This window comes from Verrucomicrobiaceae bacterium, from assembly GCA_016713035.1.
In the GTDB taxonomy this organism is placed as follows: Bacteria; Verrucomicrobiota; Verrucomicrobiia; order Verrucomicrobiales; family Verrucomicrobiaceae; genus Prosthecobacter.
Genome location: JADJPW010000002.1, coordinates 633,649 through 748,991, shown reverse-complemented (window position 1 = coordinate 748,991; position 115,343 = coordinate 633,649). Strand labels below are relative to the sequence as shown.

Annotated in this window: 66 protein-coding genes and 5 pseudogenes (2 of these 71 only partly in view); 35 read left to right on the top strand and 36 right to left on the bottom strand. The window is 58.0% G+C overall.

The window, feature by feature from the left end; translation table 11 throughout:
* From IPK32_10105 to IPK32_10095, 3 genes are all read left to right on the top strand, one after another.
* A protein-coding gene (locus tag IPK32_10105) for a glucan biosynthesis protein G (GenBank protein ID MBK8092304.1) crosses the window boundary here: on the top strand, positions 1 to 154 show its 3' portion. Its footprint begins 1,361 nt before the window's first position; 154 of the gene's 1,515 nt are visible here — the last part of the coding sequence; the start codon falls outside the window, past its left edge; the stop codon is at positions 152 to 154.
* A 72-nt stretch (positions 155 to 226) separates the two neighbouring features.
* A complete protein-coding gene (gene folP, locus IPK32_10100; GenBank protein ID MBK8092303.1) occupies positions 227 to 1,066 on the top strand; it encodes a dihydropteroate synthase in 840 nt (279 codons plus the stop codon).
* 7 nt (positions 1,067 to 1,073) lie between these two features.
* Complete coding sequence (locus IPK32_10095; GenBank protein ID MBK8092302.1) at positions 1,074 to 1,601, top strand: YraN family protein; 528 nt, start codon at positions 1,074 to 1,076, stop codon at positions 1,599 to 1,601.
* 6 nt (positions 1,602 to 1,607) lie between these two features.
* Here IPK32_10095 and IPK32_10090 read toward each other — a convergent pair whose 3' ends face one another.
* From IPK32_10090 to IPK32_10075, 4 genes are all read right to left on the bottom strand, one after another.
* Complete coding sequence (locus IPK32_10090; protein MBK8092301.1) at positions 1,608 to 2,213, bottom strand: DUF362 domain-containing protein; 606 nt, start codon at positions 2,211 to 2,213, stop codon at positions 1,608 to 1,610.
* Positions 2,210 to 3,019 (bottom strand): DUF362 domain-containing protein, encoded by an 810-nt coding sequence (locus IPK32_10085; GenBank protein ID MBK8092300.1) that lies wholly within the window; start codon positions 3,017 to 3,019, stop codon positions 2,210 to 2,212. The genes IPK32_10090 and IPK32_10085 overlap by 4 nt, the downstream gene beginning before the upstream one ends.
* A 114-nt stretch (positions 3,020 to 3,133) precedes the next feature.
* Positions 3,134 to 3,793 carry a laccase domain-containing protein gene (locus IPK32_10080; protein ID MBK8092299.1) on the bottom strand — a complete coding sequence of 220 codons (660 nt, stop codon included), beginning with the start codon at positions 3,791 to 3,793 and terminating at the stop codon, positions 3,134 to 3,136.
* 220 nt (positions 3,794 to 4,013) lie between these two features.
* The gene (locus IPK32_10075; GenBank protein MBK8092298.1) at positions 4,014 to 8,183 is read right to left on the bottom strand and encodes a discoidin domain-containing protein; all 4,170 of its coding nucleotides are present in this window, start codon (positions 8,181 to 8,183) and stop codon (positions 4,014 to 4,016) included.
* 121 nt (positions 8,184 to 8,304) lie between these two features.
* Here IPK32_10075 and lpxD point away from each other — a divergent pair, with 121 nt between their 5' ends.
* From lpxD to IPK32_10060, 3 genes are read left to right on the top strand one after another with little or no spacing between them, the layout of a single operon-like run.
* Positions 8,305 to 9,336, top strand: a complete 1,032-nt coding sequence (gene lpxD, locus IPK32_10070; GenBank protein MBK8092297.1) for a UDP-3-O-(3-hydroxymyristoyl)glucosamine N-acyltransferase — start codon at positions 8,305 to 8,307, stop codon at positions 9,334 to 9,336.
* Positions 9,337 to 9,393: 57 nt separating this feature from the next.
* Positions 9,394 to 10,194, top strand: coding sequence for an MBL fold metallo-hydrolase (locus IPK32_10065; protein ID MBK8092296.1), 801 nt, complete (start codon positions 9,394 to 9,396; stop codon positions 10,192 to 10,194).
* Between the two features lie 10 nt (positions 10,195 to 10,204).
* A complete protein-coding gene (locus tag IPK32_10060; GenBank protein MBK8092295.1) occupies positions 10,205 to 11,818 on the top strand; it encodes a TIGR03790 family protein in 1,614 nt (537 codons plus the stop codon).
* Positions 11,819 to 11,824: 6 nt separating this feature from the next.
* Here IPK32_10060 and IPK32_10055 read toward each other — a convergent pair whose 3' ends face one another.
* The 7 genes from IPK32_10055 to IPK32_10025 form a co-directional block, all read right to left on the bottom strand.
* Positions 11,825 to 14,527 carry a DEAD/DEAH box helicase gene (locus tag IPK32_10055; protein MBK8092294.1) on the bottom strand — a complete coding sequence of 901 codons (2,703 nt, stop codon included), beginning with the start codon at positions 14,525 to 14,527 and terminating at the stop codon, positions 11,825 to 11,827.
* Positions 14,528 to 14,576: 49 nt separating this feature from the next.
* Positions 14,577 to 14,777 (bottom strand): hypothetical protein, encoded by a 201-nt coding sequence (locus IPK32_10050; GenBank protein ID MBK8092293.1) that lies wholly within the window; start codon positions 14,775 to 14,777, stop codon positions 14,577 to 14,579.
* Between the two features lie 23 nt (positions 14,778 to 14,800).
* The gene (locus IPK32_10045) at positions 14,801 to 15,025 is read right to left on the bottom strand and encodes a hypothetical protein (protein MBK8092292.1); all 225 of its coding nucleotides are present in this window, start codon (positions 15,023 to 15,025) and stop codon (positions 14,801 to 14,803) included.
* Between the two features lie 182 nt (positions 15,026 to 15,207).
* Positions 15,208 to 16,995 carry a DUF1501 domain-containing protein gene (locus IPK32_10040; protein MBK8092291.1) on the bottom strand — a complete coding sequence of 596 codons (1,788 nt, stop codon included), beginning with the start codon at positions 16,993 to 16,995 and terminating at the stop codon, positions 15,208 to 15,210.
* A gap of 47 nt (positions 16,996 to 17,042) precedes the next feature.
* Positions 17,043 to 17,405, bottom strand: a complete 363-nt coding sequence (locus IPK32_10035) for a four helix bundle protein (GenBank protein ID MBK8092290.1) — start codon at positions 17,403 to 17,405, stop codon at positions 17,043 to 17,045.
* 48 nt (positions 17,406 to 17,453) lie between these two features.
* Positions 17,454 to 23,066: a DUF1800 family protein gene (locus IPK32_10030; GenBank protein MBK8092289.1), complete on the bottom strand. Its 5,613-nt coding sequence runs from the start codon at positions 23,064 to 23,066 to the stop codon at positions 17,454 to 17,456.
* A complete protein-coding gene (locus IPK32_10025; GenBank protein MBK8092288.1) occupies positions 22,978 to 25,176 on the bottom strand; it encodes a DUF1800 family protein in 2,199 nt (732 codons plus the stop codon). The genes IPK32_10030 and IPK32_10025 overlap by 89 nt, the downstream gene beginning before the upstream one ends.
* 225 nt (positions 25,177 to 25,401) lie before the next feature.
* On the opposite strand from IPK32_10025, the gene IPK32_10020 reads away from it, so the two are divergent.
* Complete coding sequence (locus IPK32_10020; GenBank protein ID MBK8092287.1) at positions 25,402 to 27,105, top strand: sulfatase; 1,704 nt, start codon at positions 25,402 to 25,404, stop codon at positions 27,103 to 27,105.
* Positions 27,106 to 27,159: 54 nt separating this feature from the next.
* Here the strand turns inward: IPK32_10020 and IPK32_10015 are convergent, their stop codons facing one another.
* Both IPK32_10015 and IPK32_10010 read right to left on the bottom strand, forming a co-directional pair.
* Positions 27,160 to 28,434, bottom strand: a complete 1,275-nt coding sequence (locus IPK32_10015; GenBank protein MBK8092286.1) for a putative Na+/H+ antiporter — start codon at positions 28,432 to 28,434, stop codon at positions 27,160 to 27,162.
* 22 nt (positions 28,435 to 28,456) lie between these two features.
* A complete protein-coding gene (locus IPK32_10010; GenBank protein ID MBK8092285.1) occupies positions 28,457 to 30,328 on the bottom strand; it encodes a DUF4340 domain-containing protein in 1,872 nt (623 codons plus the stop codon).
* Positions 30,329 to 30,674: 346 nt separating this feature from the next.
* Between IPK32_10010 and IPK32_10005 the strand changes: the two genes are divergently transcribed.
* A complete protein-coding gene (locus tag IPK32_10005; protein ID MBK8092284.1) occupies positions 30,675 to 31,232 on the top strand; it encodes a heme NO-binding domain-containing protein in 558 nt (185 codons plus the stop codon).
* On the top strand, positions 31,229 to 34,669 hold the full coding sequence (locus tag IPK32_10000) for a PAS domain S-box protein (protein MBK8092283.1): 3,441 nt from the start codon (positions 31,229 to 31,231) through the stop codon (positions 34,667 to 34,669). Before IPK32_10005 ends, IPK32_10000 begins: the two co-directional genes overlap by 4 nt.
* A 62-nt stretch (positions 34,670 to 34,731) precedes the next feature.
* Here the strand turns inward: IPK32_10000 and IPK32_09995 are convergent, their stop codons facing one another.
* Together IPK32_09995 and IPK32_09990 are read right to left on the bottom strand one after the other, a co-directional pair.
* On the bottom strand, positions 34,732 to 36,957 hold the full coding sequence (locus IPK32_09995) for a response regulator (GenBank protein MBK8092282.1): 2,226 nt from the start codon (positions 36,955 to 36,957) through the stop codon (positions 34,732 to 34,734).
* A gap of 14 nt (positions 36,958 to 36,971) precedes the next feature.
* On the bottom strand, positions 36,972 to 38,132 hold the full coding sequence (locus IPK32_09990) for an FIST C-terminal domain-containing protein (GenBank protein MBK8092281.1): 1,161 nt from the start codon (positions 38,130 to 38,132) through the stop codon (positions 36,972 to 36,974).
* 223 nt (positions 38,133 to 38,355) lie between these two features.
* On the opposite strand from IPK32_09990, the gene IPK32_09985 reads away from it, so the two are divergent.
* The 21 genes from IPK32_09985 (at position 38,356) to IPK32_09885 (ending at position 63,235) form a co-directional block, all read left to right on the top strand.
* On the top strand, positions 38,356 to 39,639 hold the full coding sequence (locus tag IPK32_09985; GenBank protein MBK8092280.1) for a glycosyltransferase family 4 protein: 1,284 nt from the start codon (positions 38,356 to 38,358) through the stop codon (positions 39,637 to 39,639).
* 53 nt (positions 39,640 to 39,692) lie between these two features.
* Positions 39,693 to 40,442 (top strand): sugar transferase, encoded by a 750-nt coding sequence (locus IPK32_09980; GenBank protein MBK8092279.1) that lies wholly within the window; start codon positions 39,693 to 39,695, stop codon positions 40,440 to 40,442.
* A 5-nt stretch (positions 40,443 to 40,447) separates the two neighbouring features.
* Positions 40,448 to 41,746, top strand: coding sequence for a sugar transferase (locus IPK32_09975; GenBank protein MBK8092278.1), 1,299 nt, complete (start codon positions 40,448 to 40,450; stop codon positions 41,744 to 41,746).
* A gap of 3 nt (positions 41,747 to 41,749) precedes the next feature.
* The gene (locus IPK32_09970) at positions 41,750 to 42,034 is read left to right on the top strand and encodes an STAS domain-containing protein (protein MBK8092277.1); all 285 of its coding nucleotides are present in this window, start codon (positions 41,750 to 41,752) and stop codon (positions 42,032 to 42,034) included.
* Positions 42,035 to 42,042: 8 nt separating this feature from the next.
* A complete protein-coding gene (locus IPK32_09965) occupies positions 42,043 to 43,878 on the top strand; it encodes a SpoIIE family protein phosphatase (GenBank protein MBK8092276.1) in 1,836 nt (611 codons plus the stop codon).
* Complete coding sequence (locus IPK32_09960) at positions 43,865 to 44,251, top strand: response regulator (GenBank protein ID MBK8092275.1); 387 nt, start codon at positions 43,865 to 43,867, stop codon at positions 44,249 to 44,251. Before IPK32_09965 ends, IPK32_09960 begins: the two co-directional genes overlap by 14 nt.
* A 6-nt stretch (positions 44,252 to 44,257) precedes the next feature.
* A complete protein-coding gene (locus tag IPK32_09955) occupies positions 44,258 to 45,442 on the top strand; it encodes an alkaline phosphatase family protein (protein MBK8092274.1) in 1,185 nt (394 codons plus the stop codon).
* A gap of 4 nt (positions 45,443 to 45,446) precedes the next feature.
* Positions 45,447 to 46,166, top strand: coding sequence for an FkbM family methyltransferase (locus IPK32_09950; protein ID MBK8092273.1), 720 nt, complete (start codon positions 45,447 to 45,449; stop codon positions 46,164 to 46,166).
* A 136-nt stretch (positions 46,167 to 46,302) separates the two neighbouring features.
* The gene (locus tag IPK32_09945; GenBank protein ID MBK8092272.1) at positions 46,303 to 46,788 is read left to right on the top strand and encodes an oligosaccharide flippase family protein; all 486 of its coding nucleotides are present in this window, start codon (positions 46,303 to 46,305) and stop codon (positions 46,786 to 46,788) included.
* 16 nt (positions 46,789 to 46,804) lie between these two features.
* Complete coding sequence (locus IPK32_09940; GenBank protein ID MBK8092271.1) at positions 46,805 to 47,869, top strand: oligosaccharide flippase family protein; 1,065 nt, start codon at positions 46,805 to 46,807, stop codon at positions 47,867 to 47,869.
* Between the two features lie 180 nt (positions 47,870 to 48,049).
* On the top strand, positions 48,050 to 49,156 hold the full coding sequence (locus tag IPK32_09935) for a glycosyltransferase family 4 protein (GenBank protein ID MBK8092270.1): 1,107 nt from the start codon (positions 48,050 to 48,052) through the stop codon (positions 49,154 to 49,156).
* Positions 49,153 to 49,995: a glycosyltransferase gene (locus IPK32_09930; protein MBK8092269.1), complete on the top strand. Its 843-nt coding sequence runs from the start codon at positions 49,153 to 49,155 to the stop codon at positions 49,993 to 49,995. Before IPK32_09935 ends, IPK32_09930 begins: the two co-directional genes overlap by 4 nt.
* Positions 49,996 to 50,091: 96 nt before the next feature.
* On the top strand, positions 50,092 to 51,306 hold the full coding sequence (locus IPK32_09925; GenBank protein MBK8092268.1) for a glycosyltransferase family 4 protein: 1,215 nt from the start codon (positions 50,092 to 50,094) through the stop codon (positions 51,304 to 51,306).
* Positions 51,303 to 52,376 carry a hypothetical protein gene (locus IPK32_09920; protein ID MBK8092267.1) on the top strand — a complete coding sequence of 358 codons (1,074 nt, stop codon included), beginning with the start codon at positions 51,303 to 51,305 and terminating at the stop codon, positions 52,374 to 52,376. Before IPK32_09925 ends, IPK32_09920 begins: the two co-directional genes overlap by 4 nt.
* An 84-nt stretch (positions 52,377 to 52,460) precedes the next feature.
* On the top strand, positions 52,461 to 54,464 hold the full coding sequence (locus tag IPK32_09915) for a WecB/TagA/CpsF family glycosyltransferase (GenBank protein MBK8092266.1): 2,004 nt from the start codon (positions 52,461 to 52,463) through the stop codon (positions 54,462 to 54,464).
* The gene (locus IPK32_09910; protein ID MBK8092265.1) at positions 54,461 to 55,588 is read left to right on the top strand and encodes a glycosyltransferase family 4 protein; all 1,128 of its coding nucleotides are present in this window, start codon (positions 54,461 to 54,463) and stop codon (positions 55,586 to 55,588) included. Before IPK32_09915 ends, IPK32_09910 begins: the two co-directional genes overlap by 4 nt.
* Positions 55,589 to 55,755: 167 nt before the next feature.
* On the top strand, positions 55,756 to 58,731 hold the full coding sequence (locus IPK32_09905) for an SLBB domain-containing protein (protein MBK8092264.1): 2,976 nt from the start codon (positions 55,756 to 55,758) through the stop codon (positions 58,729 to 58,731).
* 152 nt (positions 58,732 to 58,883) lie between these two features.
* Positions 58,884 to 59,555, top strand: a complete 672-nt coding sequence (locus tag IPK32_09900) for a response regulator transcription factor (GenBank protein MBK8092263.1) — start codon at positions 58,884 to 58,886, stop codon at positions 59,553 to 59,555.
* Between the two features lie 92 nt (positions 59,556 to 59,647).
* Entirely contained in the window at positions 59,648 to 60,712 is a 1,065-nt protein-coding gene (locus IPK32_09895) for a polysaccharide biosynthesis/export family protein (protein ID MBK8092262.1), read from the top strand.
* A 35-nt stretch (positions 60,713 to 60,747) separates the two neighbouring features.
* The gene (locus tag IPK32_09890) at positions 60,748 to 62,133 is read left to right on the top strand and encodes a glycosyltransferase family 4 protein (GenBank protein MBK8092261.1); all 1,386 of its coding nucleotides are present in this window, start codon (positions 60,748 to 60,750) and stop codon (positions 62,131 to 62,133) included.
* Between the two features lie 28 nt (positions 62,134 to 62,161).
* The gene (locus IPK32_09885) at positions 62,162 to 63,235 is read left to right on the top strand and encodes an acyltransferase (protein MBK8092260.1); all 1,074 of its coding nucleotides are present in this window, start codon (positions 62,162 to 62,164) and stop codon (positions 63,233 to 63,235) included.
* Between the two features lie 25 nt (positions 63,236 to 63,260).
* Here the strand turns inward: IPK32_09885 and IPK32_09880 are convergent, their stop codons facing one another.
* Entirely contained in the window at positions 63,261 to 64,643 is a 1,383-nt protein-coding gene (locus tag IPK32_09880) for a hypothetical protein (protein MBK8092259.1), read from the bottom strand.
* A 91-nt stretch (positions 64,644 to 64,734) separates the two neighbouring features.
* On the opposite strand from IPK32_09880, the gene IPK32_09875 reads away from it, so the two are divergent.
* From IPK32_09875 to IPK32_09865, 3 genes are read left to right on the top strand one after another with little or no spacing between them, the layout of a single operon-like run.
* Positions 64,735 to 65,568, top strand: a complete 834-nt coding sequence (locus IPK32_09875; protein MBK8092258.1) for a hypothetical protein — start codon at positions 64,735 to 64,737, stop codon at positions 65,566 to 65,568.
* Between the two features lie 25 nt (positions 65,569 to 65,593).
* On the top strand, positions 65,594 to 67,021 hold the full coding sequence (locus IPK32_09870) for an archaeosortase/exosortase family protein (GenBank protein MBK8092257.1): 1,428 nt from the start codon (positions 65,594 to 65,596) through the stop codon (positions 67,019 to 67,021).
* 20 nt (positions 67,022 to 67,041) lie between these two features.
* On the top strand, positions 67,042 to 67,860 hold the full coding sequence (locus IPK32_09865; GenBank protein ID MBK8092256.1) for a glycosyltransferase family 2 protein: 819 nt from the start codon (positions 67,042 to 67,044) through the stop codon (positions 67,858 to 67,860).
* Positions 67,861 to 68,307: 447 nt separating this feature from the next.
* Here the strand turns inward: IPK32_09865 and IPK32_09860 are convergent, their stop codons facing one another.
* The 15 genes and pseudogenes from IPK32_09860 to IPK32_09790 form a co-directional block, all read right to left on the bottom strand.
* Positions 68,308 to 69,354 (bottom strand): hypothetical protein, encoded by a 1,047-nt coding sequence (locus tag IPK32_09860; protein MBK8092255.1) that lies wholly within the window; start codon positions 69,352 to 69,354, stop codon positions 68,308 to 68,310.
* Positions 69,355 to 69,512: 158 nt separating this feature from the next.
* Positions 69,513 to 70,262, bottom strand: coding sequence for a sigma-70 family RNA polymerase sigma factor (locus IPK32_09855; GenBank protein MBK8092254.1), 750 nt, complete (start codon positions 70,260 to 70,262; stop codon positions 69,513 to 69,515).
* A gap of 69 nt (positions 70,263 to 70,331) precedes the next feature.
* Positions 70,332 to 73,412, bottom strand: coding sequence for a hypothetical protein (locus tag IPK32_09850; protein MBK8092253.1), 3,081 nt, complete (start codon positions 73,410 to 73,412; stop codon positions 70,332 to 70,334).
* A 51-nt stretch (positions 73,413 to 73,463) separates the two neighbouring features.
* Positions 73,464 to 73,715, bottom strand: a pseudogene (locus IPK32_09845) (calcium-binding protein).
* A gap of 114 nt (positions 73,716 to 73,829) precedes the next feature.
* A pseudogene (locus IPK32_09840) lies at positions 73,830 to 73,931 on the bottom strand (hypothetical protein).
* An 84-nt stretch (positions 73,932 to 74,015) separates the two neighbouring features.
* Positions 74,016 to 74,288 (bottom strand): annotated as a pseudogene (locus tag IPK32_09835) (hypothetical protein).
* A 159-nt stretch (positions 74,289 to 74,447) separates the two neighbouring features.
* Positions 74,448 to 74,849: pseudogene (locus IPK32_09830) on the bottom strand (hypothetical protein).
* Positions 74,850 to 74,954: 105 nt separating this feature from the next.
* Positions 74,955 to 75,206 (bottom strand): annotated as a pseudogene (locus IPK32_09825) (hypothetical protein).
* Entirely contained in the window at positions 75,095 to 76,153 is a 1,059-nt protein-coding gene (locus IPK32_09820) for a hypothetical protein (protein ID MBK8092252.1), read from the bottom strand. The pseudogene IPK32_09825 and the gene IPK32_09820 overlap by 112 nt, the downstream one beginning before the upstream one ends.
* A gap of 229 nt (positions 76,154 to 76,382) precedes the next feature.
* Positions 76,383 to 89,261 carry a choice-of-anchor D domain-containing protein gene (locus tag IPK32_09815; protein MBK8092251.1) on the bottom strand — a complete coding sequence of 4,293 codons (12,879 nt, stop codon included), beginning with the start codon at positions 89,259 to 89,261 and terminating at the stop codon, positions 76,383 to 76,385.
* Between the two features lie 295 nt (positions 89,262 to 89,556).
* Entirely contained in the window at positions 89,557 to 90,429 is an 873-nt protein-coding gene (locus IPK32_09810) for an adenylate/guanylate cyclase domain-containing protein (GenBank protein ID MBK8092250.1), read from the bottom strand.
* Entirely contained in the window at positions 90,426 to 92,603 is a 2,178-nt protein-coding gene (locus tag IPK32_09805; GenBank protein MBK8092249.1) for a protein kinase, read from the bottom strand. The genes IPK32_09810 and IPK32_09805 overlap by 4 nt, the downstream gene beginning before the upstream one ends.
* 213 nt (positions 92,604 to 92,816) lie before the next feature.
* Positions 92,817 to 96,203, bottom strand: coding sequence for a hypothetical protein (locus IPK32_09800; GenBank protein MBK8092248.1), 3,387 nt, complete (start codon positions 96,201 to 96,203; stop codon positions 92,817 to 92,819).
* Positions 96,125 to 97,996, bottom strand: a complete 1,872-nt coding sequence (locus tag IPK32_09795) for a hypothetical protein (GenBank protein ID MBK8092247.1) — start codon at positions 97,994 to 97,996, stop codon at positions 96,125 to 96,127. The genes IPK32_09800 and IPK32_09795 overlap by 79 nt, the downstream gene beginning before the upstream one ends.
* Before the next feature lie 124 nt (positions 97,997 to 98,120).
* On the bottom strand, positions 98,121 to 101,732 hold the full coding sequence (locus tag IPK32_09790) for a FecR domain-containing protein (protein ID MBK8092246.1): 3,612 nt from the start codon (positions 101,730 to 101,732) through the stop codon (positions 98,121 to 98,123).
* A 51-nt stretch (positions 101,733 to 101,783) separates the two neighbouring features.
* On the opposite strand from IPK32_09790, the gene IPK32_09785 reads away from it, so the two are divergent.
* Positions 101,784 to 102,275, top strand: coding sequence for a helix-turn-helix domain-containing protein (locus IPK32_09785; protein MBK8092245.1), 492 nt, complete (start codon positions 101,784 to 101,786; stop codon positions 102,273 to 102,275).
* Positions 102,276 to 102,286: 11 nt separating this feature from the next.
* Here IPK32_09785 and IPK32_09780 read toward each other — a convergent pair whose 3' ends face one another.
* The 5 genes from IPK32_09780 to IPK32_09760 form a co-directional block, all read right to left on the bottom strand.
* Positions 102,287 to 110,239, bottom strand: coding sequence for a hypothetical protein (locus tag IPK32_09780; protein ID MBK8092244.1), 7,953 nt, complete (start codon positions 110,237 to 110,239; stop codon positions 102,287 to 102,289).
* A 4-nt stretch (positions 110,240 to 110,243) separates the two neighbouring features.
* Entirely contained in the window at positions 110,244 to 111,044 is an 801-nt protein-coding gene (locus IPK32_09775) for a hypothetical protein (GenBank protein MBK8092243.1), read from the bottom strand.
* 224 nt (positions 111,045 to 111,268) lie between these two features.
* Positions 111,269 to 112,255, bottom strand: coding sequence for a DUF1738 domain-containing protein (locus tag IPK32_09770; protein ID MBK8092242.1), 987 nt, complete (start codon positions 112,253 to 112,255; stop codon positions 111,269 to 111,271).
* A 70-nt stretch (positions 112,256 to 112,325) separates the two neighbouring features.
* Positions 112,326 to 112,859 carry a hypothetical protein gene (locus IPK32_09765; GenBank protein ID MBK8092241.1) on the bottom strand — a complete coding sequence of 178 codons (534 nt, stop codon included), beginning with the start codon at positions 112,857 to 112,859 and terminating at the stop codon, positions 112,326 to 112,328.
* 702 nt (positions 112,860 to 113,561) lie between these two features.
* Positions 113,562 to 114,470 carry a tyrosine-type recombinase/integrase gene (locus IPK32_09760; protein ID MBK8092240.1) on the bottom strand — a complete coding sequence of 303 codons (909 nt, stop codon included), beginning with the start codon at positions 114,468 to 114,470 and terminating at the stop codon, positions 113,562 to 113,564.
* Positions 114,471 to 115,312: 842 nt separating this feature from the next.
* Between IPK32_09760 and IPK32_09755 the strand changes: the two genes are divergently transcribed.
* Positions 115,313 to 115,343: the start of a hypothetical protein gene (locus tag IPK32_09755; protein MBK8092239.1), read on the top strand. Its footprint extends 290 nt past the window's final position; 31 of the gene's 321 nt are visible here — the first part of the coding sequence; the start codon lies at positions 115,313 to 115,315; the stop codon falls past the right edge of the window.

Genomic DNA, 115,343 nt, shown 5'->3' with positions numbered 1-115,343 from the left:
CAAGCGAGTCATGAAAAACGCCGTGACCGGCGGCTGGCGTGCCTTCTTTAAACTCGATGTGCCAGATAGCAGCAAGCTGCTCGAACTCATGTGCGAGCTGAAAAACGGCGACAAGGTGATCTCTGAGCGCTGGATGTATCAATGGCGTAAATGAGTTCAAAGCTGTGCGATGCAGGTGCCTGCACTTTGGCTTGGCAAATCGGTGCAATTCAGGCCATGAATGTGCATGCAATGGCGCATTGGCACCCAAACTCTCGACTTGTCCCGTCGCGGACTCATCATGGGCATTGTCAACGTGACGCCAGACAGCTTCTCCGACGGCGGCAGCTTCGCAGACCCTGGCCGCGCTGTGCAGTATGCGCTGGAGATGATCGCGGATGGTGCGGACATCCTGGACATCGGCGGCGAGTCCACCCGGCCTGGTGCCGAGCCTGTCTCTGAGGCGGAGGAGCTCCGCCGTGTGCTCCCGGTGCTCCGCGCTGTGCGCTCCCAGACAAAGGCACTCATCTCCATCGATACGATGAAGGCCTCAGTCGCACGCGCTGCTCTCGATGCCGGAGCAGACATCATCAACGATGTCACCGGTCTCCGTGGAGATGCCGCCATGGCACGACTCGCCGCAGAGCGTGACTGTGGGCTCGTGGCCATGCACATGATCGGCACACCGCAGACGATGCAGCTCTCACCCAGATACGAGGATGTCGTGAGCGAGGTCACTGCCAGCCTCAGTGAGCGGCTGCGCATCCTCGAAAACGCGGGCATCGCTCCCGAGCGCATCGTGCTCGATCCCGGCTTCGGCTTTGGCAAAACGCTGGAACATAATCTCTCACTTCTGCGCCATCTTCCCAGCCTTGGCATCAGCGGCAGACCGCTCCTCGTGGGTGTCTCCAGGAAATCCATGATCGCCCGCGTCCTAGGGCGGGATGACATGGCTGCCCGTAGCTGGCCCACCGTCGCCCTGACGGCCTGGGCCCGCGAGCATGGAGCCCGCATCGTCCGTGTGCATGAAGTCCGCCAGAATCGTGACGCCATGCGCATGATGGAGGCCATCTTGCACCCGGACTGAGACCCCTATGGCGCTGCTCGATCGACCAGAGCTTCTTTATCGTTGGGCGCGGCGAAAGCTCGCCACGCAGCCGATCATCCGCCGCGTCTGTATCTGGTTCATCGCACGCCCGCAGCGTGCCTACCAGCCTACCCTGCTCCAGCGGCGACTCTCCTCCGCAGAAATCGGTCAAATGGGCGAGTGGATCGCCTGCCGCTGGCTACGCAGTAGCGGCAGGAAAGTCTTCACGCGTAATTTTAAGGCCGTGCATGGTGGTGAGGTGGACATCGTCGCTCGTCATGGAAAAGTGCTCACCTTTGTGGAGGTCAAAACTCGCACTCGTGATGGTCCGCATCGCCCAGCGGACGCCGTGGGCCCAGAAAAGCAGCGCCTCATCATCCGCGGGGCCCGCGACTGGCTCGCGGCCCTCTCACCGATGGAGGTCCCCTTCCGCTTCGACATCGCTGAGATCATCCTCATTCCCGGAGAGCTGCCTCGCGTCCACATCATCGAAAACGCCTTCCACATGCCCGATAACTCCACACTCGGCCGCTAGCGTGTATTATGCTTGCTTCGCGCCTGCACTCGCTCGGCGCTGGGCACTTTCGATGTGACCTGCCCAGCCAAAATGCGGGCGGAAGGCGAAGACCTCACGCATTTGCTCAAAGGGGCCGCTCCACTGCGGCTTGTCCGAAGCGACCGTGATGTCCTCTGGGCGAAAGGCGACCACGGGAAGCTCACGGATGGCAAAGGCACCCGCGAGCATGCGAGTCTGCCGCCAGTCAAAGCCCATGAGCTGCGCACAGACACAATCGACAGCGACAGGATGTGTCCCGGCCAAAATGACGCCACAGGGCACTGGATCGCAGGACATCGGCCCATCTCCATCACCTGCGATGAGCCCATCCACGATGCTCAGGTAGCGCAGAGGACGCGTGCGCGGTGCACCAGCTCCATCGAAATAGAAGAAGCATTTGTGCAGGTCCATGATCATGCGCCACGCCGTATCGTTGCCATGCCAGTTACCACTGCGGACGACTTCCTGCGTATCGCCAAAGTAGAGGCGCCCGAGCTTTTTTAGCGGCACAAAGAGCCGTGAGAGAAAGTGCCGACCAAAGAGGATTTTCTTCGCCGTGCGCATCAGGCTGCCTTCGAGAGCACGCTTCACGGTGGATTCAGCGAATTGGTCGCCCCCCTCAGCAGGAGTGCCCTCGGTATGCCGTGGCAGCCAGTTCGTGCGGGGCGTGGTGCCGACGAGATTTTTGAGAGCGACGGTGAGTCCGACTTTTTGTGTGTTTTGAGCTTGGGGACGTTGATCAGCACATCGGCAGCCATCGGAGTGCGGCAGATGCGGTATTCGTGATTCGGGTCTGTGTGCTGTCGGTTCGTCGTCGCGAAGTCGTAAGAGGCCCCATAGAGCCGCCCCAGGCCCTTGAAGCCATAGAACTCGCTTTTTTCATCGAGATGGATGTCCACCGCACCCGCAGGATCACTCGGCAGCTCACGCTTAGAGACCGTGACGCCATCCGCGATGGTCCACTCCTCACAGCGCATATCAAAGAGGGCAAAAGTGATGCTGGGAAACTCACCACGCAGTGCCTCCATGATCGCATCCAGGCCGCAGAGCCTGCGGATCGTATCAAAGGAGGAATCACTCTGCGGAGCATCACACAGCGTCACGCGGCCACGGCCCTGGAGCTGCCCCGCAGCCCAGCGTGCGACCTCACGTACCACCGCCGGGTGGGTGATGATGGTGAGCCAGCTCGATTCATCCTGGGGCGTGCGTGTATCATGCTCCTTTACCCAGTTGGGCTTGATGACGACGTGGTCCCCTGCCCGGATGAAGCCACTGGGGAGATGCAGCGCGGCGATGGCAGCCTCGATCTGTGTGTGCAGGGCCTCTGCATCTGCATACGCTGCCTGGCCGGTGATGACGGAGACCTGCGGGGAGCCGAATTCTTGAGGAGAAAGCATGTGTTTCTAGGATCTGGTTCTTCGGGCAAAAAGGTGGTGTAAACGCTGGCCACTAGTGATGGGAGGGAGTTTGGCGAAAGACACTGATTTTTCAATGACTCCAGCCTCCACGTGCTATGCGCAGGCCTCATGCCTCCCCAGCAGGGCCAGCATGCGGCCCGTGCGGCCATTTTCGATCCGGTAGGAATAAAAGCGGCCCAGGTCCGAGGACGTGCACACACCGCAATCATGCACCTGCGACTCCGGCACGCCGAAATCCAGCGCCGAGCGCCGGATCTGCGCCGCGAAGTCAATCTCATACGCCGGAGGGCGGATGCACGGCGCGAGCTGCACCACCACATCCTCCGCACGCGTGCCGTAGCGCTCCGCCATCAGGCTCAGCGCACGGCCCGTGATGCCCTGCTCACTGCCTTTTTTGCCCGAGTGCAACAGGCCCAGTGCCCCTGTGCGACGATCCACGATAAAAACCGCCCCGCAATCCGCCACATAGATGCCTAGCACCAGTCCTGGCACGTTCGTGATCATGCCATCCGTGCCAGTGATCGGTTGTGCGGGTGTTTCGCTCACCACCGCCACCTCCGCGCCATGCACCTGCTCCGCGATGCACAACCGCGCCGGATCAAAGCCCATCTCCGCCGCCTGCTCCCGGTGCCAGGCCCACAGCCGCTCCACCACCACCGCACGCTCTGCATCCACATCGATGTCTGCATGCCGCAGCGTGAAGCGATGAGCCACTCCAAGACCAGCAAGTGCCTCCAGGGCAGGAAAAGTCATCCAGTTCATGCTGAAGTCTCTGTCATGGGATGATCACCGCCGCAAGTCGGGAGAGCGCAGAGGCGTGCATGAGATGGAAGAACTGAAAAAAGTGCTCAGTTCTCAGTGTTCAGTGCTTAGTGAAAATCACAAACCAACTGAGCACTCTGCACTGAGCACTTTGGCGAGAATGGCACGAAAACAGAGTGAAGTGATCCCGCCGGATGATTTGAAAAGCAGGTCAGTGCTTCACCAGCGACTCCAGGTAATCGAGCAGGCTCGCAAACTCCTTCACGGTGAAGTTCATCATCAAACCAGCGGGCATCATGCTCGTGGGCAGTTTTTGGCGTTGTTTGATGTCGCTCGTTTTGAAGGTGAACTCCTGGGCGGCGATGTTGCGAAGTTTGACCTCGTTCGCGCCTTCCAGCGTGATGAAGCCCATCTGCGCGGTGCCGTCCTTCAGCGTGATCATCTCGCTGGCGAAGCCTTGGGCGATGGTTTTGTTCGGGTCGAGGATGTTTTGGGCCAGATCGGGGCGCTTGTAGGTTTGGGCGATGTTGCCGAGGTAAGGGCCTTTTTGGGCTTCGGTCTCCTTCACGGTGTGGCAGGCCACGCAGGTGGCTTTGGTGAAGATTTGCTCGCCGAGCGCCACGTCGCCTTTTTCCTTCAAAACGGCGGCCAGGGCCCCTTCAGGCTTCAAGGTCATGATCTTGGGTGTTTTGTCTTCGACCTTGGTGATGCGCATGGACTTCGCGGCGCGTTCGGCAGCGCCTTTGACCTCGGCATCGGGATCATCGAGCGCGGCGAGCACTTTGGCGGCGCTGGGCATGTGCTTGGAGGCGCTGATGGCGTCGATGATGAGCTTGCGGTGCTTCGGATCGGCCCAGCCTTTGTCGAGCGCCTTCTGCGTGAGCTGGATGGACTCGGGGCTGCCCGTCTTGCGGTTCGCGAGGTTCAGCAACGCGGCATTGGCATACATCGACACCGGCCACTCGGCCTTCTCGGCGATCTGCTCGATGAGTTGGTGGTGGTTTTCGAGCTTCGAGGCATTCAAGAAAGCGGCCAAAGCGGCATCGTAGTCTTTCCAGGAGTCTGGGAGCTTTTTGAGAGGCTCCAGCGCGGCCAACGTGGCGGAGACGCCGTCGGCGCTGTCGGTTTTCGACAAAGCGGTGATGGCTTGTGCCAGCGTCGTCGGTCCGACGGGTCCGACCTGTCGGACGAGTCCGACGAGCAGCGGCACCGCCTCCGCCGGAATCTCCTCCGTTCCGGCGAGCTGCGCGGCCAGCTCCGGCAGCACCTTCGGGTCCTGCTTCGCTAGGGCGAGGATGCGCTGCTGCGCCTCGTTGAACTGGATACGGTTGCGATTCAGCTCCTTCACCAAAAAGGCCGCTTCCTCCGGCGTGGCCTTCGCCAGCGCGTCCTTCAGCGCCACGGCGATCTTCGGCGTCTCGCTCCAGGCCTCCGGCTGGTAATACGGCCCCCTCGTGTCCGGCCGTGTGCCCCACGAATCGCCCTTCCACTCGCCTTCCTTGAAATGCAGTCGGCACAGCGCCGAGAGGATGCCCTGGCGCAAGGCTGGGTCAGTGGCCTTGCCGAGGCGCTCGATGAGGCCGGTGACGACTTCAGGCTGATGCATCATCCCGAGAGCTCGAAGCACATTAGAAAGCGCCTTGTCCATTTTGCCTGCATCCAAAGAGTGAAGACACCTTTCATGCATCTTGTGTATAGCAACCATTCGAACTGCGGTGTGTGCTATCACGGAATCGTCTGAACTGAGATTGAAGAAAATCTCGTCCAAAGGCAGATCCGCGATGTTGAAAGGAGCCTCCACCATGTTGAAAAGATCGAGTCTCTCCTTTGTCCACTTGTCTAGCTGATGTTTATTTAACATGCTACTCTTGTTACCTCGACGCAGCAAGGTTCGTTGTGCTTCCAACTTGAGGCGGTAACTGTCTGAGTTAAGAAACCAAAAAACTTCCTCATCCTTCGCCTTCGCGAAGTCCGGCAGCGGCTCAGCTTTGAAGCCCTTGGGCTTCACCTGGACGATGTAACCAACATCCGGCCCAGCCCAGCCGAAGGTGGCACCTTTCCAACTAGCGCAATAGACGCGGCTCAGGCCATCGACATCGGCGTCGGTGGGGCGGGTCATTTTGATGAAGGGCTCGGGCTTGCGGGTTTCTTCGAAGGTGGCGCCTTTGGGCTTCACCTGATGATGCCAGAGAGCACCGCTGCCCCAGTCGCAGGTGAAGGGGGCGTTGTTCCAAGCGCCGAAGCCGGGTTCGTCGATGTAAACCGCGCCGGTGCCGCTGCCGCCGCCGTAGTCGGCGAGGGGCTGGATGGCCTCATCATTGAAGTTTTTGTAGAGGCGAGGGTAACCGTGGTCGTCGAGGCCGGTGAAGTGGTGGAAGCGCACGTTCCAGCCGCCGCCGTCGTTCGTGTTGTCGCGGGCGAACATGTCCATCAGCGGGCTGATGGCGACCTCCAGGATGTTGCGCGTGCCGGTGGAGTAGATTTCGAGGCCGGTGCCGTCGGGTCGCACGCGGATGACGCCGCCGCCGCGATGCTGGAGCGTTTTGCCATCGGTGCCGGTGGCCTTCAGGAAACCGAAGTCGCCGCCGGCGATGTAAAGCCAGCCGTCGATGCCGAGGCTAAGGCCGTTCGTGGTGTGATCCGCCGGGCGATCTTTGAATCCGAAGGCGATGCCGTTGACGAGGATGTTTTGTTTTTCGGCCACGCCGTCGTGATCGGCATCAATGAGCTCGCTGAGGTGCGGCGGATGCACGAGGTAGAGCCGATCATGGTCCCAAACGAGGCCGCGCGGGCTGTCCACCTCGCAGAAGACCTTGGTTTCATCGGCACGGCCATCGCCATCGAGATCGCGCAGGCGGATGATGCGGCCACGGTTGGGTTTGCGCTCCACGGAGCCGTTTCCATCGGAGGAAACGTAAAGCGTGCCATCCGGTTCCGCCGCGAGGAAGACGGGGTAGTTCGCCGCAGCGCTGTTGGCGAAAAGAGAGACTTCAAAGCCCTCTGCGACCTTCACGTCCTTCAAAATGGCCGCTTCTTCCTCCGGCGTGAGTTTGACGATCTTTGGCACGATGTTGCCGCTCTCTTTGTGCGGATCAGTGGCTTTGACGTAGGCCTTCTTTTGCTCGTCGTTGAGCTTCGGCGCGATGGCTTTGATGCCTTCGCCCGTGAGCTGCACTTCGCGAATGCTGACCCAGCCGCCCTGGCTGGTGCCGGTGCAGGTGATCTTCACAAAGCGGGTGTCGATGGGCTTGGGGAAGCTGTGCTGGCTGGTGCCAGGGGATGGCTTCGGTGCATCCACAGCGCGGGTCCAGGTTTTGCCATCGGTGGAGGTCTCGATGAAGTGGGCGTAGGCGTTGTTGGTGCTCTCCCAGTCGATGCGGATGGCGCTGAGCTTGGCTGGCTTTTCGAGTTCCAATTGCAGCCACTGCGGCCTGCTGCCGCCAGATGCGCACCAGCGAGTGCTCAGGTCGCCATCGACGGCACGCCAGTCGTAGTTCTCCTTGCCTGATTCTTCGCTGCTGGCGCTGGCTTTGACGCTGGTGGCTCCGGGCGGCGGTTCTTTCGGCTTCGGAGCCTCCTGCGGCTTCGCAGGCACAAACGTCACTTTGTTCTGCCCTTTGAACGGCGTCAGAAACTCGGGCGTGAGCTTGTCACAGGCCCAAAGCAAGCCACGGGTGATCAAATCGAGATAGCGGGCATCGGCGACGGTCTCCGTGTTATGCCCGATGGTGGTGCTGAAGCTGCGAGCACCGACTTTTTCGTTGGTCCAAGCCACGACGGCGTCCACGGCCTTGCCTTTGACCATCTGGCGGCCCATCGCGAGCGGATGGGCGTCGAAGAGGTTCGCGTTGTTGTAGAGCTCCTCTTTGATCGTGGTCCAATCGGCCAGCGTCTTGGTGATCGGATGCTCCTTATCGACAAAGGTGATCGCAATGGGCTCCTGCGGGCCGTGGGAGTTCGATTGCAGGCCGAGGCGCTTGAACCAGCGATCCTCGCCGGTGCGGAAGCTGTGCATGGCGCAGTGAAGTTGGATGCTCGGGATGGTTTTATGAGCGTCGAGGATGCGGGTGAGCGTCTCCTTGTTGTTCATGCTCGCCGCGCACTCGTCGTGGATGATGATGTCGTAGCCCTTGGCCCAGTCGGCTTTGTCATAGAGCGGCAGCGGCGGGTTGGTGGACTTGTCGTCGGTCCAGATGACATCCACCTGCACATTCGCGCGGCTTTGGATGCCTTTGGCGATGACCTCGTGCTGCTTTGCATAGTCATGGCAGCAGCCGCCAGCGATGAGGAGGGCTTTGAGAGGCTCGGCGGCCGAAGCGGAGAGCACCGGGCAGAGGGCGAGGATGAGGGCAGTTCGGAACATGAGAAAAAGGGGGCGCATTAGTCGCAGCGAATCTGGATTTTCTACCAGAAAGCTTTCGAGAAACCGAGAACAGGGGAAAACACGCCTCTGACACTTCTTTGTTCGCTTTTGGCCGCTGACCTGCCACTCTCGCGGGCTCATGCGCGTAACAGTAAAAGACATTTTAGAAATCGTCGGCGGAACCCTGCTCTCTGGGAGCGAATCCACGGCTATCGAGGGATTTGCAAACCTGCGGGAGTCTGGGAAAGGCGACCTGAGCTTCTTCCACGATGCACGCTATGAAACGCTGCTCGCTGGCACCAAGGCCAGCGCGGTGCTGGTGCCTGCCGCGTGGACGAAGCTGCCCGAAGGAGTGGCCTGCATCGCTGTAGCGGACCCGTCACGGATGTTTGAGACCATCGTGGAAAAATACGGTGTGCAGCCAGAGCCATTTAAACCCGGTGTACATGCCACCGCCGTGATCGGCGAGGACGTGAAATACGACCCAACAAAGGTCCGCATCAGCCCACATGCGGTGATCGAGGATGGCGTGGAAATCGGCGACGGAGCCGAGATCGGCGCGGGCTGCTTCGTGGGCCGAAATGCCCGCATCGGAGCCGGATCGAAGCTTTTCGCGAATGTGAGCGTCCACACGGGCTGCCTGCTCGGAGAGCGTGTGATCCTCCACAGCAGCGTGGTGATCGGCGGGGATGGATTCGGCTACGAGTTCGACAAAGGCCGCCACCGGAAGGTGCGGCAGGCAGGCATCGTGCAGATCGACAATGATGTGGAGATCGGCGCGGGCAGCATGGTGGACCGTGCCCGCTTTGGCCGCACCTGGATCGGTGAGGGCACCAAGATCGATAATCTCGTCCAAATCGGCCACAATGTGGTGATCGGAAAGCATTGCATCATCGTCGCATGCACCGCTATCGCGGGCAGTGCGCACATCGGTGACTACGTCGTCATCGCAGCACAGAGTGGCGTGGCCGGGCATGTGAAAGTGGGCTCACAGGCCACGCTGGCCGGACGCTGCGGCGTGACAAAGGACCTGCCCGGCGGGGCGACCTACATGGGCTTCCCGGCGATACCGGTGAATGATGAAAAGCGCCGTCTGGCCAGCATCAATCGCCTACCAAACCTCTCCGCCCGTGTGAAAAAGCTCGAAGAGAGCAACGGTAAGGCCGAGTAACTCGATCCGTCCCGAAAAAATCCATAGCATACCGGCGCGGCTTCGACTTCATGACGTATGTCTCAAATGCGGCTGACTTTCCTCGGCACAGGCACGTCCGTCGGCGTGCCGATGATCGGCTGTGATTGTGCGACGTGCCGCAGCACCGATCCACGCGACCAGCGCTACCGCTCCTCCGTGTGGATCGAGACGCCCGAGTGCTCATGGGTCGTCGATACGGGGCCGGATTTTCGCTCTCAGTGTCTGCGTGCAGGCATCCGCCGACTGGATGCGGCACTTTTCACCCATCCGCACATGGATCACCTGACGGGATTCGATGAGCTGCGGCGTTTCACCATTCCAGAGGAGGCCACGATGCCCGTGTATGCCACGCAGTCCTGCCTGGATGTGCTGGAGCGCATGTTCAACTATGCTTTCAACGGCGAGAACCGTTACCGTGGCTACCTGAAGCCCGATCCACGCCCGATCAGCGGCCCCTTTCAGCTCGGTGGCACGACCGTGACTCCCCTGCCCGTGCAGCACGGCAAGGTGGAGACCATCGGCTACCTCTTCACGCGATCTGGGCGTAAACTCTGCGCCTACATCCCAGATGCGAAGACACTCAGTGATGAGGCGATGCAGGCCATCGCTGGCGTGGACACACTCATCCTCGATGCACTGCGCCACACGCCTCATCTCACGCACATGAATTTCACCGAGGCGCTGGCCGTGCAGGCCGTGCTGCGGCCGCGCCAGACTTGGTTCACCCATTTTCAATGCGAGATCATGCCCGCCACCGAGGAGCCTAAGCTGCCGCCGGGCATCGCACTTGCCTACGACGGCCTGCGGCTGGAATGGGACACCCCTCCAGCCGGATGACCACACCCACATGACGAACGAAGACCTCAGCACCCCAGATGTGAACCGTGGCCCTAGGCACGCGGGCATCGGTCTGCGTGGGCATGCACTGGTCCGGCAACTCCTCGCTCTGCTCACCCTCAGCATGGGCCTCCTCCAGGCCCAGACCGCTGCTCCATGGGATGCCGCAGCGGAGACGGTGGTGCTCTACAATCCGAAATTCGCCGGGTCCGAGGAACTCGCGCGGTATTACGCCGAAAAGCGCCTCATTCCGACATCCCGCATCATCGGACTCGAATGCCAGACCAACGAGTCCATGAGCCGTGGCGAATATGATAGGCAAATCCGCACGCCATTGCGCCAGGCATTCGTGACACGGAAGTGGTGGGTCACGGATCCAAAGATCAAGGCCGCAGGCGCTAGCAATGTGCGAGAGGCCCGTGTCCGCATCATCGCCGTGATGCGTGGGGTGCCTTTCCGCATCGGACGGGAGAAGCAAAATCCCCAAGCTGCGATGGAGGATGAGGCCAGTGTGGATGCAGAGCTCGCCGTGCTCGCGATGAATGCCCCCGATACAGCAGGCGGACTGAAAAACCCCTACTTCGGCCAGCCAGAGCGAGCTGGGTACTTTCAGAAGGCACCTGGTCTGCTGCTCATTGGGCGGCTCGATGGCCCCGATGACAAAACTGTGCGCCGCATGATCGACGACGCCGTCGCCACCGAGCAGTCAGGCCTGCAAGGCCGCGCCGTGATCGATCTGGCACAGAAAAATACCGGTGGTTATAAGGAGGGTGAAGACTGGCTGAAAAACACCGCGCTCGTTTACCAGCGCTACGGCATCCCCACATGGACAGACCGAGTCGAGCCCTTGCTGCAAGATCACTGGCCACTACCGGACACCGCACTCTACTTTGGCTGGTACACCAGCGACATACAGGGAGCGATCGCATCGCCGGAGTTTCAGTTCCGCCGTGGCGCGGTGGTTTGTCACCTACACAGCTTCAGCGCAGCGCAGTTGCGTGATGGCACACGGAGCTGGTGCGGCCCACTCCTAACGCGGGGTGCCGCAGCCACCTTTGGCAATGTGTTTGAGCCCTACCTGGGACTCACGGTCCATTTTGACATCCTCAATCTACGCCTTCTGGAAGGCTTCACACTGGCTGAGGCCGGATGGAATGCCACCCCTGCGCTGTCGTGGATGAATGTCATCCTCGGAGACCCACTGTATCGCCCCTTTGCCAAAAATAGCGGCCTCGGTCTCGGCAGTGAAGAGGATCGCGACTACCTGCTCTACCGTGGTGCCGCACGGCGCTCCCCCATCGATCCCGATGCCGCGATCAAGACCACCATCACCGCCCTGGCAGAGAAACGCAAAAGCTCCCGCCTGCTGGAGCTCACCGCGCTGCTCTCCGCATCCCAAGAAAAGTACGCTGAAGCTGCCGAACTGCTCGACCATGCCGCAGCGCTCACCAAAGCACCCGCAGACCGCCTGCGCCTGAATCTCTACCGCGCCGAGTGCCTGCGCCGTGACGACAAGCCCAAAACCGCCATCGAGGTGCTCAAGCATCTGCTCGATGACAAATCCATCAAAGACGAGCCCGCTCGCCGTGCAGCGCAGTCACTGCTCAACGGCATCGGCGGCTGAAATGCCTCACTCCACGGCAAAGAGTGCCTGAATATCGGACGGAGTGAGTTGCAGCTTGTCTGCACGGCCAGAGAGCAGTCCTTCGACGAGCGCTGCCTTCTTCTTCTGCATCTCCACCACGCGTTCCTCGATGGTGCCTTCGCAGATGAGCTTGTGCACGAAAACGGGCTTCGTCTGGCCGATGCGATACGCACGATCACTCGCCTGCGCCTCCACAGCCGGATTCCACCATGGATCATAGTGGATCACCGTATCCGCAGCCGTCAGATTGAGCCCGGCACCACCCGCTTTGAGGCTGATGAGGAAAACGGGCACCTTCCCGGCCTGAAACTCACGGATCGGCGTCTCGCGGTCCTTGGTGCTACCCGTGAGCTTCACGAAATGCGTGCCGTCTTTTTTGAGTCGTGCCTCAATGATGGCCAGCATCTCCGTGAACTGCGAAAAGATCAAAATACGCCGCCCTTCCTCAATGAGCGATGGGAGCAGCTCATCCATCAAAAAGGCCGTCTTGGCAGATTCCTCGACATTTTGTGCCGTTTCCTGCTTCAGCAGCTTGGGATGGCAGCAGACTTGGCGCAGCTTCAGAAGCGCATCGAGCACGATGATCTGCGATTTATCCAAACCATTCGCCGCGATGGCCTCACGCACGCGTTTGTCCATCGCTGCACGGATGGTTTCGTATAAATCGGTCTGTTCCTTGCCGAGGCTGATGGTGTTGAGGATTTCCGTCTTCGGCGGCAGCTCTTTGGCCACGGCATCCTTTGTCCGACGCAGCATGAGTGGCTGGAGACGCGTGTTGAGCTGCTTTTGGCGCTCCGCATCGCCATCCCGCTCGATCGGATTGCGATAATGCTGCCGGAAGGAATCCACATCATTGAGCAAACCTGGCATCAGGAAGTGAAACAGGCTCCAGAGCTCACCCAGGTGGTTTTCCATCGGCGTGCCAGTGAGGCAGAGGCGGTGATTGGCCTTCAAAGAGCTACAAACCTGCGCGGCCTGGCTTTTCGGGTTTTTGATGTTTTGCGCCTCATCCAGCGCCACGACATGCCACTGCTGCTCACGCAAAATATCCGCATCACGCACCAAAAGCGGGTAACTCGTGATGACGAGGTCATATTGCTTCAGGAACTTGAAGTCGCTTTTCCGGCTCTGACCATGCAGCAGCAGCAGACTGAGTGTGGGCGTGAATTTGATCGATTCATGGATCCAATTCCGCAGCACACTGGTAGGTGCCACGATCAGGCAGGGATGCTCCAAACGACCACTCTCCTTCTCGATGAGGAGATGCGTCAGCGTTTGCAGCGTCTTCCCCAAGCCCATGTCATCGGCCAAAATGCCGTGCAGGCCGAATTCACGCAAAAACTGCATCCAGGAAGCTCCCTCACGCTGATAATCACGCAAATTCGCCTTCAGCGACGCTGGCGGCTCAATGAGCGCGATGCGCTGGAAATTCTCCAACCGCTGCGACAGCGCCGCGAGCTCTGCTGGGGCGCGGATCGGCAATCCATCGAGTGAGGCGAGCTGTGCGGCGCGAAGCTTATCGAGCTGGAGCTTGCCATCTTTGCGCACAGGTCGCGTGGCCAGCAGCTCATCAAAAAAGCGCAGCAGCACCAGCAACCGCGCCGCTGGCACGGAGAGCACGTCCCCACGATCCCCACCGAGTGAGAGGAGAAATTTCTGATCGAGGTTTTTCTCCAATGCTGCCGCATTGAGCCCCTGATCAATGCAGTCCACCAGCAGCGGCACCAGGGAGATGCGCTGTCCATCAATCTCGATGCCCAAGTCCAGCGCGAACCAATCCCTGCCCCCACGATCCATCTCCAGATCACTGAACCAGTCATCCTCCTCAGCTTCATGAATCTGAAAACCGATGTCTTCGGCGATCTCCAAGCGCCAGCCATTTTCACGGAGTTTCCCCGTCACATCGGCGAGGAATTGCGACCAAAACAGCGATTGCTCCCCCGCAACGGTCATGAGCCCCAGAGTGGACTCCTGCGCTTTTGCGCCAGGGATCGCCTCAGCAAAAGGGCGGAAGCCCAGTGCCGTCAGATCACTCAAAAGCAGCCTCTCCGAGCGCAGATTCCTCAGCACCACACGCTGCTGGCCAGATTCGTCCTTCCACTGATGCGCGGGGCTGCGGATCAGCGCCTCAAAGCGCCGGGGGCAGCCTTCATATTCGACATAAGGCTGCGCGATAGCGATGCTACGTGTCAACCAGCCACCGATGCCGCGCTTTGCGGTGACTTGTGGCACCTCGACCTCGATTCTGCGCACGACGAGCACGGGCTGCGGCTCACCTGGTAGTCCCTCGTCGTCATCTTCATCCTGCGGATGCAGCTCAGAGTCATCCTCCTCGTCCTCGCCAGGCTCAGGGGAGGCTTTTTCCTGCACACGGGCTAGGCCCTCGATGCGGCGGCGCCCCTCTTCCACATCCAGCATGAGCATGAGCGCTGCGGCATGCTGGCAGAGCGTCCCCTGCACGCAGGTACAGTGTGAGGTGAGTGCCAAAGTCCCATCTGGCCGCAATCGCAGGTGTACGGTGACTGATGCGGTATTGAAAAGCCCAGCTCCGACTCCGGCGATGATTTCCAGCTCATCGGCCGCACACACATGCACACCTGAGAGCCCCACATCCCCATGTTTGAGCATTTTACCGCCTTCCTCGATCTGCTGCCGCCGGAAGAGCCACAGCCATGATTTTGAACGCACTTGCGCCCAGAGCTGAGGGAATGAAAAGCCGCCAAGAGTCATCCGCAGGTCATGCAGCGAGGAGTCGCTCGCGGCCTGCGCTGGCGAGCTGACCTGCGAGGGCGGGCATGTAGCGAGCGAGCTCGTAAGCGAGGACTGCGAGCTGCGTCTCGTTGGTTTCCTCACGCCGAGATGGCCGCTCGGAGAGCTTCACTTCGGCGATGACGGTGAAAACGCTGGCGTTGGCTTGAAGTTCGAGTTGCGCAGGCATGACGTGAGGTGGTTAACTGGGTGCTAGGCCTGGACGAGCTGGCCGTTGTTTAATGTCCATTTCCGGCGCTCGAGTCCGCCGTTGTTGAGCATGGTTTCGATCGCATTATTTAGAATGGCCCGCGCCGCCTCGGCAGGGCTGCCACCGAAGGTGCCCTTCAGGGTCAAGTCTTCGAGGTACTGCTTGACCTGCGGTGTCACCGCGATGGTCAAGGAGGAGGAATCGAAGGTATTGGAGGGCCGAGCCATTCAAAAGACGGATTAAAACCGGATAATAACCCTATTTTAATCCCCACTCGGTCCTCCGGTCAAGGATCGAGTCGATTGAATTGGCATTTTTATGCCATTAAAACGGCAGATTTATTTAAGAGACCTTAATCATTCAACCCCTCGGCACCCTATCGGAGAGCCTGAGCCTAGCGTTTTCAGCGTTACACCCCGAAGTCGATCATGTTGATGTTCCGCGCATTGAGGGTGGCGGGGCTGAGATCGGGCTGGAAGCGGGTGATGTTAGGGAAGACTTGAGCGACTTGAGCATCGGTGAGGCCGAACCATTTGCCGATGAGGGCGGCTTTTTGATCGACGGCGGTACTGGGAATCCAGCGCCCGCGATTGCCAGTGCAGTCAATACCGCCATTCACGGTGAGATCGGGGAATTGGCCATAAATTCTGCCGCCTTGGACCGCACCGCCTGCGATGATGCTGGTGCCACCCCAGGCGTGGTCGGAGCCACCCGTGGCATCACTCTTATTCGGGGTAAAGGTGCGGTTGAAGTCGGAGGCGGTGAACATCATGACTTTGTCCCACATGCCGATGGCCTTCATGCAGTCGGCAAAGGCGCGGATGGAGCGGGAGAGGTTGTTGATGAGGTTGTAGTAGCCTTGGTTTTGGGCGGTGGGGTTTGGGATCTGCGAGACGTGGGTGTCCCAGCCACCGATCTGAACGAAGAAGATTTGGCGCTTGTTGTTGAGGACGGTGCGGCCAGCGATCATGCGGGCGACGACTTTGAGCTGATTGCTGAGGTCAGTCTGTGCGAAGCCGCCGGGGAACCAATTCACCCAATGCTGATCGAGAGTGGGATTAGGCGCGGCGGTCTGTGCGAGGGCATTGCCGACGAGTCCTTCGGCATTGCGGGCACTCTGGGGGACTCCGACGTACGTTTCATCAAAGAGGCTTTCGTGCGAGGCGGCGAGGATTTGCTCCAAAGCGCGGAGTCTCCAGCCTGCGGCAGTGTTTTGGTAATTGGTGGCACTGAGTGGATCGCCTGCTGTGAGGCCGGAGATGCCGGCGAGTGGATCGTATTTGCCCGTGGGGAGGGCGGTGCGGGGGTAATGGGGATTGAGGGCAGAGTTACGCAGGGCACCGCCATATGAGGTGGATGGTGAGCCGCCTGAGAAGCCGCTGAGGGCGGTGACAGCACCGCTGGTGTTCATGAAGTAGGGCTGCTCGGTGACGCCAATTTGGAAGCTATTCGCCCCAGCGATGGAGACGCTGACGCCGAGGTCGCCATTGTTCATACCGCCGACGATTTCGGCGATACGCCCGCCCCACCCCTGAGCGAAGGGCTTGTCAGGGAGAGAGGACTGCCACTGCACCTGCTGATCGGAGTGGGAGAAGAGCTGGGGCGGCTTGGTGGAGGCTGGGAGAGTGTTGAAGTTCGCTCGGGTAATGTACTGAGTACCGACGAGGGTGCCGATATTGGCGATGAAGGCGAGATCTTGGCTGTCGAAGAGGCCTTTGAGCGGATAGGCACCGGGATGGAGTGCCATTTCATTTTGGGTATAGTTGCTGCGGCTGACTGGGTCGTATTGACTGCCGGTGCCGCTGCCATTGAGCGGGGAAATGCGGGTGGTGACGGCGGAGGTGTTGTTATTGGTGGTGCCGTCGAAGTAGCCGTTGTTCGCAGCTGGGGTGTAATCAAACTGGGTGTCTGGGATGCCGATGACACCGCGGGCAGCAGAGTAGTTCGCACGGGCGGCGGAGGTGGCTCCGGCGGGAATGAGGATGTTGTTGGAGTCGCAGCCGCCATTGAGGAAGACACAGACGAGTGCCTTGTAATCATCACCCGCGGACTGAGCTGCGGCGGAGCCGACGAGCTTCATCTGGGCGATGGTATTGACCATGGTGGTGAGCCCAAGCGCAGAGCAGCCGCTTTGAAGGAGGAAGTCGCGGCGGTTGGGCTTCGAGCGGTCTTCGGTTTTGCGGAGGAAGATGTTCATGGGGATTCCTGATTTTTGATTCCTGATTCCTGATTCGATTCTGGGATTCAGCGTTTGGAGGTTTTGCGGCGGGTGGTTCTGACAGAGGCGGTGAAAATGGCGACGAGTTCTGAGGCTTCTTTTTGAAGAGGAGCCACGCGAGAGGCTTTCATGAGTCCTCCATCGCTGATGAGCTCCATCCAGTATTCGGCTTCATCAGCCTCCTCGATCACGATACCGAGTTTGGCGACGAATTCGGCCTCGGAGCGTCCACGGCAGGCGCTGCGGTAGTTTGCACCGACGGAGGTGGCACTGCGGAGAAGCTGTTTACCCAAAACATCACCAGAAGGCTTTCGAGGTAGTGCATCGACGAGTTTGATCGCTCGCAGCGCAAACTCTTTGGTTCTCTTTCTAAGCTGATCTTTCGTCATGGTAGAGTGAATCAGGATTCAGGAATCAAAAATCAGGATTACATAGGATCAATGTGAGATCAGCCCCGGTGCCCCCACGGTCATGAGGTAGCCACACCAGCGGACACGGTCGCGGATGTCGGTGTTGAAGGTGTCTGTGGGTGGGGCTTTGATGTTGTAGGTGCCAGGGGCTGCGTAGCGCTTGGTGGCGGGCAGATCTGTGCCACCACTGTGAGCGTAAATGGCCTCAATGACGGCCTGTCGGGCATTGACGGACGGTAGCGGGCTGGGAGCGGCGGCGTGAGGCTCGATGAGGGTGGCGAATTTGGCCTTTAAGCTGCCGCCATTGAACCAGAGGTCCATTTGATCGACGACAGCTTTACTCGCAGCCCAGTGTGACTTTTGGAGCTTGATCGCATCTGCCGCGCTAGGTGCGGTGGCGAGCGTGGTGGGGACGGGGGAAGGTGCGTAGAGCGAGGTGAGCGTCGCGTAGAAAACCTCACGGTATTTGAGGATGCTCTCGGTGTAGTCGATGACGATGTTATCACGCTGATTGCTGCTTCCGAGGTCGTTGACGAAGTAACCACTGGTTTTCCCGATCTGCGGCGGTGGGATGAAGTAGGCCGGCGGATAGAGCGTGATGGTGACGCTGGTGCCCGGAGCGGGCTGCGTGTTGAGCTTCACGAGGACGGCATCACTAGCGCCGCCCTCGGTGATCACGGTGTCGGTGCCGCCGACAGGTGTGACATCAATGCTGGGAGTGTCATTATCCCATACTGGGACGGTCAGAGTGGGCGCGGAGAGATTCTGATAGAAGGGATCTGCGCTGCTAAGTGAGTGCGTAATGAGGCCGCTGTGGGTGATGGCCTCGACGTCGGTGTCATTGACCGCGGTGATGGTGATCGTCTGGGGTGTGGCCCAGTTTTCCGTGGTGAAGGTCAATACGCTGCTGGAAAGACTGAGCTGTGAATTCGCCGTCGCAGTGAGGGTGACGTCTGAGCTGGGCTGGTGGCTCAAACGGAGCGCATAGGTGTCTGTGACGCCATTTTCATTGGTGAGCGTGCTGCCGTCACTTTGGATGATTTGCAGGCGTGGGCCGTCATTGTCATAGATGCTGCTCATGAGCGGCGTGATGGTTTTTCCATCGAAGAATGGGTCTGCGCTGGCTGCGGTGGCCGTGATTTGGCCCCAATGCAGGATGGCGGGCTCGATGACACTGTCGTCGATGGCGCGGACGGTGATCGTCTGGGCCACATTGTAGGTGCCTGCACCGCTGGCCCCTGGGACGAAGGTGAGTGTGGATGGCGTGACGGCTACCTGGCTATCACCAACGAAGCTGAGGACGACATTGGCCGTAGGCTGCTGACTGAGGACGACGGTAAAGGTGTCTGTAGTAGAGCTTTCTGTGACAGAAGTGAAGCCGCTGCTCTCTGTCAGACGCACCACATTGGCCACGGAGCTGTTATCGTTGTCTGCGATGATGTGGGTGACGGCCAGCGGAGCGAGTGAGGCGTATTCGGAGCTGCTTGAGGCATTCACGGTGAGTGAAATGGGGCTGAGGTGACGCAGCTCGGCAGCCGTATCATCGACTGGCAAAGTCCAGACTGTCTGTGGGACGCTCCAGTTCGCGGCGGTGAAGTTCAGCGTGGTGGTTGTGCCGGAGCCGACACTGGATGTCTTGCTGAGGCGTGACTGAGTGCCGCCATTGATGTCGATATCGACATTGCCGGACAAAGGAGCCTTGGTCAGCACCACGGTGAAGCTATCGGTGGTAGAGCTACCCTCCGTGGTGGAGGTAGTGCCACTGCTTTCCACGATGCTGATGCCCGCAGCGTCATTGTCGGTGACTTGGACGAGTACTGGCGGGACAAAGGCACCATTGAAGTAACTATCGGTGCTGGCGACATTGAATCCGATGACACCTGTGTGCACCGTCGATTCAGGAGTGGTCCCATCATCATCGACGGCCGTGACGGTGACGGTCTGCGCAGCAGTGGCCGCGCTAGTGAAGGTGAGCACGCTAGGTGAGACTGTGACTTGCCCATTCGGCACGAGCGTGACGGTCACGGTGGTGCCGCTAGCGGGATTTCGTCCATTCATGCCCACAGTGAAGGTGTCACTGAGACTCGGTGTGCCGCCTGTGCCGCTGGAGCCGCCTTCTTTGACCTGAGTGAAGATATTGCTCTGAGTGACAGCGAGTGCAGGATCGTTGTCATTGACCGTAACGACGACGACTGGCGTATTCACGCGGTCATAGGTAGCATCGGTGCTGGCAATGTTATGTGTGATGGTGGCGGTCCCACTGGGTTCAGCCGTGGAATCATTGGTGGTGGTGACGGTGATGGCGACAGGCGTATTCCAGTTCGTGTCATTGAAGGTGAAAGGACCTGCGGGAGCGACCTGGATGCCGGTGGTGCTGGGACTAAGCGTGACGGTGGTCGTGCTGCCCACATCTGGCCTACGCCCCAAGGCGAGGGTGTAAGTATCGCTGGTGCCATCTTCATTGACGATGGTGCTACCTCCACTCTCTGTCACGATGAGGCGTGAATCATCATTATCGAGGACAGTGACGGGCAGCACGGGAGCTGCGACGCCATTGTTATTCCCCGTGCTTTGAGTGAAAGCATTGATGACCACTGGTGGCAGCACCGGAGCGGTGATGGAAACGCTAGGTGCCGTGGTGTAGCCCAGTCCAGGATTGGCGATGACGACGCCCTCCACCTTGCCATCGGCGCTCATTTGCGCATGACCCACTGCGGTTACTCTTGCGACGGGCGCGGCGATGGTGATGCTAGGTGCTGACGTGTAGCCGGAGCCTGGCTCGGTGATGGAAATTGACTGAATTTTGCCATCCGCAGTCAGTGCGACCAAGCCTGTGGCAGTAACGCCCGCTGTGGGGGCACTGAAAGTGACGTTTGGCACCGCCGTGTAACCCGCACCGATATTCGTGACACTGACCGAGGAGACCGCGCCACTGCCATTGAGCACGGCGGTGGCCGTAGCGGTGATTGCAGTCGCAGGAGCACTAAAAGTCACCGATGGGGTGCCGACGTAGCCATGACCTGGATGCGTGATATTCACTCCTGTCACGGCGAAGCCAGAAATCGCAGCCGTCGCGGTCGCAGGCACCGGCGGCGCATCGGAGACAAAACCGCGCTGGATGCCCTCATTCACATAATCGTCGTTCGCGGTGACGCTGACGGTCTGCTCAGAGCTCCAGAGCGTGCCACTGCTGCCGGTGGGGACAAAAACGAGTGTGGAAGGACTCACCGTGAGCTGCGGAGAGCTCAGCGTGACGCTGACAGGCGCGGTGGGATTGCTGCGCAGACGCACGGTGATGGTATCAGTGACTTCTCCGCCCTCCATCACGCGAGTTTCCCCGCCTGTGTGGCGCAGGATGACGTAATCATCATCATCGGCGATGTGAGTGGTGACCATCGGTATGGACAAGCCTGCGGAGTAGCCCCCAGCAGTGGTGATGGTGTGCACCACGCGGCCCCAGTGCGGACCTTCGCTGGTGGTGTCGTTGTTGCCACGCACGAGGACAGTCTGCGGCACATTCCAGCCGCTGGTGCTGCCAGACACCGCCTGATCGAGCGTGGGGGTGAAGGTGCGTGTGTAAGCCGTGCCAAAGGTGGTGCTGGTGCCAGTTTGATTCACCTGCACGCCGTTGCCAGTCACGGTGACGGTGACATTGGCCGTAGGAGCTGCCGTGAGTGCAATGGTGTAGCTATCGACGCCCGCCTGCCCTGCGACGGTGTTCCCCGTCTCGGCCACATCGGTAAAGCCTGCGCTCTCCGCGATCACGATGCCGATTCCGCCATCATTATCATTCACATTGACCGACACGTCGGCCGTGACGAGGTCGTGATAGTTAGCAGAGGTGGTGCTGCTGGTCGTGATGAGGATACGGTCATTGCCAGCGCCGATATTTTCCAATTCGGAATCGTTGATCGCGGCGACGGTAATGGACTGATTCGTGGCCCAATTCGCATCCGTGAAGGTCAAAGTCGCTGGCGTGATGAGAATCTCCCCATTCGCACTGGCGAAGGATACGTCCACGCTCGCTCCAGGTGGCAGCGGAGCTGAAAGGCGGATGCTGACGCTGTCAGTAACACCATCTTCATGCACCCAAGTGCTGGAGCTGGACTCCGAGACGACGAGCATCTCGTTTTTCGCCTCATTTTCGATGAAGGTGAGCGGGCTAGCGGGTGTGGCGATGCCATTGTAACCTGCCGCAGATCCACTGACGGCAAAACGCAGTCCGCTGTAGGCCATCCGGCTGATTTGCTGGTTATTCACGCCTACCATCGTGACTTTGACGCCCGTGTTCCAATTCGTAGAGTCCAGCACGAACGTGGCTGGATAACCCAGGAACGAGGTGCCTCCATTGATCGAGAGCCGCGCCGCAGGAGTGGCCCATCCGTTGCGGAAGATGAAATCGGCCCCGCTCACGCCTGGCGTGCTGCTCATCGGTCCGAGAGTCATCCAGGTGTAGTTATACAAATGATTGATCTTGGAGACCTCGGCAGCCTCCGTGGCTGTCTGCATTTCTGGCGCGAAGAGGCCTGCTTGGGCCAGTTTGCCCGGAACGGTGAAATCTGGATAAAACCAGTTAAACACCGTCGGCGCATCCAGCGGCGATTGACCGAGATTACTGCGCAAGCTGTCGATACGGAAGCGGAATGGCCCATCCGGCCATGCAGCGGGCTTTGCGGGAGGTGAGAGGTTGTAGGAGCCGAATTTCGCCAGCTCAGATGCTGGATACTGGCCCATCGGAGCATCCGTCTCCGAAAAACCGGTCTGCATATCCTTCAGCAAATTCACAGGGGCACCCGAGTAGGCGCGGAACTGGCGCAAAATGTGCGCGAAGTGAATGAGCGGCTCTTTGAGCTTCCCATGTGACACAGCAGTATCTGCGAGCTGGAGGCTGCGGGCCTCATAATCGAGCAAAATGGCCTTCACGACGGCTCCGAGAGTGCCATTTGTGTCGCGGTAGGCTTTTTGCACTCGATAGATGTATCCAGCGGAGGGATTCGAGGTCACGAGGCGCTGAATCAGCCAGCGTGAGATATTGATCGGTGTATTGGTGTGTCCAGGGTTGGCAGGATTCGGGTCCGTATTGTAATCTGGGTAAGTCGATGCCGAGGCGCGGCCAGCGAGTGCATCATGCGCTTTGATCACCTCTGCTAGGGCCAGTGCGTGTGTCTCCGCATCTGTGGCAGGCGTGAAGGGGGCGATGTTATTTACCGTCTGCCCAGTGAAGTATGTTTGCTGGTGCTTGCCATTGAAAAGCGTCTTCGCATTGAAGTCATGATACACCGTGGTGCTCTGGCGACCGATCACTGCCATCGGTGTCGTCCAGGGAGTCTGCCAATAGATATGCCCATCCTGGCGGCCGAACCACACATTGTTCGTCGTACCATTGGCATAGGAGGTGGGTGAGATGCGCTGATCCGTCGTGGTCACACCACCCGTGCCGCTGTATATGCCTGCACGCACCAGGCCATTGCGTGCGCCGTGGGAGAAGCCGGTGAAGATGCGAGCCAGCTCTGTGATGTCATTGTTATCATAGGTGGAGATCGGTAACCCCTCAGAGCCTGAGGATGAGGCTGCCGTCTGGATGGCGCAGCACCAGACCGATGGAGAAGAGCTGCATGATCTCGCGGGCGTAGTTCTCATCTGGGCTGATGGTGATGCCACCGGACACATAAGTGGCACGATTCGCCATGCTCGTGAGGTAGATGCCCATCATCGGACTGAGCGTCACATTTTGCAGCAGATCGCGGTATTTGCCGAAAGCTCCCCCGGCGAGCATGTCCCACCAATTTGCCGCACCGTAGTGCCAAGTCATCACTCCAGCATCACGCTCCGAGATGACGCAAATCTCACTCAGGGCCTGGGCTACACGCTGGCGCAGATGGTCCTGGCTTTGCAGCACCATCGTCCACCACTCGCGGCGGCGATTGGGAGAGTTGCCATTGTTGTTTGGGTGGTTGTTGCCGGGATCGTTCGTGTTCGGGCTGCCGGTGTTCGCCACGGGCATGCCATTGACGTAGGTGACACCGATCGTGCCGCCATTTTGCTGCGGGTCGTTGCTATAGGTGATCGGTTTGTTCCCACGCAGGGCGAATTCTTCCATATCCGCCGCCATGACCAGCTTTTGATAGTTCAGCGAAGGCGTCTGCGCTGGGTCCATCTGCTTATCGAGCCAGTTCGAGAGCCCCTGGATGTAGCTACCACCTCCTGCGATGGCGGCATCCACCTCTGCACGGATTTCTGCATAAAGAGCTGTGGTGCCGCCCATCGTCGCTTGGTTCATGAAGCGCCAAATATCTCGCTCCAGGGCATCTCCGGTCGGATTTTGCCACAGGGAGCTGCCCAGCGCCGGAGCGGCTAAGTTGGCGTTACTCGGATCGAACAGCACCGATCCAGCAGCTTTATTGAAATAGCCCCAGAGCTCCTTATCGGGAAAATTCACCGTCGTGATGGCCACATAGAGCTCGCCATCCGCGAGTGCATCGAGCATGCGCTGGTCTGTCACCTGAGTCTGCGCGGCACGGATATTCCACCCTGCGCCGCTCACCTGACCGATCGGCAGCACCTGCACCTCTAAGTCGGGGCCAATGCGGATGTAGGCGGTGTTTTGATCCGAGGATAGATTGTTAAAGACGACCGAGATGGAGGCCGTGTTATTTGCCCCATCGACCAGCGCTGTCGCATAACCACTAGCGGTGGATGCTACACCTGCCTCACGGCCCAGAAAGGCCACGTAGAGCTGTCGATTGGCAGGATCGGTCGGATTGGCATCACAGATGGACACAGTCGTCCCTGCGCCACCGCTCGCACCTGCGGCACCAGGCAGTGCCACGCATACTTTGAGTGCCTCGGGCACCTCCTCCGTCGTATCCACCACAGCTTTGACCTTGGCGATTTCGTAGGGCTCCGCCACGCCAGCATCGGCTGGCAGCGTCACACTCGTCACCGTCACACCGGCCATGTTCTGGAAGAAAAATTCACCAGACTCCGCGCTCGCCTTTGTGGGCAGGGTCGCACCGGGCAGCCCATTGAGCTGAATGGTCAGTGGCATCGTGCCAACGGAGCGCTGCACACGCACGGTGGCTGCTGTACCTTCCTTTTCGAAAGCATCCGTCACTCCAGGCAGCATCACCAGCGACATCAGTGAGGCTAGCGTCTCCGCATCAGACGCCACACCACCAGAGGCGTTCGTCGGGCTAGTCACCATGCTCGGATCACTGCCCAGTCGAGCTTCCGCCCAGTCAGAGAGGCCATCTGCGTCCAGATCTTGGTCCGTGACCTCGAGCCGGTAAAACTTCTTCGAGCCCGGCGGCTTACTCACCACGATGGTTTCGTTCGGGTTATCGCTGGTGGGCACTTTATCGCTACCTGCGACGGGTTGCCAGTCACCCGGCGCGGCATTGGGCAAGTCCGCACACAGTGCCCGGTATTTTTTGCCCTTCTCCGCATCGAAAGTGAAGACCACATTGCCCGCTGAGACCACGGTGTTGCCCACTTTGAGGCAATCCCCTGCCCTACGTGGATCTGTGCCCATGATGGACTCCAGCACATTCGAGCAGCCATCATTATCTTCATCGCCTGCGGTGGTGATCCCCCAACCATTATACACCATCTGCCACACATCGCAGAGTCCGTCTGGGGTGCCCTGGTTCGGACCAGTGCTAAATTGATCCGTTGCCGCTGGCGCTAGGGAAGCACCATATAGAAGCGAAAAAACGGCAAACGGGAAGATGCGTGCGTAGGGCGTTCGCATAACAGGATCGGGAGGTTGAAGTAGAAATTGCCGAAGCGGCGCTTAATGCCTGATTTTCAGCAATTTTCTGAGGATACCGAATTTTAGGGCCGCTGGTCAAGACTAGAGTTTCCCGGCTCTTCGCGACGGCTGAGAAGAAAATCAGGAAATAACCGGCCCATCCGACTGTTCTCCCTGCCCACTGCCATGCGCCGCTACTCTTTCCTTCTCACCGCACTTTTTCCTATGCTGTCCGCTTTTGCGGCTCAGCCGATGAATGTCCTCTTCATCGCTGTAGATGATCTACGGCCAGATATCGGCTGCTACGGTGTGAAGCACGCGAAGACGCCAAACATCGACCGCCTCGCGGCTCGCGGCATCGTCTTTGATCGGGCCTACTGTGCGCAGGCGGTGTGCAGCCCTTCACGCACGGCCATCCTCACGGGCCTACGACCAGATACGACGAAGGTGTGGGATCTCGAAACGCACTTCCGCGATGCCGCGCCGGATTGCGTGACTCTGCCGCAGCACTTTCGCTCAAATGGCTACCACACTGCCGCTCTCGGCAAGATCGAGCACCACGGCTTTGAAGACGGTCCGTCCTGGTCGGAGCCGCGCTGGTTCCCCAGCGGCGAGATGGTCAGCGTCGATGAAAAAGACTGGACCAAGCACACCGTAACGAGGTTTGAAGGTGTAGCGAGTGAGTTTGCCAATCCGATCTCCGATGCACCACAGCGCAAAAGCGGGAAAAACGCCAAAAAAGGCCCTGCTTACGAGGTGAGCCCCAAAAGCGATGCGCAACTGCCAGACGGAGCTGTGGCACGGGAGGCAGTGAAGCGCCTCATGGCTCTGAAAACCGCCGGAAAGCCCTTTTTCCTCGGCGTGGGCTTTGTGAAGCCTCATTTGCCCTTTGTCGCACCGAAGAAGTATTGGGACATGCACGATCCAGAGTCGATCCCCGGCCCCAACATCGAAACGTATCCTGAGGGCACGCCCGACTTCGTCGGACACACCAATGGCGAGCTGCATGCCTATCCCGGCACACCGAAGGAGAATCCCATCCCGGCTGATTTCGCCAAGACCCTACGCCACGGCTACAACGCCTGCGTGAGCTTTACCGATGCACAGATCGGTCTGGTGCTCGATGCATTGGAAAAGGAAGGTCTGGTGGAAAACACCATCGTCGTGCTTTGGGGCGACCACGGCTGGCAGCTAGGCGATCACGGCTTGTGGCACAAGCACACGAATTTCGAGCTCGCCACGCGTGCACCGCTACTCATCGCACTGCCAAAAAGCAGCATTGCGGGCAAACATTGCGCCGCTCCGGTGGAGTTCGTCGATGTCTATCCCACTTTGGCCGATGTGTGTGGCCTGAGTGTGCCACAGGGCCTCGCTGGCATGAGCTTGAAGCCCTATCTCGAAAACCCCGATGCGCCGATGCAGAAACCCGCCATCAGCGTGTATCCAAGATCATCCAAAGACCACGGCGGCAGCCTGATGGGCTACAGCATACGCACAGAGCGCTGGCGCGGCACTTTTTGGCGGAAGCGCAATGCGGCAGATATCGGCTTCATCGAGCTCTACGATGAGCAAAACGACCCCAGCGAGACGGTGAACCTCGCCACCAAGCCTGAGCACGCCGAAGTGATCGCCGCATTGAAAAAACACCTCCCACCCGTGGGTAGCGATGCCCAGCCCCCCAAGAGTGGCAAGACCGCAAAGGTCGTGAATGGCAGCAAAGGCCCATCCAAAAGCTACGACCCGAACGAACCCCGCGACAAGCGCTACGACCGCCTCTATCCAGGAAAGCCACAACTCACCGAGGCTGAATACCTCGCTGGCCAAGGTGGCGACAAGGCAGAGGCAAAAGCCCGCTTTGTGAAGCTCGACGCGGACAAAGACGGCTTCGTCACCCGCGAGGAATTCATCCGTAGTGGTAAGAAAAAGTGACGCTGCTGTGGTGCCCGTCATTGCGGCAATCCTACGGCGCAGAACCTTCCCCGCTCACCCAACCAGCCAGAAGAACACAACCGCGACCGCGGTGGGCAGTAGTGCTCCGAGGAAGAGCCCCAGTGGACTGATGCCTTCACCGCGAAAGGCCTCACTCGTCTGCAATATGCCCACGCCAGCGGGATTCGGCGCATTCGCGATCACCGTGAGTCCACCGCCCGTGACGGCACCTGCGACGAGGGCGTATTTTAAATCCGACGTGATCCCCTCCACCAAGCTGCCCAGGTAGGTGAGCGCAGCGTTATCGGTCAAGGCAGTGAGTCCTGTGGCACCGAAGTAGAGCGTGGGGCCATCTAGCCCAGCGATGAGCGGTTTCAGCCACCAGGACTGCAATGAGCCCAGCGTGACCAGTCCCGCGAGGAAGAACCCGACAAGCAGCCCCTCCTTCAGCTTCAGCCCGTCCTGATACTCACGCGTCGCTGTGACGAGACCTAAAAAGAGCATGAACACCCCAAAGAACACATCCGGGTGATGGGCAAAAAAGACGATGGCCGCGAGGAAGAGCACATGCAGCACCGTGAGCCAGACTGGGATGCGCTCACTGGCCTGCTTCTGCACCTCCAGTGCTAGGATTTCCCGGCGGAAGGCCCAGGCGATGAGTCCCGTGGAGACCACACAGCTCGCAGCAGCCTTCCAGCCGAAGGTGGTGAACATGAAGGCCATATCCCACTGCCATTTCGATGCCACCATCAGCACAGGCGGCGCAGCGAAATGCGTCAGCGTGCCCCCGATGGACACATTCACAAACAGCAGCCCCAGCGTGGCATAGGCCAGCCGGCTACTGATGCCACGGTCAAAGTAGCGGCGCTTCAAAAGGATGGCCAGTAGCGTCATCGCCGCAGGCTCGGTGATGAATGAGCCCAGCAGGGAGCCAAAGGACAGCGCCGCCACAAAAAAGGCCATACTCTCACGCAAAGGGATCAACCTCGCGATCATGGCAATCAGCACCTCTGCCAGCCGCACGACGGGCCGTGTTGCCGCGACCACCATCACGACCAGCACGAACTTTGGCTCCGTGAAATTCAGGCTCTCGATGTGATGCACGGCCTCATTCACGCTCCCCTTCAGCACAGCGATACCTGCAAACAAAGCCGCCGCCCACAGGCCAAAAACCACCTCAGTCTCGGCCAAAAAATGCAGCACATTCTCCTGAATCGAGCCTTTGGGAAAGCGGTGGGCCCACTTCGCAAATCGCTTCACCGAAAAAGTATGCACCACCGCGAGCGCAAATAGGCTGGAAGCGAGGATTTCGATGGGGGCAGCAGTCATGGAGTCATATCCTTGTGCCGCATCACTTGCCACCCGGCTTGTCCTTGAAGGGACTGCGAATGACCTTCAAAAGTGAGCTGCGGCTGATGTAGAATACATCGGGATCACCCTCGATCTGACCGAAAAGGAATGCCGTATCCACATTCGGCTGTGTGGGGGAGAAAACCAGATTCACCTCGCGGGCGGGGCCTTCGTTTTTGCCCGCCTCCTCGCTGATCAGGATCTGGATGCGCAAATAAGGCACCTTGAGGGCTTGCAAGGCATCACTGCGGCTCGCGGACCAGTCCTGCACCGTGAACTTAGAGAGATCACTGGCGAATTTGTCCACCTTCAGGCGGTCGAGCTGCTCCGTCATGTCTTTGCCCGCCTGAGAGGCCTTCCAGACAGCTGTTTCGGGATTGTGTGTGAGAATCAGCGGCGGCGCAGCTCCCAGTGAGACGGTGATGCGCCGTACGGCAAAGGTGCTGAAGCGCAGTGCTCCTAGCCCCTTCCACTTGATGCTATCCGGCGAGAGCGTCGGCAGCAAATTGGGGTCGATGCGGTAAACAAAAGGCTCATCCTCATACTTGGCATAAAATTGTGTACTAGCCTCATTACTGCCGAGCTGGAGCTTGATGGGCTTAAAGCCCTGATAGCTCCAAGAAAGTGTCTGAAAGGGCTTATCCAGCCCATAGGGCTTCAGATCCGTAGCTGCATCAGCGGCGTAATTCATAATCTCATGGGAATTGAGCGCCTCGATCATGCGGGCCACTTTTTCACCGTTGGCGGGCTCTTTTTTCCCATGCCGATCCAGATACCAAGTGCCAGACGTCTGAGTGAGCCGCACCTCTGGAAAGGCTGTACTCGTGATCGTCATACCAAGACAGGCCTCCGCATTGATTTGGGCGAGTAGGCGATCCCGCAGGATATTCGGGTCCAGCCACAGTGCGGCGATATTCTTGGCCGCCACGGTAAAGGCAGGCTTCCGGTGCTGCGCCGTCGCGGGGACACTCACGGTGGTCGGATCAGCCGGTTTTTTGAGCATCACTTCCAGCGTGTTCTTTTCATCTCCACCGAGGATCAGGCGAGCGCGGATTTCATCCGCTGGGATAGCGAGCGCAGCATCAGCTGGCGTAGGCACTGCGGCGGCTGACTTCACATTGGCCGTGGTCGCATCTTTTGCCTCGATGATCTCGATATTTAGCAGGATGGAGAGCAGCTCATTGACGCGGTCCTTGCTGGCGCGGGTGCGGATGGGCTTCAGCAGCACCCAGGGCATATTTTCATTCTCCCGGAAAAGCTGGATCTGGCCATCTGCCTTGGTCAGCGTGATACCAGTGACTCGCTCTGCCTTCGCACGTAGGAGCCGTGCATCCCGCCATGCCGTCTGTGGCACATCCAGCAGACGAGCGGCGACTCCCCGCGCCACATAAGATGTAGCCCCGCCCTCGGCACCCGGCAGGTGAATGTAGGAGCTGCCCTCGATCGCTGCCAGGGAGCCAAACCAGCACTCATAGAGCGACTGCCCCGCTTTACCGAGCACGCGGATTTTATGCCGGGGCTTATCGAGCCCCGTCTTTGCCCATTCATTGTCATCAAACTCCGCCCTCTCCACCCGCTCCACCCACTCGATCGAGTCCAGCGCCTTCAGCAGGGCAGCCACACGCTCTGGATCGGCCAGATCCTCTACCGGCTTCAAGAGCTGCCACGCACCATCTTTGAGCGAAAGGCGGATCACCCCGCCAGTAGAGTCCGTGATCTCAATCTGCGCTACTTGGTCGATCGCAAAGCGTGCAGGCCCGCGGCGCATCTCCCGCAGCTGCTGTGCAGATGGGAAATACCGCTCTATGCCTAGAATGACCGCGCCGAGTGTGGCGACGAGCAGGAAGAGGATGATCGTGGTGCGCGTGCTCATCGAGAATCAGAGGGAAATGGGGAAGAAATGAAATGGACTGCCTTTGTTCTGGTCATTTGCAGCCCGAATGCAACCAAAAGACTCCAAGTCCGAAACGAGGACAACACGCGAAATGGGTGCCGATACCCCATTTTGCCACTTCGTGTTCAGGCTCCGTCATTTTTTATGTGCGAGGGGAGTGCGGCGAGTGAGAAAATGGCGTATCGGAGCCATCGCCAGCCATGGTCGAAAAAGTCCGCATTTCTCACCATCCCCCCCTCAACCGAGGGGGGTGACTGAAAAATGGGGTGCGCCATGGTTCAAAAAAGTTCACAATCAAGCCTTCCAACTCCCTCAACCCTCGCCCATGTACGGACTCGTCAATAAAGCCATCGAAGAACTCGTCGTCACCCATTTTGGGGAGGACAAATGGGAGCTGATCAAAAAGAAGGCGGGCGTCGATGTGGATGTCTTTGTGAGCAATGAGCCCTACCCAGATGACATGACGTATGACCTCGTCAGTGCGGCGTCTGAGGTCCTGGGTTCTCCCGCAAGCGCCATCCTGATCGCCTTTGGTGAGCACTGGGTGCTAAAAACAGCCTCTGACAGCTATGGCTCCATGATGCGTGCAGGCGGTGCCTCGCTGAAGGAATTCCTCATCAATCTGCCAAACTTCCACACTCGTGTGCAGATGATCTATCCCAAGCTCCAACCACCACGCTTCGAGTGCTCGGACATCGGCGAAAACTCGATGCATTTGCATTACTTTACGCATCGCTCTGGGCTCACAGACTTTGTCGTGGGACTGGTTCAGGGCCTGGGGAAGCTCTATTCCACCCCTGCTACTGCCAAAGTGCTCGCCGCGAAGTCCGACGGGGCTGATCATGATGTGTTTGAGGTTTCTTGGACAGCCGCTGCCACATGAATCTCCAGACCGACAGCTCCAGCGTCATCAGCAGCCTGCCCACGCGGGAGTTTCTCCGTGCGTTCCCATTCTATTTCGTGTGGGATGATCAGGATGTGATCCTGGAGGTCGGTCCGTCACTGCCCAAGTTCTGCCCGCAGGCCCTTCCAGGTGCGAGATTGAACGAAGTTTTCTCTTTAAAGCGGCCAGTAGGCGAGTTCTGCCACGCACTTGCATCCGCCCACAATAATCGCCTTTTCCTACTGGAGGACCGCCTAAACCACCGCGTGCTACGTGGCCAGTTGCTCCTGCTGAACGATCCACCGCGTGGCGTCATGCTGGGCTCACCATGGCTCACAGAGCCAGATGAGGTGGAAAGCTACAATCTCACGATGAGCGATTTTGCGGTGCATGATCAAACGATGGATCTGCTCCAGGTGCTGCAAACTCAGCGCATGGCCGCAGACGACCTCCAAAAGCTCAATAAACGCCTCACCGAGCAGCGAGCTCAGCTTCGTGATCAAGAGGCAAAATCGAGCAAGCTCGCACTCGTCGCCGCACGCACGGACAATGCCGTCGTGGTCACGGATGCCATTGGCCGCATTGAGTGGGTGAATGAGGGATTTACCCGCATGACAGGCTGGCAGATGGAGGAGGTCATCGGCCGCACCCCGGGCTCCTTCCTTCAAGGTGAGGACACAGATCCACGCACCATCGCCTACATGCGCCAGTGCCTGCGTGAGCAAAAAAGCTTCCGCACGGAGGTACTGAACTACCACCGCACGGGAGGCAAATATTGGACAGCCCTCGAAGTGCAGTCCATCCGCAATGAGGCAGGTGAGGTCACCAATTTCATGGCCATCGAGAGCGATGTCACGCAGCGCAAGAGCGATGACCAGCACCGCGCTCTCCAGTTCTCCACCAGCAGCATCCTTGCAGGCGCAGAGACCATGCGCCAGGCCGCTGCGAAAGTCATCCAAATGATCTGCATCAACCTCGGCTGGACCACTGGTGGTATGTGGATGCTGGACCCAAGTCTGAAAGAGCTACGCCTCGCAGAGCTATGGCATGATCCTGAGCATGACCTCTCTCCGTTTGTAGCCATGAACCGCGCCATCTCCTTCTCCCCAGGATTAGGATTGCCGGGCATGGTCTGGAAAACGGGGCGGAGCCAGTGGTTCCGTGACTTTGCCTCCCAACCAGAGCTTTTTCCCCGTGCTACCACGGCGGCAGCCTGTGAGCTACATGGAGCCTTAGCCTTCCCTATCGTCTCACGCGGGGAAACCATCGGCGTCATCGAATTATTCAGCACCAAGCTCACAGATCCAGATGAAGCTCTGCTACAGGCCCTCGCAGGCGTGGGCAATCAGATGGGCCAGTTTATCGAACGCAAATCCGCAGAGAACCAGCTTTGGCAGACCAATATGCTGCAAAAAGCCATCCTCGAAAGCGCGAACTACACCATCATCTCGACATCTCCGGATGGCACGATCGTGACCTTCAACCGCACCGCAGAGCAAAAACTCGGCTACTCCGCTGAAGAAATGATCGGCAAGCAAACTCCCGCCATCATTCATCTACCAGAGGAAGTCATCGCTCGCGCCAGCGAGCTCAGCGCCGAACTGGGACGCGAAATAAAGCCAGGATTCGAGACCTTCATCGCCAAATCGACCATCGGAGAAATCGACGAACGTGAATGGACCTATGTGTGCAAAGATGGGCACCAGTTTCCCGTGCGGCTCTCCGTCACCACCTTGTTCGATGAACGCGGCCAGATCTCGGGCTATCTGGGCATCGGGTCAGACATCACCGAGCAAAAACGAGCCGCTGAAGAGCTCCTCCAGGCCAAAGAAGCTGCAGAAAGTGCCAGCCGAGCCAAGAGCGACTTCCTGGCCACCATGAGTCATGAAATCCGCACCCCGATGAATGGCATCATCGGCATGTCATCACTGCTGCTCGATACGGATTTGGAGCCCAAGCAGCGTGAAATGGTCGAAGCCGTACGGCACAGTGGTGATGCCCTCATGACCATCATCGAGGACATCCTCGATTTCTCGAAAATCGAGGCCCGCAAGCTCGACTTGATCGAGGAGCCCTTCCGACTCGAATCCGTCATTCGCGGAGTCGTCGATCTGCTACACCATAAGGCCGCCGCGCGTGAAATCGCCCTCCTCGTGGACATCGCACCCGATGTGCCACCTTCGCTCATCGGCGACCCTGGCCGTCTGCGCCAGATATTGATGAACCTCGTGGGCAACGGCATCAAATTCACCGATGAGGGACAAATCCGCATCGGGGTGAAACGACTTGGCTCGCCCCACACAGCTTCAGTCAATCTCGAGATCAGCGTCACCGATACAGGCATCGGCATGACCCCAGAGCAGCAAGCACAGCTATTTCAGGCCTTTACACAGGTGGACAGTTCCAGCACGCGTCGCTTTGGCGGCACGGGCCTTGGTCTCGCCATCTGCAAGCGCCTCGTCGAGCTCATGGGCGGCCAGATCGGTGTCGAAAGCCAGCGCCATGCAGGATCACGCTTCTGGATGCGGCTGCCGATGCGCATCGCGCTCACGCCAGAACTACCTCTGGCAGAAGACATCGCCCTCAATACTGAAAAAATCTCCGTAGCACCTGCTGGCGGCATCAGGCCACGCCTGCTCGTCGTCGAAGACAATGAAGTAAATGCCCGCATGGCCCTGATGATGCTCGAAAAGCACGGCTACCCTGCTGAAGTCGCCCGCGATGGGGAGGAGGCCGTGGATCGCTTCGCCAGCGGTGTCTATGACGGCGTGCTCATGGACTGCCACATGCCCCGCATGGATGGCTACGAGGCCACGCGTGCGATTCGTGAGATCGAATCCAGCTCCCTGTGGCAGCGGCCACGCTGCCGCATCATCGCCATGACCGCCAATGCCATGACAGGCGAGCGTGAGTGCTGCATCGAGGCCGGCATGGACGACTACGTCTCTAAACCGCTGCGAGCCAAGCCACTTACTGAAGCACTGAATCGCATCCAAGTGCTCACCGAATCCAAGGAGGATGCCGAATCCACGCCATGGTCCGCCGAAGACGCATCCACCGCCCAGGACTCCATCCAGCAGCTCGCCGATGAACTCAGCATCGAAGATACCATCGAGCTTATCGAAAACTGGCTCAGAGATACGCCCGAGCGCATCCTAGAGCTCGAAAAACTCGTCACCAGCGAGGATCAGGCCGCCCTTCGCCGCACCGCACACTCTTTGAAAGGCAGCAGCTCACTTTTTGGCCTCACTTACCTCCACACGCTCTGCCGGGAGCTCGAACAGCTCGCAGAAAACAACCATCGTGCCGATCAGCCAGCCCTCATCGCCCAGGTGAAGCAGACCTTTGCCGCCGCCACACCAGCCTTGCGAGCCCAGACAAAGCGCCTGGAGCAGTCCGCTCTCGAAAATCGAGATCGCACTCCCCCGACTCCCTAGGAGTGGCCGAGTCACATCTTCGCATTCCAGGCAGTGGGAAGGCGAAGCGGGCCAAAGACAGGCTACACCACCCACTTCACCATCTTTGCCACCAGCGCATCCTTGCGCAGCGGTTTCGGGAGAAAGTCATTCATGCCACATTGCAGGCACTTTTCGATATCAGATGGCTGTACATTCGCGGTCAGCGCCACGATCGGCACAGACGCATGTCCAGTATGGGATTCGGCTTCGCGAATAGCTGCGGTGGCTTCAAAACCGTCCATCACCGGCATTTGGCAATCCATCAAAACAAATCGGTAATCACCCGTCCGCGCCAAAGCGGCACCTTCTTGGCCATTGGCGGCCAAATCGACACTGAAGCCAAATTTTTGCAGCATCAGCTTCGCGACCGTTTGCCCCATGGGATTATCTTCGACCACGAGCACACGTCCTTCGAACTGAAGTGACGCCGGTGCGGCAGGCTTCTCTCTTGTGTAATCTTGCGGAGCCTCTGTCACCGGCAGACACAGCGTGATGCGGAATTCTGAGCCTTCGCCTGGACGGCTCTTCGCCGCGATACGGCCGCCCATCAGCTCGATGAGCGAGCGAGAGATCGCCAGCCCGAGTCCCGTGCCATCGTGGCGGCGCTTCGTGGAGCCATCATGTTGGCTGAATGGCTGGAACAGATGCTCGATGAATCCTTCAGAGAATCCGATGCCCGTGTCACGCACAGTCACCTCTAGGTTTACCAGTGCTTGGGGGCCTATTACGGGGCTTGTTTCCACCTCCACCGTCACACTGCCTTGATCGGTGAATTTGATCGCATTGCCGATGAGGTTGATCAGGATCTGCCGTAGCCTTCCAGGATCACCTTTGACCCATGCCGGCATTGCTGTAGGCAGACTGAGCCTTAGTTGAAGGTCTTTGGCCTCAGAGCGCACTTTCATCAGTGTGCTCACCTCTTCAAACAAGGCCGCTGGCTGGAAAGGCTGGGATTCGAGGTCGATCTTGCCAGCCTCTACCTTCGAAAGGTCCAGAATGTCTCCGATGACATCCAGCAGCGCCGTGGCGGACTTTTCAGCATTGACCACCAGCTCCGTTTGCGACTCCGAAAGTGGTGTATCGTGAAGAAGCTGTAGCATCCCGAGCACACCATTCATCGGCGTGCGGATTTCATGGCTCATGCTCGCCACAAAGATGCTTTTCGCACGGCTAGCGGCCTCTGCCTGCTCACGAGCAATGCGTTGCAGGTCCTCAGCCTCACGCAGGCGCTGCTCCAGCGCTTTTTGCTGCGTCATATCAAAGTGTGTGCCCACAAAACGATACACCGTGCCCTGTGTATCACGCAGCGCACGACCGCGGGCCATGATCCATACAAAGTGGCCATCTTTATGCCTCATGCGGGCCAGATTATCAAAAACCGGCGTCTCGCCGTGCAGATGCCTCTCTACACGCTCCATGCTTCGCTCACGGTCCTCCGGGTGCATGCGAGACTCCCATTCCTCCGGTGCAGTCCCGATCTCATCATCCGCATACCCCAGCATAGACTTCCACAGGGGAGAGAATACCACCTGCCCAGTGAGTAGATCCCAGTCCCAGAAACCCGTGTTGCTGCCTTCAATGGCTAACTTCAGCCGCTCTTCCGATTGCTGGATGTGCAGCATCTGCCTTGCTATGATCGCATTATTACGGCGATTCATCGAGAGACTCGAAACCTTCTGCACAAAGACTTGAAACGACTGGATGCGCTCCAACATCAGCGGCGTGTGAAAATCTGCCTTCTCTCGGCTGATACCCGTGATCACCACAGCGATGCGTTTACCAGTTTGATCCTGACAGAAACCAATCACCAGATGGGCAAAGTCAAAACTAGATGGCAAACGCTCCAGCAGCTCCTTCGGCACCACTTTTGTCTGCGACGTCATATGCTGTAACCGATCCTCGATCCACACCGTCAGGTCTGTGAGTTCTGGTGGTGACGCTTTCAGTCCCTGAACTGCCATCGGGTCCACCATCATCTGCCCACTCTCATCAATAGGCCAAAAAAGACTGAATTCCTGCTCAAACACATCCAACACCGCCTCTGCCACCATGTCGGCAAAGTCCTGATCACTGCGCACATGGATGGCTTTTGAAGCAAAAGCATGAATCCGGGCGAAGCGGCCCAATTCCTCATCGAGCTGATACTGCGCATCCACCAACCGCTGCTCCACCGTGGAAAACCGCGTCACACGGAGTTGTAGCGCCTCGTAGCGCTCCAGCAGCTCTTCGTACGGCAGTCTTTCTCCAGTGTGGGGTGCAGTGAGCATGACGGCTATTCTTCTCAGCGGCGGTAGATCGCGTAGATCGCCGTGGTGTAGTTGTGGTAGGTATTTGCTCCACCGAGGCGGGCAAACTCGCCAAAACCATACATTCCCAGCCACGGTGGCACGATGCCATCCGTGCTCAGCGGGAACTGCATGCGACTCACCAGCTCTTCCTTCATCACACGATTAAAAAGATAGCGTCCACGGGCCAAACAATCGGCATGAAAGACCGCCACAGGCTTCTGGCCACCGGCACGCTCGTTCATCTGCGTCATCATGCGGTCCATGTCGGCAAAGATTCGCTCCTCATCACGCACAGTGAGCCACAGCTTGGTACCTTCGCGGATTTCCGTCGCGTAATGCATCGCGCCATCCGCATCGCGCTTCGTCACCACGCGTAGGATGTGCGGATTGCCATACTCAGCGGCTTGATCAGCAGGTAATTGCTCTGCTAGCGCCCCGACGGGGATCGAGTCGCCACAGCTAGCCGTCGCGGCATCCAGATCGAGGCGTGCGGTGTATTCCTGCCAGGCTGGCTTGCCATTCAGCTCGATGATTCGCGTCCCATCCGCCTTCGTTACCGTCATCGGCTCGCCCACTGCCATAAAACCATGCGTGGCCTGTGTCTCAACGCTCAAAGTCGGGTCCGCAAAGCCCACCGCCCATGCCGCGTGCTCATACACCGTGCCATCCACCATCTGATAACTCACCACACCACGCATGTTGTCTGAGGATGTGGCTCCAAAGATCGTCACCTCTGGCCCGAAGACCGATTCGATGCCCGCGATGGCTTGGTCATTCGCGATGTCGATCCCTGAGGCGAGGAAATGAATCATATTGATGCCTGGCTGCTGCGACTTGAGCTGCTGCGCCAGCTCCGCTGCCTTTTGAAAGGCGTTCCGCCCATGGATGTCATCTACATGCGCCACGGCGAACTCTTTTCCGCGCACCGCCATCAGCGCCACGTCCTTCATCGACTCGCTCACACCTTCTTTGCCTACAATCCCGCAGCAAGAAGCACCCACGACGCGTGCTCCAGGCGCTAGCTCGCGCACTTGGTCGATCAATGCCTGGTAATCATGGCCGATCGAGGCACTAAGCATGACGAGATCACAGGACTTCTCCGCGCCGAGTGCGGATTCGAGACACTCGGAGATCGCGTTCCGAGAATTGACCATACGTGTGCTGGCAGAGAAGAAGGAGAGCATAGGGAGTGGGTTCGTCCTTCAAGATGCTTCATCGCCACCCCCAAGTCCTCCCCCCCATTTGTGGGGGGGATGGGGGGAGAGCCCATCTTTCCCAGCCCCACAGAGTTTCGTCTCCTTGTGATCGCGCCGATCTAGCTCTCCACCCACCTGTGGGGATTTCACCTCTTGAGAAGTGCATGAGCTTCACCGCCTCATGAAACTCCTCTATGTCCACGAACGCTTCGGAGCCCTCGCCGGGGCAGAAGCGAATGCCTACATCACCGCCGAGCAGCTCAGCCAGCGTGGTCACGACATCGCCCTCCTCCACGGTCCTAGCACGGGAAAGAATGAAGAAGGCTGGAAGCAGGTTTTCACACGACTCTTCGCCCTAGAAGGAGATACCGCTGCCCGCACTCGTTCCGCGCTCGCTGCTTTCAAACCGGATGCCGTCTATGTGCATAAAATGGCCGATTTGAGGGTCATTCAGGCACTTGTGGAGAGCGGGGTGCCACTCATCCGCATGGTACATGACCACGACATCTACTGCATGCGTAGTTATAAGTATGACTACTTCACGCGGAAGATCTGCACCCGCGCAGCCAGTCTCTACTGCGCCATCGGCTGTGGTGCCTGTGTGGTAAAAAACAATGGAGGCGGCTTCCCGCTCAAATATGTGAGTTACCGCGAAAAGAAGCGCGAGATCGCTCTGAATCGCCGCTTTGACCGCATGGTCGTCGTCACCGAATACATGCGGGATGAGCTGCTGAATAATGGCTTCGACGCCAAACGGATCGAGATTCATGCTCCCGTACCGCGAATGGGTGATCCCACACTCCGCAGCAACTTCAGTGATCGCAATTTGATCCTCTACGCTGGCCAGATCATCCGTGGCAAAGGTGTGGATGTGCTCCTGGAGTCCCTCGCCAAAGTGAAGAGCAAGTTTGAGTGCATCATCCTCGGTGACGGCAATCACAAGGCCTACTGTGAGGATCTCAGCCGCAAACTCGGCCTCGCGGATCGTGTTCACTTCAAAGGCTTCATCCCCCAGGAGGAACTGAAGGCTTACTACCGTGAGTGCAGCGTCGTGGCACTCAGCAGCGTCTGGCCGGAGCCCATCGCCACTATTGGACTTGAGGTCATGCGCTACGCATTGCCCGTCGTCGCCTTTGATGCGGGCGGCATCAAAGACTGGCTCATCGACGGCTACAACGGCCACCTCGTGCCCTGGATGGATCGCGACTCCTTCGCCGCCCGCATGGATGATCTCCTCCAAAACAAAGCAAAAGCCCGCCAGCTCGGTCAAAATGGCCTCCAGCTCGTTTCTGAGCGTTATGACTTCGATGCTTACATCTCCGACCTGGAAAAAATGTTTCATGAAGTGTCGTCCACGCGGCATCCCAAAGCCTGGAGTGGAGAATCTAGGCCTTCGATGAAGGCACATCATTTCGTGGGGAATCAAGGTGAACGGATCTCATCCCTACATCGCCCAGCAGCCTGATCCCCCACAGCTGCGGGTAAATACAAACTCTGAAAGCACATCACTCTCCCGTCATGACACACGCACTCGCCGAACTACAAGCCCTACGCCTCATCCAGGCGCAGAGCCGCATCGGCCGCATCCGCATGCGTCTGGCAATGAATCTGAAACGCTGGAGCTGGCTGGCTCTCGTGAACGGCACCCACGCAGCGAAGCGCCTCTTCGACATCGTGATCAGCCTCGCATGCCTAATAATGGCCTCTCCAGTGTTCATCCTCATGTCACTGCTCATTCGTCGCGATGGCGGACCCGTATTCTTCAAACAAAAACGTGTCGGTTTGCACGGCGGAGAGTTTGAGATGCTCAAGTTCCGCTCCATGTGCGTCGATGCGGAGGCGAAGCTCGCTAGCCTGCTGGCAAAAAATGAAAAGGCCCAGGGCATCACCTTCAAGATGAAGAATGACCCACGCGTCACTCGCATCGGCCGCTTCATCCGCAAGACCTCTCTCGACGAGCTTCCGCAGTTCATCAACGTGCTGCGTGGTGACATGTCCATCGTCGGCCCGCGCCCACCCTTGCCTCGCGAGGTGGCTCTCTACTCCAGCAGCGACCGCCGCCGTCTTTTTGCCCGGCCTGGCATCACCTGCCTCTGGCAAGTGGGCGAACGCCAAGGCGGCATCTGGGAAATCGGAGACCGAAATGCCATCGACTTCGATGAGCAGGTCTCGCTGGATGTCCGCTACATCGAAAGCCAGTCGCTCCTGCGCGATCTCTGGATCTTACTGAAAACCGTCCCCGCCATCGTGCTAGGCAAAGGCATGTGATCATTATGAAAGCCGTACTCATCTGCCCAGATCACCGTGAAGCCGCAGGCTTTGCCCGCCGCATGAAGCCACTCGCACTGCTGCCAATCATGGGCCGCGAATTGCTCGTGCTGTGGCTGGAACACCTAGCCAGCGAAGGCGTAAAGCAGGTCACACTGCTCGCTGCCGACCGCCCCGATCAAATCCGCAACGCCATCGGCAACGGTGGTCGCTGGGGTCTCAAAATCGCCGTGATCCCAGTCGCCAGCGAGCCCTCCATCGAACAAGCTCGCCTCTTCGCTGCGGATTCACGCACCCGCGTTCTGGTGCTCGATACGCTGCCTGCACTGCCACAAATGTCCCTTTGGGAGAGCACCGAGGGCCTCTTTGATGTGATGTTGAAACAATTCAGCCATGCGGAGACTGCATCCCCCCTGACCATGCGCCGCGTCGCTGCGGATGTGTTTATCAGCACCAGAGCACGCATTTCCCCGACGGCTACGATCGAGGGACCGGCATGGATCGGCCCGCAGGTCATCATCGGTCCGGGTGCTCACATCTTGCCCGGCACGATCATCGAGAGTGCAGCCTACATCGACCGTCAGGCCACAGTGCGCGGCAGTTGGATCGGGCCGAAGACCTATGTAGGTGCCATAACCGAGGTCTCGCACTCCTTTGCATGGGGCACCGGCTTGGAAAATTGGCGCCTCGATTCGTTCATCGAAGTCACAGATGACTTCCTACTCGCCAGTTTGAAGCATCAACCCTTTGGCGGTGCCCGCAGTAGTTGGTTCACGCGGCTACTTGCGCTGCTCCTCATGCTCCTCACTTCACCCATCGCTTTACTGAGCATGGCGTGGACACGCCTTATCCGCCAAAGAGAAGCCTTCGGCCGTGTACAGGTCATTTTACCTCCACCTGGCACGCAGGATCGCTACACACGCACGGTAGGCCTCCACACCCTGAGTGGCCACTCAGGGCTCTTTGCCCGCTGGCCACAACTTTGGCGCGTGTGGCTCGGAGACATGCATCTCGTGGGAAATCGCCCGCTCACCTCTGCGGCTGCATCCATGCTGGGAGATGAGTTTGAGCAGCTCTGGCTCGCCTCACCCGCTGGTGTCTTCTCACTGGCCGATGCAGCCAACGATGGGCTCAACGACGCCGAGTCCGCTCTCGCTCACGCAGCCTACTACAGCGTCCACCGCAGTTTTGGGCTGAACCTACGCATCCTCCTCCGCTGCTTGCCACGCTTTTTGGGTCTCCGCCGCTCCCACGACACCCAGTTCAACTCATACACATCCAACAACACAACAGCCTACGCCTAAACCATGGAAACCAACACCATCATAGCCCCCGCCGAACTATGCTCGACCAATTCCCGTCAGTGGAAAGATCGGATCACCAAAGATCTAGCCTCACCACCGAACGAAGTCCTTATTGACCTCTCCAACACACGCTTCATCGACAGTTCAGGCCTCGGAGTGCTGCTCTCACTCAACAAAACTCTGCATGCGCAAGGCTGCACCCTGAAACTACCGAACCCATCCATCGCCGCGGCACAACTCATCGAGCTGACACGCCTACACCGCGTCTTTGCAATCGTTCATTCCTAATTCACTTCATGGCATACACCAGTCAGAAGACCGAGGGACTTCTCATCGACTTTCCAGCAACGCTGGAAGCCGCTCGTGATGCCATCTGCGAGGTCCTGGCCTGGCTGGAGTCACATCATCATGACAGTGAAGAATGCGACACCTGGGAGCTCATCCTCACTGAGGCTACGACAAACGCCATCACCCACAGTGCCAGCAAGCAACCACTTCAAATCGAAGCGAATTGCTCGACCATTCGCACACAGATCCGTATCACCGATCACAGCAATGGATTCACATGGCCAGAAGAGGCCAGCCTACCTCAGAATGACCAGAGCGAGCACGGACGCGGTCTTTTCATCATCCAAAGCCTCACGGATCATTGCAGCTACCTTCAAGGATGCGGAAAAAACGTGCTCGATCTCCAGCGCCAACGTAAAACCACTCCGCCACCTAAGGAGGATCTGAGCACCACGCTTGACCTCATGACCGCAGAGGTCTCCTCCTGCTACGAAACACTCGCCAACATCTTCCGAATCTGTGCGGAGGCCGCACGCGATGTGTCCGCAGAAGATTTGGCCTCAAACTGGCTCCGGCAATTGCTCGAAATCTCCGGCGCAGACTTCCTCGCGCTACGCATGTTGACAGCAGATGGCAGTCATCTCGAAAACATAGCCACCGCAGCGCATCCCTCTGTAGCAGCGTTAGAAGCAAGCGGAGAGATTAGCGATCTGGTTCTGGATAGACACACAACGGGACACTCCATTCGCTCAACACTGATTGATCGTAAAAATGCAGATTTCGTCGAATCGCGTGCTGTCTGCATGCGCCAGGATCAGTGGCTTGATGGCGATAGCGTCCTCCATCGCGACGACCCGCTTGCTCAGCCGACCACACGCATCAGCGGCATTTCGCATCCGCTTGAAATAGGTGGTGATGTGATTGGTGTGCTCACGCTCGGTGTGTTCCGCAGTCATTGGGAGCCAAAGGCACGCGAAATCAATGTCGTGCGTAGCCTCGGCGATTTTCTCGGCACCCTATTGCACAGCCTCCGTCGCCGCGATGAGGCGAATCACTCTCGTCTCATCAAGCGGGAGCTCCAGATCGCCGCCGACATCCAGCGCTCATTGCTGCCTGCAGAGCTACCACAGAGCGCCACGCTGCAATGCGCGGGTCATCTCACCACTGCTGGTGAGGTAGGGGGGGACTTTATGGATGGCATCGCTCTAGCCGATGGTGGGCGATTATTCGTGATCGCAGATGTGATGGGCAAAGGCGTTCCCGCCGCACTGTTTGCCACTGCTTTCCGCAGCCTGCTCCACGCGCATCTTGATCTAGCGGAGCTACCATGTGAGCTGATGAAACGCCTGAACGCGTCACTCTTTGCTGATCTCGATCGTGCAGAGATGTTCATCACTGCTCAGCTTGTCTGGATCAGTGCTGACAGTCTTACACTGCGAAGCTGCAATGCGGGCCATGCCCCCCTGCTACTGACCGATGGGCACCAAATCCCCGAGATCCACGCAGACGGACCACCGCTCGGAATCAACATGGATGAGCCTTACACGCATCAAGAAGTCCGCTTGAATGGAATCACCCACTTACTCCTGCACACCGATGGCCTAAGCGATTCCACAGCACCACAAGATAGCGGACTTGGCCGAGAAGGACTCCACCTGTGGCTACTAAACACCTCAGTTGGGGGGATCGACGCTTGGTCCGCTCGTGACATGTTGTGTCAGATCCATGACGACCAAGAAAACAACAGTCTCCCTCAAGACGACGCGACCTTTGTCATCCTAGCTCGTGAAAAGGCCCTGCTTTTAAAGCCACAAATAAACACTCTCACTCATGCACACCGCTAAGCCCATTCTCGTCGTCGATGACGAACCGCATATACGCCGTGTCACTGAACTGAGCATGAAGCCACTCGGTCAACGCGTCCTTGTCGCTTCGGATGGCCAGGAAGCACTCTCCATCGCCCGCCGGGAAAATCCCTGCGTCATCCTGCTGGATTACCTCATGCCTAACATGGATGGCCAAGCGGCACTCGAAGAACTGAAAAGTGATCCTGCAACGCGTGACATACCTGTCGTGATGCTCAGCACACGCGGACAGCTCGCCGTCGGCCAGCATAAGGGATTTGAGGCTGCTTCTCTCTTTATCTCGAAGCCCTTTAGCCCCTCGCAACTCCGCCTGGATATCCAGCGCCTCATCCAGCCAGCCCTCTCTGCCTAAAGAGTCATGAAAGACCACCTCGACCTCTTCATCATGATCGACGCCTGCGGCTGGGAGATCATCAAAACGCGTCCACACTTCCTGCAGCATGCTGCGCCACACCGTCGGAGGCTGGAGAGCGTTTTTGGATATAGCAGCACCTGCGTGCCGAGCATCCTCAGCGGCCGCTGGCCAGATGAGCACCAAAACTGGTGCTACTTCATCCACGATCCAGAAAACACGCCCTTTGCCGCTTTGAGTTGGCTGCGCTGGCTTCCGAAGGCACTCACCAGCCGCCGCATCGTTCGTCGCTACCTAACTAAACTCGTAAAACAGTGCCTCGGCTTCGCAGGCTACTTTGACCTCTACAACATCCCCTTTCAGCGAATCCACCTTTACGACTTCACCGAGAAAAAAAGCCCGCTGAAGCCCATGGGCATGAATCGCGGTCAAAACATCTTCGATCAGCTCGAAGAGCAAAAAGTGCCCTACTTTGTCACCAACCCCGATTTGAGTGAAGAAGCCAATCGTGACCACCTCAACGCTGCAATATCCAACGAGAGCATCTCTTTCGCTTTTCAATATTGGGCAGGATTGGATGGCCTCCTGCACCGTGTGGGTAATCAGTCCCCCGAGATCGACACCAAGCTCGCCGAATACGAGGCATGGATCACTCAAACTCTCAAAATAGCTCACCAGCACTACCATCGCGTCACACTGCACGTTTTCAGCGACCACGGCATGGCCAACTGTGACGTTCATCTCGACCTCACAAAGAAAATCGCCAGCCTCGGCCTCCACATTGGCGTGGATTACAACGTGGTGTATGACAGCACCATGGCCCGCTTCTGGTTCTTCAACGACCATGCGCGGCAACAAATCACCACAGCACTTCAACGTGTGACCGAAGGCCGCATCCTGCCGGAGCGCGAACTCAAAACCATGCGAACTCACTTTGACGACGGACGCTTTGGTGAGCTCATTTTTCTGGTCCAGGAAGGCACTCTGATCGTCCCTAGCCACATGGGCGAGCACCCTATCCGGGCTATGCACGGCTATCACCCGCATGATCCGCACAGCTACGCCACGCTATTCAGCAGCACGCCGGATGTGCCAGACAACATCACCCATATCCCGCACATCCACCGCCTCATGACCAAGGCCATCGCTCCGATTGCAATTCAGTCCAACCATCACGCCCTCGCGGCTTAATCTCATGACACTCACTTACCCCAGCCTCGTCCAAGACCTCATCACCCGCTGGCATTTCAAGGTTACCTTACCTTCCAAACGGTATGCCAAACTTCATGGCGTGAAGCTCGACATCAGCCACCTCTCTCCGCTGATGAAAAACCACATCCTGAAGGACCGCTATGAGTTTCAAGAGCGTAAGCTCGTCCAGCAGTGCCTCACCAAAAATGACGTGGTGCTTGAGCTTGGCGGCGCCATCGGATTCATCGGCCTCTTTTGCCGCAAGGTCATCGGTGTGAAACACCACCTTACCATCGAGCCAAATCCAAACACCCTCGCCATGCTGAGAAGGAACTATGCCCTCAATCGCATAGAACCCAATGTCATCCAAGCCGCCGCATCTTCAGAAGATGGTCTGATCACACTCAACATCGGTGGCGAATTTTGGGAAAACAGCATCTTTGCTGCCAACAATGCTTCTGAACAAATCAGCGTGCCATCTTTGAGCCTTCGCACGATAGTCAAGAAGATGCCAGCACCACCCACCGCACTCATCTGCGACATTGAGGGTGCGGAGACCTTGCTCGATTTCACTCAACTCCCCGACAGCGTGAGCCGCATCATCATTGAAATGCATCCGAGCATCGTCGGTGAAGAGGCCAATGAACGCCTGATCGCTAGAATACGCTCATTGGGCTTCTGCACCCACAGTGTTGAAGAGAATACCTTTTTGTTCCTGCGCTAGTAATTCGATTTTTTCTGTAGTGGTAATGGTAAGGCTGAGGGGCCGGAAGATGCATTTCTTCCGGCCCCTTTTCATTGCACCACCCACCTGCGGGTATTGTCCCGCTGACCGTCAGCTGGCAGGCTTCTGAACACACATGACTTATACCGATGTCCAACGCCGCATCTGGCGGAACACTCTATCCAACTATCTCCGCACCATTGTCGGTATCGTGGTGGGTCTGGTGACTTTCAGATTGCTCTATCAAACCATGCCAAAGGAGGCTTTCGGATTCTGGTCCTTGCTCTGGAGCGTTTTTGGTTACGGCATCCTGCTCGATTTTGGATTCGGTTTCGCGGCGCAGAAGAGAGTGGCAGAGCTTTCAGTATCCAAAGACTGGCCGCAGCTCAGCCGTGTGCTCAGCACCATCCTTTTTTTCTACCTCGCAGTTGCCATCGGGCTAGCGGTAGTCGTCACACTTGGTTCTCATCAGCTCATTCAGCTCTTTGATGTTTCTCCGGCAAACCAGGACGAGTTTCGCTCTGCACTGATCGTTTTCTTCACCGCCCTCGGCCTCGCGTTCCCCCCTTGGCATCTTCCCCGAGATCCTGCGCGGCCAGCAGCGCATCAGCTTAGCCAATAACATCACCACTGCGTCAATGCTAGCTCGGCTAGGTGTGATCGCATGGGCTGTTTACGCAGGTTGGAGCTTTATGAGCATCATGATCACTGCTCTGTTCTTTGCCCTCGTGCCAGATCTGCTCGCGGCTTTCTTTGCTCTCAAGCACATGCCGGAAGTGCGGCTGCGTCCTCAGCTCTTCTCCCGCTCGATCATGCGTGAAACGATGGCTTTCTCCATCTTCGCCTACATCAGCACAGCTACGAACATCATTCTGGGCAAAACCGACCAACTCGTGCTCGGCACCACACTCTCAGTCAGCGCCATCGCTCTTTATCAAGCAGGAGCCAAGGTGGCCGAGGTCTTCGCTCAATTCACCAAGCAACTCCAAGACACACTCTCACCCGCAGCAGCCCATTTACATGCCTGTGGAGATCATGATTCTGTGCGGGATCTGCTCAGGCGTGGCACACGCTGGAGTTCCCTGATTTCGACTCCGCTCTACATCTTCTGTGCCTTTGAGCTGAAGCACCTTCTTCATCTGCTCACGGGTGATCCCCTCATCAATCTTGAAACTCTGCTAGTCGCTCAGGTGCTGCTCTTCTGGTTTTACACCTCCACTCTCACACACAGCGTCAGCAAGCGCATCTATATGATGACGGGACACGAGCGACGCCTCATGTGGCTGGGCATTGGCGAGGCTGTTGCCAATCTCCTACTCAGCATCACGCTTGTACTCAGTTTTCGCAGTGTGGTCAGTGTCGCCATCGGCTCACTCATCCCCACACTATTCTATGGATGGTTCAAGCTCTGGCCATGGATGGCCCGTGACATCGGCATTCATCCACTGCGACTGCTGAAGGAAACCCTTTTCGCTCCGCTGCTTTGCAGCCTACCTGCCGTGGTCATACTTGGCATTGCCCCCTACTTTTTTCCAGCTCAGGGCGATCTACTGCTCTCGACCATTCTTCCAGGAAGTATGGCCGGCATCATTACGATGGGGACGCTGTGGCAGGCAGCCCTGAAGTCGGAGGAGCGAACGGCTATCCGTGGCCGCCTGCCGTTCCTTAAATCAAAAAGCGCAATTGCACTGCAACCCGCCTAATTTTTATGCACATCGCTCACATCCTCCGCAAATACGATCCTGCTCAGTGGGGTGGCACAGAGACGGCCGTGCAGCGCCTCATCCAGGGGCTCGGGAATCACGGTATTTCTTCCGCCGTTCACGCCCCTCATTGCACTAGCACCTGCGAATCCGATCCCATTGACAGTCTAGGGGGCAAAAGTGAGCCGCTATCATGCCTTTGCACCGGTTTGGGGCATTTCGAAGCGGCAGCGAGAGGAACTCACCTCCTGGGGCGGCAATCTGTTCTCCTTTGATCTCTTCGCGCAGCTCCTAAATAGCCCCGCTGATGTCATCCACTCGCATGCACTCAATCGCATTGCTGGCATCGGCCTCCGTGTAGCCCGCTGGAAAAAGATTCCACATGTCGTCACGCTGCATGGTGGTGCGCTCGACATCCCTGCCGAGGTGAATGAAAAACTCACCGCACCGCTCAAAGGTGGCTTTGAATGGGGCAAGGCACTAGGGGCACTCGTGCAGAGTAGGCGGGTTTTAGCGCTGACGGATGCCATTTTCACCTGCAACTCGCGTGAGGCTCATTTGCTCCAAAACAAGTATCCACATCAGCGCATCATCGTGCAGCCGCACAGTGTTCCAGCAGCTCAGTATGCCATTGATCACCGCGCAGCGGCATTGAAATCATATCCACAGATTGCGGGGCGTGATGTCATCGTCAAAGTCGCCCGCCTCGACCCCGCAAAAAACCTCCCCTGGCTAGTTCGTCAGCTCCCGGAGATCAAACGCCGCCACCCAAAGGCCATGCTCGTCCTCATCGGCGCAGGCACCACGCAGCATGTGGTTGATGAATTGCATCGCGAGATTCAATGCCTCGGTTTGCAAAATGACGTGCTGCTCACTGGCGGACTAGCAGCAGGCTCCCCAGAGCTGATTGGCCTTATCCAACAAGCCCGCGTCTTCGTCCTCAGCAGCACCGCAGAGCCCTTTGGCATCGTTATCCTGGAAGCCTGGGCCGCTGGCACACCCGTCATTTCCTCCAGCACCTCTGGACCTCTCAATCTCATCCATCATGGTCACACGGGTCTTCTCTACGAGGTCGAAAAGCCCTCCACCTTTCATCAGGCCATCGACGCTGTTTTTGGTGACGCAAGCCTGCACCGCCATCTCCGTGAGGAGGCACGCGCACACGTCCTCGCTGTGTTCGATGTTTCCAACGTCGCTGCAAAGGTAGCACGGGTTTACAGCTCACTAAAGCAAAGAGGAGTCCAACACTCCCAGATTGTGAACAAGCCTATTCACGCCACCCCATGACCACGCCACTGATCAGCATCGTCATGCGCTCCTTTAACGAAGCATGGGCACTCAAGGAGACTCTGCCAGCTCTCGCGGCACAGGAATATCCGAATGTGGAGCTCATCGTCATCGACAGCGGCAGCACCGATGGCTCGCAGGAGCTCATCAGCGCGGCCAAACCGGCACATTTCGTCCAGATCACACCACAGGAGTACAATCCCAGTCGCGTCATGAACCACGGAATGACGCTGGCCAAATCAGATCGCGTGCTCTTCCTCAATGCGGACGCGACGCCGCAAGGCCAGCAATGGCTGCGTCCGCTCGCTGATGCCTTACTCGATGAAAAAGTCGCCGCATGTTTCGGACGCCAGATTCCGCGCCCCGACTGCGAAGCCGTTTTCGCTTGTGATTACGAGCGCTGTTTTGGTCCGAAACGTGTATCCGCCAAATGGGATCACTTTTTCAGCATGGTCAGCAGTGGTCTGCGCAAAGATGTGTGGGCAAAGCGCGGCTTCCGCGAGGATCTTCAATACGCTGAGGATGATGAATACACTCGCTGGTGTAAAGCACAGGGCTACGAGATTCACTATGTGCCCGAATCCGTCGCGATGCACAGCCACAACTACAGCGCCCAGCAAGCCCGCAGACGTGCCCATGGCGATGCCCGCGCTCAGGCAAAAGCTGGCAGCTTCAAAACCACAAGTTGGCTCAAAACCGTCGCCCTCGGTGTGATCAATGATGTTCGCCACGACCTCCCCTGGCTCGCCGCAAATAAACGCCTCGACGAGCTACCGCACGCTCTACGCATCCGCTGGAATCAGCGCATCGGAAAATATACCGGCTTAGCTGAAGCATAGCTTGGCCAGCCCTGAGAAAAGGGGGCCATGCATCTCCCCACACCTGCGGGGACTGACTTCACCGGCAGAACCGCTTAAACCATCGAAGCGCCTCGCATGAAAATCCTTACGCTCACCAATCTCTACCCACCCTTTTATGTCGGTGGCTACGAACTCCGTTGCTCTGCCATCACCGAGGAGCTCCGTCAGCGTGGACACACTGTAAAAGTGCTCACCAGCAATCACGGTCTCGATGCAAATCCAGCATTCAAAAGCCAAAAGCACGTTGAGCGCACACTTCGTATCCATGGCTACTATGGCCATCCCTGGCTCGGCTTGGATCAGCTTCAACATCTTGAAACACACAACAATCAGACGCTGCGTGATGCCATTGCTGAGTTTCATCCCGATGTCGTCCACGTTTGGTGCATGAATGGACTTTCCAAGTCACTCTGTCTCACGCTACAGCAGATGGAAGTGCCCACGGTCTATGATGTCAGCGATCACTGGATTCTTCGCAGCCTCAAATCGGATGTCTGGCTCGATTGGTGGAATCGCAGCAGCGGATCCCTCGCGTCCAAAGCACAGCGCACCCTTTGGTCATTGCTCGGTCGTCGCGAAAACTTCCAATCCATCGCTCCAACCAATCCCGTCAGTGACATTCGTTTCCCACGACTCTATTTCACCAGCGCCAGACTTCGCCAACTCACCGCTGAGCAAGGCTACGACGTCAATCACGGCAGCGTCATCCATTGCCCAGTCGATACCGATCACTTCAGCGGCACTCCCATCAGCCGCGAGCCACAGAACTGGCTCTGGGTCGGTCGCCTTGCAGAGGACAAAGGCATCCACACCGCTCTGCGTGCATTAACCACGCTCAAAGAGCACTTTTTGGGCAAGCTTCGCATTTATGGTAAAGGGGATACCGACTACGTCACCAAGCTGAAGCAATTCGCTCAGCAAAACAGGCTTCCAGTCTCCTGGCACAGCGGCAACCCCGATCAGATGCCAGATGTGTATCGAGCGCATGATGCGCTGCTCTTCACCTCTGAATGGGAGGAGCCCTTCGCGCTCACTCCGCTTGAAGCAATGAGTTGCGGCCTGCCAGTGATCGGCACCATGACGGGTGGCAGCCGCGAGCTTTTCCGTCACGGTGTAAATGCACTCACTTACGATGCAGGAAACGCCACTCAGCTCGCAGAGCGCATCCTACTCTTGCAGCGCGATCATGAACTGCGTCAAAAGATCACGAACGCCGGTCATCACGAAGTCCGTGAGCGTTTTGCCATGAAACCCATCGTGGACCAAGTGGAGGACTTTCTCAGCGCATGAGCACTCGATTTACTCGCGATGGCAGCCCCGCTTTGGAGCAGCACCTCACCGAGGTCTGCCAACAAGTCCGCGATGGCATCTGTGCCATCATACCCGCTCATCGACTCGAAGGCATCGCTCTCGCGGGCGGTTATGGTCGAGGAGAAGGCGGCGTGCTGCTTAGTGAGCGGGGTGAGCGGGGTGACCAGCCCTACAATGATCTCGAATTCTTCGTCTTTATCCGTGGCAGCACCTTGCTGAATGATCGACGTTACAAAGCCGCCTTACACAAGCTGGGTGATCGTCTCACACCCTCCGCTGGCATTGAGGTCGAATTCAAAATCATCTCCAGTGCCGCACTCCGCCGTGCAAAGCCAAGCATGTTTTACTACGACCTCGTCATGGGTCATCGTTGGCTCATCGGAGATGACCGTTTACTCGAAAAATCCGAGGATCATCGAGACGCCACACGCATTCCATTGCACGAAGTCACTCGGCTGCTTTTTAACCGCTGCTCCGGCCTACTTTTTGCCAAGGCACGCCTCCAACAAATTCGATTCACAGCGGACGATGCCGATTTCGTCGCCAGAAACATCGCCAAAGCACAACTTGCACTGGGTGATGCACTGCTAGCAGCTCAAGGTCGCTATCACTGGAGCTGCATAGAGCGTCATCAACGGCTCGATTGCGATGAAACCTTAAAGAGCCATCACGCCAAAGGCGTCGAGTTCAAACTACGTCCGCAGCGCAGCACATTGACTCGTGATGAGCTTCTCCTACTGCACGAGGAGGTTTCATCGCTCGCTCAGGACCTTTTTCTCAGTCTAGAAAGCCGCCGCCTCAGACATCTTTTTCCAAGCATTGCGACTTACATCTCGGGTAAGATCAACAAATGCCCCGAACAGCCTTGGTGGAAAAACATCCTTCAACATCTGCACACACCTCCCGTCGCTCTTGGCACTCGTAAGCCCATCGAGCGACACCCCCGCGAGTCGCTGCTCCATGCCTTGACCAAAATGCTCTGGATCGACTCCACCATTCACTACGAACGCATTCATGCCTACGAGACCCTCTGGCATCGTTTCAACTGAATCGACGTAGATCGGCGCTCCACTGCCTAAAGGCAGTAAAGGGCCAGCACACCCTCACTTGAGGGCGATGCGCATCTTTTGTCTATGCGCCACACTCTTGGCGCACTCATGAACATCCTCGTCATCTACCCTTATATCCCATACCCGATCGACCGGGGCACTTTCCAGCGCACGTTCCACCTCCTGCGAGAACTCGCACATCAGCACACCGTCGATCTCATCGCCCTCAGTGAGAATGGCGAGCGTCTTGAACAAAGCACCGTCTTTGAGCAATTCTGCCGTGATGTACGCTTCGTTCCCTTTCAGCACCCAGCGTGGCCAAAGCTCATCCCAAACCGCCTTTTCAGCCGCATTCCGTCTTCCATCCATCATTGGAATCTCCCACACATCGCCGACGCCATTCGCGATCAGCTCAAACGCAATTCCTACGACCTCGTTCACGTCTGCGATATTGTTTTGGCTCAATACTTCCTCGACGAGCACCAAGACATCCCTCTCAGCATCGACCGCAGCCGCGTGGATCTTCAATTTCAAACGCAGCAGGCTGCGTTCAATACCCGCACGCTGAAAGACAAGCTTCTCACCTGGGAAAGCCTCACCAAGATGCGTCATTTTGAAAAGCGAGTCGCCCGACGCAGCCAACTTCAGGTCCTTTGCGGCCCGGATGACGAGACTTTTGTCCGCCACCACATCAGTCAAACAGCGCCTCTTAAAGTCGTCCCGAACGGAGTCGATCTCGATTACTTCCGTGCTGATATTGACCCAGAGCCACGCAGCGCACAACCCACCGTGCTGTTTTGCGGTGCTATGGATTACATGCCGAATATTGATGCGATGCGCTGGTTCTTTGGCGAGATTCATGAATCGCTGATGCAGCGTATTCCAAATCTCCAAGTGCTCATCGTCGGTAAATCGCCCAACGCCGAAGTTCAGGCCTATGCGCGGCTTCCTGGAGTCACCGTCACCGGCAGCGTTCCTGACGTGCGGCCCTACTATCGCCGTGCTTGGCTCCAAATGGTGCCGCTCCGCATCGGTGGTGGCACAAGGCTCAAAATAGTCGAAAGCCTCGCCATCGGCACACCAGTGATTTCCACCACCATCGGAGCCCAAGGACTCGGTTTGACGCATGGCGCGAATATTTTGCTCGCCGACACACCTTCTGCCTTTGCCGACCAAATCGTGAGCGCTTTGCAAAACCCTCCGCTACGCAACCACCTTCGGAATAAAGGCATCTGCGTCGCCAAAAAGCGCTTTGGCTGGCGCAGCATCGGCGCAGAGCTGATTGCTGCCTATCGTCACTTCGAACCAAAACAGCGCAAACAAGTGCGACTGATGGATGTGCCTTTCGATGTCGTAACCATGAGCCAAACAATCGACCGAGTCGAAGACATGATCGCCAGCAAGCAGCCGCACTACCTCGCTACGGCGAATGTCGATTTCTTGGTTCAATGCCGCAAAGACGCCGAACTGCGGCGCATTCTCCAAGATGCTCATCTGGTTGTTTGTGATGGCACTCCACTCGTTTGGCTCTCCAAGCTCCTACGCCGTTCTTTGCCAGAGCGTGTCGCAGGCTCTGATCTCGTGCCAAAATTGCTCTCTCGCGCTGAGACCGAGGGCTGGCGCATTTTCTTCCTCGGCGGTGATCCTAGCGTGCTTTCACAGGCCATTGCCAACGTCGAAGCCCAGCATCCAGGCATTCAGATCGTCGGTTCATTTTCACCGCCCTTTGCCCCGATTGAGGGCATGGATCACGAAACGATCTGCCAGCAGGTGCGTGAGGCGAAACCTGACTTGTTACTCGTTTCCTTTGGGTGTCCAAAGCAGGAAAAGTGGATCGCTCGGCATTACCAGGCGCTCGGCGTGCCAGTGAGTATCGGCGTCGGTGCGACAATCGACTTCCTAGCCGGCAGCATGAAGCGAGCACCTCGTTGGATGCAGTTCATAGGCATGGAGTGGCTCTTCCGCCTTGCCCAGGAGCCACGTCGCTTGCTGAAGCGTTATGCCACAGATCTCGTCGTCTTCGGAATGGGCTCCATCCGTGAAATAACCCGTTCCTTGATCACTACCAAAGCACCGCAACGCGCATGAAGATCGCCCTTTCCACCAGTGTCATGCAGCGTGGTAAAAGCGGTGTTGGCCAGTATATCCTGGCTCTCACGCGGGCACTGCTGGATTATGCAGATGCGGTGAATTTCAGTCTCCTCGTTCTGGAAGATGACATTCCGCTCTTTGATTTCGCAAAGCACAAAATGCGCATTGTTCCTGTCGCCGAAAAGTGGCGTCCCGCCGTGAAAAACATCCTCTGGCATCACACCGTGCTTCCGCGCTGGATTGCTGATCATCAAATGGCTGTTTTGCATGTGCCTAGCTACCGCCGCATGTTGCGCCGGGCTCCCTGCAAGCTCGTTTCCACCATCCACGACCTTGCCCCTTTCCATGTGAGGGGGAAATACGATCTCGCACGGATGCTTTACGGTCGTGTAGTCGTGAAAAGCCTCGCGAAGAGGCAAGATCAAATCATCGCTGTGAGCCAGAACACCGCCCGTGATGTGCAGCGATTCTTTGGTGTCCCATTGGGCCAGCAAAAGGTCATTCTCAACGGCATCGACCACACGCGATTCCATCCTGGCAATCGGGAGAGTGCCCAGATCTCAGTCCAGAATCGCTGGGGGCTCTCCAAGCCGTTTTTCCTTTATGTCTCACGCCTAGAGCATCCAGCCAAAAACCACATTCGTCTCATCGAGGCTTTTAACGCCTTCAAAAAGCGTAGTGGTAGCGACTGGCAGCTCGTTCTGGCTGGCAGCGACTGGCATGGTGCTGAGCATATTCATGCGGCTGCAAAATCCTCCCCCTATGCCACGGATATTCGCACGTTAGGTTTCGTGGAAGATGGTGCCTTGCCAGAACTTTACCGCGCCGCCTCGTGCATGACCTATCCTTCCCTTTTTGAAGGCTTCGGCCTACCTCCAGTCGAGGCGATGGCTTGTGGCACACCGGTCATCAGTTCCATCTCCGGCTCCTTGAATGAAGTCGTTGGCAATGCCGCTCAAATCGTGAATCCCACGGACGTATCAGAAATCGCCGAAGCCTTGCAGCTCATCGCCACCCATCCTGAGCGCCGCACGGAACTCGTCCGCGCCGGATTGGAGAACGCTCGACGCTTCGATTGGTCAGAGAACGCTGCGCAAGTGATGGCAGCCTATTGCTCGTAACTTGGTTTTTACAGATGCGAACGAGTTCTATTCGTTGTCGTCTTTTCCAGCGGACCACTGGATCCTGGAGACGCCCTCCTCAGCTCCATTCATCGAGTTGTGACCAGATACAGCCACCCACCTGGGGGGATTGTAGCGGCTACGCTTCAAGCGAATGATTCGTCGTCATGTCCGACCTCGTTCTTCCATCTTCCCTTCCTGTCGCCGTTCCGTCGCGCAAGCTGCGCAGCTCGGAAATCGTCGATTTCGAGGCAGAATCAAAAGAGCATCCTTCGGCCTTCAATTTGCCCTTTTATCCACTACGCCTCATTGACGTCCTAGTTCGTCGCTGGTGGCTGATGCTCCTCGTCGGTGGTTTTTTGGGCGCTGCGCTGTTCATGATTGGAAAGGCGCGTTTCGAGACACTGCACTCTGCCGAGGCACAAATCATCAAGCAGGAGTCTCCCTCCTCTTTCCGCCAATCTGATTCCGGTGAAATCTTCAAACCGCGGGACTTCACCATCCCCACTTTCGTGACCCTCATGCACTCCAATGCCATCATGGAAGCCGCTAGTAAGCGTCTCGAAGGCCTGGTGCCAGAAAGTGCCATCCGCGCAGGCCTCGTCGTCACACCGATGCGTAACACCGACATTGTTTCCATCAGCATGACCCATGATCAAAGCCCAGGCGTCGCTCTGCAAATGCTTCAGGCCTATACCTCAGAGGTTTTGTCGCTTTCCCGCGAACTCCAGCGCGGTTCAGCGTCAGAAATGCGTGAGTTTTTGCAGCAGCAGATCGAGCGCACGGATCGCGACCTCTTGAAGTCCAACGAAGAACTTCTCGAATACGGTCGCCGTGAACAGCTCATCGACGCTGACAAGCAACTCGACGCCTGGCTCGGCGAGCTCGGCAATTTTACCCTCAAGTATGAAACGCTGAAGCTAGACCACGAGACGCTCGACCTACGCATCCAAGGCGTGGAGAAAGAGCTCGCCAAAGTGGACACCAATGCCGCCCGACTCGATGCTGCACGCCGAGAAGTAGCCGAACTCGCCGTACGCTACACCGATGAGCATCCCACGATGATCGAAGCCCGTGAAAAACTCGCGATCATGGAGCAGCAAGTCGCCACCGCTGGCCCACGAGCCGATGCTCCACCAAAGCCAGGTGAGAGCAATGTTGCAGAGAGCCTCTATCTCGACCTGGTACGACTGCGCTCAGAGAAGAAAGTGATCACGGAACAACTCTCCAAGCTCAATGCGGTGCGCGATGGCTTGAATGAGCGACTCGCACAGCTTCCACGGAAAGCCATGGAATACGCCCGCATCAAATCCAAACACCAAACGCTGGAGTCTTCACGTGCCTTACTCGCCAGTCGTCAGCGCGAGGCCATTCTTTTTGAAGAGAATGCACAGGGCTTTTTCAAGCTCTTTGCCATGGATCGTCCACAGGACATTATCAGTGTGCCCCCGACCAAAAAACTCGCCCTGGTGACTCTCGGAGGGTTTGCCGCAGGAGCGGGCTTTGTAGCCTTCTCCTTGATCGTGCTCAACCTGCTCGATGGCCGCATCCGCAGTGGCGGTGATCTAAAGCGTGCCACGGGTGTACCAGTTATCGGCCTTATGCCAGCGGATCAGCGCCAGTTGCACGAGAGCGAGGCTGCGTGGGCTTTTCGCACCTGGACGCGCCTCCAGCCGATGCTCGTCATTCCCACACGCGGCGAGGCCACTGTATGCGGCATCATTCATGATCGTGACGCAAACACTGCCGCCCAGATGACACTGCGCCTAGCCTCAGCCGCAGTGCGTCGTGGCCTGTGCAGCATCGCCATCGTGCCTTCTGCTGAAAGTGCCACAATCAGTCTAAATGATGCATTAAGTGATCCAGAACTCGTCACCAACGTTCTGCGCGAGCATCGTAGTGAAGTGTTTACGATCAGCACTGGTGAGTCCTGGACATGCACACCTGAGCAATGCCGGCAGCTATGTGCAGCGCTCTCCAAATGGCGCTGCGCTCCTGATATTGTCATTCTCATGACCTTGCCTTCTATCGAGCAGCCCGATGCACTGCTACTGGCTGAAAAGCTGCCCAACCTCGTCTGGATCGGCTCCAGCGGCAGCAATCGCGTACAAAGCGTGAAAGACAGCCTGCGCATGTATCGAGACACGGGTTGCCGCCTCGTCGCCGCCGTTCTTGACCGCGCCCCGGTGCTCAAACCCATGGCCTTGGCCAGATTCGCCGCTCTGCTGTTGCTCTCTGCCAGCGCCGTGAACGCGGAATCACTCCCCCTCGGCCCCGGTGATGCCGTGAACATCAACATGCCCGGAATGGAAGGACACCAACGCGAAGCTGTGACCATCGGGCCAGACGGCCGGCTCACTTATCTGCAAGCCCGTGACATCGTGGCTGCTGGACTCAGTGTGGACGAGCTCCGTGCTAAACTGACCACCGAGCTCCGCCGCTACTACAAGAGTGCAAAGGTCGTCGTCACGCCTTTCACCTTTCAAAGCCGCAAAGTATATGTGCTCGGCAAAGTCGTGAAAAAAGGTGCGATCAATCTGGACCGTCCCATGTCGCTGCTCGAAGTCGTAGCGGAGGCGGGCGGACTCGAAACGGGCCTTTTCCAGCAAAACACCGTTGAGTTGGCCGATCTCGGCCGCAGCTTTGTCATGCGTGGGCAACAGCGACTCCCCTTGGACATGGAGGCCCTCTTCCTCAAAGGCGACATGTCCCAAAATGCCGCCATTCAGCCGGGCGACTACGTTTATTTCCCCTCTGCCAATTCCAACGAAATCTACGTCCTCGGTGATGTGAGAATGCAGGGCACACAGGGCTTGCTGGCGCATACCAGCGTCCACAGCGCCATCGCCCAAGCGGGCGGCTTCACACAAAAAGCCTACACGCAGCGCGTTCTCGTCATTCGCGGCTCTTTGGAGAAACCGGAGCGCTTTGTCGTCGATATGAACGATGTTTTGACCGCTCGAAGCACAGGCTTCCGACTGGAGCCGAAAGACATCGTCTATGTGGCAGACCGCCCCTGGGCACGTGCAGAGGAGTTGGTAAACATCGCCATCAACGCCTTTCTCCAAGGTGCCGTCTCCAGTTGGACCCGTGCCAATGTCGGCCCCTTCATCAAAAGTCCGCTACTGCCGCAAATCAACTGACCCGGCTTTTCGAGGCCTTGAGTGCCCATGGCCAGTTCCCGTAAATGGCCCCGTGCGTGAATGTACGACCAGGGGAGCCACCTCACGCCTGGGGAGGGTGGCTACTAAAAAAGCTCTTGTCCAAACGACCACCCATGCCGTTAGTTTCCGGCATGTCCGAGCCCGCCAGCGCCCCCCCCGCCCTCAAGACCCTACGAATTGCCGTCGTGGAAGACGACGCGACGCTTCGGCTCTTCATGAAAAAGCTCATCGAAAAGCCTGCGAATGGGTTTGAGTTCGTCGGAGCCTGGGAAACGGCCGAAGAAGCGGTAAAACCCATCATCGAAAGCAAGCCCCACGTCGTCGTCGTCGATCTCGAGCTCCCAAAGGTATCGGGAATGGAGCTCATTCGCCAGCTTTCGCCGCGCCTTGCAAACACCGCCTTTGTCGTCCTCACGATCCACGATGATCCCGAGAAGGTCTTTGCCGCCCTCCGAGCGGGTGCCAACGGCTACCTGCTCAAAACGGCTAAACCGAACGAAATCGCCGCAGGCATCCGCCAAGCCAGTGAAGGTGGCTCCCCCCTCAGTCCAGACATTGCACGACTACTCATCAAATCCTTCCAGGAGCCTGCTGCGCCCCAAAAGAAAGAGATTCCCGGTCTCACACCACGCGAAAGCCAGATCCTAGAGCGCCTGGCACAGGGCATGGTGCCAAAGGAGGTGGGCTATGATCTCGGTATCAGCTACGAGACTGTGCGTGACTACCTCAAGGCGGTCTATTCCAAGCTCCATGTGCGCTCCCGCACTGAAGCTGTGATCAAGTATCTCGAGCATCAAGGCTGAACGATTCGCGACTTTGGATAGCCAAGCTCCATCCTCAACCACCCACCTGTGGGGATTGTTGATCCACCCCATGACGCCGAACCTCCCGCGTCATGAAACGACTGCTTCCACTCCTCTTCCTCACCGCCTGCACGGCCATCCAAAAAGGCCCGAGCTTTGATGCACGCGGCGATTCTCCAGCGACCGTTGCTTCGCCCGATTTCGAATCCGCCGTCGCCAAGGAACCTATCAATCCACAGTGGCTGCAAAAGCCCACCCATGCCTACACGCTGGGCCCAGGTGACAAGTTGGAGATGGAAATCATGGGCGAAACAGGCACCCGCACGGAGACCTTCGTCACACCGGACGCAAAGGTCTATTTCGACCTCTTGCCCGGCATCGACGTGGCTGGAAAAACCACGCAGCAGCTTCAAACCGAAATGGAAGCCGCGCTGACGAAGTATTACAAGCAACCCCAGGTCGCCGTGACGCTGCGAGAGGCCATGAGCCAGCGAGTCTGGGTGCTCGGCCGACTCAATGCCCCTGGCATCTATCCCATCAAGCAGCCCATGCGTGTGCTAGATGCCGTCTCGCAGGCGGGTGGGCTATTCACCTCTCGTTTCACCGGCACGACCGAGGAACTAGCGGATCTGAAGCACAGTTTCATGATTCGTGGTGGACGCACGCTGCCCGTCGATTTCGAAAAGCTCATCCGCGAGGGCGATATGTCGCAGAACATCTATCTGGAGCCGAACGATTACCTTTATCTACCATCCTCACTCACCAATGAAGTGTATGTGCTCGGCGCCGTGACCGAACCGCGACCCGTCGGCTTTATGAACGATATGAACCTCTTGGCGGCCATCGGACGCGGCCTAGGTCTCACACCCGGCGCTGATCTCACGCATGTCTCCATCATCCGTGGTTCGCTCACCGATCCGAAAATCGCCACGGTGAATGCCCTCAACATCATGAATGGCAAAACCACCAATGTGCGTCTGGAGCCTGGAGACATCGTTTATGTGCCCGGTCCAGGCTCCGTCTCTCCCAGTATCCTAGCTCGTGATGCGGTGAATACGTTTACTCGTCTCGTCGCTGCCAATGAAGGCTCCAACGCGGGGGCTCCTGGCGGCGCAGGCATTGGTGTGAACATCAACATCGGAGGCTCGAACCCATGAACGCCAGCGCTCTCTCGCCCGTAGCTCGGCATTTCATGCCAGAGAACGAAATCACTCAGCTACCCAAGAGAGTCGAACGTGCAGGAGCGCATCAAAGCCAAGCCACAAGGCCTACCCGCGTCCTCATCATCGCGGAGGCCGCTAATCCATCCCTCACCAGCGCGGCGCTCGTCGGCTGGTCATGCACGCGAGCCATCGCCGCAGAAGTGGATGCTCACATCGTCACCGAATGGCGAAACCGTGATGATTTTCTCCGCGCTGGACTGATCGAGGGCAAAGACTTCACCGCCATCAACAATCGCCGCCTCCAGCACCTCTCTTGGAGCCTCACGAACAAACTCAGCAGCAAAGGGAGCTTCAGTTGGAGCCTCTATGCCATGCTCTCGAACCTCGTGTATCCCTTCTTTGAGCGAAAACTGTGGAAGGCCTTCGGCCCACGCCTCAAAGCGGGCGAATTCGACATCGTCCATCGCGTGCTGCCGCTCTCGCCTACGACGCCGAGCTGGATCGCACCAAAGCTGAAGAAAATCGGCATCCCATTCGTGCTCGGCCCGCTAAACGGCGGCGTGCCTTGGCCAAAGGGCTTCAAAGAGCTTCGCCACAATGAGCGTGATGCCGCAGGCATGCTGCGCAGCCTCTATAAGTTCACTCCTGGCCTCAAATCTTCACGCGAGTGTGCTAGCGCCATTTTGACGGCGTCGCGCACCACTTTCAAAGAGATGCCGAAATCGACTCAGAACCGCTGCGTCTTCATTCCAGAGAATGCGATCGACTTGGCGAAATTTCCACTCACACCGCGCACAGAACCACATTCGGCACCTGATGAGCCACTGCGCCTCTCTTTCGTCGGAAGGCTGGTAGCGCTGAAAGGTGTCGATATGCTGCTGGAGGCCGCAGCTCCGCTCCTGCGCACAGGCGGTGCCACGCTCGACATCATCGGTGATGGACCCGAGCGGGCTCGATTGCAGAGCATGATCGAAAAGGACGGCCTCATGGGCGCTGTGCGCATGGACGGCTGGATCGATCATGCCAAGCTCGGTGAACGACTGCGCCAAAGTGATCTCTTCGTCTTCCCTAGCATCCGCGAGTTCGGCGGCGGGGCGGTTTTGGAGGCCATGGCACTCGGCATCCCGCCCGTAGTGCTGAATCATGGCGGCCCACCCGAGCTCGTGCCTCCCGGAACTGGCTTTGTGCTACCCATGAGCACGCGTGAGGACATCGTGAGCCGACTTCGCGAGCTATTGATCACCGTTTCTTCAGATCGGGAAACCCTCGCCGAGGCTGGTAAACGAGCGCAGCAGCATGTGAGCGAGTTTTACACCTGGGAGGCTAAGGCGAAGCAAATCACCCAAGTCTATGACTGGCTTCTCGGTCGCCGTGAAGCCAAACCCGACTGGGGCAGCCCGATGGGGCAGCAGTAGCTCATCTCTGAAGAGCCTCGTTTCTTCCATGACGAAACCCTTCCACATCCCTTCACTCGACGGTCTGCGAGCGGTCGCGATATTCATCGTCTTTCTCAGTCATGCCGGGCTTTCGCACATCGTGCCGGGACTGTTTGGAGTGACCATTTTCTTCTTCCTTAGCGGGTATCTCATCACCACACTCATGCGGATGGAGTGTGAACGCACTGGGACGGTTCATCTGCGTGATTTCTACATGCGCCGAGCCCTGCGCATTTCCCCTCCCTTTTATCTCGTGCTCGCCGTCATCGCCCTTCTGAGTGCGAATGCATGGACCCATGGGGGATTCTCGTGGGCAGCCATGGCAGCGCAGGCAGGCTTTGTTTCCAACTACTGGGAGATTCAGGGCGGCCTACAGCCCGCAGGCACGGAGGTGATGTGGTCGTTGGCCGTCGAAGAGCATTTCTATCTACTATTCCCGCTCGTTTATCTGGGACTGCGCCGTGTACTACCAGATCGCAAACATCAGTTCGTGGCACTTTTGTTCCTCTGTGGCCTGGTGCTCGCGTGGCGAATGCTGCTGGTGCATGGCTGGCATGTCATAGATGCGCACAGTGGCAGCTCTCACCACCCCCGCACCTGCCACGGCACCGATACCCGCCTCGATGGTCTGCTTTTTGGCTGTGCTCTGGCCGTATTCGGAAATCCAGCGCTTGATGCAGATAGCAGCCATCGTCGGCTCATTTTGTGGCTTCTCTTACCGCTGAGTGTGATGACCTTGCTCCTGAGCTTCGTCCTGCGTGACGTCGTATTCCGTGAACCCTGGCGCTACACGATTCAAGGCCTAGCGTTGATGCCGATTTTCATCGCGGTGATTCGTTATGCCGACTGGTTACCGTTTCGTTTCCTCAATTGGTCCTGGGTGCGCCAACTGGGCGTGCTCTCCTATGCGTTTTATCTGGTTCACTCGATAGTCATCGCACTCGTTCATGCGCATCTGTCCACTTCAAAGCTGTGGCAGGGCATTGTGGCATTTTTCCTCTCAATAGCACTCGCGTGGCTGATGCACACCTTCATCGAAAAGCCCTGCGCCAAGCTGAAAAAGCGCTTTGCCGCAAAATAGCAGCTTTCGGCACGAGATCGCCTCACTACGCCTCCTTCGCCCGGCGATTCAGCTCCATACCCGAAAGCATTCCGGCCAGCAGAAGCCAGTGCGAGAGGTTCTTTGTCTGCGTCAAGATGCGCTCCACCAAACCATGCGGATAACAGATCGCCAGGGAGACGAAGATGCCGAAAGCGATGTAACCCATCAGGCTTTTCCCACCAGAACGAATAGCGCGAATGCCATACCAAAGGGTGGTGGCTTCAAACAGAATAAAAAAGCACCAGCCGATCCATCCGTTCTCAGAAAGAATGAGCCAGTAGAGGCTCTCCGTCAGAGGATTCCTCCAGTAGTTTTGGTCAATGATGGTGAAACCGCGTTCACGATCCCACTCCTCCAGCACCTCGCTGTATTTAAAGCCGAATGGTCGGCTATTTGCGATGCCGAAATTATTCCAACCAATACCCATTAGCGGGTAGTCATTGAGAATTGCTTTCGATTGACGATTCAGCACGGGGCGCAAGTCTTCGGTATATTGCTCTTTGCTCAAAGTGACCTCGTGAAGTCGTGAGTTTAGCGAGTCCATCGCGAAAATCATCACCATCACTGCACCGATCGCTCCCAAGATCGAGATTAGCATCGTTCTACGGCCAGGTCCGCGAATCCATGCCATACAGAGCACCAAACCTGCACCGATGGTGTATGCGGCCAAAGCAGCTCGTGAAACAGAAAGCAGCACACAAATGCCAGCACCACCAAAAGCAGCCAAACAGAGCCACAGTAGCCACTTTTGGGTGCCCCGATGCATCGCGACAGCAAATACCACACAGGCACTCATGTAGGCCCACATGGCCATGGGATTCTGATGCTCAAACCAACCCTGAACCTGGAAGGAGCCATCAATGTAGCGCATTTTAAGGCATATCCCGGCTTGCAGGATTAAGCTGACGGCGAGTCCTACGATAGCTGCACGGAGATCTTTTTCATCGCGCAGAAATAGCGCCGCAGCAGCAAAGATGAGGGAGCTCTTTACGACACGCGTAAATGCCATCAGCACATACGTCGGCTCCCATGCGTTCAAGATGGAGAGCACGCCCGCAAAAGCCCAGCCAAGGTAGATGAGTGCTCCGGGAGGCAGTTTGGCACGGCGCGACATCAGCGGATCACGCGGCCCCATTAGCACCGCGATGACTAGAGCGAGGGAAAAGACCTCCATGAGTGATACTTCAAATCCTTTCACATGGCCGCGATAGGAGCTGATGCTTCCTAGCATGAAAGTGAAACGCCCCGGTGGAAGGGATGGCATAAACATCAGCACTCCAAATAAAGCCCGCTGCCAAGAACGACGCGTGGCCAGCAGAATGCCTAGCAGCGGCGCGAGGCCGCCGTACAGCAGGAATGCGATGAGGAGTTTGATCAGGTCGTTCACGGCCATCATCATGCCATGGCTAAGCTGGAGACACATTCCCCTCATCTGCGGGGATGGTTCTCCTAAATCACATGGAGCACCATCAGGACCCATGAAAAAAATCATCTGCTCCATCATCACTCTTGCCGCCCTGACACAGGCATCACGGGCTGGCATGATCATCAGCTATGCTGAAGACCCGAATACCTATGTATCCACACTCTCTGGAACCCAAGTCTTCGATTTTAACTCGATCACTACAGGCAAAAGCACCAATGTGAATTGGAGTGGCGTGGGCACCTTTGATCAGCTCTATGTCAAGAATGCTGATGCTTACGGTGGTGCCGCAGATGCACTGAATCCGAACGGCACACGCTATTCTGTGCAAGGCGCTGGTTCTGGAGTTCTATCCAGCACCCTAAACCTCAGTAACCAGTCAGCCTACTTTGGTCTATGGTGGTCTGCGGGTGATGCCAAGAACGTGCTGGAGTTTTACAATGGCAGCACGCTGGTTGGCCGCTTTGTCACGTCCACCCTTATGGACCCGCTACCCTCTACCTACGACGGAAATCCGCGCAATCGAACCATCAACAGCCATGAGCCCTACGGGTTCATCAACTTCTTTGCCGATGAAAACACCACCTGGGATCGCATCGTCTTTACCAACAATGGCACCTCTGGATTTGAATCGGATAACTACACCACGCGTGTCGCCGCATGGAACCCTTTGACGGATGGTGCCCTGCCAGGAGTGCCTGTGGCGGTCGTCTCTGGCACCACAACGACCAGTGTGACCTCCTCTTCACTCGAAGGATCCCGCTGGAGTCTCAACGAATCCTCCGTGGGCGCTATCCCTGGTGCGCCTGCACCGCCATGGATACTGCTCGCAGCCTTCGCCGTAGTCGTCACTGCGCGTCGCTCCAAACTAACGCCGAGGATGGCCTGAGTCATGTGCATCAAGCCCGCTCACCATGCCTACGCCGCCACTGCTATCTCAGACGCTGCGCACCGCCATTGCGGCGGCGATTATCGCTGTGGCGGTGCATTTTACGCAGTCCCAGGATCTGCTGGTGGACTTTACCAGGCCAGTGGTGATGACTTCGCTGCGCTGGCTCGGAGTGGATGCCGTAGATCGTGGCGAAGTGATGGCTGTGGGCCGTCTGCATGTGCCTTGGACGCGTGATTGCGCAGGGATCAATTTGCTCCTGATCCTGCTGGCTCTCGCCGTCTGGGTGAACAGACATGAGAGGCACGCAGGGCGCTTCTGGCTGCGTGTGATGAGTATGATACCGGCGGCGCTCGCGGCGAATGTGCTGCGCGTTCTCACCCTCATCGCTTATCGGACGCTGGCCTATCCTGGCGTAGAGAGCCCGCAGACGCATTACTTCATCGGTTTTCTTTGGCTAGTGCCCTTTGTGACCTTCATCACACCGAGGGATCACCGCCCGAAATCCACTGGCATCATGGAAACCCTGCACGCAGCCGCCGTAGTATCTCTACTCGCGCCGATGTCTGGCACGCCGAATGCCACACTCATCACGCTGGCTGCGGTGCTTTGCCTATCACTCTGTCGAGTGCGCAGATGCTCCCGAGTGATGCTGTATCTCTGGTTGGTCAGCGGCATGGCAATCGCCGTGGTCAGCATGGAGTCCTTTTGGCTCCCATGGCTACTGCTCTGCCCGATGATTGTCGATCTGCGCCAGATTCGCTTATTTCATGGCATTTGCGTGCTTTGCACGCATTCGCTCATCGCTATGCAACCATGGGCATGGTGGCTCGCTGGAGGCGGCCTTATCGCAGCTCGGCTCTCCAATGGGGATATGGGCACTTCCAGGCTCGCCAAGAAGCCACTGCGCGATGAAATGGATCCCAAAGCACACGCTTTGACGCTGGATGGGCAGGCTACGTTCTTCGCGGCACTCGTTCTGCCCTTCCTCGCCTCCACCTTGCTTTCATTGGGGCAGCAGGCCTGGGCACCGCCGCCTACCGTCGAATCGAAGCCGATTAACCAAAGCGGCTACGAAGTCCGTCTGCGTGACCAGCCTGCGCACATCGGGCTGGCATGTTATGCAGCCAGCAGCCGAGATCGTCATCACACGGTGAAGGTTTGCCTCAAGTATCGCGGCATCGAAGTCGCCAGCGTCGATGAGAGTCCTCTTGTTTTCACCGAAGGTCGCCACTGGTTCCGTGAGTTCTTCCTACAGGACGGCCAGCTTCTCCCCGATTACGCGGCCTATGTGAAAAGCACCTTCCGTCCGTGGTCTGATCCAGGCGTGCATCTCATCTATGTCTCGCTGTGCGAAAAACAATCCCCCGCCGAGTTCAGCGCGGCCTGTGAAACTCTCGCGGCCCAATTTCACCAACTATGCCAGCCACAAAAGACTCTCGCTCAAAAGTAGCGCGGCCTTCCAAAGCCAACATGGAAAGCCTCCAAGCTATCGGCAGCTCCCAGGGCTCGTCTTTGGCGGCGCATGCGACAGTTGGCGTCCTCATCCGCTTTTCCAATTCCGCCGCAACACTCCCAGATGTCCTTGCAGCACTCCAGCGCCAGACTCTTCGCCCCGATGTCATCCTGGGGGTCGATTCCGGCAGTCTCGATGGCTCGGGAGCCCTGATCGAAGCCGCTGGCGGAAAAGTCATCCGATGGCCACACCGCTACGAGCACTCCAAAGTACTCAATTTTGGCCTCGCGGCACTCCAGACGGACCTCGTGCTCGTGCTCAGCTCCCACACCGTTTTCGATGATCCTGAGACGCTCGAACGCATGGCTCTGGCCATGCAAGATCCCCTCAGCGCCTGTGTCAGTCTCAAATGGGACGCAGATCCCTATTACAGCGACACCATCAACTGGCGCGAGCTCAGCACCAAGGGCCTCAAATTCGGCTCCATCTACAGCAACAGCATGGGCATGATCCGCCGCAGCCTGTGGGAGCGGCAGCCATTCGATGAGTCGCTCGATTCCTCTGAAGACTACTCTTGGGCCATCCAGCAGCTCAAAACCGGCCACATCTGTCGTCGTCTCGCCCTACCCTTTCGCTACCGCCGCAGTGGCCACACGCGTGATTTTGAGTTTGCTCAGATCGTCTTCCGCCTCGCTCGCGATCATCATCTGAAAGTCACCTGGCTCGGCCTCCGCGCCACCTTTACAGCCTGGCTCAAAGCCCACTTTACGCGAGAATCAGACACCGCACTCCACCTCGCACGCTTACTCGCCTTTTGCCGCGTGCATCTAGCTTAGCTGAAGAACGTATCACCCTACTTTGCCATTTTGCTTTTTCACCCTCAAGTCCCTTAAACTCCGCAACCTGGTTCAAAACCCAGCCGGAAACGCTGGGGCAATATCTTCGGTCCCAGAGGTTTGCATTGAAATTGCGCCAAGCTCAGGCCGCTAAGAACTTGAACACATTGCGCGAGCACTATGGGCGCTGGTAGCGTGACGAGGTGGCTCCAAGGGCCTCTTTTGGCCGCGCCTCATTGGCTTTCTAGGTCAGTATTCCGAGTCCGTTAGGCCCCTGCTGACTCAGTCATGATGACACGCCGGATGATGGGGCACAGCCAGTTCACGTTTGGCTACAAGATTCATGTCATCGCTAAACATGTTTGTGAATGGGAGCACGGAGTGTACCAACCACCCTCGGCAATGCTCGCAAAATAAGGGCTGCTCGCAACAAACCCTCTCGCTTGTTTAACGATAGTTCGAAGAACGCCAGCCCTTCATCCGCAGGACGATGGCACGCAGAGCTTCGTGAGCGGGTTTAAACTGCTCGTTCATCAGCCACGCTGAGACGACCTCCATTGAAACTCGATCCCTCACGTTGAGATCTGCCCCCTGAATGGTCATCGGTTGCGTGAGCAGGTTCTGCGAGACAGCGACGTTTGCGTTTGGGAAGACACTGGCAAAACCGCGCAACTCCTCGGCGGTGCGTTTAGGGTCCAGCAGGTAGGTTTCCACGGCTTGTCGTTGGGCGTTGTCTCGCACATCGGCTCTCGCAATCATGTTGGAGAGCATTAGACCGCTTTGCGGATGATTCGAAGCGATCGCTGCCAGCTCCGGAAGCACCTTGGCAGGTTCTGCCATGATGAGGCGGTCCAGCGTGAGGAAGCTGGCATGTCTCACCGCCTTTTCGTCACGCGCATCGCAGTTCGTGAGCAACTCGGGGAAGAGGGCGGTGTTTCGCGTGTGAACGATGACATCGAAGGCCTCCAGGTAACCGGCGCTGGGTTTTTTCTGCCATTCTTTGCGCCGTAGAAGCTCGGCTGATTTTGTTTTGAGCAGCGCATTGTCTTTTCCCGCACGGGCGACGTTCCTCAGACACACGGCCCATTCATCGGGCGATGCACTGGTGCTCAACAAATCACGCGAAAGGGCTGCTGCCGCTTCTGGATCGGTCAAAAAGAGCAGATCGAGCAGGAAAACGCGCCAAGAAGGCCAGCCCGCGATATTTTGAGCCGAATCGAGCGTCAGATCGAGCTGCGTGGCAAAATCCTCGCCTGAGGCCAGTTGGGCCAAAAGCCACTCTCGGGACTCTTTTGTATCCATCTGCCGCAAAGCGGCCTTCAGCTCCAAAAAAGAGTTTTTTGAATCGAGTGCCGATGTGGCCGCGCGGAGCCGTTTGGTGCCGTTTTGCACACGTTGTGCCAAAGAGAGCTGCGACGGCTCTTCAGGCGGACTTGTGGGCCACAACACCCAAACCAGCGGAAGTATCAGCAGGATGAATCCGTATTTTCTCATGAGCGTTTGGTCTTGGGGCGAGCGGCACTGCGCTTCACGTTCTTGCGTGCTACTCGTAGCATTTGGATGATGGAACGATCATCCAATCCATCTACGATAGACACAGTTGGGGCAGATTTGAGTTTCATAGGAAAGCGGTTTGGTTTTATGGTATTTTTTCAATGTGCTGATGGACTGCGTCGCTCGAAGGCGCGAGCGAGGCAGGCGAGTTCCTCGTCCACGTCATTAGGATTCGAGATTGTCTGCTGCACCTCGCGCCGCAAACGGTCGCGATAGTCGCCGAGGAAGCGGCTGAGTGCCACGCGCAGCGCAGCGCTCGTCATGTTCAGCGATGCAGCCAGCGCATTCGTCTCTTCTCCGACGAGACTGCCACCAGCGAGAACGATGGGGCGCAGTGCACGGTAGAGCGTGTGTTTGTCCTTTCGCTTGTAATCGCCTTCCATCTCCGCCAGCACGCGGCGCAGCATCTCCTGCGCCCATTTGCGCTCGAAGATGCGTTCAGGAGTGTCTTGATCGGTGAGTTTTTCTTTTTGGAAACGCTCTTCGTTCCGCGCCAGTTCCTGCTCCGCCTCAATGCTCACATTCAACCGCTCCTTGGCATGATCTCGGTGCCAGTTCGCCAGAAAGCGGCTCATCGCCGTCGCAAGAAAGCCGCGCAGTCGCCCATGTTCCTGATGCGTATTTTGCAGGGACTCATTGCGCAGCAGCTTTGCCAGAAAATCCTGCAATGCGTCCTGAGCGTCATGATGTGCCAGGCCACGTCGACGAATGAAGCAGTAGAGTGGATAATGATACACTGCGCAAAGCTCTTCCAGCGCCGCCATCGCCACGGTATCATGGCGGCTGCGCAATCGGGAGATGAGAGTCCAGTCCGTGCTGGGGAAGTTGCCTTGCGCATTCGAGTTCATGGTTGGTTTGAGGACGGATACCCGCCGCTTCTCCCATCGCTACATAGCATGGTGAAAAAAAGTTTCGCATCACGGCCCTGTAACACGAATCCTATAAAAAAACGCTCCACCCGTGCTGGCGGAGTCCGTGAGCGTCACGAGGCCGTCAGCGGTAAGCGGACCGTTGGAGGTGAGGGTGATCCAAGAGTTCGCGTTGAGGGTTGAGCTGCGTTCCAGGTAGTAGGTGCGGCCCGCTTTGCCAGTGGCGCTCAGGCTGAAGGTGTTTTCCCCGCGCTGCGGATTTTCGGCTTTGAGGAAGTCACTACTGAGTGTGGGATTGGTATCGGCAGCGTATTCGGCGGCATTGGTGAAGCCATCGCCATCGAAGTCGAAGGCGTCGGCACCGTTGCCGCTGTTGGCGATGCTGCCGAAGTAAGTTTGACGCCAGCTTTCCTGCGGGGTCATTGGCAGCACATAGGTGAAGGTGACCGTGGCGACCTGGCCGCCCGTCACTGCGACGCTGGGTGAGGCCGGCGTGTCAAATCCGGCCACGGGGATGAGTTGTAGGATGTAGCTACCGGCGTTGAGGCCGCTTTTGATCGCGCTGCTGGCGCGGTAGGTCGTTTCGGGGCTCAAGCGCCAGCCTGCTCCCGCATTGCGTGCGGCGGCGGGCTCGATGATGACTCGGAGCGAGCCGGGATCACCCGCGCCGCCAGTCGTGGTAAAGCTGGTGTGTGTGATGCCGCCGCCGGTGTTGTTGCCGCCGCCGTTGCCGCTGACTTCGGCGCGGTTGAAGAGATCAATCACTGCGCTGTCGATGGCTCGCACCACTGTTTGATTGTCCCCACCGAGATAAATGGCCGCCGGATAATACGCGCCACTTTCAAACTGCACGCACAACGGCCCGCCGCTGTTGCCGCCACTGCTGCGGATGCCTGTCGTCGTGAAGGTGCGGCCAAAGGCGGTATTGAAGACGGCATTGAATGGCGATGTGGCGTGCATACGGCCCTGAGACGTTGTAGCGATTCCATCGACGGGATAGCCAACAAGCATCTTGTTCGCGCTGGACAGCAGGAACTCGTTCTGCGCCAGATCACTTGCCAAGAAGCCGCCGTAGCCGCCACGTCCGGCGTCTTGATCGAAATACATCGCCGCCACATCGAGCGTCTGTGATTGCGGTGAGGAGTCGCCGGGTGAGTTGTCGATCACACGCTGCGCGGCATAGCCGTCGAACAGATAAAAACCGCGCGGCAGGACCGGCTCCGGCTCATGAGTGCCGCGATGTCTTTGGAAGAGCCATTGCAGCCCCTGCGCGGCTGACAGTGTGCCGTCATCCCACACCACATGCGCCGCCGTGGCCACCACGCGGGCTTTGACCACGAATCCGGTGCTGGAACCGACGTTGCTGCGGATCTGGCCGACGTAGGCGTAGGGCTTGGTGGTGTCGGAACTCACGTTTTCAAAGGCGAGCACGCTGGGCGGCGTGCCGGTCGCCGAGTCGGGCAAAAAGTAGGTGATCGTCGGCGCGGCAGTCTGCGCATCGCTGATCATGACGTTCGCATTCCGCGGCGTGGCACGTCCGGTGACGGGTTTGCACTCGATGAGATAACTGCCGGGGATCAAACCGGTGAGCGTGGCCTCGCTGTTGCGCCAGTGGTTGTCATCCTCGCCAAGCAGTCGCCACTGCGCGCGTCCCGTGCCGCTGGTGATGGAGTCCGGCTTCAAAGTCACGCTGATGCCTCCGCTGCCGGTGACGGCCGTTTCAAAGTAATCACGCGCGATGATCATTGCCGCCTCGCCGCTGATGACGCTGACCGTTTCCGTTGGTGGATGGATGTAACCGGGCACGGGCCGGAACTCGATGTCACGGTCCCCCGTCGTCAGCCCACTCGCCGGAACACCTGATGCGCGCCACTCCTGCTCTCCGACGAAGCGCCAGCCATGAAGCAGGCCGGGAGGAGTGAGATTTACGATGAGGAAGCCCTGCGCGTCCGGCATGGCACCTGGAAAAATCTGCGTCAGGCCGGAGAGCAGATCCAGGCTGAAACTGGCGGTGCCGCTGACAACCTCCCCGCCAGCGCTCACCGCCCGCAGACGGTAGAAGTAAGTGACGCCTTGGGAAAGGCTCGTGAAGGAACCGGTCACAGCCGAGTTGCTGGATCCGGTGACCGTTGTGGGATTTGCAGTCACGCTTGTGGGGAAGGTGACTCCGTCCGAGCCGTAATCGAAGAAGACCTGCGTGCTCGCATCGTTCGCATTGACCGTGCCGCTGAGGCTCACGCTCGTCGTGGTGAGCGGCACCGCAGCTCCGAGGCTGACCACCGGCGCTGGTGCCTGGGCCACGAAGGTCTTGTCCACGCCATTGATCGGGATGGGGCTGCCCGCATTGATAGCCACGAGCCGGAAGTGATACGTCGCACCCGCGACGAGGCCAGTTAGCGGCGCAAACACATTTTCAATCGTTCCAGTGGCCGGCACGAGCTGCGAGCTCGACTGCGCCCCATACGCCATGGTCAGGCCAAACTCGAAGTAAGCCGTCGTGTCGCGTCCATTGGGCAGGACGGTGCCCACCAGCGTCGCACTGCTCGCGCTTACGTTCGCCGCGTCCCCCGTGAAGACCAGCGGCGGATTCGGCGCGGTGGTGAACACGGCGTCCTCGCCATAAGTTGTACCGGCCGCGTTTGTGGCCACGAGGCGAAAATGGTAAAGCGTGTTGTCTGTCAGACCGCCGATCACGCTGCTCGCGGGCACATCGAGGTAGCCGTTCCCGAGCGTCAAATCAGGCGTGACGTTTCCATAGGTGGTCGTGAGTCCATACTCAAAATGTGCGATCGTTGCAAGGTTGTTCGGGTTGGCGATTCCATTGAGAACCGCCCCGTCTCTAACGATCCCAGTGGCTGATCCAATGGTCACCTGAGGCGGCTGATCGGTCCCGAAGAATCTGGCGAGCGCGAAGTTGGTCTTGATGCCGTCATGCGCGTAACCCGCAAGGACGATCCTTCCATCCGGGCCGATGACGACGCTGCGGCCCACCGCATTGCCGCCCGGAAAATTTGACGTCACCCTGCCAGTGCCTCGAAAGGTCGTATCCAGGCTGCCATTGGCATTGTAGCGCACCACCGCGAAGTCGGTGAAGCCGGTGTTGGCATTGTAGGACTGGCCCACCGCCACCAGCTTTCCGTCGCTCTGCAATGCCAGATCGTACGGCACATCCGCCGCCGTGCCGATGGGCGTCACCACAAAACCATTGGTCCCGAAAGTCGTGTCCGCCGTGCCGGCAGCATTGTAGCGTTTCAGGCAGAAGTCCTGGCTTGCACCCGTACCTTTGATGCCGCCAATCAAAATTTTGCCATCACCCTGCCATGCTACGCAATGGACCTGATTCATCCCATTGGATTCTTCATTCGAGAACAACCTGCCGCCTGTGCCAAAACTGGTGTCCGGCGATCCATCGCTATTGTAAACGGTGACCATGTATCCTCCCTGTAGAGAGCCAGTGCTATACCCGCCCACGAGAATCTTTCCGTCGCCTGACAACGCCAAGTCCAAGGCGATGTCTTGATGATCGCTATTCGTGGAAGTGGTAGAACTCACCAGCCCTCCAACGCCAAAACCATTGTCGAGGTTTCCATCACTGTTGTAGCGCAAAACGACAAAGTCCTGAGTGCCCACGGGCTGCGCGTGGCCCATGACAAGTATCTTGCCATCCGGCTGAATCTTGACGCCTTCGGCCTTCGTCCCAGGATTGGGAGAGCCAATCACAGTCAGTATCCTGCCCGTGCCCGCGACACCAAAACTGGTGTCCAACGAACCGTCGGGGTGAAAACGCGCCAGCGCAAAGAGCCAAGCGCTGGAGGTCGAAGCTGTCCCCACAGCAATGATTTTGCCATCACTCTGCACCGCCACGCCGTTGGCGATATCGTTGCTACCGCCGAAATCGGTGACGACTTTGCCCGTGACGCCGAATGTCGCGTCCAGCGTGCCATCAGCGTTGTAGCGCACGACAGCAAAGTCATTGTTGCTACCGTTCTGGGAATAACCTGCCACAACCATCTTCCCGTCGCCCTGCAACGCCACCCCATTAGCCCCGCCATTAGATGAACCAACTGAGGTCACCAACTGACCGGATCCTCCAAAGGAAGTGTCAGGGTTCCCCGGACCGCCAAAAAGAGCAGCGAGGGTCGAAAAACTGGTGGTGCCAGAGAGCGCGCCCGTGTTTCCAGCACGATCTGTGGCGGCTGCTTTCACCGTGTGCAGACCGTTCACCAGCGCCGTGGTTGGTGTGAAACTCCAGTTGCCAGGACTGCCCGCGAAGGAGCTGCCCGCCAACGTGTCATCGAAGTAAATCGCCACCGTGGCTCCTGGCTCAGAGGTACCAGTGATCACGGGACGACTGCTATGGATCAGCGCCGCCTCGGCTGGACTCGTGATGATCGGTGCAACTGGTGCCAGGGTGTCTATGGTGAAGCTCACCGTGCTGGAAAGCGGCCCCGTGCTGCCAAAGCCGTCCGTCTCCGTCACCGCAGCCGTATGCACGCCATCGGCCAGCGCCGGACTCACCGTGAAGGACCACGCGCCACTTCCTTCCGCCAAGGTTGATCCGACCACACTGCCATTGATGTGAACATTCACCGTGAAACCGGGACTGGCCTTACCTGCGATCAAGGGCTGGCTGTTGTACGTATGGGATAGATGCGCGGGAATCGTCATGACCAGACTGCCTTCGGCAAAATAACCTGCGAGCGCGAAGTTGTTTTTGGTGCCGTCGTGCGCGTAACCCGCAAGGACGATCCTTCCATCCGGGCCGATGACGACGCTGCGGCCCACCGCATTGCCGCCCGGAAAATTTGACGTCACCCTGCCAGTGTCTCGAAAGGTCGTATCCAGGCTGCCATTGGCATTGTAGCGCACCACCGCGAAGTCGGTGAAGCCGGTGTTGGCATTGTAGGACTGGCCCACCGCCACCAGCTTTCCGTCGCTCTGCAATGCCAGATCGATGGCACATCCGCCGCCGTGCCGATGGGCGTCACCACAAAACCATTGGTCCCGAAAGTCGTGTCCGCCGTGCCGGCAGCATTGTAGCGTTTCAGGCAGAAGTCCTGGCTTGCACCCGTACCTTTGATGCCGCCAATCAAAATTTTGCCATCACCCTGCCATGCTACGCAATGGACCTGATTCATCCCATTGGATTCTTCATTCGAGAACAACCTGCCGCCTGTGCCAAAACTGGTGTCCGGCGATCCATCGCTATTGTAAACGGTGACCATGTATCCTCCCTGTAGAGAGCCAGTGCTATACCCGCCCACGAGAATCTTCCCGTCGCCTGACAACGCCAAGTCCAAGGCGATGTCTTGATGATCGCTATTCGTGGAAGTGGTAGAACTCACCAGCCCTCCAACGCCAAAACCATTGTCGAGGTTTCCATCACTGTTGTAGCGCAAAACGACAAAGTCCTGAGTGCCCACGGGCTGCGCGTGGCCCATGACAAGTATCTTGCCATCCGGCTGAATCTTGACGCCTTCGGCCTTCGTCCCAGGATTGGGAGAGCCAATCACAGTCAGTATCCTGCCCGTGCCCGCGACACCAAAACTGGTGTCCAACGAACCGTCGGGGTGAAAACGCGCCAGCGCAAAGAGCCAAGCGCTGGAGGTCGAAGCTGTCCCCACAGCAATGATTTTGCCATCACTCTGCACCGCCACGCCGTTGGCGATATCGTTGCTACCGCCGAAATCGGTGACGACTTTGCCTGTAGCGCCGAAAGTGGTGTCCAGCGTGCCATCGGTGTTGTAGCGCACGACAGCAAAGTCATTGTTGCTGCCGTTGTGATTATAGCCAGCCACAATCATCTTCCCGTCGCTCTGCAACGCCACCGCATGCCCCCGATCATCGCCGCTGCCAATCGCTGTTATCACCTGCCCGCCTGATCCAAAAGAAGAATCAAGATCGCCAGGGGCAGCAGCAGCCTGAAGCCCAATTAAGGCGATAGCAGCACTTACGATGATCTTGGCCCTATTCATTGCGGCATACTATTGGGACGTGGAGGATTGTCTATGGAATCAGTCAGTGGCATTTTGGGTGTCAGCTTGCTTCATTTGGCCGGATACCCGGCTCAGAATCAGATGTTACACATAAAACCAGCCATCACGGCCCCGTGACGCGAATCCTATAAAAAAACGCTCCACCGGTGCTGGCGGAGTCCGTGAGCGTCACGAGGCCGTCAGCGGTAAGCGGGCCGTTGGAGGTGAGGGTGATCCAAGAGTTCGCGCTGAGGGAGGAGCTGCGTTCTAGGAAGTAAGTGCGGTCGGCTTTGCCAGCGGCGCTCAGGCTGAAGGTGTTTTCGCCGCGCTGCGGGTTTTCGGCTTTGAGGAAGTCACTACTGAGTGTGGGATTGGTGTCGGCGGCGTATTCGGCGGCATTGGTGAAGCCGTCGCCATCGAAGTCGAAGGCGTCGGCACCGTTGCCGCTGTTGGCAGTGCTGCCGAAGTAAGTTTGACGCCAGCTTTCCTGCGGGGTCGAAATTGCGACGTAGTCGATGCTATAGGTCTGCGTGCTGCCTGCGACGACGAGCACAGATTGATTCGCAGGCGTTTGGTAACCTGCCGCAGGCGTGAACTCGATGAAGAAGGTGCCGGGAGTCAGCGCTGAACGCGTGCTGCCGCTGGGAGTGAAGGACTTGGTCGAACCAACAGGTCGCCAGCCATTGCCAGCGGGTGAGATGTTGATTTGAAGCGCCCCGGTGCTCGCTGTGCCACCCGCTGTGTAGCCTGTGTGGGTGATGCCGCCACCGGTGTTGTTGCCGCCGCCGGTGCTGCTGGTGCCCGCACGGTTGAACAGCTCGATGACATCGCTGTCGATAGCACGAACGACGGTCTGGTTGGTGCCGCCGAGATAGATGGCGGCGGGATACCAGCTTCCGTTCGTATGCTGTACGCAGAGAGGGCCGCCGCTGTTGCCCCCGAAGCTGTGCAGCCCGCTGGTGGTGTAAGTGCGGCCATAAGCGCTGGTAAAGCTGATGTTGGTCGCCGTGGTGGTGTGCATGCGGCCCTGCAAGGCCGGGTCGATACTGTCCACCGGGTAGCCCACGAGCATTTTGCTGGAACTGGAAAGCAGGAACTCATTGTTACTCAAATCACTGCCCAACCAGCCGCTGTAGCCGTCGCGTCCAGCGTTGGTGTTGAAGTAGATGACCGCAACATCGAGATGCTGTGACTGTGGAGAGGACTGACCGGGCGTGTTATCCGCGATGCGTTGCGCTGCGTAACCGTCAAAGGTATAAAAACCCTGCGGCACCTGCGGCACAGGATCATGCGTGCCCGCATCACGTTGGAACATCCACTGCACGCCTTGCACGGCGGACAGCGTGCCATCATCCCACAGCACATGCGCGGCGGTGGCCACCACGCGCGGTTTGACGATGAATCCGGTGCTCAATCCGGCGTTGCTGCGGATCTGGCCTACGTAAGCGTAAGGCTTCGAGGTATCCGTGGACACGGTGCTGAAGGCTTGCACGCTCGGCGCGAGGCCCGTGGGACTGCTGGCGGTGAAATACACCAAGGTGGGATTCACCGTCTGCCCACTGCTGACTGTCACGCTTGCCACAGCAGGAGTTGAATAACCGGCGACGGCCTTGCACTCCACAAGATAACTGCCCGCAGGAAGCAATGTGGCCGTGGTGCCGCTGTCACGCCAGGTGGTCTCACCGAGCAGCCGCCACTGGCTGCGATCCGCCTCCAGCGTGGCCTGCGCCAGTGTGTCCGGCTTCAACACCATGAGAATGCCGCCGCTGCCAGCGGAAGGAGTGGAGAAATATTCAAAGTCCGCCACTTGGCCGCTGGAGGTGACATTCACCGCATCCGCTCCCGGCTGGAGGTAGCCGGGCACCGGGCGGAACTCGATCACGCGTGATCCCAGCACCAAACCGCTCGCCGTCTCGCCGGAGGCACGCCAACGATGTTCACCCACAAAGCGCCAGCCGTTGAGCGGACTCGTCGGCGTCAAGATGACCGTCAGACTGCCATTCGAGGCAGGCGGCGCGTTTGGGAACTGCTGCAACAGGCCGGAGATGATCTGCGGTTGGAAGGTAAGCACGCTGCCGGTGGTCGTTCCTCCAGCACTCGTGGCCTTCACACGGAAATGATAGGTGGTGAACTGCGCGAGGTTTGCCAGATCGACGCTGACATCCGTCAACGTGTTGCCCGTCACAGGAGAAGGTGTGGCGGTGAGTGAATTCGGGAAGTTTAGGCCGTCTGTCCCCCACTCAAAGGTGACCATCGCGCTGCCGTTTTGGGCGTTCACTTTGCCGTTCATCCGCGCACCAGTCGTGCTCAAGGCCGCCGCCGCATGCGTTTCCACGGCAGGCGGCAGCGGCAGCGTGGTGAAGGTGATGCTCGTACCGGTTGTCGTGGTGCTGTTGTTGAAATTATTTTCCGCCACTAGCCGAAAATGATACTGCGTGGCGGGTAGCAGACCGGTGATGTCGTGGGTCATATTTTGCGGCGAGGTGCCGCTACCCGCACTGTAGTTGATGGAATTCGTGCCGAAACTGGGCGGAGAGCCGTACTCAAAGAAAACGTTGGTGATGCCCCCGTGCGGATTCACGCTGCCTTGCAGCCGCGCACTGTTGGTGGTGATATTCACCGCTGTCGTACCGGAGATGGTGGGAGCCTGAGTGGCGATGCCCACGCTCGTAGTGGTTAACGATACCACGTTCAAACTGGGCACATCCACAACTCCGGCCGGATTCTCCGCATAGACCCGATAGTAATAGGTGGTTCCGTGAAGCAGTCCTGAAACAGCCGTGCTTACCGGCACCTGACTCATACCCGCCGACACATCGGCTACATTGAATTCATTTACCCCGGACGTAAAACCTGCATTTGTCGAGAGCTGGAAGCGCACCTTCGTGACACGCCCGTTCGGATTGACCGATCCATTCAATGTGGCGCTGTTGTTGGCGACATTTGACGCGGCGCTGGCCAGAGCAGAGGGTGGATCAGTCAGAGTGGTGAACTGCTGGTCGTCACCATACACGAAGCTGCCGCCACCGTTGTAACTGGCGACGATGCGGTAGTGGTAGATCGTATTCGGTTCAAGGCTGGTGATGTTTTGCGTGGCCGTCTGGTTCGTACTACCGCTGAAGGGCTGCGAGGTGGTGGCAGGTAGGCCGTAGCTGACATCCGTGCCGAGCTGGAAATACACACTCGTAACTGAGCCGTTGGGATTAATAAGGCCGTTGAGTGTCGCGATGGTTTTATCAACCGCGGTGGCGGCGCTGGTGCTGACCACCGGCGTGCCAGCCGGCGGGGCGATGGGGACGGCGATCATGCTGATGTTATGCAGGGCCCCCGTGCCGGATGTCACCCGCACTACTTTCTCGCCGGGTGCGAGTGCTGCGGCGCTGACGGCCACGGGAGAGGTCACTGGTGATGGCGCGGTGGAACCATGACCCAACTGACCGGAACCGGCCAATCCCCACGCTGCGAGGGTGCCGTCTGACAGTAGCGCAATGTGATGCTGTCGGCCGACTGCGAGCATAGTGACAGTCTTCCCCGCCAGCGCTCCAGTCATGGGCACGGCGAACGGAACCTGGATATAAGTTGTCGCCGTGCTGATACCAAGCTGCGAGTTGTTGTTGCGTCCCCAGGCGGCTAACATGCCGTCCGTGCCGAGCCAGGCGGCATGGAACTGTCCGGCTCCTTGCTGCGCTGTGGCACGTCCAGCGAGCACTCCACTCATGTCCACCAGCACGGGCAGCGTGCTGCTCGTGGTGCTGCCATTGCCCAGCGCACCAAAGCCATTATCCCCCCAGGCCGCTTGCGTGCCATCTGAGCAGACGACATAGCTATGCGTATATCCAGCGGCCACGCGACTCACCTGTTTGCCGGCCAGCACCCCGCTCATGTCCACCGCCACTGGCGCTCCGGCGTTCGTGCTGCCGCCATTGCCGAGCTGCCCCCCACCATTGCTGCCCCAGCCAAACACCGTGCCGTCAGAACAGCGCGCCAGCGCATGGGTGCCACCAGCCGCGACGGCGGTGACGATCTTTCCTGATAAGGCGCCATTTGCCGTCACCAGCACCGGTACAGGACTGTTCACCCCTAGATCACTGTTGCCGAGCTGGCCTTCGATGTTGCGTCCCCATGCGGCTACCTTGCCATCGCTGCACAGCGCGAGGGTGAAGTCCGCCCCCGCCGCGATGCCTACCACGACCTTGCCAAACAGCGCGGCACTGGTGGTGAGCACCGCAACCGGCGTGGCACTGTTGCCAGTCGCGTTGTTGTTGCCCAACTGGCCGCTCACATTGCTACCCCAGGCAGCGAGCGTGCCATCCGCACACAAGGCCACACTATGATTGGTTCCACAGGTCACTGAAAGGATGCGTTTGCCTACCAATGCACCAGTCGTCATGTTCACCACCACCGGCATGCTGCTATTGGAAAAAGCGCCATTGCCGAGACTGCCGCTGGTTCCCGCTCCCCAGGCCAACAGCCGTGCGCCCGCCCATTGCAGCACCAGATCGTTGCCATCCCCGCCGTAGTAGTTTGCCACGAAGGTGTAGGTGGTGCCGTTGTACTCCAGTTCCACGTCTTGTCCCTGCACCAACTGGCCGTAAACCGAGCTGTCGAAGTAGCCGTCAATGAATCCCGTGCCTGTATTGTTAAGCACCGTCAGCGTGGTGCCTGTCGGAGGCGCAAATCCCAGATTAAAGATCACCTCTTTGCTGCTGGAATCAAAGGTGCCTGCCTGCGCTGGAATCTCCGTACCAGTGAGCCAGGAAGCATAGAGTTCGGGGTCGCCCGTTCCGCTGATATTAAGCTCAAATGGGTTCAATGCCCCGGCCGCATTGCTGGCGATGCTTAGTGTCACTGGTTTACCGCCATAACTCGCCGGGGTGAAGGCAAACGTGATGCTCGTCGCATCGCCCGGTGCCAGTGTGGTCGCAGGCTGACGAGTGATTGTATAGTGGCTCTGTCCCACCCCCGAGAAACTTGCGGCGATGCCTGAAAGAGTCAGCGCACCAGTGTTTCGCACGATGAAAGTTTGTGATTTCGTGCTACCCACGACGATGCCTCCGTAATTGGGTCCGCTCACTGCATTATCGCCCAAGATCACACCCTCTGTCGTTTCTACTTGAATCATCGGCGCAGGTGGACCGGCACTGACAATGCTCACCACATGATCCGTGTAGGCACCACCCGCGATGGCGGCAAAACTCTCATCGACTCCCAACATCGTCGCGGAGACAGCCACTGGCACAGCACTGTCCACGCCGCTGTTGTTGCCGAGCTGACCGAATTGATTCCAGCCCCAGGCCGCCACCGTCCCGTCCGAGCACCGAGCCATCCTGTGCCGGAAGCCTGTTCGAATGTCGGTAATCGTTTTCCCTGCAAGCACTCCTGTCAAATCGACTGCTGCTGGCACGCCATAGCTGGTTCCAACGGTGTTGTTGCCGATCTGCCCGCGATCATTGTGACCCCACGCGGCCAGCGTGCCGTCAGAGCACAGTGCCATGCTGCCATTGCCACCCGCCGCGATCTGCACCACGAATTTTCCGCTGAACGCACCCGACGTGATCACCTCCACCGGCACACCACTGTTGGCAGTACTGTTATTGCCGAGTTGTTTGTTCGCATTCGACCCCCACGCTGCCACCGTGCCATCGGCGCAAAGAGCCAGCGTGTGGCTGTAGCCAGCCGCGATAGCCTTCACAGCTTTCCCAGCCAGTACACCGCCCGTCACCACCTCCACCGGCACAGAACTGCGCGCCGTGAGGTTGTTGCCGAGTTGCTTGGAATCATTATCGCCCCAGCACACTACCATGCCATCGGAGCAAAGCGCTGCGCTGTGAGAGTAGCCCGCCGCCACCGCCACGATACGGCGTCCCGCCAACACCCCCGCAATGTTCACCAGCACTGGCGTGGCACTGTCCAGCGTGCTGTTGTTCCCTAGCTGACCGTACGCATTGTCACCCCAGGCCGCTACCGTGCCATCCGAGCACAGCGCTAGGCTGTGCTTCCACCCTGCCGACACGGCGATCACCTTTTTCCCACTCAACACGCCATTCATCGTCACCGCCACTGGCAGTGGCGCATTCGCGGTATTGCCATTGCCGAGTTGCCCGTCCGAATTCATCCCCCAAGCCGCTACCGTGCCGTCTGAGGTCACGGCAAGGCTAAAATCACGCCCGGTGGTGGTTGAGAAGATCGTCTTTCCTTCGATCACAGGCGTCGCCACCACCTGCGTTGCCATATTCGCCTGTGCCGCTGTGCCACTGATCCCCAGTGCCCCACCCGAATTGATGCCCCACGCCATCAGCCGTGTATAAGCCCACTCAAGCACCAGATCGTTGCCATCCCCGCCAAAGTAGTTCACCACAAAGACGTAATTCACGCTGTTGTAATTGAGCGTCACCGTCTGCCCCTGCGCTAGATTCACGAACTCACCCGAAATCGGCTGCAAAGAGGTGTTCTCGAAGACCTTGAGGCCCGAGCCTGGAGTCGGCGTAAAGTTGAGCGTGATGTTGAGCGTGCGGCCTGTGGCCATACATCCTTGAAATCGCAATGGCACGTCTGAGGCCGAGTTAAAAACTAAGCTGCTCGACATTTCGACCCCGAGTCGAGCCATGGCAAAATCTTCGCTCCCGTTGAAGGAATAACCCGCCATGACGATCTTGCCGTCCGGTGCGATCTCCATGTCGTGGCAAAAATCGTCTGAATGACCCACTGAAATCATTGCCTTGCCGCCACCATGAAAGCTGGGATCGAGGTTTCCCTCTGAATCGAGGCGCACAGCAGCAAAGTCCGCTAGGAATCGATTTTCGACGTTGGCACGCCCCCCAGCGACGATCTTGCCGTCCGCTTGGATGCCGACGGAAATGGCATAATCCCTGCCGCTGGTGATGGACACGGTCCTGGAACCACCGGAAGCGAAGTTGGTGTCGAGCGCACCGTTTGAATGGTAACGGGCGAATCCGAATTCCATGCCCAGGGCACCAGCCACGATAATCTTACCATCGCGCTGGAGGCACAAACAAGGCCCGCCCGAATATTGTTCTCCCAATGGAATGGTTACACGCCCCGTTCCTCCAAAACTGGTGTCCAAGGTGCCGTCTTGATTATATCGAATGAGCGCATTTCCTCCAGAATAGCCGCAAACGAGAAGCTTCCCATCTTCCTGCAGAGCGACATCTGTGACAACATCGTAGTCGCCTGCAAACGAAGTCAATAACTTGCCCGTGCCGCCAAAAGACAAGTCGAGAGTTCCATCTGTGTTATAGCGGGTAACCGCTATTTTTCTTGGCTTATCCCAGTTCTCGGACTGTCCGATTGCGATGATCTTCCCGTCTTTTTGGACCACAAGCTTTGTACAATTTTCCTTTTCACCAAAGTCCGTGGAAACAGTTCCCGCATTGCCGAAACTGTTGTCTGGCAAACCGTTTGCTTGGTAACGCATCATGAGAAAGTCGGAGCCGCCGCCGCCTCCTAAGACGATGCGACCATCGCTTTGCAGCGCTACACAAGCCGCTCCCGCATTGGCCTTGGTGGCCACTCCCCCGACTCCAAAGCTGCCATCGAGAGACCCGTCAGGATTATGGCGCACCACAACAGCGTCGTAGTTGAAGCCGCCTTGAAAGGCGTAGCCAACTGACACCACCTTTCCATCCGGCTGTATCGCAATTCCATTGGCGCTATCGATGTTGCTCGATCCTCCAAATCGGAAGCGCCCGCTTCCATTGAAGGTAACATCCGGCCCACCAGCACCCGGCAGCAGCAGCGTCAGGTCATTGCCCGTGCCGCCGCTGTAGTTGGCGATGAAGTTGTAAGACACGCTGTTATAAGTCAGCGGCACCGTGTCCCCATTGGCAATATTGGTGAAGGTTCCTTGGATGGGGTGCGATCCCGTGTTGTTAATAAGGCGCAGTTCAGTCCCTGGAGCGGGCGCGAACCCGAGCGTCGGATTTAGCGTTAGCCCCTCACCAAAGATCAAGGCAGCATTCAGTGGGGTGCTCGTTTCAGATGTGAAAACTGCCTCATGGCTTGTTTCAACGAGGTAGCGCGTCAGCGCAAAATCCGAGTTTCCACCACTGGAGGCCATTCCGGCGAGGACGATGCGCCCGTTCGGCTGCAGTGCCATGCCATAAGCATGATCGTAGCTTGTGGCCCCAAATGATGTGCTCAGTTTACCTGAGCCGTGGAAGCTCGTGTCGAGATCCCCGTTCGTATGCAGGCGTGCCAGAAGGAAGTTTTCAGCCACGCCATCTTCGGTGATGCCTCCGACGAGGATTTTACCACTCCAATCGAGTTCCACGCTGTAAGCGTAGTCGCCGTAGCCGCCAAAGGCGATTCCCACCAAACCATCGCCATCAAACGTCGTGTCCAGCGTGCCATCGAAATTATAGCGGACGATCACCGCATCATGTCCTCCGCCTCCTGGTGCATTACCCGCGAGCAGGATCTTTCCATTAGACTGAAGGGCAAGTGCACGACCAAAGTCCGATGCGCCAACCTGTGTTGTCACCCAGCCGCCACTGCCGAAACTGGAGTCCAGCCAGCCTCCGTGGGCCAACCGAGCAAGAGTGAACACACGATCGCTGCCGACTTGGTAATAGCCTCCCAGATAAACACGTCCATCCGGCGTCAATTTGAGACAAGTAGCTTCGTCATTCCTGCCGGGCTGCGAGAGTGTTGATAGGCTTCCCAAGTAGTCAGGGAACAAACTCCCATCCTTGTTGTAGGCGACTACACAGAAGTCGGTGTCCGTCCCGTTCCAGTAGTCACCTCCCACAAAAATTCTGCCATCTTCGTGCAGCACGACTGCTCGCCCTTCGGAAGTCGTCCCGACCGGGGTAACCACTTTACCATCGTTATCGAACGTATTGTCCAGGGTGCCGTTGGTATTGTAGCGCACCACGGCGACATGCTGCACACCGCTATTGGTCGAAAAACCTGCCACAACGATCTTCCCATCCGCCTGCACCGCCACGCCATAGGCCTGATCGCTTTCATTACCTATGGAGGTAGTCACTTTGCCTCCCGTTCCAAAGCCCGAGTCCAGCGTTCCATCAGTATTGTAACGCACCACTGCGAAATCATCACTACTACCGTTGTAAGACCATCCTACGGCCACAACCTTTCCATCCGCCTGAACCGCGACATCCCACGCCTGCTCATTCCCACTACCAATGGCAGTCTTCACCTTGCCGCTGGCATTGAAGCTGTAATCCAGCACCCCCGGCCCTTGCAGCACCAGCACGAGGTCATTGCCATCGCCGCCGAAGTAGTCGGCGTTGAACTCGTAGCCCACGGTGTTGTAAACCAGCGTCACGAGCTGGCCCTGCGCCAGATTCGTGAAGGTTCCGTTGATGGGATTGGCACTGGTGTTATTCACCAGGGTGAGGACGGTGAAAAGCGCGGGCGTATAGCCCAACGTGGGCGTCACCGTACTGCCGGTGGCGGTGAAGCCATTCGTGGTGAGGGCGATCTGGCTGCCAGAGGTGAAATCGGCAGTCAATGCCCCGGATGCATTGCCATTCAACGTGATGTCAAATGGGGCTTCATCTCCGTCATTGCTGGTGATCTGGACTGCGACGACATGCGCTCCGACGGTCGTTGGCATGAAGCTGACGGTGAATGTGGTACTCGTACCAGGAGCCAATGTCGTAGCCCCGAGGCTCCCCAACACATACTCTGATGCATTGGCCCCGCTTTTCGTGACATTCAGTCCCGTCAGATCGGCTCCTCCTGTGTTCCGAATCGTAAAGGTCTTTGTGGCCCCAGCAGTATTGATCAGCGTCGTGCCGAAATCCACGGCCCCAACTGCATCCGCCAAAGCCCCAGTTTCTGTCGCTTCTACGCCAATCTCTGGAAACGCTGGCGGCGTCGCCACGACGGCGAGACTGTGCTCGCTGCGAGCACCGGTAACAGCAGCGACAAAGCGTTCCCCATAGGTCATGGAGCTCATGCTGACGAGCACTGGGACGGTGAACGTGGGGTCGCCTGGTTCCCCCGTACCTAACTCTCCTTTTGAGTTATTGCCCCACGCCACAATAACCCCATTCGAACAGAGCGAAAGACTGCGGCGGTATCCCGCATAAACGCTGATCGGTGTGACTCCAATCAGAGCGGAGCCATTGGTGGATGCATTCACGAGCACTGGAACAAAGCTGTTGGTGGAACCAACAAGGGTGGCTAAATTACTCCCCCATGCCGTCATGGCACCATCGGTGCAAAGCGCCACCGTATGGGATGATCCTCCAGCCATCGTGGCGACACTCTTATTGTATAGAGCTGACAAGCCTTGATCTATGTTCACAAAAACAGGAGACGTGCGGAAGATATTGTCACTGTTATCGCCAAGCCTCCCGTTTCCATAGTTTCCCCACGAAGTCAGAACTCCATCCGTGCAGAGCGCCAAATTATGTGACTCACCAGCTGCCACTGATTGGACAGTTTTTCCAAAAAGCGCGGAGGTGCCAGAACCAGTAGCAACTAGGACTGGGCGAAAACGGTGCGTCTGTGAGCCATCACCAAGCCCGCCATGCGAATTGTATCCCCAAGATACCAAGGTGCCGTCTGTTGCTAGTGCCAGACAGTATTCACCGCCGAGCGATATTTGAGTGACTCTTTTGCCAAAGAGTGCCGACTGACCGAATTCCGTGCTAACGGCACCCGGAACCCGGGTGGTGTTACCGCTCGTGCCATTCCCCAGTTGCCCCCAACTGTTCGATCCCCAAGCCGCCACCGTGCCGTCCGAGCAGAGAGCAGCACTGAAGTAAGAGCCTGCCGCCAGAGCCACCACACGCTTGCCAAAAAGAGCTGAGACTCCTGATGACGAGTTTACCGCCACGGGCACACTTCGAGGTGAAACGATAGTATTGTCCCCCAATTGACCGAATCCATTATCACCCCAGGCCAGAACGGTTCCATCGGTGCAGAGGACCAAACTATGAAACGCCCCTGTGACGATGCTCACAATGTCTTTCCCTGCTAGCGCAGATGTCCCACCAACATTGTTGACCGGCACAGGGCTATTGCGTGTGGAAACACTGTTGTCCCCCAACTGTCCTGAACTGTTGAAACCCCACGCCATGAGTCGCCGGTTTTTCCACAGCAGCACGAGGTCGTTGTAGCCCTCCCCACCGTAGTAGTAGGCCACGAAGTCGTAGTTCACCCCGCCGTAGCTCAACGTCACCGTCTGGCCGTTGGCGAGGTTGCTGAAGGTGCCATTGATGGGATCCAAGCTGGTGTTGTTCACCACGAGCAGCTCGTCCCCGGTGGTGGGGGCGTAGTTGAGCGTCAGATTGACCGTACTGCCCGTAGCGGTGAAGCCGTTGGAGGTCACAGGCACCGTCGCCTTGGAGCTGAACGAAGCCACTAAATTGCCTGCGCCAGAGAGAGATATGTCGAAGGGATTCTCGTCCACATCATTGCTGGCAATCTGGATGGATGCGTTTTTTCCGCCAGCCTGCAACGGGTTGAAGGTAACGCTGAAAGTTGTGCTGGCACCCGGGGCGAGCGAAGTGCTCATGCCAGTCGTATTGATCACGAAATCCGCCGCATTAGTCCCGCTCTTGGTCACGGCGAGGCCGGTGAGATCCAGAGTCCCCAGATTACGGATCGAGAAGGTCTTGGTGACTCCAGCCGAGGCGATTGCGGTAGAGCCGTAATCAATCGTTGATGCTCCATCGGTCAGATTCGTTGCTGCAGGCTGCTCAATGGCAATTTCAGGGTAATCGCCGATATACCGAACAACTGCAAAGCTATACCTAGTGCCAGTGTAGGTATAGCCAGCAGCGACAATATTCCCATCGTTCTGGATCGCCACGCTTGTGCCATAATCGCCGCTACTGCCGATGGGGGTAGTTACCTTCCCGCTGTTACCAAAACTCGCATCCAGTGCCCCCGCACTTGTGTAACGCACCAGTGCAAAGTCTCCAGAAGAGCTTCCTGCGACAATGATTTTCCCATTGTTTTGGATTGCCACGCTTTGACCATTGTCGTCCCCGCTACCAATTGGGTTGGTGGCTATGCCAGCGCTACCAAAACTCGTGTCCAACGCCCCTGTGCTTGTGTAGCGCACGAGCGCAAAGTCATTGCTGCTGCCGTTTCTATAAAACCCTGCAACGACGATGTTCCCATCGTTCTGAAGTGCCATGCTAAAGGCTTGGTCATTGCCACTACCAATGGGGGTGGTCACTATACCGCCAGTGCCGAAACCAGTGTCCAGAGTCCCTGTGGCTGTGTATCGCACCAACTTAAAGTCGTCGTTGCTCCCGTTGGATGAATAACCCGCCACGAGGATATTCCCATCTCCCTGCACCTTCACGCTTAAACCTGATCCTCCACCAATGGCCAAGGACACCAAGCCGCCTGTGCCGAAGCTCGTATCCAAAGCCATGGCGCTAGTGTAACGCACGAGAGCGAAGCCGTTTGAGACAGAAGACCAGCCAGCCACAATGATCTTCCCATCGTTTTGCAGCGCCACGCTCCTGCCATCATCACTGCTACTTCCAAATGAGGTGGTGACCTGTCCATCCAACACTCCTGCACTTGTGTAGCGGACCAACGCAAAGTCGTAATTGCTGCCGTTCCACCTATTGCCCGCGACAAGAATCTTCCCGTCATTTTGCACAACCACTCCGTAACCAGCTCCACCTGTGGCACCACTACCCACAGATGTCGTCACCTTCCCGCCAGTGCCAAAGGTGGAGTCTAAAACGCCCGAGCTTGTGTAACGCACCAAGCCGAAATCGTTATTCGTTCCATTGTGAGAGTACCCGGCAACAAGAATCTTCCCGTCAGCTTGAACAGCAACACTGAAGGCCTTGTCGTCCGTGCCGCTACCTACAGATGTCGTGACCTTTCCAGAACCGTTAAAGGTCGTGTCTAGGTCACCAGGAGCGGCGGAAACCGTAGCTGGTCCGCAAGTTGCCATTACCCACAGAGCGCCGAAGATGATTCCACACCAGCTCCGGCCTCCATGGAGCAGCGGCTTTTCAAAATGAGGCAGCGTTGGATTCATAAGGTAATAAATAGCTTCTCGCGGTTATCTCCTATCGGACTAAGAGGTCGAAAACTAGGTGAATCATAGTCAAACGACCACCCGTGGCGATGTTTTCTTTGGGGACAGGCCTGTGGGGGGGGGCGGAGGTGGATGGAAGAGAAAAGGGCATGGGAACGGCCCGTCCAAGCGGGCATTGCTAACATATACCCGGTCTGGGGTGTATCGTAACACTCCAAAGTCTCCCTCCGCTCCTTGCTCCAGCCCTCTCACCCTGTCGGCAGACCTCTGACTCTTCGCCCTACGCTGTATCCCGCTACTTCTCCCTCAGCTCCACCACACCCGCCACGCTGCTTTCGTTCTTGGCGATGTGCTCCAGGAAGAACTTCGAGGGGCCGTCTCCTTGCGCATCGAGGCGGAGGCGATTGGTCTGTTCGAAGAGTTCCTTGGCGCGGGGGCGGTTGCCGCTTTCGAAGGCGTTCAGGGCGGCTTCGTAGCTCAGAGCCCACTCGGGCAGCTCGGTGCTGCTGGCGGGGCCGAGCAGTTCAAAGACGGTGGTGGTGTCCACGCGGCCTTTGACGCGGAACTGGCCCACGCGGCGGGTGCAAAACTCGCCGCGGATGTGCTCCTGCACGGCATCGCTGAGCAGGATGCTGGTGCCGAGGGCTTTGTTCAGGCCCTCGATTCGGCTGGCGAGGTTCACCGCGTCGCCGATGAGCGTGTAGTCGATGTGTTTCGTGCTGCCGATGTTTCCCGCGACGACTTCGCCATAGTGCAGGCCCACGCGGGTGCGCAGCGGCTCGCCGCCGATTTTGAGCCCAGCGTTTTCATGCAGCTCCCACGCGGCGCGGACGGATTTCAAGGCGGCGTCCTCATCATCAAAAGGCACGCCCCAGGCGGCAAAGATGGCATCGCCGATGAATTTGATCACGCCGCCGTCGTGGTTGAAGACGCGGTCGGTGGTGCGCTGAAAGTAACCGTTGAGGTGCTCCACGATGTGCATCGGCTCTCGCACCCGCTGGCAGATGTCGGTGAAATTCTCGATGTCCGTGAACATCATCGCGGCCATCGTTTTATCGCCACCGGGATCGAGCGCGAAGCCTTCGTCCGTGATCCGTTCGAGCATGCGCGGGGAGAGATACTTCGAGAAGGCCTCTCGCAGGCGTTTCTGCTCCGCGTCGAGCTTCACCCGGAAGTGCCGCTCGATGTAAAGTGCGCCCCGGTGCCCGCCACGAGCGCCACGGGGAGCTGCACCAGCGCGGCCACGCTCCACGGGAACCACACGCTGGCAAAATGCACGGCCAGCACCCCCGCGAGGCTCAGCAGCACCACCGCAGCAAAGGCCAGCAAAAAGCCCGTGAAGGGCCGCAACCGTGAAAAGGCCCATCCAGCCGCCAGGCCGATGAAAAGCACGAAAAGCAGGTCGGCGCGGTCACCACTGCGCACGAGCCAGTTTCCGCGCAGGAGATTCACGAGCATGTTGGCCTGCACCTCCACGCCGCTCATCAGCGGCACGTTGCCACGACGATCCAGGCGATGAAACGGCGTGCTGAACAAATCCTCGCCCAGCTTGGGACTCACGATGCCGGGCTTCCCGCCGATGACGACGATCTTCCCACGGAAAAAGGCCTCATCCACGCCATCGAGCACGTTTTTCGCCGAGACGGACGGGATCGCGTCATGCGGGCCGGTGTAGTTGATCCAGCGGTCATCGAGCCGATTGGCCTCATCCAGCGGTGCGCCGAGCTTTTGGGCCGTTTTCCAGGTCAAAGAGGCCTCATCACGCGTTCCGGCGATCAATTCGCGCACCGTGAAGCGATCATCATGCACCAGCGCCACGAGACCGTAATCGTCCGCCGCATCCAGCAGCGTGTCATTCGGGATGATGAGCCGCTCCATCGCCACACCGGCCTGCTGTGTCACCTCACGGCCAGCGGCCAGCATCACCACACCACCACCGGCGCGGTATTTCTTCATCGACTCCGCAAAGGCCGCGTCCAGCGCCGGATCTGCCGAGTTTGCCTCAAAGATGACATCATACACCACCGCACGAGCGCCGGCGGCGGCTAGTTTATCGAGCAAAGCGGGCTGCACCTTGCGGTCGAGGTTATCACCCACTTTTTCCTCCAGATAGACCATGCACACATCCCCTGCGCCACCGGGCCGATGCACCAGAAACGGCAGATCATAGCTCAGTGTGACCACGCCCTGGCCCACGCGACGCAGCGCCACATAACCCGCCGCCGCGCTGAGCACGATGGCGAGCAGCGTGGCCGCCCAGCGTGTCTTTGCCTCGCTGAGCCAGCGCTTCTTTTTCGCCTTCGCGGCTGATTGAGTCGGCGAAATGGCCTGCTCACCGCTTTTCGGCGAAACACTCGAAATCTTCGTCACCGGTCTCTGTGCGATGTTTTCCGCCGTGAGCCTGCCGACCGGCACCGCCATCGTCGTGTCCGCTGTGTCGCGGAAATTGAGCACCACGCTGAGTTGTTCCAAATCATGCCGCATCTGCGCCGCGCTGGCGTAGCGGTCGTCCGGCTTTGTCTGCATCGCTCGGCTGATCACGCTGTCGAAATGGCGGTCGAGTCCCGGCACGAGTTGCGACGCCGGTTTGAACGCTCCACGCGGCAGCGAACCCGTGAGCATCTGGTAAAGCATCACGCCCACCGCATACAGATCCGCACGCCCATCCACCTCCACGCCCGGCGTCATCGCCTCCGGCGCGAGGAAGTCAAGCGTGCCCACCATGAAACCCGTGCGAGTGAGGCCGCTGTGCGCATCCTCCAACCGAGCGAGACCGAAATCACCCACCTTCACCACGTTCTTCGTGCCCACGAGTACATTGGCCGGTTTGATGTCGCGATGAACGATGCCCAGCTCATGCGCCGCTGCCAGCGCATCGCACACACGCAGGCAGATCGCCCGCGCCTGCTCCACGGACAGGCGACCTTTTTCGGCGATCATCCGCGACACATCCGTGCCGTCCATCAGCTCCATCACATAATAAAGCTGGCCGTCCTTCGTCTCGCCCGAGTCGTAGATCGTGACCACATTCGGATGCGCCAGCTTCGCCATGAGCCGCGCCTCATTCAGAAAGCGCTCCACAAAAGCCGGATCATGCTCACCGAGGCCTGGTGGCAGGATTTTGATCGCCACCTTGCGGTCCAGCGTCGTCTGCACCCCGCGATACACCGCCCCCATGCCGCCCCGACCCACCAGCTTGTCGATCTTGTAGCCCGGCAGCATCTCCTGCAGCTCCTCCGGCCTCGGCGGCTGCCACTGCTTCGGCTTGTCCGCATGCATCGCCACGCCAAAGGCATTCATCGCCTGCGTTTCATCCAAGCTGTCATCTTTGGGCGTGCTCATGGTGGTTTGGCTCAATCGGTTTCGAAGTGCGGATTCAACGGAAAGCGCAGGTGGTTCTCTCCCTGATTACCCGCGGCAAATCCAATCGTAACTCCGCTCGAAAGGCATTTCATCATCTCTGCGGATCTCAGTGACCTCTGCGGTGACTCCGAAACAACCGCAGAGAACGCAGAGTTCCGCAGAGGGAGCTTCGCCAGTCCTCAAACCAACGAATCACGGCCCCGTGACCTCAATCCGGTAAAAAGCCGCGTCATTCGGCATCGCCGCATCTTGCAAAGTCACTGCCCCATCACTGGCGAGCGGCCCCTGCGGGCTGCCCACGGCTATCCAGAACGTCAGGTTTGTGCTGCGTTGGAGCGTGTAGGTGCGACCTGCCTTGCCCGAGGTGCTCACGCTGAAGTTACCGCCGCTGCGCTGGCTGTCGGTGACTTTGAAAAAGTCGCCGCTGAGCGTCGGGTTCGTGCCTGCGGCGTATTCCTGGGCATTGGTGAAGCCATCGCCATCGAAGTCGAAGGTGTCCGCGCCATTGCCGCTGTTCGCTGTACTGCCGAAGTGGGTCTGACGCCAGGTTTCTAGCGGGGTCAAAGGAGCCGCGTAAGTGTAGGTAAAGGTGTTAAGCTGACCTGCCGTGAGAGCGACGGTTTGCGTTGCTGGAGTGTCAAACCCGGCGACGGGGAGCATTTGCAGGATGTAGTTACCAGGGCTGAGGTTGCTGCGCTGTGCTCCGCTGATACGGTAACTCGTCTCAGGAGCCAGCCGCCAGCCTGCTCCGCCTGTGCGAGCGGCTACAGGCTCGATGAGCACTCGAATCGAGCCTGACGATGTGCTGCTGATATTGCTGACACTGCTATGCGTGATGCCTCCACTGGTGTGGGGTAGGTCGTCGATACTACTGAGTCCTGCGCGGGTGAAGAGGTCGATCACCGTGCTGTCGATGGCGCGCACGATGGTTTGTTCAGTGCCGCCGAGGTAGATGGCGGCTGGATAGTAATTCCCGCCTTCAAATTGCACACAGAGCGGCCCACCGCTGGCTCCGCCCGTGCTGCGTATGCCGGTGGTGAGGAAGACGCGGTTGATGTCCGCTGTGCTACCCACGGCATTGAAAAGGATGTTGCCCGGCGTGGTGGCATGCATGCGTCCCTGACTGCCACTGGCGACTCCGTCGATGGGGTAACCGACGAGCATTTTGTTGGCATTGGAGAGCAGAAACTCATTGGCATTGAGGTCACTGGCCAGAAAGCCGCTGTAGCCAGTGCGTGCGGCTTCGGTGAGGAAATACATGGCCGCGACATCGAGATTGCGTGCCTGCGGGGAGAAGCTGCCGGGCGTGGCTTCGAGCCTGCGCTGTGCGTCGTAGCCTGTGACGATGTAAAAGCCCCGTGGGATGACTGGCTCCGGCTCATAGGTGCCACGATGCCGCTGAAACAACCATTGCAGCCCCTGCGCGGCGGTGAGCGTGCCATCATCCCACACGACATGCGCGGCGGTAGCCACGACACGCTCCTTGACGGCGAATCCACTGCTTAGTCCCACGTTACTGCGTATCTGGCCAACATAGGCATAGGGCTTGGTGGTGTCTGTGCTCACCGTTTCATAGGCAAGCACACTGGGTAGCGAACCTGTGGCAGTGCTTGCCAGGAAGTAGGTGATGGTTGGCGAAGCGGTCTGGCCGTCGCTGAGGGTGACGTTGGTGTTGGTCGGAGTGCTCCGTTCATTGACGCCTTTGCACTCGATAAGGTAGTTGCCGGGGATCAGGCCGCTCAGAGTGGCTCCACTGTCACGCCACTGTGCATCGCTTTCGCCCAGCAGCCGCCACTGCGCACGGCCTGTGCCGGTGGTGATGCTATCGGGTTTCAAGATCACGCTGAGTCCGCCGCTGCCTGTCGTGGCCGTTTCAAAATAATCCCGTTCCAGTATCCTTGCCGCACCACCGCTGGTAATGCTCACCAGTGGCTCTGTCGGAGGATGGATATAACCCGGCACAGGCCTGAACTCCACAGCCCGATCCCCGGTGGTCAATCCACCCACTGGCACGCCGGAGGCTCTCCATTGCTGTTCACCCACAAAACGCCAACCGTGCAGAATCCCGCCTGGATTCAGATTCACCGTAAGGAAGCCTTCCGACTCCGATGGCGCATTTGGGAACACCTGCGCAAAGCCGGAGAGCACGTTCATGGAAAAAGAAGCACTGCTGCTTGTGCCCACACCGCCCGCACTCGTCGCCCGGATGCGGTAGTGATACGTCGCTCCCTGTGAGAGCGTCGTGAGCACTGCTGACACCGGCGAGCTGCTCTGCCCTGTTACCGTGCCCGGAGTGGCCGCCACGCTGTTGGGGAAGCTCACACCATCCGTGCCATACTCAAAGACCACGCTGCTGTCGCTGCCCTGCGCGTTCACGCTGCCCTCCACCCGAACGCTTGTCGTCGTCAGCGCGAAGTTCCCGCCGATCACCGCCGTCGGCTCCGTCAAAGTGCGAAAGCTTTGAGTGCCGCTGACGACAGTGCCTGCAGCATTGGTAGCGATGATGCGATAGTAGTAAGTTGTGCCTTTGACCAGACCTGCAACTGGCACGCTCACTGGAACTGCCGTGCTTCCTGTTACTGTTCCCGGCTCAGAAGGGACTTGATTCGGAAAGAGATTTCCATCCGTGCCCCACTCGAAGATCACCGTACTGTCATAGTTCCCCGCGTTCACCGTGCCATTGAAGCGTGCACTTGTCGGTGCCAATGCGCTTGCTGACGTGGTGGTCACAGTCGGACCCACCAGCGTGAAAAAGCTCGCCACCGGACTGACTGTCGTCCCCGCGCTGCTCACTGCGCGGAAGCGGTAGTAGTAGAGTCTGCCTGGTGTGAGACTCACCAAAGTAGAACCGACCAGCTTGGATTGAAACCCGGTCAAATTGCTCGCGACGGTCATCGGGCTGGAGAATGTCACGCCGTCGGTTCCGTATTCGAGCGAAATAATGGTCGCTGCCCCACGTGCGTTGATCTTCGCCTCCACGACTGCACTTGTGCTCCCTTCGGGTGGGACATTCGAAATGGAGACCAGGGGTGCTCCTGGAAGGATCAGCCGATAGATGCTTCCATCCGGGCCGCTCGTGGTGCCGTAAAGATTGCCGTCGAGACCGCGAAGCAGCGCCGCGTTTGGATGCCCCTCTTCGGAAGCGGCAAACTCGACCAGCGTTGTAAGCACACCGGCTGCGGTCATCTTGAAAACAGTGCCGAAGTCAGATGCACCGCCATTATAGGTCGTACCGTAGAAGGTGCCGTCGCTGTCCTGCATCAAACCGCCGTCCGGATACTTCCCCTTGTTCGTCGCTCCATTACCCGTGAACTGGATAAGAGTAGTAAGCGCCCCAGCAGGCGTCATTCTGAATAACGTGCCATTGCCGTTTAAATAGTTCGTGTAATGAGTCGTGCCATAGAAGTTGCCATCGCTGCCCTGCACCAAGGAAGACTGAGGACTGCTCCCCGCCCCATTTCCCGTGAACTCCACCAGCGTCGTCAGCACCCCGGCAGGAGTCATCTTAAAAACCGTGCCATTGCCATTTCCGCCGTCGGAAGTCGTGCCATAGAAGTTGCCATCGTTGCCCTGTACCAAACCAGCATATGGGTACTTACCCTTGTTTGTCGTCCCGTTTCCTGTGAACTCCACCAGCGTAGTAAGCCCCCCGAAGGAGTCATCTTGAAAACCGTACCGAAATCGTCCCCCCCTCCCCGAGAGGTTGTACCATAGAAATTTCCATCACTGCCTTGCACCACTCCGGCGCGAGGAGACCAGCCCATAGAGCTGCCAGGCATCTGAAACCCCACCAGCGTCGTCAGCCCTCCTGCGGGTGTCATTTTGAAGACTGAACCATATCCATTTCCGCCGAGGAGAGTCGTGCCGTAAAAGCTACCGTCGATGCCACGCGCCAAGACACCAAGAGAATTGCTCCCGCTGGCCACCAGCGTCGTTAGCTCGCCGCCTGGCGTCATCTTAAACACCGTACCGGCACGTGTCGCGCCCCCCTCGAAGGTCGTTCCAAAGAAATTCCCGTCGGTGTTCTGAGCGAGGCCAGCGAACGGTTTGCTCCCTTTGTTGGGACTTCCGCCAGCAAACGCTACCAGCGTCTTCAGAACCCCTGCTGGCGTCATACTGAATACGGTGCCGAAGCCATTGCCGCCGTTTAGATCGGTCCTACCACCACTATGCGTAGTGCCATAGAAATTCCCATCACTGCCCTGCACCAGAAAAGGATGAGCACGAGGATATACTCCTTTGTTCGTCCCCCCGAATGCCACGAGTGTTGTCAGCATGCCAGCTGGCGTCATTTTGAAGATCGTTCCGAAGCCTGAACCACCATGGCTAGTCGTGCCATAGAAATTCCCATCGCTAGCCTGCATCAAGGAAGAAGAAGGAGCACGCCCCTTGTTTGTAGCCCCGCTGTCCGTCAACTCCACTAGCGTCGTCAGCACCCCGGCTGGCGTCATCTTGAATACCGTGCCGTAACCTGAGTAACTGATACCTGCTACGAAACCAATTCCACCGGTTTGGGTAGTTCCGTAAAAATTCCCATCGCTGCCCAAAACCAAGGCATCCTGAGGGTGACTTCCCCGATTGTTTGTCCCGGCACCGGTGAACTCCACCAGCGTCGTCAAGACCCCGCCAGGCGTTATCCTGAAGACTGTCCCGAGATTAGACGAGCCGCCTTCAGTAGTGCCGTAAAAATTCCCGTCGCTGCCCTGAACCAGGGCAGACTGAGGGGTGCTACCTTTGTTGTTTGTCCCGTTGCCTGTGAATTCCACCAGTGTCGACAGTAGGCCGTTTTGCGTCATCTTGAATACAGTACCTCTGTCGAAAGCTCCCCCACCATAGGTTGTGCCATAAAAATTTCCTAAACTATCCTGTAACAGGCCAGCAAAAGGACTTCTCCCTTTATTGATCGATCCATTGCCCGTAAACTCCACCAGCGTTGTGAGCACACCAGATGCTGTCATCTTGAATACCGTGCCCATGCCCGATGCGCCGCCGTTCTGAGTCGTGCCATAGAAATTCCCATCGCTGCCCTGTAGAAGCCCGCCACTTGGCCGACTTCCTTTACTAGGCCCCACGTTGCCCGTGAACTGGATCAGAGTCGTGAAGACTCCTGTGCGCGTCATTTTGAAAGCCGTGCCAAAGTTTGACGCCCCACCTTCATAGGTGGTGCCATAAAAATCCCCATCACTGCCCTGCACCACGCTATTCGGAGATGCTCCCGAATATGGGGTATTAGCCGACTCCTCAGCCCGCGCATCGGAGAAGCTGAAGACTTTTTCATAAACCTGCGCCATGCTGGCTGGGGTGCAGGCGCACAGGGCGGCCAGCATCAAGGCGAAGGCGTGCAGGCGTGGGTGGAAAAACAGGCAGGACATAAAGGTGAAAAGAGCTTCCTAGGGTGGGATACCCAGTAAATTCGCTCATGTTACACTCCGCCGCAAAAAAAGGGAAGAGAGCATTGTGCGTGGCAATTTTCTGACTCGACGCTCTTCGCTGCTTCTAAAAACTCAGCCTAAACCTCAGCACAAACGTCCTTTCGCGGGCAATGTCCGACCACGGGTTCAAGGGGCTGAGCTGGTAGTTTTGTCCCGTGAGGTTCAGCACGCCGGCGCTGAGCTCGCAGAGGTTTCGGTGGAAGCGGTAGCCGGCGAAGGCGTTGAACTGCCAGAAGCGGTCGCCGCCGCGCGGGGCGAGGCCGGAGTTTGGATCATCGCGCAGGCTTTGAGCGAATAAATTCGCTTCCACGCGGGCGAAGAAGCCGCGTGGGGAGTTGTAGTTCGCGGAGAGACCCAGCTCATGCAGCGTGGCGCGGTCGTGCAGCACGCCGTTGGGTGAGCCGAAGGCCACGAGGTCGTGCAGTGTCGTGCGCAGCTCCGATTGCGTCACGCGATACAGCCCGCCGAGCGCCCAGCGTCTGCCGACGAGCTGGTTCAGCGTGAATTGCAGCGACTCCTCGCGATACGACAGGCTCTGCCGCGTGCTGCTGGCAAAGTAGGCGGGCTCGATGGGAAACACGCCGGGCGAGAAGCCGGTGAAGGCACCCACGGTGCGATCGACCTCCTGCTCGATGATGTTGCCCGTGATGCCCCACCAGGTCTTCGTGGGCAGGCTGCCCTCGATGCTGAGGCCGATGTTTTGAAAGCGCGGCGTCTCCACCGAGCCCGCAAGGCTCTCCGAGAGCACGGTGCGGTAGCTTTGATTGAAGCCCGCGATCTGCACCGGCTCCAGCCGCACGCTTTCATCATACGTCACACCGCCGATCCCCTGCGTGAAGGCACCGCGCACCTGCACCCAGCGCGAGGGATTCAAGATGAAACCTGCCTTGGCCGAGACACGTTCGTTTTGTGTCTGCGCACCGCTCGTGGGTGGATTGCGGAAGTTCAGCGGGTGGTCGATGCGGTCCCATGAGACGCCGCCGATGAGCGTGAGCCAGGGCCTCGGCTGCCAGTAATCATAGGCGTAAAGGCTCAGGCGCTGGAAATCGACCACGTCCGTCCTCTCGAAGGCCGGAGTCATGAAGCCGCCCGCAAAGGTCGGCCGGATCACGCTCAGGCGGGACTGCGTTTCGAACTCGCCATCCTGATAGCGCACCCCGGCCAGGATGTGGTGCTTCCTGATCTTCTGGATGTGCATCATCTCCGCCGTGTAGATCTCAAACTCGCGCCGTGTCTGAAAATCAAACGGCGTGGCATTCACGCCGAGTATCGCGCCGGAATTGAGGAAGGGCTGAATGGCCGCCACCAGCTCAGGCGAGTGGATCAAGGTTTCGCCATCCAATCCGAGCACGGAGGTGAAGGCCGGATCGGAGAACACATTGAAGAAGCCGACCGTGTTCACCACCGAGGGATTCAAAACCGCCGAGTCACGTTCGATGAGGAGCTGGTTCGCACGCGGGTCACGCAGGCGCTGCGTGGCGCTGAGGCGTCCGGCGAGGAAAAGCGTGTGCGAGCCCGGTCCCCAGCGGTGATTCCAGCCTGCGAGCAGCAGGCCGGGCTGCTGTTTCTCATCAAAGAACACATCGGGAGCCAGCGGCGTGTTGTTGTAGGTCTCAAAGGTGTCGCCGCTCTCCTGCTTCGACCATTTGCCGAGGAAGTAGAGCGTGTCATCGCTCGTCGGCTGCCACTTCACCTGCGCGTAGAGGTCCTGGATGCTCGCCTCGTTGTTGATGCGTGTGCCATGCGTGTCCCGCAGTGAATAATCGACGCCCCAGCTCCAGTTTCCATGCGTGCCAAAGACGGACGCCGAGCTGCGCCACTCGCCCGTGCCGCGATACTCGCCCGCGAGGCTCGCACCGATGCCATCGGCCTCCAGCAGCTTCGAATACTCCTGCTGCGAAACGTACTGTGAAAGCGGCCCACCACCCACCGGTGAGAGCAGATTCGCCAGCAGCAGCTCATTAAACCACGGTGTCTCATAGCGCAGCGCGATACGCTGTGGATCACGCAGCGAGTGGAAGGCGTTCGCGAGGAAGAGGTGCGCGGAAGCATTCGTGAAATCACTGTCCACGGCGCGGGCGGCCTCACGCAGCGCCACGGCGTCCATGCCGTTGTTGCGGTAGATCGCGGCGAGGTTCGCACTGCGCACGGACTTGTCCTGATCGAGCAAAAATTCGCTGCGATACACGCGGCGGTTGTCATTCAGCTCGATGGACTTCTGCAAATCACCGATGGCCTCGTTGCTGCGGTTCTGCTGCTGCTTCTCGATGGCGCTGTAAAGCCATGGCGTCGGGTCATTCGCGTCGAGCTGCTGTGCCAAAGACAAATCCTTCTCTGCGTCGGTGCGGCGACTTTCCACACTGAAAGCCTTGCCGAGGTAGCTGTGATAGATCGACTTCAGCGGCTCCACCGTCGCGGCGGTTTGCAGGTCGGCGCGACCTTCGGCGAGGTGGCCTTGCTTGATCTTCGTCAAACCGAGGCCCAGCCAGCCATTGCCGAGCGCTCCATCCAACCGCGTGGCTGTTTGAAACGCCTGCTGAGCCTCCGCGATGCGATTGCGAGCACTCAGCACGAAACCATGCAGCGCATGCGCCTGGGCATTTCGCGGTGTGAGCTTCAAACCATTCTCCAGCGCCTCCAAAGCTCGCTTCGCTCTACCAAACGAAAACTCCAGCTCGCCCAGCCGTGTCCACGCATAGCCATTTTGTGGCGAAAACCTCACCGCGAGCCTCGCGGCCTCGCGGGCACCTTCCAGATCATGCTGCGACTGCCGGTAATAACTCTCCGCCATCGCCTCCGAAGCCGTCGAAATCGACTCCAGCGGCCAAAGTGCCGTTTTTTCGTGTTTCACGGCCGACACGAGTTTTTCGAGCGCACGGCGATTTGGGCTCGAAAGAGGCATTTTTGCCAAAATCGGCCTCACCTCATCCAAACGGCCCACCGCGAGCAAAACAGCCGCCTCCAGAGCCTTCGAGCCGCCTTTCGGCAACTCCAGCGCCGCGAGCAAATCGCCTTCCGCGTAGGCCTGCAACGCCGTGGAAGCCTTTGAGGCATCCCCTTGTCCATTCGCCTCCTCCAACTTGCCCGGATCGATCACCGCCGGATAATAAAGCGCCCATTGCAGGATGTTCTTCGCCTCCAAGACGGCGGTGCGTCGAGGAGCGCTGCCTACCACTGCTTCAGCAGCTTCACCCGCACTGATGCTCACACTGCCCTGAGGATTGCTGACCTCGACACGACCTTCGAGCACTTGGTAAAACGTCCTCCCATTCGCCACGCTCACAAAGAGCTGCGTGCCGCGCAGTGCGCCGTTTGCGGCGGGAGTTTTGATGTCGATCTCGCCGCTTTGCTCGCGGCTGAAGATGAAAAGGGCACCGCCACCGAGATCGAGGCGCGGTTTGCTATCATCCAACAGGGAGGGGGAAATCTCCACCGTCGTGAGCTGCTCCATGCGCATGTTGTAGAGACCCGTGAGCTGCACCGTCGCCCGGCTTTTGCGCAGCGTGCGGATGCGGTCCTGGATGGCCAGCCGCTGCTCCGCATTCGCTACCGCCCAGACTCCAGTATCCTTCGTAGCCTCCACCTTGTTTTCGACGGAGACGATCTTAGCCTCCTGGGCGCTGGCGGTAAAGGCCACCAAAAGCAGCGAGGTCAGGAGTGCAGCAGTACGTTTCATGGTGTGTCTAGGCGCTAATACCCGACCTCAACTAATTAGTAACGAACTCAGATGAGCTTCATGCAAAATACGTATCATCGCGTTTTGCCATTTTGCTACTTCGACATTCGGGTGTCGGCAGAAGCTCTGAAAGCCTTCATTCTGAGGAAGAAAGGTGTAATCGAGCGGCCAAAGACTCTTGGCGAACACCTTCGAAACCGGAGGCTGGCATTGGCGTTGCGGCAGGAGGATGTGGCTGAGCGGTTCGGCACAATGCGGGAGGTTTACGAGCGATGGGAGCGTGACGAGCGGGAGCCTGTGGTGTCAGTCTGGCCTTTGATTGTAACTTTCCTCGGCTACTACCCAGGTTCCCAGGCATCTCCCGCCGATTTGACGCTTATGGCTCGGCGAACACTCGGGTTGGAGCAAAAGATGCTGGCCCAAAAAGTGGGCGTCATACACCAGCGCCTCAGGCGGTGGGAGCACGGTAGCGAGGTGCCGTCGCCATCCGAGTATTCACGGCTCCAGACATTGCTTTCGGAAGCTCCAGGAGTCGCTTGCTGACCGCCCCTGAATCAAGGGATTCGTATCACAGCGACCCGCAAGAAGCATTTGGGTTGGGAACCAAGCCCGGACATTGGCACGGTGGCCCGCACTGTGACGGTTTCGGTGCCGTCGCCATTATTGATGGGCACACCGACCTGTTGGGCTGGCACGTTGAGCACTGTCCAGTCAGACAGGTTTTGCGACTCTTGCACCTCGTATTGGATGCTCGTTTCCCCGATGCGACGGCGGAAGCTGATAGCGAGGTATCGCTGACTGGAATGGGTGACCTCCTGCCCACGCGGCATCCGATCCTGCTGGCCCCCAGCGAAGGGATTCATTCCGAAGGCGAACTCCATCAGATTCTTTGCGCCGTCGCCTTCTGGGTCGGCGAGATCGTCGGCGGTGCCTGTGCTTTCTGCGGTTCCAAAGTAGGCGTCACGCCACGTTTGCAGTGCCGTCAGCGCCGGAGAGGTAAAATTGGCCGCGCTATGGCCGGTGCCGAGTGAATTGGTCACGCTGATCAATCCGGTCTGGAAGCTCGCAGGCACGACGGCAGTAATCTGAGTGTTGGAATCGACGGTGAACGATGCCGCGTCAAGATTCCCAAACAGGACGCGAGTGATTCGCGCGAAGTGTTTACCGGTGATTGCCACCGTGGCTCCAGGAACCGCCTGCGACGGTGACGTGCTGATGATTTCCGGCGGGAGGTAGGTCACCCGGTAGATGGTGGCGACCCCATACTGGTGATAGGTGCTGCCGTAGAGATCGCCGTCGGCACCCCGAATCACCCCGTATTGGGGACCGTTGCCGGATTCCAAGTCGAAGTGGTGCAGCACGCTAATGGCTCCTCCCTGGCTGAGTTTGAACAGTGTCCCTTCCCCATTGTTGCCACCTGTGGGAGCAGTGCCGAACAGATCATCGTTGTCGTCCTGAGCGAGTGGCCCTTCGACCGGTGATCCGGTCGTCGCATTGCTGAAGACGCCAACGAGACGTGTGGAGCCTGCGGGCGTGACTTCAAAAACCGTCGGTCCGCCCGAGGTTCCCGTCCCGCTGGTGGAGGCGTAAATGAGGCCATCCTCCCCAATGCTAAGTGACCTTGGCGTGCTCCCAAATGCGGATGTGGAAGTGGGAACGAAAACAGGCGTAGTGGTTCCTGAAGGCGTGACGCTGAAAATAGCGCCCGTAGCACCTGCCCCGGCGGTGGAAATGGCGTAAAGGTTTCCGTCCCCGCCAAGAACGACATCCGTTGGAGTGCGTCCCGTCGTCGCGGTCGCCATCGAGGCTAGTGCTACCAGACCGCCTGCCGTCGTGTATTTGAAGATCGTTCCCTCACCGTTCGTGCCGCCTGCGGAAGCTGTCCCGTAGAAGGTGCCGTCCGCCGCTTGGACTAGATACCCTTGTGGCGAAGTGCCTGTGCCGGATGTTCCACTCGTGAAAGTCGCGACGCGTGCGCTGGCCCCCGCCGGACTTACCCTGACGAGCGCACCAACGCCGCTCGCGTTTGAAGACATGAAATAGAAGTTCCCATCCAGCGCAGGCAGAAGGACAGCAGATCGTGCCGGATTGCTTACAGTGCCGTTGAGGGGCACCAAGACAACGGCATCGGAGCCGGGAGTCTTCTTCCACACCTGCCCATAGTTTGATGGACCGCCCTCATTCGTCATCCAGTAGAGCGTGCCGTCGGATGTTTGCGACACCCGTGTGGATATCGTGCCCGGACTTGATTCGACGGGTCTGGTAAAGACAAACACTCCTGCCGTGCTTAGGCCAAAAATCGCGCCTGTGTTGTTCTGTCCGCCAAATGCAGATGCGCCATAGAGATTGCCATCGGAACCCCTGGCGAGACAGACCGGTAGGCGGCCAGCGGCGGTCGTTGAGGTGAAGCTTGTCAATAGCGAATAGCCGACCCCGATCTCATAGGCATACGCACTTCCCAGGCCGTTTGCCCCACCGCCGTAGGTCACGCCATAGATCTTGCCGTCTGGGCCGAGAACTGGAGGAGCCACGGCACTTGAGTTGGTGGTCCCCGATCCAGACGGAAACGCATACAGCGCCGTCAGCACTCCCGTGGTGTTGAGCGAGAAGATGGTCCCGGCGCTATTGGCACCGCCCGAGCGGCTGGTGCCGTAGAGCAGCCCGTCTGGAGCCTGCACCAGACCGAGCGCATTGCCGCTTGTGGTGATCTCAGTCGTGAGGTCCACCTTGCGCAGCGAGACACCAGCGCTGCTGAGGAAGCGCACCGCCCCGCGTGAGTTCGCCCCGCCAGTAGCGCAGGTGAGCGCGAAGGTGTCGTCGGCAAGCTGGCACAGGTGGACTGGAGACTGTCCGTTGGTGACGGTAGAAGACACCTGATAAAACTTCACCTGCGCAACCCCGGCGCTCTTGGAGCACTTCAGCACCGAACCCACCACTGCCCCGCTGCTCGTGGAACGCTGCACGAGGTAAAGGAAGCCGTTGCCTCCTTCCATGATCCATTTGCTGTCGTAGCCGTTGGTGGTGGTGAAAGACGTGAGCAACGTGCAATCACCCGATGGCGTGACCTTGAACAACCCGCCGATGTTGTTGGCTCCGCCAGCGAGCGTTGTTCCATAAAAATTGCCATCTGAAGCGCGAATGATCCGATTGGGGAAACTGCCGTCGGCTCCCGTGAATGCGTGGATCAGAGCCGTTGTGCCATCGAGATTGTGCTTCACTATGCTGCCGAAGCTGTAGGGGCCGCCGTCGCCGTAGCAGACGAAAAGCGATCCGTCGGTGTGTTGTGCGAGCGCTTGCGGCTTCAGCCCGAGAGGAGACTGCCCCATCACGGCAAGGACTTCGTGAATCGCTGTCGCAGGGGCCGGAGCAGAGACACTGGGGCTTAAGTCAATTCGGAGCTGGATGTCGCCCGTGTCCGCCGCGTCGTGACCATCCACGGCGATGTTGTAGGTCTGCCCCGCCACGGTATCGAAGCTAACCGTGCTCGTGATGGCCCTACCACCACTGTCATCGTCCTCTGCGACGAGCGCGAGGGCATTCAAGACATTGCCGATGTAGATGCTGAGCGTGGTGTCGAAGTTGCTGCCTTCGGTGGTGATCGTGACGCGGCCCGCTGATGGCGCGGCCCCCTTCCACCAAAGGGAGTGACCTCCCACGGTGCCGGTGACGAGCGGTTCCCCGGCTTCGCGTGTAGCGTTGGCGTTGTTGCCGGTTTGGGTGATGGCAGCGTCAGCGATCAGGCTTGCTCCTGCGAAGCTGTCGTTCCCGCTCACGGCCGGAGCGGGGCCATTCACGGTGAGGGCAGCGGCGTTGCTCGTGGCTGATCCTGCGTCATTGGAGACCACGACGGTATAGCTCGCTGCATCGGACGCCTGGAGATTGGTCAGGCGTAAAACATCGCCAGTTGCACTGACGATGTCGGTGCCCGCTTTCTTCCACTGGTAACGAAACGGTGATGTTCCCGTGGCGGCGACGCTGAAAGAAACCGCGCCCCCGGTGGGGGCGCTTGCACTAGCTGGGAGTTGGGAAAGGATCGGCGGTGAGAGTGTGATTAGCTCGCAGCCATTCGTTTGCCTGGAGAGCGTCCCATTGCTCACCACGCAGGAGAACTTCTCTCCGACAAGGCTGGTTTGCACATCCGTCAGAACGAGCATCGCCGAGGTGGCACCCACCACCGGATATGCCCCGAGGAACCACTGATAAGTCAGAGTGCCTGTCCCTGCCGCTTGGACTGTGAGCGATGCCGACTGTCCTGCGATGCAGGTTAGTGTGGGAGGAAAATCCCCAACATCCAAGAAGCCAGAACCTGTATCGAAAGCCTTCAAGCGATAGGCACCAGTGAGACGCAGATCGTTTGCGGCGCGGTTCACCGAGACGGTTTGCTTGCCGGGCGAGAAATAACCCGTGGTGGTTTTGAACTCCACCGTTTGGATGCCTTGGGTGCTGAGGGCTGCCGTGGCCCCGCTGTCCCGCCACACGCCGTCTGAAACTAGTCGCCACTGTGCTCCCGCCGCCACCGCCTCGGGTGGTTCCAGATTCACCGTGACATTACCCTGAAACGACGTGGATGCCACCGGCGTGAAGCTCGCCACGATCTTCTTGTCTGTGCTCATGCTCACTGTCAGCGGATTCGCCGTGCCGCTGGCATCCCCGCTCCACCCAGCAAACTGAAACCCCGGATTCGGCACCGGGGTGAGCGTCACCGTCTGGCCCTCGCTGTGGTTTGGTCCTGGATTCGACCGCTGAACCGTCCCGTTGCTGGCGATAGTTTCGAGCGCGTGCGTGGGTGTTACAAGTCCCGGCGTGAAGGTGTAGCTGAGCGTGTAAGGATCAGTGGCGCTAAACGATCCGTTGCCTGCCGGATGACCGTAAACGCGCGCGTAGTAGGTGCCTGGCGTAGCCGAGTAGAATGATATGCCTTCGATTGATACCCCAGAGGTATAGCGGGCTAAAACAAAAGTTCCACTCGTCGAATCACCTCCAACGACAATTTTCCCATCTGCTTGAAGCGCGAGCGAAAAAGCTTCTTCGGAAAAACTAAAGTCAGTTTTGAGCACCCCCTGATCGCCAAAACTAAAATCCAGAATGCCATCGCTCGTGAGCCGAAGAACCGCGAAATCGTAGCCCGGTGATTCATTTGGTCTCCATGCTCCTGCAAGGAGCAATTGTCCGTTAGCATCTAATGTAACCGCTCTGCAAGAATCGTATCTCGCTCCGAGGTCGATTTTCGCCAAACCTCCATTTCCGAAAGCAGAGTCAAGCTGACCATTAGGAAGATACTTGATTACAGCGAAATCAACATTGCCGCTCGCTCCGTCAAAAGCACTTCCAGCAACAAAAACATTTCCCGAAGCATCTACGGCCAAGTCCTGCCCTGCTTCGAAATTTCCAAAGTCAGTTTCAACTTTTCCGCCTGCACCAAATGTTGTGTCCAGCCCCCCATTGGGTAGGTAGCGAGCAGCAATGAAATCTGTAGTTAGACTGTCTCCGACCAATCCTGTGTCGCCGTTTTCGCCAACAACAACAATTTTTCCATTGGCTAATAATTTGAGCCTGTAGGCATAGTCATTGCTGCCAAAATCCGTGTAGACCTTGCCCAGAGTGCCAAAATCTGTATCAAGCTCACCATTTGCCAGGTATCGCGCCAAAATAACGTCGGTATACTTGGTGTAAGGACTCGCAGTGCTGCTTGTGTAGGTATATCCCACCACAACAATCTTTCCATCACTTTGAACACTGACGCCCGTTCCGAAATCACTACGTCCGAAATCGGTGATGACATAACCAGAGTTTCCAAAGCTTGTATCGATGGCTCCATTCTGGAGCAACCGTGTTAGAGCCAGATTCCCATCCAATCCGCCAATCAATAACAATTTTCCGTCACCTTGGAGAGCCGTATCTTGAAGGGTAGCTACACTGCCCAATGGGTGATCAATCATTACTTTTCCGTTGACTCCGAAACCATTATCTAACGTCCCATCTGGGCGAAAGCGGGCTAAGTTGAGCCGCCACGAAGTGGAAGAGTATCCTCCCACGATGATCATCCCATCGTTCTGAACCAAAACTTTTCTACAATGATCGCGATTGTTCAAATCAAAGTCGATGGAAGCCTCGCCAGTAGAGTTGAAAGCAGGATCCAGCATCCCAGCATATTGACCGACCTTATAGGAACCAGCCAGTAAAGAGAATTGGGAACCGTAAAGTTCCAAATCGTAATCATTTCCGCCTGGCACATCTAGCCTTAGTTGAACTGTTCCAGAGTCGTTGACTTCAAATCGATACCAGTCCACATCCGACGGACTGTTAATTTTGGCCGTCTTCACCACTCCTGCCACGAGTGGCCCCGTGGCTTGAGCCGAGCGATCATTCGGCTCGTCCACATCCACCACGGGCATGATGGTGTTATTCACGTTCACCACCACGGAAGCGCTCGTGCCGACAAGCGTCTGCCCGTTGAAAGACTTCACCGAAAGTTGATGTGATCCATTCGTCGTCACCGTCGTGTCCCAGGCCCAGGTGAAGGGCGATTGATTGTCCGTCGCCTGCTTGATTCCATCGAGGTAGAACTCCACCGCATTCGCCGCCGTAGCCGAAGCGTTAACGGCCACCGTGCCGGTGACCGTTTGGTTGGCTGTGGGTGTGGTGATGACAGGTGTGTCAGGAGGAGTGGCGAGGCCTGTGTAGCCCCAATCAAAATAGACCTTGCCGGTTGCACCGTTGTAGCCAGCGAACTGGAAACGATAAACCTGACCCTCAATTGCATTGAAAATCATACTCCCCTGAGGGGATAATTGCCCTGCGATACTGCTGCCGATTTCCGTCACCGATGTCGCCGAAGTGCCCTGGTAAACCGAAACCGTCGGTAGAACTTCTTCACCCGATCCGTTGCTCATTCGGCTACCGACCACTGTTAACGCAACCTGTCCTGTGACCGGTGCAGTCCAAGACGCCCAAAGCGTATCACTGCCTGACCAAATTGGCTCAGATCCTTCCCGCGACGCGTGAGGCGTCATCCACGCCCTGCTTCCCTGCATTACGGTTCCCAAATCCTCGCCTGGGAAGTTATCATTTGGCGAGAATCGACATGCTAGTGAATCAATGAATCCGTCATGCCAATTGAACTGCCGATCAAATAGAGTGCTTTTGACAGTGTTCGGCCAAAGGCAGGTTTGCCCATACCAGGACACCGGACCACCGTGGGATTTCATGCCTTGATCAGGAAAGTAGAACCCGGACTCTCCCAGCACCTCAATGTTGAGATTTTGCCAAGGAGTCTCGCCGGGTCCTGAAACAAAGTCACCAGAAGTCCAATTGCCTTGAAGGCCAAAAGTGTTTCGGGTAGCAAGCCTCCATCCGTCGATGGTGTCTGTAGCTGGATCGGCCAACCAACAGTTGTTGAGTCGGTCTGTCCATCCTGAGCACATTTCAAACATCGGAACCAATCCCAGATCGTCATTAACGAAGGGGTCAAGACACGTTATCTGAATCTGCACAGATGAGCCTAGTTGTGCTTTGAGGTATGCGGCTGCGCGTCGCGCCATCCAGTTGCCTGCGCTATGCGCAATAAAATGCACATGAGTGGGCTGATTTCCGCCAATACTTTGACCAAGCTTCAGAGCGTGGGCTGTGGCAGCGTCTCTCGCGGCGTTAGCGTGGTAGGCAAACAGAGGAGACGTTGCTGGGCCAGTAGCGGCATCCAAAGACCAATCGTAGCGGCATACTTTCCAGTCACCCGACTCGACTGCGGGGTGTGTCATCAAACCTTCGGCCAAATGCCGCCATGTTCCCAGCTTGTTTTCTTCGCCTTTCTGAGGCGCATAGTGGTTGAGGTTGGCATCAGGATTCCAGCCGTGAATCAGAACGACTAGTTTTTTGAAATCCTCATTCCCTACAACCGGCGAGCCAATCGTGACTCGCGCGAATGGAGACTCTGCTTTTAGGAGTTCACTGTCCGAAGGCCGCAATCTTCTGAGTGAATCGTATGCGAAAAGCGATGGCATTTCTGACTCTGTGTAGGGATGCCAGGAGACATAAAGCTTGACTGAGCGAACTGTTTGCTTGCCCTTTGCCCGAAACTGCCACTCTGATTTTGTGGCAATCTTGGGGGAGTTCGCACTGAACGAATTCTTATCGTGGAAGCCATACCAAAGGTAGAGTTTGCCATCCTGGACGCGTGACCGAATATCATGCGTTTTGGGAGAGATGATGATTTCGTCACCATATCGAATCTCTGTGACTTCACTGAGGGCTGGCACAGTAGTCTCGGCGAAAGTAATGGTTATCATCAGTTCATCCACCACCTGCCCAACCAGCGAGAGACTGTCGGTTTCATCGTAGAGCGCGGGAGGATAATAAACAGTCTCTGTCTTGCTCACGTCGAACAACGCCTGCCAAGGCAAGGATAAGGTGCTCTCTTGGTTCGAGTGGTAGGCGTGATGGTCTTTTGCCTGGAGCGTGCCAGACAAAAGAAGCGCTATCGCGCTGATGACTGTTTTGACGAATTGCATGAGATTACTGACTCGAAATTTGGGCCATCAGTGACTGCGCAGAACTTATGGTTTCTTCGGTGGCGTCTGGCCATCTGGGAACATCCGCAAGAAGGCTCAAGATTGTCTCGTCAAGTTCGGGGTCGCCGATCTGTGCAAACGCCTTCGCTAAAGCAACTTTCTCAGTGAGGGAAGCTGATTGATCGCGAAACTCTTCCACTAGATATGAAGTGTAGTAGTTGGTGGTAGGCGCTTTGAAAGCAGTGATAACACGAAGCAGAGTCCCGGCTGTTGCTGCGTGAATGGATGCAGAAGCAGTGCCCTCTCTGATTCGCTGAATTGAGAGCGATGTGTTTCTACTTTGAAGTAGCTGTTTTGCCGTGGATTCAGCATCCTCACTGAGTCCGTTGTCATGATCGAGCCGAGTCACCAAATCGTCGTAGGTGGTCAATATTTGCTGTGACGTTTCCATTGGAACTGGCACGTTCGCATCGGACAACTGGGTGATCTGTAGAATGTTCGATTGGAGACTGAGCAGTTTTTTGTGAGCAGCAAATCGCACCATTTCTTGGTCGGAGGAGGAGAGGAGTTTCGGAAGTTCTGACGTGGAGGCGAGCAAATCGGTGTTCGACCTCAGCATTGGGATTTGGGTGTTAGTCTGTTGCTCCACTTGAGGAACCTGTCTGTCAGATTCGAGAACCACCGCAGGATGCCATTTCAAGATAGTGAGGATTGCAACGAGCACGAAGGTCGCCACGATTCCAGCCAACCAAAGCCAGCGCCTGCGAGGAGGCTGCGGCAAATCGAATTGAGGCACTGTTTCCATCTGGGGAGGCATGTTGATTGATGTTAGGCTCTTACGCAGGGTAGCGAATCGTATGCAGGGCGGCAAACGCGAATCTGTGGACAAGGGGAAAGCTGGGTTACTCGCTCCAAGGGCAGTAGAACGTATTTGCTCGCATTATGTCAGCAAGAATTTTGTCACTCTCCACCGGGCTTTGGGGGCGGTTAGAGCAAAGGAAAACCTCCCGCATCAACGGGAGGCGGGGGTCAAGCTGCCTGTGCTACCGAAACCTCCGACGGCTTGGTGCCGAGCACATAGTCAGCGGCTTTCGCGGCTTGTGCGGCGGCAATGACGAGCCAGCGCTTGTGGTCGGACTCGCGGAGGACGTTAAGCCAGCTCTGGATGTAGGAGGCGGCGTTCAAGTGGTTGTCTTGGACGATGTCGGCCTCCATGCCGAGGTAGGCGGCTCCCATTTCGGCGACGAGTTCTTCCTGCGAGTAGACTTTCCCTCCGAAGCCGTCGTGCTCGACGAGCGTGCTGCGGTTCAGTCGTGATTCGTGGCCGGTGGCGTGGATCAGTTCATGGAACAGCGTAAGGTGGTAGTCCTCAGGCGAGGCGAACGATCCGAAGGCGGGCATGAACACGGTGTCGGTGGAGACTTTGTAAGCGGCGAGGTCACGCTGGCCTTCCATGATGTTTGGACGATCCGGCATGTTAGCGACCATTTGTTCGGCAATCTCGATGCGTTGCGTTGACGGCATCGGTGCCTTGCTCGGTTGCTCAGGGAACTCGATGCCTTCGGTTTGCACTGCGTTGAAGACGACGTAGTGCTTGAGGTAGAACCTCGACTTCTTTTGGCGATCATTCGCAGTGTCGTCGGTGTCCTCGCTCTTGGGAGTGAACTGGCCCCAGTTCACCACCACCGATCCGCGCTCGCCTTTTCGGACAGTGCCGCCGAGCGCCTTTACCTGCTTGAAGGATAGCCAGAACGGAGACGCAAATCGTTGCAGGCCGAGCAGCAGCAGGTTCATACCACGATAGGTCTTACCGGTGTGGAAGTTGCGCGGCTTGCCAATTTCTCGGTTCCACGGGCTGCGCCACGGCACGACGCCTTCCTCCAAGTGGCGGATGATGATGTCGTTGACGATTTGATAAGGATCGGGCCTCTCGGTGGTATTGCGTTCTCGCGGACCGTTTTCGGCTCGCGGTGATGACTTGCGATTCGATGGAATGGCTTTGCTTTGTGCAGGCATAGGAAGGTGCGGTTTGAGTGTTGATGATCGGTTGAAGCCAGCCTCGCCTCCGAGACGGACTTCATGCCGATCACCAGCCCTCGCCCTCCTGCCCGCCTCGCGGCGTGCGTGGCATCACTACCCTCACTGGCTGCATGCCCTTCGTGGGGTGGCCTGTGGATGCGCTGTGGAAAAGTCCGCCATTCAGATTCGAGTTCTGTTTCGTGTTCGAGTCTGAAAGCCTTTCAAAGCCTTTCCGCGCGGCGGCGACCGTGATGGGCAGCCGCTCGATTAGCTCATTCGGCGCACGGTTCAGCGCCTTCGCGATGCCGATGCGCATGTTCGGATTCGGGTTCTGGTGGCGGAGGAAGTTCACGATGCCGATCCAGCCGTTGTGCTGGACGATCTTGCCATCGTGCTCGAACTGATCGAACGCAGCGGTGATCTCCTTTTGCGACAAGCCGGTGTCCATCGCGGCACGTCGCGCCGTGAGTTCATAGACGCCACCCGGCGTGGTCAAGGGATTGGTGAGAAGGTAGAGGAACAGTAGCTTCTCGTTCGGATTCAACCGGATGACGTAGGTATCGTCCCAGAAGCGGGTGTTCACATACCTGTTCTTGTCCATGGGCGTTAGTGCTCATGCCCGCGCGTCCGTGGTATCGAGTAGGCAGGCCAGCCAGGGCGCGTGCGCCGGAGACCAGCTAGCTGGTGCGCGACACAGCGCAGGCGGGTTGAATATCAGAACTCGATGACGCGCAGTTCCTCTACCTCCTCACCCCTCGACGAGCGTCCGCACGAGCACGCGCATGAATCCATCAGCTTTGGGAAGAGCAGCCGCAGCAGCCGAATGAGGAAGCCACGATTTTGTTGTGGCCGCTGCGACCGCTCCAAAGCTATGGGCAGCTGCTCGATCTCGAACCGCTCACGCATGGGCGAGGTGGTTAGTCTTGGTAATGCTCGACCTGGGTTCCCGGTTTGTGCCGGGAAGCCTGGCGGCGGTCTCCCCCGTATCTCTCAAGTGCCGCCAGGCTTCCCGACGCAAAAAGGTCGCTCCCCCTTAAATGGTGAAGCGACCTTTCGCTGCCTAGAGTGGTCTGCCTTGACTTCCGACAAGTGGTATTGTGCGACACAATACGTTCCGCGCTAGGGGGCTGGGTTATCCACAGCCCCCTTGGTGATCGGGTGAAGTTCAAAGGCATGTTCAGCAGTGATGCACTGACCCTGCTAATGACGAGTGGGTCTGTGCGCGGAGCGCTTCATGCGAGGGTGTGTAGAGGAGCTGCGTCCATTCTACTCCCCCACCGTCCCGGAGCGCAAGAGGCCCAGGTCAAGCCGCCGCCAGCGTCGCCACCGAGAACTGCCGCCGCGCGTAGTCCGAGAACTCCGGGCGGCTCAGCTTCGTGTAATGCGCGATGGTATGCGGCGTGCTGTGTCCCACGAGCTGCGCGATGATCGCATCCGGCGTCCCCAGCTTCGCCAGCCGATGAATGTAGGCGTGGCGAAACGAGTGCGGCGACAATTGCCGCGTGATCCCCGCCAGCTCGCAGGCTTGGTGAACGATACGTTGCACCGCGCGAGTCGTCAGAGGCATCTCGCCCGTGCCCGACTTCGACACGAACAGCCAATCCGTCGGCGCACCCGAGTTGATGCGCTGCACGATCAGATTGTGAATCACGTCGTCGGTGCCCTGATTCCAGAACACTCTTCGACGTTGCACTGACTTCTCCGTGCGAATCGTCGCTGAGGCATCCTCCTCGATTTGTTCGATCTCCAACGCCACCAGCTCGCCCACACGCATCCCGGTATCGTGAAGCATCATCACGATGGCCAGATCGCGGAGGCATTTATCGCCTCTCATTTTCAAGGTTCTCACTATCGCCTTATACTCGTCTTCAGTTGCCGCCGCGTGCGAACACGCGATCGCTTTTTGAACACGAGCCAGGTATAGTGGAAGCCTCCGAAGGCGACCCTGCTCAAACCAGAAGCGCAGGTAGTTGTGGGCGACGTTCAGCGCGTATTCCATACACTTCGGGGCAAAGCGCCCCCTGAGGCTTCGCGCGAAGGCGCTCCAATCGCCTACCGTGATCGCCTCGGGCGTTTTGTTGACGAAGCTCTGGAAGCGCCTCACCCAGATCGCGTAGCGATTGGCCGCACAGGGCGCATAACTGCTTTTCCACTCCAGGTAGTGACAGACCAGCGTGTCATTGTCCTCGCTCGAAGCGAAGACATTGTCCAACGGCGCATACCGCACAAGGCGGTGAGGCCGATTCTTTACTCTCTCCATGTCAGCCTATGTCAGGCGGATAAGTGGCCTCCACTTCCCTGCTATCGCACAGGGACACGTCAATCGAGAGACCGCAAGCCAGCCTACCTGGAACTCTGCATGGTCCGCAACAAGCGGACCGTCTTGTCAATGAACAGCGGAGGCCTGACGGCATTCTGTCGGCCGGCAGAGGCTTTTGTCAAAGATCCCCAAACTGGGGACAGAGCAAAAGCAGACCCGACATCGCGCCCGACAACCACGGTATGTCGAGGCGCGCCACACGCCGAGTAGCGTTTCGCCCTTGTAAAACAAAGGGATTTCTACTTCCCATGTGTCGGCCTCACGGCCCGACTTGCACGGCAACCTGCGGCTACCGGGCGAGTCACTTGAGGCAACGCCATCAAGGACATCGCCTTGCCGTGCAAGTCGGGCCGCGATGCGGACACGACACATGGGGGAACTAGTTTTTAACGACGGGTTCCCGCCTTGCGCGGGACCACGGGTTTCAAAGACGGGTTCTCCACCGCACCGCACTCCACGCGTTCATCGGCCCGGTGGGAGACCGCTCCGCCCACTGGCCCACCTCCGCTCACTCCCACTAAACCAATGCACGCGCCTGCCTCCAGCCCCAACGCGGCTTCCTCTCACGAGGTGCGGCAGCAGCCGGGCCACAGCTCGCCCCCTGCCTCTGACGGCATCACCCGCATGGCGGGTGGATTTTCACAACGGGTTTAACTGCAATGCCGCTAAACAAAAAAGCGAAGAGGAGCGAAAAGAGTGCTGTACAACTGAGTAGCTGAGTCAACTAGCGGTAGATGGTAAAGCCATCCAGCCCACCGCGATACG

Bases quoted from the DNA above. Each gene is read 5' to 3' on its own strand.
- IPK32_10020 (MBK8092287.1), top strand. From the start codon at position 25,402: ATGCTGTCCGCTTTTGCGGCTCAGCCGATGAATGTCCTCTTCATCGCT.
- IPK32_10065 (MBK8092296.1), top strand. From the start codon at position 9,394: ATGTCTCAAATGCGGCTGACTTTCCTCGGCACAGGCACGTCCGTCGGC.
- IPK32_09985 (MBK8092280.1), top strand. From the start codon at position 38,356: ATGAAACTCCTCTATGTCCACGAACGCTTCGGAGCCCTCGCCGGGGCA.
- IPK32_09870 (MBK8092257.1), top strand. From the start codon at position 65,594: ATGCCTACGCCGCCACTGCTATCTCAGACGCTGCGCACCGCCATTGCG.
- IPK32_09855 (MBK8092254.1), bottom strand. From the start codon at position 70,262: ATGAACTCGAATGCGCAAGGCAACTTCCCCAGCACGGACTGGACTCTC.
- IPK32_09975 (MBK8092278.1), top strand. From the start codon at position 40,448: ATGAAAGCCGTACTCATCTGCCCAGATCACCGTGAAGCCGCAGGCTTT.
- IPK32_09775 (MBK8092243.1), bottom strand. From the start codon at position 111,044: ATGGAAACAGTGCCTCAATTCGATTTGCCGCAGCCTCCTCGCAGGCGC.
- IPK32_10085 (MBK8092300.1), bottom strand. From the start codon at position 3,019: ATGCTTTCTCCTCAAGAATTCGGCTCCCCGCAGGTCTCCGTCATCACC.
- folP (MBK8092303.1), top strand. From the start codon at position 227: ATGCAATGGCGCATTGGCACCCAAACTCTCGACTTGTCCCGTCGCGGA.
- IPK32_09950 (MBK8092273.1), top strand. From the start codon at position 45,447: ATGACACTCACTTACCCCAGCCTCGTCCAAGACCTCATCACCCGCTGG.
- IPK32_09920 (MBK8092267.1), top strand. From the start codon at position 51,303: ATGAGCACTCGATTTACTCGCGATGGCAGCCCCGCTTTGGAGCAGCAC.
- IPK32_09900 (MBK8092263.1), top strand. From the start codon at position 58,884: ATGTCCGAGCCCGCCAGCGCCCCCCCCGCCCTCAAGACCCTACGAATT.
- IPK32_09955 (MBK8092274.1), top strand. From the start codon at position 44,258: ATGAAAGACCACCTCGACCTCTTCATCATGATCGACGCCTGCGGCTGG.
- IPK32_10010 (MBK8092285.1), bottom strand. From the start codon at position 30,328: ATGAGCACGCGCACCACGATCATCCTCTTCCTGCTCGTCGCCACACTC.
- lpxD (MBK8092297.1), top strand. From the start codon at position 8,305: ATGCGCGTAACAGTAAAAGACATTTTAGAAATCGTCGGCGGAACCCTG.
- IPK32_09785 (MBK8092245.1), top strand. From the start codon at position 101,784: ATGAGCTTCATGCAAAATACGTATCATCGCGTTTTGCCATTTTGCTAC.
- IPK32_09790 (MBK8092246.1), bottom strand. From the start codon at position 101,732: ATGAAACGTACTGCTGCACTCCTGACCTCGCTGCTTTTGGTGGCCTTT.
- IPK32_10000 (MBK8092283.1), top strand. From the start codon at position 31,229: ATGAATCTCCAGACCGACAGCTCCAGCGTCATCAGCAGCCTGCCCACG.
- IPK32_09860 (MBK8092255.1), bottom strand. From the start codon at position 69,354: ATGAGAAAATACGGATTCATCCTGCTGATACTTCCGCTGGTTTGGGTG.
- IPK32_09815 (MBK8092251.1), bottom strand. From the start codon at position 89,261: ATGAATCCAACGCTGCCTCATTTTGAAAAGCCGCTGCTCCATGGAGGC.
- IPK32_09945 (MBK8092272.1), top strand. From the start codon at position 46,303: ATGACTTATACCGATGTCCAACGCCGCATCTGGCGGAACACTCTATCC.
- IPK32_10005 (MBK8092284.1), top strand. From the start codon at position 30,675: ATGTACGGACTCGTCAATAAAGCCATCGAAGAACTCGTCGTCACCCAT.
- IPK32_10050 (MBK8092293.1), bottom strand. From the start codon at position 14,777: ATGCCTGCGCAACTCGAACTTCAAGCCAACGCCAGCGTTTTCACCGTC.
- IPK32_09960 (MBK8092275.1), top strand. From the start codon at position 43,865: ATGCACACCGCTAAGCCCATTCTCGTCGTCGATGACGAACCGCATATA.
- IPK32_09990 (MBK8092281.1), bottom strand. From the start codon at position 38,132: ATGGTCAATTCTCGGAACGCGATCTCCGAGTGTCTCGAATCCGCACTC.
- IPK32_09940 (MBK8092271.1), top strand. From the start codon at position 46,805: ATGCTAGCTCGGCTAGGTGTGATCGCATGGGCTGTTTACGCAGGTTGG.
- IPK32_09765 (MBK8092241.1), bottom strand. From the start codon at position 112,859: ATGGACAAGAACAGGTATGTGAACACCCGCTTCTGGGACGATACCTAC.
- IPK32_09925 (MBK8092268.1), top strand. From the start codon at position 50,092: ATGAAAATCCTTACGCTCACCAATCTCTACCCACCCTTTTATGTCGGT.
- IPK32_09780 (MBK8092244.1), bottom strand. From the start codon at position 110,239: ATGCAATTCGTCAAAACAGTCATCAGCGCGATAGCGCTTCTTTTGTCT.
- IPK32_09930 (MBK8092269.1), top strand. From the start codon at position 49,153: ATGACCACGCCACTGATCAGCATCGTCATGCGCTCCTTTAACGAAGCA.
- IPK32_09865 (MBK8092256.1), top strand. From the start codon at position 67,042: ATGGAAAGCCTCCAAGCTATCGGCAGCTCCCAGGGCTCGTCTTTGGCG.
- IPK32_09805 (MBK8092249.1), bottom strand. From the start codon at position 92,603: ATGAGCACGCCCAAAGATGACAGCTTGGATGAAACGCAGGCGATGAAT.
- IPK32_10080 (MBK8092299.1), bottom strand. From the start codon at position 3,793: ATGACTTTTCCTGCCCTGGAGGCACTTGCTGGTCTTGGAGTGGCTCAT.
- IPK32_09970 (MBK8092277.1), top strand. From the start codon at position 41,750: ATGGAAACCAACACCATCATAGCCCCCGCCGAACTATGCTCGACCAAT.
- IPK32_09965 (MBK8092276.1), top strand. From the start codon at position 42,043: ATGGCATACACCAGTCAGAAGACCGAGGGACTTCTCATCGACTTTCCA.
- IPK32_10040 (MBK8092291.1), bottom strand. From the start codon at position 16,995: ATGAACATCTTCCTCCGCAAAACCGAAGACCGCTCGAAGCCCAACCGC.
- IPK32_10035 (MBK8092290.1), bottom strand. From the start codon at position 17,405: ATGACGAAAGATCAGCTTAGAAAGAGAACCAAAGAGTTTGCGCTGCGA.
- IPK32_10025 (MBK8092288.1), bottom strand. From the start codon at position 25,176: ATGCGAACGCCCTACGCACGCATCTTCCCGTTTGCCGTTTTTTCGCTT.
- IPK32_10095 (MBK8092302.1), top strand. From the start codon at position 1,074: ATGGCGCTGCTCGATCGACCAGAGCTTCTTTATCGTTGGGCGCGGCGA.
- IPK32_09980 (MBK8092279.1), top strand. From the start codon at position 39,693: ATGACACACGCACTCGCCGAACTACAAGCCCTACGCCTCATCCAGGCG.
- IPK32_10060 (MBK8092295.1), top strand. From the start codon at position 10,205: ATGACGAACGAAGACCTCAGCACCCCAGATGTGAACCGTGGCCCTAGG.
- IPK32_09910 (MBK8092265.1), top strand. From the start codon at position 54,461: ATGAAGATCGCCCTTTCCACCAGTGTCATGCAGCGTGGTAAAAGCGGT.
- IPK32_10015 (MBK8092286.1), bottom strand. From the start codon at position 28,434: ATGACTGCTGCCCCCATCGAAATCCTCGCTTCCAGCCTATTTGCGCTC.
- IPK32_09895 (MBK8092262.1), top strand. From the start codon at position 59,648: ATGAAACGACTGCTTCCACTCCTCTTCCTCACCGCCTGCACGGCCATC.
- IPK32_09885 (MBK8092260.1), top strand. From the start codon at position 62,162: ATGACGAAACCCTTCCACATCCCTTCACTCGACGGTCTGCGAGCGGTC.
- IPK32_09875 (MBK8092258.1), top strand. From the start codon at position 64,735: ATGAAAAAAATCATCTGCTCCATCATCACTCTTGCCGCCCTGACACAG.
- IPK32_09890 (MBK8092261.1), top strand. From the start codon at position 60,748: ATGCCAGAGAACGAAATCACTCAGCTACCCAAGAGAGTCGAACGTGCA.
- IPK32_09915 (MBK8092266.1), top strand. From the start codon at position 52,461: ATGCGCCACACTCTTGGCGCACTCATGAACATCCTCGTCATCTACCCT.
- IPK32_09770 (MBK8092242.1), bottom strand. From the start codon at position 112,255: ATGCCTGCACAAAGCAAAGCCATTCCATCGAATCGCAAGTCATCACCG.
- IPK32_09905 (MBK8092264.1), top strand. From the start codon at position 55,756: ATGTCCGACCTCGTTCTTCCATCTTCCCTTCCTGTCGCCGTTCCGTCG.
- IPK32_10045 (MBK8092292.1), bottom strand. From the start codon at position 15,025: ATGGCTCGGCCCTCCAATACCTTCGATTCCTCCTCCTTGACCATCGCG.
- IPK32_09995 (MBK8092282.1), bottom strand. From the start codon at position 36,957: ATGCTCACTGCACCCCACACTGGAGAAAGACTGCCGTACGAAGAGCTG.
- IPK32_10075 (MBK8092298.1), bottom strand. From the start codon at position 8,183: ATGCGCCCCCTTTTTCTCATGTTCCGAACTGCCCTCATCCTCGCCCTC.
- IPK32_09795 (MBK8092247.1), bottom strand. From the start codon at position 97,996: ATGTCCTGCCTGTTTTTCCACCCACGCCTGCACGCCTTCGCCTTGATG.
- IPK32_10030 (MBK8092289.1), bottom strand. From the start codon at position 23,066: ATGAGAACTACGCCCGCGAGATCATGCAGCTCTTCTCCATCGGTCTGG.